General features: G+C 41.7%; 91 protein-coding genes and 2 tRNA genes (2 of these 93 running past the window's edge). 50 read left to right on the forward strand and 43 right to left on the reverse strand.

Annotated elements, in window-relative coordinates:
* Window positions 1–570 carry the 3' portion of a methionine adenosyltransferase gene (metK, locus tag RMX98_RS05885; RefSeq protein WP_094353254.1) on the forward strand. 705 nt of this gene lie to the left of the window's left edge, so only the last 570 of its 1,275 coding nucleotides appear in the window; its start codon lies beyond the left edge, outside the window; it ends in the stop codon at window positions 568–570.
* Window positions 571–712: 142 nt separating this feature from the next.
* Here metK and RMX98_RS05890 read toward each other — a convergent pair whose 3' ends face one another.
* The 7 genes from RMX98_RS05890 to RMX98_RS05920 all read right to left on the reverse strand — a co-directional run bounded on the left by RMX98_RS05890 (window position 713) and on the right by RMX98_RS05920 (window position 12,332).
* Window positions 713–1,675 carry a hypothetical protein gene (locus RMX98_RS05890; RefSeq protein ID WP_322678816.1) on the reverse strand — a complete coding sequence of 321 codons (963 nt, stop codon included), beginning with the start codon at window positions 1,673–1,675 and terminating at the stop codon, window positions 713–715.
* Window positions 1,676–1,829: 154 nt separating this feature from the next.
* Window positions 1,830–6,305, reverse strand: coding sequence for a translation initiation factor IF-2 N-terminal domain-containing protein (locus RMX98_RS05895; RefSeq protein ID WP_322678815.1), 4,476 nt, complete (start codon window positions 6,303–6,305; stop codon window positions 1,830–1,832).
* 188 nt (window positions 6,306–6,493) lie between these two features.
* A complete protein-coding gene (locus RMX98_RS05900) occupies window positions 6,494–7,411 on the reverse strand; it encodes a histone deacetylase (protein ID WP_322678814.1) in 918 nt (305 codons plus the stop codon).
* A gap of 399 nt (window positions 7,412–7,810) precedes the next feature.
* Window positions 7,811–8,665 (reverse strand): metal ABC transporter permease, encoded by an 855-nt coding sequence (locus RMX98_RS05905; RefSeq protein ID WP_322678813.1) that lies wholly within the window; start codon window positions 8,663–8,665, stop codon window positions 7,811–7,813.
* A gap of 14 nt (window positions 8,666–8,679) precedes the next feature.
* Window positions 8,680–9,516, reverse strand: coding sequence for a metal ABC transporter ATP-binding protein (locus RMX98_RS05910; protein WP_322678812.1), 837 nt, complete (start codon window positions 9,514–9,516; stop codon window positions 8,680–8,682).
* A gap of 388 nt (window positions 9,517–9,904) precedes the next feature.
* On the reverse strand, window positions 9,905–10,885 hold the full coding sequence (locus RMX98_RS05915) for a metal ABC transporter substrate-binding protein (RefSeq protein ID WP_322678811.1): 981 nt from the start codon (window positions 10,883–10,885) through the stop codon (window positions 9,905–9,907).
* Between the two features lie 667 nt (window positions 10,886–11,552).
* Entirely contained in the window at window positions 11,553–12,332 is a 780-nt protein-coding gene (locus tag RMX98_RS05920; RefSeq protein WP_322678810.1) for an MBL fold metallo-hydrolase, read from the reverse strand.
* A gap of 113 nt (window positions 12,333–12,445) precedes the next feature.
* Between RMX98_RS05920 and RMX98_RS05925 the strand changes: the two genes are divergently transcribed.
* From RMX98_RS05925 to RMX98_RS05935, 3 genes are all read left to right on the forward strand, one after another.
* Window positions 12,446–12,883, forward strand: coding sequence for a VOC family protein (locus RMX98_RS05925; RefSeq protein ID WP_322678809.1), 438 nt, complete (start codon window positions 12,446–12,448; stop codon window positions 12,881–12,883).
* A gap of 273 nt (window positions 12,884–13,156) precedes the next feature.
* Complete coding sequence (locus tag RMX98_RS05930; RefSeq protein WP_322678808.1) at window positions 13,157–14,056, forward strand: alpha/beta fold hydrolase; 900 nt, start codon at window positions 13,157–13,159, stop codon at window positions 14,054–14,056.
* Between the two features lie 122 nt (window positions 14,057–14,178).
* Entirely contained in the window at window positions 14,179–15,237 is a 1,059-nt protein-coding gene (locus RMX98_RS05935) for a serine/threonine-protein kinase (RefSeq protein WP_322678898.1), read from the forward strand.
* Between the two features lie 91 nt (window positions 15,238–15,328).
* Here RMX98_RS05935 and RMX98_RS05940 read toward each other — a convergent pair whose 3' ends face one another.
* Entirely contained in the window at window positions 15,329–15,580 is a 252-nt protein-coding gene (locus tag RMX98_RS05940) for a hypothetical protein (RefSeq protein ID WP_322678807.1), read from the reverse strand.
* Window positions 15,581–15,688: 108 nt separating this feature from the next.
* On the opposite strand from RMX98_RS05940, the gene RMX98_RS05945 reads away from it, so the two are divergent.
* The 3 genes from RMX98_RS05945 (at window position 15,689) to RMX98_RS05955 (ending at window position 20,656) form a co-directional block, all read left to right on the forward strand.
* Window positions 15,689–17,329: an AAA-like domain-containing protein gene (locus RMX98_RS05945; protein WP_322678806.1), complete on the forward strand. Its 1,641-nt coding sequence runs from the start codon at window positions 15,689–15,691 to the stop codon at window positions 17,327–17,329.
* 65 nt (window positions 17,330–17,394) lie between these two features.
* Window positions 17,395–18,021 carry a type I restriction enzyme HsdR N-terminal domain-containing protein gene (locus tag RMX98_RS05950; RefSeq protein WP_322678805.1) on the forward strand — a complete coding sequence of 209 codons (627 nt, stop codon included), beginning with the start codon at window positions 17,395–17,397 and terminating at the stop codon, window positions 18,019–18,021.
* 124 nt (window positions 18,022–18,145) lie between these two features.
* Window positions 18,146–20,656, forward strand: a complete 2,511-nt coding sequence (locus RMX98_RS05955; protein WP_322678804.1) for an AAA-like domain-containing protein — start codon at window positions 18,146–18,148, stop codon at window positions 20,654–20,656.
* On the opposite strand, the gene RMX98_RS05960 is transcribed toward RMX98_RS05955, so the two are convergent.
* From RMX98_RS05960 to RMX98_RS05975, 4 genes are all read right to left on the reverse strand, one after another.
* Window positions 20,657–20,938 carry a hypothetical protein gene (locus tag RMX98_RS05960; protein ID WP_322678803.1) on the reverse strand — a complete coding sequence of 94 codons (282 nt, stop codon included), beginning with the start codon at window positions 20,936–20,938 and terminating at the stop codon, window positions 20,657–20,659.
* Window positions 20,939–20,997: 59 nt separating this feature from the next.
* The gene (locus RMX98_RS05965; protein ID WP_322678802.1) at window positions 20,998–21,186 is read right to left on the reverse strand and encodes a hypothetical protein; all 189 of its coding nucleotides are present in this window, start codon (window positions 21,184–21,186) and stop codon (window positions 20,998–21,000) included.
* A 102-nt stretch (window positions 21,187–21,288) separates the two neighbouring features.
* Window positions 21,289–21,996 (reverse strand): Uma2 family endonuclease, encoded by a 708-nt coding sequence (locus RMX98_RS05970; RefSeq protein WP_322678801.1) that lies wholly within the window; start codon window positions 21,994–21,996, stop codon window positions 21,289–21,291.
* A 63-nt stretch (window positions 21,997–22,059) separates the two neighbouring features.
* Window positions 22,060–22,806: a Uma2 family endonuclease gene (locus RMX98_RS05975; protein ID WP_322678800.1), complete on the reverse strand. Its 747-nt coding sequence runs from the start codon at window positions 22,804–22,806 to the stop codon at window positions 22,060–22,062.
* Between the two features lie 181 nt (window positions 22,807–22,987).
* Here RMX98_RS05975 and uvrA point away from each other — a divergent pair, with 181 nt between their 5' ends.
* Together uvrA and RMX98_RS05985 are read left to right on the forward strand one after the other, a co-directional pair.
* Window positions 22,988–25,876: an excinuclease ABC subunit UvrA gene (gene uvrA, locus RMX98_RS05980; RefSeq protein ID WP_322678799.1), complete on the forward strand. Its 2,889-nt coding sequence runs from the start codon at window positions 22,988–22,990 to the stop codon at window positions 25,874–25,876.
* Between the two features lie 141 nt (window positions 25,877–26,017).
* Window positions 26,018–27,472 carry a PIN domain-containing protein gene (locus tag RMX98_RS05985; protein ID WP_409881142.1) on the forward strand — a complete coding sequence of 485 codons (1,455 nt, stop codon included), beginning with the start codon at window positions 26,018–26,020 and terminating at the stop codon, window positions 27,470–27,472.
* 72 nt (window positions 27,473–27,544) lie between these two features.
* Here the strand turns inward: RMX98_RS05985 and RMX98_RS05990 are convergent, their stop codons facing one another.
* Genes RMX98_RS05990 through RMX98_RS06000 form a run of 3 tightly spaced genes read right to left on the reverse strand, consistent with a single transcriptional unit; the run spans window position 27,545 to window position 29,971 of the window.
* Window positions 27,545–27,967 (reverse strand): DUF2358 domain-containing protein, encoded by a 423-nt coding sequence (locus RMX98_RS05990; RefSeq protein WP_409880963.1) that lies wholly within the window; start codon window positions 27,965–27,967, stop codon window positions 27,545–27,547.
* Between the two features lie 6 nt (window positions 27,968–27,973).
* Window positions 27,974–29,119 carry a glycoside hydrolase family 10 protein gene (locus RMX98_RS05995; RefSeq protein WP_322679398.1) on the reverse strand — a complete coding sequence of 382 codons (1,146 nt, stop codon included), beginning with the start codon at window positions 29,117–29,119 and terminating at the stop codon, window positions 27,974–27,976.
* Window positions 29,120–29,152: 33 nt separating this feature from the next.
* Window positions 29,153–29,971 (reverse strand): DUF1206 domain-containing protein, encoded by an 819-nt coding sequence (locus RMX98_RS06000; RefSeq protein WP_322679397.1) that lies wholly within the window; start codon window positions 29,969–29,971, stop codon window positions 29,153–29,155.
* Window positions 29,972–30,174: 203 nt separating this feature from the next.
* Between RMX98_RS06000 and RMX98_RS06005 the strand changes: the two genes are divergently transcribed.
* From RMX98_RS06005 to RMX98_RS06020, 4 genes are all read left to right on the forward strand, one after another.
* Entirely contained in the window at window positions 30,175–31,038 is an 864-nt protein-coding gene (locus tag RMX98_RS06005; RefSeq protein WP_322679396.1) for an alpha/beta hydrolase, read from the forward strand.
* A 307-nt stretch (window positions 31,039–31,345) separates the two neighbouring features.
* Window positions 31,346–31,801 carry a pentapeptide repeat-containing protein gene (locus RMX98_RS06010; protein ID WP_322679395.1) on the forward strand — a complete coding sequence of 152 codons (456 nt, stop codon included), beginning with the start codon at window positions 31,346–31,348 and terminating at the stop codon, window positions 31,799–31,801.
* A 355-nt stretch (window positions 31,802–32,156) separates the two neighbouring features.
* On the forward strand, window positions 32,157–33,410 hold the full coding sequence (locus tag RMX98_RS06015) for an MFS transporter (protein WP_322679394.1): 1,254 nt from the start codon (window positions 32,157–32,159) through the stop codon (window positions 33,408–33,410).
* Window positions 33,411–33,727: 317 nt separating this feature from the next.
* Window positions 33,728–34,912 carry an anion transporter gene (locus RMX98_RS06020; protein WP_322679393.1) on the forward strand — a complete coding sequence of 395 codons (1,185 nt, stop codon included), beginning with the start codon at window positions 33,728–33,730 and terminating at the stop codon, window positions 34,910–34,912.
* Window positions 34,913–35,206: 294 nt separating this feature from the next.
* Here the strand turns inward: RMX98_RS06020 and RMX98_RS06025 are convergent, their stop codons facing one another.
* From RMX98_RS06025 to RMX98_RS06040, 4 genes are all read right to left on the reverse strand, one after another.
* Window positions 35,207–35,503, reverse strand: coding sequence for a hypothetical protein (locus RMX98_RS06025; RefSeq protein WP_322676255.1), 297 nt, complete (start codon window positions 35,501–35,503; stop codon window positions 35,207–35,209).
* Between the two features lie 4 nt (window positions 35,504–35,507).
* The gene (locus RMX98_RS06030; protein ID WP_322676256.1) at window positions 35,508–36,911 is read right to left on the reverse strand and encodes an RNA polymerase subunit sigma-54; all 1,404 of its coding nucleotides are present in this window, start codon (window positions 36,909–36,911) and stop codon (window positions 35,508–35,510) included.
* Between the two features lie 136 nt (window positions 36,912–37,047).
* Window positions 37,048–38,373 (reverse strand): sigma-54 dependent transcriptional regulator, encoded by a 1,326-nt coding sequence (locus RMX98_RS06035; protein ID WP_322676257.1) that lies wholly within the window; start codon window positions 38,371–38,373, stop codon window positions 37,048–37,050.
* Window positions 38,366–39,802 carry a sensor histidine kinase gene (locus tag RMX98_RS06040; protein WP_322676258.1) on the reverse strand — a complete coding sequence of 479 codons (1,437 nt, stop codon included), beginning with the start codon at window positions 39,800–39,802 and terminating at the stop codon, window positions 38,366–38,368. The genes RMX98_RS06035 and RMX98_RS06040 overlap by 8 nt, the downstream gene beginning before the upstream one ends.
* A 728-nt stretch (window positions 39,803–40,530) precedes the next feature.
* On the opposite strand from RMX98_RS06040, the gene RMX98_RS06045 reads away from it, so the two are divergent.
* The 9 genes from RMX98_RS06045 (at window position 40,531) to RMX98_RS06085 (ending at window position 50,827) form a co-directional block, all read left to right on the forward strand.
* Window positions 40,531–41,760 (forward strand): trypsin-like serine peptidase, encoded by a 1,230-nt coding sequence (locus tag RMX98_RS06045; protein WP_322676259.1) that lies wholly within the window; start codon window positions 40,531–40,533, stop codon window positions 41,758–41,760.
* A 324-nt stretch (window positions 41,761–42,084) separates the two neighbouring features.
* On the forward strand, window positions 42,085–42,603 hold the full coding sequence (locus RMX98_RS06050; protein WP_322676260.1) for an META domain-containing protein: 519 nt from the start codon (window positions 42,085–42,087) through the stop codon (window positions 42,601–42,603).
* A gap of 225 nt (window positions 42,604–42,828) precedes the next feature.
* Window positions 42,829–43,644 carry a hypothetical protein gene (locus tag RMX98_RS06055; RefSeq protein ID WP_322676261.1) on the forward strand — a complete coding sequence of 272 codons (816 nt, stop codon included), beginning with the start codon at window positions 42,829–42,831 and terminating at the stop codon, window positions 43,642–43,644.
* 28 nt (window positions 43,645–43,672) lie between these two features.
* A complete protein-coding gene (locus RMX98_RS06060; protein ID WP_322676262.1) occupies window positions 43,673–43,873 on the forward strand; it encodes a hypothetical protein in 201 nt (66 codons plus the stop codon).
* 471 nt (window positions 43,874–44,344) lie between these two features.
* Complete coding sequence (gene gshA / locus RMX98_RS06065) at window positions 44,345–45,484, forward strand: glutamate--cysteine ligase (RefSeq protein ID WP_322676263.1); 1,140 nt, start codon at window positions 44,345–44,347, stop codon at window positions 45,482–45,484.
* A gap of 315 nt (window positions 45,485–45,799) precedes the next feature.
* Window positions 45,800–46,261 (forward strand): tRNA (cytidine(34)-2'-O)-methyltransferase, encoded by a 462-nt coding sequence (locus tag RMX98_RS06070; protein ID WP_322676264.1) that lies wholly within the window; start codon window positions 45,800–45,802, stop codon window positions 46,259–46,261.
* A gap of 793 nt (window positions 46,262–47,054) precedes the next feature.
* Window positions 47,055–49,355 carry a peptidoglycan DD-metalloendopeptidase family protein gene (locus RMX98_RS06075; protein ID WP_322676265.1) on the forward strand — a complete coding sequence of 767 codons (2,301 nt, stop codon included), beginning with the start codon at window positions 47,055–47,057 and terminating at the stop codon, window positions 49,353–49,355.
* Window positions 49,356–49,521: 166 nt separating this feature from the next.
* Window positions 49,522–49,595, forward strand: a tRNA-Met gene (locus tag RMX98_RS06080).
* Between the two features lie 509 nt (window positions 49,596–50,104).
* Window positions 50,105–50,827: a Uma2 family endonuclease gene (locus tag RMX98_RS06085; RefSeq protein ID WP_322676266.1), complete on the forward strand. Its 723-nt coding sequence runs from the start codon at window positions 50,105–50,107 to the stop codon at window positions 50,825–50,827.
* Window positions 50,828–51,013: 186 nt separating this feature from the next.
* Here RMX98_RS06085 and RMX98_RS06090 read toward each other — a convergent pair whose 3' ends face one another.
* Window positions 51,014–53,740: a CBS domain-containing protein gene (locus RMX98_RS06090; RefSeq protein ID WP_322676267.1), complete on the reverse strand. Its 2,727-nt coding sequence runs from the start codon at window positions 53,738–53,740 to the stop codon at window positions 51,014–51,016.
* A gap of 150 nt (window positions 53,741–53,890) precedes the next feature.
* Here RMX98_RS06090 and psbZ point away from each other — a divergent pair, with 150 nt between their 5' ends.
* The 5 genes from psbZ (at window position 53,891) to RMX98_RS06115 (ending at window position 57,605) form a co-directional block, all read left to right on the forward strand.
* The gene (gene psbZ / locus RMX98_RS06095; protein WP_322676268.1) at window positions 53,891–54,079 is read left to right on the forward strand and encodes a photosystem II reaction center protein PsbZ; all 189 of its coding nucleotides are present in this window, start codon (window positions 53,891–53,893) and stop codon (window positions 54,077–54,079) included.
* Between the two features lie 188 nt (window positions 54,080–54,267).
* The gene (gene ribH / locus RMX98_RS06100; protein ID WP_322676269.1) at window positions 54,268–54,843 is read left to right on the forward strand and encodes a 6,7-dimethyl-8-ribityllumazine synthase; all 576 of its coding nucleotides are present in this window, start codon (window positions 54,268–54,270) and stop codon (window positions 54,841–54,843) included.
* Window positions 54,844–54,964: 121 nt separating this feature from the next.
* A tRNA-Gly gene (locus RMX98_RS06105) sits at window positions 54,965–55,036 on the forward strand.
* Window positions 55,037–55,927: 891 nt separating this feature from the next.
* Window positions 55,928–56,335, forward strand: coding sequence for a hypothetical protein (locus RMX98_RS06110; RefSeq protein ID WP_069072751.1), 408 nt, complete (start codon window positions 55,928–55,930; stop codon window positions 56,333–56,335).
* A gap of 4 nt (window positions 56,336–56,339) precedes the next feature.
* Window positions 56,340–57,605: a glutamate-5-semialdehyde dehydrogenase gene (locus RMX98_RS06115; protein WP_322676270.1), complete on the forward strand. Its 1,266-nt coding sequence runs from the start codon at window positions 56,340–56,342 to the stop codon at window positions 57,603–57,605.
* Window positions 57,606–57,717: 112 nt separating this feature from the next.
* Here the strand turns inward: RMX98_RS06115 and RMX98_RS06120 are convergent, their stop codons facing one another.
* Complete coding sequence (locus RMX98_RS06120; protein WP_322676271.1) at window positions 57,718–58,839, reverse strand: hypothetical protein; 1,122 nt, start codon at window positions 58,837–58,839, stop codon at window positions 57,718–57,720.
* A 245-nt stretch (window positions 58,840–59,084) separates the two neighbouring features.
* Between RMX98_RS06120 and RMX98_RS06125 the strand changes: the two genes are divergently transcribed.
* Together RMX98_RS06125 and RMX98_RS06130 are read left to right on the forward strand one after the other, a co-directional pair.
* Entirely contained in the window at window positions 59,085–60,656 is a 1,572-nt protein-coding gene (locus RMX98_RS06125) for an alkaline phosphatase (protein ID WP_322676272.1), read from the forward strand.
* Window positions 60,657–61,394: 738 nt separating this feature from the next.
* Window positions 61,395–62,246: a universal stress protein gene (locus RMX98_RS06130; RefSeq protein WP_322676273.1), complete on the forward strand. Its 852-nt coding sequence runs from the start codon at window positions 61,395–61,397 to the stop codon at window positions 62,244–62,246.
* Window positions 62,247–62,416: 170 nt separating this feature from the next.
* Here RMX98_RS06130 and psbM read toward each other — a convergent pair whose 3' ends face one another.
* The 5 genes from psbM to RMX98_RS06155 form a co-directional block, all read right to left on the reverse strand.
* Complete coding sequence (gene psbM, locus RMX98_RS06135) at window positions 62,417–62,533, reverse strand: photosystem II reaction center protein PsbM (protein WP_084227279.1); 117 nt, start codon at window positions 62,531–62,533, stop codon at window positions 62,417–62,419.
* A gap of 174 nt (window positions 62,534–62,707) precedes the next feature.
* The gene (locus tag RMX98_RS06140) at window positions 62,708–63,004 is read right to left on the reverse strand and encodes a 2Fe-2S iron-sulfur cluster-binding protein (protein WP_322676274.1); all 297 of its coding nucleotides are present in this window, start codon (window positions 63,002–63,004) and stop codon (window positions 62,708–62,710) included.
* A 185-nt stretch (window positions 63,005–63,189) separates the two neighbouring features.
* Window positions 63,190–63,327 carry a photosystem II reaction center protein K gene (locus tag RMX98_RS06145; RefSeq protein ID WP_006195022.1) on the reverse strand — a complete coding sequence of 46 codons (138 nt, stop codon included), beginning with the start codon at window positions 63,325–63,327 and terminating at the stop codon, window positions 63,190–63,192.
* Between the two features lie 78 nt (window positions 63,328–63,405).
* Window positions 63,406–64,554 carry a tRNA guanosine(34) transglycosylase Tgt gene (gene tgt / locus RMX98_RS06150; RefSeq protein ID WP_322676275.1) on the reverse strand — a complete coding sequence of 383 codons (1,149 nt, stop codon included), beginning with the start codon at window positions 64,552–64,554 and terminating at the stop codon, window positions 63,406–63,408.
* A gap of 256 nt (window positions 64,555–64,810) precedes the next feature.
* Window positions 64,811–65,263, reverse strand: coding sequence for a hypothetical protein (locus RMX98_RS06155; protein WP_322676276.1), 453 nt, complete (start codon window positions 65,261–65,263; stop codon window positions 64,811–64,813).
* A gap of 377 nt (window positions 65,264–65,640) precedes the next feature.
* Between RMX98_RS06155 and cobS the strand changes: the two genes are divergently transcribed.
* Window positions 65,641–66,414 (forward strand): adenosylcobinamide-GDP ribazoletransferase, encoded by a 774-nt coding sequence (cobS, locus tag RMX98_RS06160; protein WP_322676277.1) that lies wholly within the window; start codon window positions 65,641–65,643, stop codon window positions 66,412–66,414.
* Window positions 66,415–66,515: 101 nt separating this feature from the next.
* Here the strand turns inward: cobS and RMX98_RS06165 are convergent, their stop codons facing one another.
* The 4 genes from RMX98_RS06165 to RMX98_RS06180 form a co-directional block, all read right to left on the reverse strand.
* Window positions 66,516–66,971, reverse strand: a complete 456-nt coding sequence (locus tag RMX98_RS06165; protein ID WP_322676278.1) for a PPC domain-containing protein — start codon at window positions 66,969–66,971, stop codon at window positions 66,516–66,518.
* Between the two features lie 55 nt (window positions 66,972–67,026).
* On the reverse strand, window positions 67,027–67,704 hold the full coding sequence (locus RMX98_RS06170; RefSeq protein ID WP_322676279.1) for a ComF family protein: 678 nt from the start codon (window positions 67,702–67,704) through the stop codon (window positions 67,027–67,029).
* A 30-nt stretch (window positions 67,705–67,734) separates the two neighbouring features.
* Window positions 67,735–68,226 carry a GNAT family N-acetyltransferase gene (locus tag RMX98_RS06175; protein WP_322676280.1) on the reverse strand — a complete coding sequence of 164 codons (492 nt, stop codon included), beginning with the start codon at window positions 68,224–68,226 and terminating at the stop codon, window positions 67,735–67,737.
* A gap of 129 nt (window positions 68,227–68,355) precedes the next feature.
* Entirely contained in the window at window positions 68,356–68,640 is a 285-nt protein-coding gene (locus tag RMX98_RS06180; protein ID WP_322676281.1) for a Precorrin-3B methylase, read from the reverse strand.
* A 372-nt stretch (window positions 68,641–69,012) separates the two neighbouring features.
* Between RMX98_RS06180 and RMX98_RS06185 the strand changes: the two genes are divergently transcribed.
* From RMX98_RS06185 to RMX98_RS06200, 4 genes are all read left to right on the forward strand, one after another.
* Window positions 69,013–69,423, forward strand: a complete 411-nt coding sequence (locus tag RMX98_RS06185) for a thiol-disulfide oxidoreductase DCC family protein (protein WP_322676282.1) — start codon at window positions 69,013–69,015, stop codon at window positions 69,421–69,423.
* A 304-nt stretch (window positions 69,424–69,727) separates the two neighbouring features.
* Window positions 69,728–71,575, forward strand: a complete 1,848-nt coding sequence (gene treZ, locus RMX98_RS06190; RefSeq protein ID WP_322676283.1) for a malto-oligosyltrehalose trehalohydrolase — start codon at window positions 69,728–69,730, stop codon at window positions 71,573–71,575.
* Between the two features lie 393 nt (window positions 71,576–71,968).
* Window positions 71,969–74,767: a malto-oligosyltrehalose synthase gene (gene treY / locus RMX98_RS06195; RefSeq protein ID WP_322676284.1), complete on the forward strand. Its 2,799-nt coding sequence runs from the start codon at window positions 71,969–71,971 to the stop codon at window positions 74,765–74,767.
* A gap of 264 nt (window positions 74,768–75,031) precedes the next feature.
* Window positions 75,032–76,549 carry a trehalase family glycosidase gene (locus tag RMX98_RS06200; RefSeq protein ID WP_322676285.1) on the forward strand — a complete coding sequence of 506 codons (1,518 nt, stop codon included), beginning with the start codon at window positions 75,032–75,034 and terminating at the stop codon, window positions 76,547–76,549.
* A 367-nt stretch (window positions 76,550–76,916) separates the two neighbouring features.
* Here the strand turns inward: RMX98_RS06200 and RMX98_RS06205 are convergent, their stop codons facing one another.
* Window positions 76,917–77,069 (reverse strand): hypothetical protein, encoded by a 153-nt coding sequence (locus RMX98_RS06205; protein WP_322676286.1) that lies wholly within the window; start codon window positions 77,067–77,069, stop codon window positions 76,917–76,919.
* Between the two features lie 451 nt (window positions 77,070–77,520).
* Here RMX98_RS06205 and RMX98_RS06210 point away from each other — a divergent pair, with 451 nt between their 5' ends.
* The 7 genes from RMX98_RS06210 to RMX98_RS06240 all read left to right on the forward strand — a co-directional run bounded on the left by RMX98_RS06210 (window position 77,521) and on the right by RMX98_RS06240 (window position 83,971).
* Window positions 77,521–78,930, forward strand: a complete 1,410-nt coding sequence (locus tag RMX98_RS06210) for a nicotinate phosphoribosyltransferase (protein ID WP_322676287.1) — start codon at window positions 77,521–77,523, stop codon at window positions 78,928–78,930.
* A 101-nt stretch (window positions 78,931–79,031) separates the two neighbouring features.
* Window positions 79,032–79,631: a nicotinate-nucleotide adenylyltransferase gene (locus tag RMX98_RS06215; protein ID WP_322676288.1), complete on the forward strand. Its 600-nt coding sequence runs from the start codon at window positions 79,032–79,034 to the stop codon at window positions 79,629–79,631.
* Window positions 79,592–80,338 carry an NUDIX hydrolase gene (locus RMX98_RS06220; RefSeq protein WP_322676289.1) on the forward strand — a complete coding sequence of 249 codons (747 nt, stop codon included), beginning with the start codon at window positions 79,592–79,594 and terminating at the stop codon, window positions 80,336–80,338. The genes RMX98_RS06215 and RMX98_RS06220 overlap by 40 nt, the downstream gene beginning before the upstream one ends.
* A 112-nt stretch (window positions 80,339–80,450) precedes the next feature.
* Complete coding sequence (locus RMX98_RS06225) at window positions 80,451–82,199, forward strand: NAD+ synthase (protein WP_322676290.1); 1,749 nt, start codon at window positions 80,451–80,453, stop codon at window positions 82,197–82,199.
* 237 nt (window positions 82,200–82,436) lie between these two features.
* Window positions 82,437–82,616 carry a hypothetical protein gene (locus RMX98_RS06230; protein WP_409881148.1) on the forward strand — a complete coding sequence of 60 codons (180 nt, stop codon included), beginning with the start codon at window positions 82,437–82,439 and terminating at the stop codon, window positions 82,614–82,616.
* Between the two features lie 335 nt (window positions 82,617–82,951).
* Window positions 82,952–83,308, forward strand: coding sequence for a DUF1772 domain-containing protein (locus RMX98_RS06235; RefSeq protein ID WP_322676165.1), 357 nt, complete (start codon window positions 82,952–82,954; stop codon window positions 83,306–83,308).
* A 39-nt stretch (window positions 83,309–83,347) separates the two neighbouring features.
* Window positions 83,348–83,971 (forward strand): class I SAM-dependent methyltransferase, encoded by a 624-nt coding sequence (locus RMX98_RS06240; RefSeq protein ID WP_322676166.1) that lies wholly within the window; start codon window positions 83,348–83,350, stop codon window positions 83,969–83,971.
* 536 nt (window positions 83,972–84,507) lie between these two features.
* Here RMX98_RS06240 and RMX98_RS06245 read toward each other — a convergent pair.
* Window positions 84,508–86,583, reverse strand: a complete 2,076-nt coding sequence (locus tag RMX98_RS06245; protein ID WP_322676167.1) for a YfbK domain-containing protein — start codon at window positions 86,581–86,583, stop codon at window positions 84,508–84,510.
* 328 nt (window positions 86,584–86,911) lie between these two features.
* Here RMX98_RS06245 and RMX98_RS06250 point away from each other — a divergent pair, with 328 nt between their 5' ends.
* Both RMX98_RS06250 and RMX98_RS06255 read left to right on the forward strand, forming a co-directional pair.
* Complete coding sequence (locus RMX98_RS06250; protein WP_322676168.1) at window positions 86,912–87,742, forward strand: alpha/beta hydrolase; 831 nt, start codon at window positions 86,912–86,914, stop codon at window positions 87,740–87,742.
* Window positions 87,743–88,614: 872 nt separating this feature from the next.
* The gene (locus RMX98_RS06255; RefSeq protein ID WP_322676169.1) at window positions 88,615–90,198 is read left to right on the forward strand and encodes a calcium-binding protein; all 1,584 of its coding nucleotides are present in this window, start codon (window positions 88,615–88,617) and stop codon (window positions 90,196–90,198) included.
* A 263-nt stretch (window positions 90,199–90,461) separates the two neighbouring features.
* On the opposite strand, the gene RMX98_RS06260 is transcribed toward RMX98_RS06255, so the two are convergent.
* The gene (locus RMX98_RS06260; RefSeq protein WP_322676170.1) at window positions 90,462–91,355 is read right to left on the reverse strand and encodes an Rpn family recombination-promoting nuclease/putative transposase; all 894 of its coding nucleotides are present in this window, start codon (window positions 91,353–91,355) and stop codon (window positions 90,462–90,464) included.
* Window positions 91,356–91,817: 462 nt separating this feature from the next.
* On the opposite strand from RMX98_RS06260, the gene RMX98_RS06265 reads away from it, so the two are divergent.
* Window positions 91,818–92,378 carry a nitrate transporter gene (locus RMX98_RS06265; protein WP_322676171.1) on the forward strand — a complete coding sequence of 187 codons (561 nt, stop codon included), beginning with the start codon at window positions 91,818–91,820 and terminating at the stop codon, window positions 92,376–92,378.
* Between the two features lie 128 nt (window positions 92,379–92,506).
* On the opposite strand, the gene RMX98_RS06270 is transcribed toward RMX98_RS06265, so the two are convergent.
* The 4 genes from RMX98_RS06270 to RMX98_RS06285 form a co-directional block, all read right to left on the reverse strand.
* Complete coding sequence (locus RMX98_RS06270) at window positions 92,507–93,910, reverse strand: collagen-like protein (protein ID WP_322676172.1); 1,404 nt, start codon at window positions 93,908–93,910, stop codon at window positions 92,507–92,509.
* A 203-nt stretch (window positions 93,911–94,113) separates the two neighbouring features.
* A complete protein-coding gene (locus RMX98_RS06275; RefSeq protein WP_409881150.1) occupies window positions 94,114–94,314 on the reverse strand; it encodes a hypothetical protein in 201 nt (66 codons plus the stop codon).
* A gap of 230 nt (window positions 94,315–94,544) precedes the next feature.
* On the reverse strand, window positions 94,545–95,567 hold the full coding sequence (locus tag RMX98_RS06280) for an NADP-dependent oxidoreductase (protein WP_409881151.1): 1,023 nt from the start codon (window positions 95,565–95,567) through the stop codon (window positions 94,545–94,547).
* Window positions 95,568–95,977: 410 nt separating this feature from the next.
* Window positions 95,978–98,419, reverse strand: a complete 2,442-nt coding sequence (locus RMX98_RS06285; RefSeq protein ID WP_409881153.1) for a single-stranded-DNA-specific exonuclease RecJ — start codon at window positions 98,417–98,419, stop codon at window positions 95,978–95,980.
* 604 nt (window positions 98,420–99,023) lie between these two features.
* On the opposite strand from RMX98_RS06285, the gene RMX98_RS06290 reads away from it, so the two are divergent.
* Window positions 99,024–99,464: a thermonuclease family protein gene (locus tag RMX98_RS06290; protein WP_409881154.1), complete on the forward strand. Its 441-nt coding sequence runs from the start codon at window positions 99,024–99,026 to the stop codon at window positions 99,462–99,464.
* Between the two features lie 531 nt (window positions 99,465–99,995).
* Here the strand turns inward: RMX98_RS06290 and RMX98_RS06295 are convergent.
* On the reverse strand, window positions 99,996–101,033 hold the full coding sequence (locus tag RMX98_RS06295; RefSeq protein ID WP_409881155.1) for a low specificity L-threonine aldolase: 1,038 nt from the start codon (window positions 101,031–101,033) through the stop codon (window positions 99,996–99,998).
* Between the two features lie 726 nt (window positions 101,034–101,759).
* Here RMX98_RS06295 and RMX98_RS06300 point away from each other — a divergent pair.
* Together RMX98_RS06300 and RMX98_RS06305 are read left to right on the forward strand one after the other, a co-directional pair.
* A complete protein-coding gene (locus RMX98_RS06300; RefSeq protein ID WP_409881156.1) occupies window positions 101,760–102,542 on the forward strand; it encodes an ABC transporter ATP-binding protein in 783 nt (260 codons plus the stop codon).
* A 160-nt stretch (window positions 102,543–102,702) separates the two neighbouring features.
* Window positions 102,703–104,238 carry an MlaD family protein gene (locus tag RMX98_RS06305; RefSeq protein WP_409881157.1) on the forward strand — a complete coding sequence of 512 codons (1,536 nt, stop codon included), beginning with the start codon at window positions 102,703–102,705 and terminating at the stop codon, window positions 104,236–104,238.
* 214 nt (window positions 104,239–104,452) lie between these two features.
* On the opposite strand, the gene RMX98_RS06310 is transcribed toward RMX98_RS06305, so the two are convergent.
* On the reverse strand, window positions 104,453–104,749 hold the full coding sequence (locus RMX98_RS06310; RefSeq protein WP_409881158.1) for a DUF3288 family protein: 297 nt from the start codon (window positions 104,747–104,749) through the stop codon (window positions 104,453–104,455).
* Window positions 104,750–105,049: 300 nt separating this feature from the next.
* Here RMX98_RS06310 and RMX98_RS06315 point away from each other — a divergent pair, with 300 nt between their 5' ends.
* Window positions 105,050–107,503, forward strand: coding sequence for an ATP-dependent Clp protease ATP-binding subunit (locus tag RMX98_RS06315; protein ID WP_409881160.1), 2,454 nt, complete (start codon window positions 105,050–105,052; stop codon window positions 107,501–107,503).
* 285 nt (window positions 107,504–107,788) lie between these two features.
* On the opposite strand, the gene RMX98_RS06320 is transcribed toward RMX98_RS06315, so the two are convergent.
* From RMX98_RS06320 to RMX98_RS06330, 3 genes are all read right to left on the reverse strand, one after another.
* A complete protein-coding gene (locus tag RMX98_RS06320; protein WP_409881161.1) occupies window positions 107,789–108,889 on the reverse strand; it encodes an AI-2E family transporter in 1,101 nt (366 codons plus the stop codon).
* 102 nt (window positions 108,890–108,991) lie between these two features.
* Window positions 108,992–110,425 (reverse strand): bifunctional orotidine-5'-phosphate decarboxylase/orotate phosphoribosyltransferase, encoded by a 1,434-nt coding sequence (locus tag RMX98_RS06325; RefSeq protein ID WP_409881235.1) that lies wholly within the window; start codon window positions 110,423–110,425, stop codon window positions 108,992–108,994.
* Between the two features lie 70 nt (window positions 110,426–110,495).
* The gene (locus tag RMX98_RS06330; protein ID WP_409881162.1) at window positions 110,496–111,092 is read right to left on the reverse strand and encodes a cytochrome b/b6 domain-containing protein; all 597 of its coding nucleotides are present in this window, start codon (window positions 111,090–111,092) and stop codon (window positions 110,496–110,498) included.
* A gap of 1,060 nt (window positions 111,093–112,152) precedes the next feature.
* On the opposite strand from RMX98_RS06330, the gene RMX98_RS06335 reads away from it, so the two are divergent.
* Together RMX98_RS06335 and RMX98_RS06340 are read left to right on the forward strand one after the other, a co-directional pair.
* The gene (locus tag RMX98_RS06335; protein ID WP_409881163.1) at window positions 112,153–113,556 is read left to right on the forward strand and encodes an AAA-like domain-containing protein; all 1,404 of its coding nucleotides are present in this window, start codon (window positions 112,153–112,155) and stop codon (window positions 113,554–113,556) included.
* Window positions 113,543–113,731 (forward strand): hypothetical protein, encoded by a 189-nt coding sequence (locus RMX98_RS06340; RefSeq protein ID WP_409881165.1) that lies wholly within the window; start codon window positions 113,543–113,545, stop codon window positions 113,729–113,731. The genes RMX98_RS06335 and RMX98_RS06340 overlap by 14 nt, the downstream gene beginning before the upstream one ends.
* Here RMX98_RS06340 and RMX98_RS06345 read toward each other — a convergent pair.
* Window positions 113,728–115,343, reverse strand: partial view of a diflavin flavoprotein gene (locus RMX98_RS06345; protein WP_409881167.1) — the 3' portion only. The gene runs 121 nt beyond the window's last position; 1,616 of the gene's 1,737 nt are visible here — the last part of the coding sequence; its start codon lies beyond the right edge, outside the window — the gene reads right to left on this strand; its stop codon occupies window positions 113,728–113,730. The two genes, RMX98_RS06340 and RMX98_RS06345, sit on opposite strands and share 4 nt — an antisense overlap.

Genomic DNA, 115,343 nt, shown 5'->3' on the forward strand with positions numbered 1-115,343 from the left:
GTTAAGCCTAATGAGGAAACACGCTTTTTAGTCAACCCCACTGGCAAATTTGTCGTTGGTGGCCCTCAAGGAGACTCTGGTCTGACAGGACGAAAAATAATTGTTGACACCTACGGTGGTTATTCACGACATGGTGGCGGCGCTTTTTCTGGTAAAGACCCCACGAAGGTAGACCGTTCTGCTGCTTATGCAGCTCGCTACGTGGCGAAAAATATTGTCGCCGCCGGTTTGGCAGAAAAAGTGGAAATCCAGCTATCTTATGCTATTGGCGTAGCACGACCAACCAGTATCCTAGTGGATACCTTTGGCACTGGCAAAGTGGATGAAGAAACCTTACTGGAATTAATCAACAAGCACTTTGAACTCCGCCCAGCAGGGATTATCCATACCTTCAACTTACGCAACTTACCAAGTGAACGAGGCGGACGTTTTTATCAGGACGTCGCGGCTTACGGTCATTTTGGGCGGGCTGATTTAGACTTGCCTTGGGAACAGACCGATAAAGCCGAATTGTTGAAGCAAGCAGCAAATGAGTCACTTTCGGCAGTAGTTGCTCAGGCAGTAACTTAGACTTATAGGCTACTGCAAAAACTTAGTTTATCTATGTGAGGGTATTGGCAACTTGACAAGTTAGCAATACCCTCATTTTTTACTATCAAGCTAGAGGCCCCGACAGCAGATTAATCTGTTGCAAAGATTTTCGTCAATGGTATTACGGGTTAGTGATGGCTTTTGGTTGCAAAGATACAGATTGCCCATTAACTGACAACGCTGTAGCTTCTAAAATTTGTCCGTAACGATTGCGAGTGCCGAATCCTTTGGCTTGAATTGTGTTTCCTATGTTCGCCATACTGGATAGCTGTTCGCCTACATGGGGGGGGAATTTGACAATTGTGCCATTAGAGATAATGACTCCGTTAATTTCTCCTCGATGTCCCACCAACCAATTCTGAGCAGTTCCCTCCACAGATAAGGTACTGTAGTTACTCAAGGTGGGGGGTTGGGGTACGAGTGTGGGAGGTTGTTCGACTAAAGTCTGTCCAGTTTGAGAATTGGTGATTCTTTTGGCTCTCACTTCTTGTCCGAAGCGAGTAGAAAAGCCAGGATCACCAAAAATGCTCACTTTCGTGTTTGGGGTAATCATCCCCACTAAACTGTCCGCCATCTGGGGAGGAAATTTCACCTGTAGACCGTTATTGAGTAATAGCCCATCCACCTTACCTTCAGGGTTGAGAAGATACTGTTTTACCTCTCCGGTGAAAGTGGTTCCGGCTGCGGGGGGTAATCCTGGTGGGGGTGCTGGGGGAATATTTAGAGGATTAGTATTGGCTAAATTGGCACTTGGGAGATTAGCTTCTAGCGATCGCCCGCTTGGTGTAGCATTACTAGCAACAGTATTGTACGTCCAAAAACCGAAAAGTGCGATCGCGGCTCCAATGCCGCTACTGGTTAAAATTAACTTTAATTTGCGTTGGCGATCGCGATCTCGGATTTGCTTTGCTTGAATCTGCTGTATAGCTTGTTGAATCACCTCTGGAGGAATTTGGACTTCTGCCCCAGCTTGCATAATTTCTTCTAAAGAATAATCCTGATTTTCTTGGGCATACAACTGAGCCGCCAAGGCAAAAACATCGGGAGCAATTTCTTTCGGAATACGAACTTTAGAGTTATTCATCTGCTTTAATTCAATTTAATCGCTAACTATAACTCTAAGAGTGCAAAACTCATGCCATAGCTCCAAGACACTCGCCACATCATGTCTAGCGCTCTTTTATTACTCCTAAAAAAGAAAATATTTGACAAAATTCTTGAGATTGTCATCAATAGGTTTAGGAGAGGAGGCGAGAAACATCAACAAAACCTCCATAAGTATTTACAATATTTGATACTTCAGAATACATGCTTCCGACTTTACCTGATTGATGGGTAAATAAATTATGGCAACCCACAATTATTAGTAGTTCTTGAGCGCGAGAAAATGCAACATTTACCCGTTCTGGTTTCTTAGCAAATCCGACATCTCCTTTACTATTATTGCGAACCATACTCACAATCACAACAGGTCTTTCCATCCCTTGAAATCTATCTACTGTACCAGTACGAATTTCTAACGAAGGAAAAAGTTCAGATTGCAGACGTTCATCAATTTTTCTTAATTGAGCGCCATAAAATGTAATTACGGCAATTTCTTTTTTGGGTTCACCATTAGCAACTCTAGAAGCCCAAGTACTCTCAAACTGCTGACACAAGCGTTCAATCGCATCAATTTCTTGAGTATTAAAGTAAGAAGTTCCATTTCTTTGCTCTAAAAATTGATTCTCAATAGGCGTTTTTACCCAGATAAGATGCTGAGATTCTTGAATGATTTCGTCTGCTAGATGATGTGCGCGTTTTGTATCTGGTTCAAAAATACCAGATTCTAGTTTTCCGTCATAGAACTGATTGATTGCTCCCATAATAAATGGGTGCATTCGATACTGTGTAGTTAGCATTTGTTTGATGCTTTCATCCGCAGATTCAAACTGACTTTTAAATAGTGATTCTTCTAAAAATTGTAGTTCGTCTCGTGTATTGCCAATTGTTTGAGCAACTTCTTCTAAAGTGCTAGTATCAAGCATGGGTGGTAATTGGCGATGATCGCCTACCATGACTAGCTTTTTGCCTTTCAAAGCTGGGATTAGTAACTCTGGTGGAGTACATTTACTAACTTCATCAATGATGACGACATCAAAAGATTTAAATTCTTCCGAAAAACCTCTATTTGCAGCCTGAACACAGGTAATACCAACGACGTTGGCATTATCTAAATATATCCGTCTTAAATCGTCGCCATCGCCTTCAGTTGGCTGTCTTAATTTTACAATCCAATCTTGTACAAAATCTTGATACTTATTAAGATAAATTTTGTCTTTTTGGAGTTGTTGTTGCCAAATTTCAAATTGAATATTGATATTGCGTAAAAACTCTAAATTGAACAAGTCGCCTTGAGAATTTTCTGGTTTGAATTGATCGGGTATACTTTGCCATTCCATCAACCACCAGCTTCGTTGTTCTATTAAATTTTCTGTTGGCTGTGGTTGTAATTTCTGTTCTATTTCGCGTAGGCTAATTTGTAATTTTCTAAGTTGTTGTAAAGAATTTTCAGTTTCTTCTTGTAGTTTTGATAAATGCTCATGTAGAGAATTTTTAATTATCTCTAGCACCGCAAAAGGTTCTAATGATGAAATTAAGGTTTCAAGCTGACTAATGGAATTTTGCCAATAATCTACTTGAGTTGAAAATTCTTGAGGTTGCTCCCAAATATTTGATTGTGTTGTCAGATATTTTTCAACTAGAATACGTAATTGAGGAAGTAGATTTTGTTGATTAAGTTCTTGCAAAATATTAATGACTTGTCCAAGTTGGAAATTCGCATCTTGTTGTGCTTTTTCTACCTCAGCTTGAGTAATGGATATTTGCTGCTGGCTAACTTCATTTTTCTGAAGTTCATTTAATAGTCGTTGCAAATGCTGAAGCTGTTGTTCGGTTTCTGTTTTGACTTTTAAAACGCATTGGCGCGCATTTGCAAGGATTGTTTCTAGCAATTCTTGGGTAATGCGGGTAAGAGTAGAGTCGATATTATTCCATTCCCATGATGTACCATAAGTCCGTTGCATTCTAATTAAAAAAACCTGGGTATTTTCAACCAGTAATTTTCGCTGTTTAGGGTTGAGTAGTTGATAATTGTTAAACTGTTGATGTGTTTCTTGCCATTGGGTGCGATCGCTCTTTGATAACACCATTGGAGTCTGACTAAAATTTTCTTGTAAAAAATAGCTAAAATTATGCTGTTTACCCCGTCTGTCAGTAAAACCTCCGTCTATTTCATAAGCGATCGCCTTTGCTAATACTTCCCATTCTGGTAGGTTAATTTTAAAAGTTTTTGGTACTATTGGTAATTTTAAGGTATTAGCAAACATCAACAAACCTAGCGGCAAATCTACTAAATTTTCTGTTAATGGCAAACCTGATTGCTGACAATCTTTCAAAGTTTGATAGAGATGAGAAGGTGCTGTAGATTTCCATTCCTTAACTGCTGAGATAATATAATCTATTTCGCGTTTACGGTTTTCCCATATCTGGATTGTTTGCTGTAGGTTTTGTACCTTGGTAAGATATTGCTGATAATCTGGCTGTAGCTGATTTAATAACGCAAAATTTTGTTTGACAACCTGCACTGAAATCGCAACTTCTGATATAGCTTTACTTGCATTTTGAGCAGAAGTTAAAGCAGTTTTAAATTGAGAAATTTCTGTTGTTATCTCACGCAACCAAGCCGCTAAACCAAAAGCACCAAGCGCCGGACGCACAAAGCCAAGTTCATCAGTATATTTTATGCTTTGACGAACATTTGTTAAAAATTCTTCTACGAAGCTGTTACCTTCTGTGTAGGGTTTGAGAAGCGGTAAAAAATCTGTAACTTCTGGAGCTTCCCAATTTATATTTGGTGCAGTATTTAGTATGTTCTCCAGTCTGGCAATTAGTGATTCAATCTCATTCTTTTTTTCTCTGGTTTCATTGTAATATTTTTCCTGATTTGTAAAGTTTACCTCTAATTTTATCTTATTTTTATGGAATTTATTTTGTTGCTGATCAAATTCTTCTTCTGCTTGGAGGTAGGTTGTAAATCTTTGTGATGATGCCAGTAATTGACTGAAAACTTGGATATTTTCAACCCGTTGATTCAGATTATTTTCGCAGTCATTAGCTGTATTTTCTAGCCATCTACCAATCACTTGGTCTTCTAAAAATGGCTGTCCTTCCTCCCCAACTTTTTCGGCTTTCCCTTTTCGTACAGCCCGAATCACTGGGTTATGAACTAATCGACTCAGGGCATTGTCTACTGCTAAATTGGCTTGAGATGCAATTAAAGTGCGTCCACCGCGAAGGGCGATTTGATAGCAAATTTCCGCAATTACGGTAGTTTTACCAGTACCAGGCGGCCCTTGGATAAGAACAAGATCCTTAGCGGCAAGTACCTTTTCTACTGCTGCTTTCTGACCAGGATTAGCAGAAGATAATAATAAATCTTGTGGTTGTAGTTCAACAGTTGTTTTGATTTGTCTAGCCTGAGAAGCATCGAATAAAAAGTTGCCCAAATAGGGATTTTGGGTGTAACCATTATTCAAATCATCTAAGGCTTTTTTCTTGCGCTGAATCTGTTGAATATCACCAACTGCCTCGAAACACAAAAATCCTTTATCTGGCAACTTATAACGCTCTGTTGCCATGAATTCAGCTAAGTCGCGTTCTAGTCTGAGGCTGATAATACAACGGTTGGGGTCAACTTCTTCAACAGTGCCTAATTGACGACCGCTAATCCAATTTTTGCCGACGGGAGCAGTTTCAAAAAGCTTTAAATCTTCGTTTTTTGTGCGTCTTGCTCGTTCCCAAAAATTATCTACTTCGAGGGTATTTTGATAAAAGCCGTCAAGGGTGGCTGAAGCTACATCTATTTCAAAACTGATTCGTCTTTTGAAGTTATAGTTATGACTTACGTAACGCACGCAAAACTGACGTGCTTTTGCGATTTTTTCCTCAATTTGTAAAAACGCTTTCCAAGCTTTCAGCTGATCTTCTGTAGGTACATTTTCGCCACAAACTGGCGCGGTGGCGATGCGTTTCAATGTCGCCGCCGGAATGTCGAGGTGATGCTGATGATTAGGTAAGAGACGCAAGCGACAAGGTATAGCGTAGCTGTCGGCGTGTCCGCGTGAAGGTTGTAGCAACTGAGCCGACAGTATTTTTATACCGTCGCGTCCATCTTTTTGTACAGCTACTCTAAATCCTAATGTTTTTCTGAGCTTCTCAAGTCTTGCGGGTAATGGAAAATCATCGGAGTCTGTTGCTATTGTCAAATCCCAAACTTCCTCTCTTGCTTCTTTCCCCGCACCTTTGCGACGCACATAAAACAGACAAGGCTTTTTACCGACACATTCATACATTAACTCATTGGCGCGATCGCGCCGCTCTCTAAAATCGGGATATGATTTCAGAGCAGCCTCACCTTCAAGATGGCGGATAAAGCTATCAATTGCTGAAGCTATAAACATATAGCCCCAATCTTCAGAGTTTGTTTTAGTTTTCGAGGATTTTGCTGTTAGTTTATTTACCGCTAAACGAATGCGTTCTACATCGGGTTCTGAGATTGTACTGGTATGACCTTTGACTAGTATGTTGAGCTTGTCGCAAATTAATAATAATTTCTTGCTATCTAGATTTAATTCTTTTGCTAGTTCGTAGACTCTGAGTTTGCCGTTGTTCATCCAGTACTGCCAATGCCTTCAAAATAGGGTTTAAATTTAAACGCAAAGGGGCGCAAAGGTAAGCGCAGAGGAGCGCAAAGTTGATTTGAGTCCCATTTGCTACAAATTAAATTTGGTAATACTCTGCGTACCTTTGCGTTTACCTTTGTGTTCCTCTGCGTTTAAAAACTCTATTACCTGTTAAATGACTATAGTTTGTACTGATGGTAAACTTGACTGGCGGCGCGATGCAACAGAGAATGCCGCCAGACTAAAGATTTCATATCATCAGCATAACCCCCGCCAATAACGCAAGCGACGGGATAACCGCTACTCATACAGGTAGTTAAAACTTGCATTTCCCGACGAAAAATGCCGGCATCAGTTAAGGCTAATTTGCCCAAGCGATCGCCTATATGAGGATCAACACCTGCATCATAAAATACTAAGTCAGGCTTGACTTTAGACAATAAATCTGATAGATAATTCGCCAAGGTTTGTAAATAAGCGTCATCTTCCATTCCCACCGGCAAAGGAATATCCAAATCGCTGTTTTGTTTTGTACCGGGGAAATTGACTTCGCAGTGCATGGAGAAAGTAAAAACGCTGTCGTCGTCTTGGAAGATAAAAGCTGTGCCGTCTCCTTGATGGACATCTAAATCGACAATGAGGATTTTTTGGACGAATCCGAATTTTTGTAAAACGCGACAGGCGATCGCTAAATCGTTGAAAATACAAAAACCAGATCCATAACTAGGAAAGGCATGATGAGTTCCACCAGCCGTATTACAAGCTAAACCCTGACTTAATGCCAGTTTTGCAGTCAGTATCGTACCACCTACCGCTACACAGGTACGATTCGCTAATGCTGGACTCCAAGGCAAACCAATGCGTCGCTGTGCTTTGGCATCTAGGGTTCCTTCACAGTAGGCTTGAACGTAGCTTGGCGTGTGGACTAACTCGATCAATTCTGGTGGCGGACGTTCGGGGGTGTGAAATTGTTCTTGATTTGCTACACCATCAGCTAACAGCAATTCGTAGAGTTGTCGGAATTTAGGCATCGGAAAACGATGTCCTTCAGGTAGGGGAGCAACATAATCTGCATGGTAAATAATGGGCAAGTCCATAAGGAAAGAAAATCTCAAGCAGCTAATCCGACAACAAGGTAAAATTTAGCCATAATTACGGCAAAAATGCTGTTCAAAGAGGTTTATACCAATTCTTTGTGAAGCTGCATAGAATTTTACCCCACCCCTTAATCCCCTCCCCGCTTGCAAAAGAGGGGAAAATCCGGTTCCCTCCTCGCTTGGGCTACGGTGTACACACATCTTTCTAGAAAACCAAAATCATCGTAGATCCCCCTAAATCCCCCTTAAAAAGGGGGACTTGAGAGCTTTTTGCCCCCCAATTTATTGGGGGGTTGGGGAGGGTTAGGGTGGGGTTATTTCCGCCTGCAACTTCATATTAGGTATTATGTACAAAATAATATAAATAAAAATTCGGTATTAAATCTAGACTAACTCATACTAAGGGAGATGTTTTATAGGGAGGGGAGGGAGACGGCGTTTATATCGCCCTTGCAGGTTCTTGGTGAGCAACACACAAGCAAATATAGCGGTTGACAGTAGCACTACACTAGCTCCAGAGGCAATATCGAGATAGTAGCTAAGGTAGATACCGACAAACGAAATTGCAGCTCCTAAAATCCCAGAAAGAATCATCATATAACCAAAGCGATCGCTCATTAATCGGGCAATTGATGCTGGAATCACCACTGCTGAAATAATTAGAGTTACGCCCAAGACATTCAGCGTCGCCACTAGTAAAGTCGCCAACATCAAAGCAAATAAAGTATCCATTGCAAAAACGGGTACGCCATGAACCTGGGCAACTTCCCGGTCAAAACACCAAAATAGCAACGGGCGATAAAACAAGAAAACCAGACTAAGTAAGACAATCGTTACACCCGTCACCACCCACAAATCATTAGGGGAAACGCCCAACACATTCCCAAACAAAGCGGCTTCAAAGTTTTGGCTAAACTTGCGATAGCTACTAATTACAGCTACTCCTAAAGCAAAGCTAGCAGTTGTCACAATCCCAATGGCTGCATCCGAATAAATTTTGCGTCCGGTCAAATATTGAATCAGCAAGGCAGCTGCAAAACCCCAAATCCCAGAGCCAATGTAGAAATTCAAGCCCAGTACATAACTCAGCACGGCTCCTCCCAAAATTGCATGAGATAAACCGTGGGCAATGTAACTCATTCTGCGAGTTGTAATATAAACTCCCATAATGCCGCATAATAGCCCCGCCATCATGCCTACTAAGATGGCACGGCTAAAAAATTCGTAGCGAAAGGGTGCTAGTAAAAAATCCATATACAGTATTTAGATTAAGCAGATTTCGACGAGTTAGAGGCACGAAGTACTTGGGGCAAGTTATCTTGCATTTGATGGCGTAGAGAAGTACCACCGCTAGCAATCAAAATTCGGTCTTGTTGATAGAAAACTACCATTTCGCCACCAAAAGTTTGCTCAAGATTTGCGGGAGTGAAGACATCAACAGGTTGACCTTGACAAATTAAACCGTGGTTGAAACACACTACCCAAGGTAAATGAGTCGCCACCGAATTGAGGTCATGGGTAGAGAGAATAATTGTCAAGCCCTGTTGATTCAAATCAGCCAATAGGTGCAATAGTTCGTGTTGAACGTGCAAGTCTGAACTGCTAGTGGGTTCATCTAAAAGGACTATTTCTGGTTCTCCTACTAAAGCACGGGCAATAAAAACTCTTTGCTGTTGCCCACCAGATAGATTACCAATGGGTTGATGGGCAACATGTGCAACCCCAACGCGCTCTAAGAGTTCCCTGGCAACTTGGCGATCGCGCCGCGAAGACCAAGGTAACATCTTCTGCTTTTGGTAACGCCCCATCATCACCACTTCCAGAGCCGTAACAGGAAAAGTCCAATCCACTGTTTCCACTTGCGGTACATACCCCACGAAAGACGGTGCTACTCCTGGCTTTAAGCGCTTTCCTCGAAACCAAATCTCTCCAGCCCAAGGTTGAACTAGTCCTAAAATCGCTTTGATTAAAGTGCTTTTACCACTGCCGGAAGGCCCTACCAAGCCAGTCAGTTGACCAGGGTAAAGCGTCAAATTAACATTGCTAAACACTGGCTGGGTTTGATAACCACAGGTTAAACTTCTAACTTCAAGTATTGGTTGCATATACAGCAGATTTCAGTTGGTGAGTACATAGACTAAGTACATTGCGAAGCGTAGTGTTTCTAATGCAAGGGAAGTATTGGCATAACAAGAGGACGTATTGGCATAACAAGAGGACGTATTGGCATAACAAGGGGACGTATTGACATAACAAGGGGATGTATTGGCATAACAAGGGGACGTATTGACATAACAAGGGGATGTATTGGCATAACAAGGGGACGTATTGGCATGACAAGGGGACGCATTGGCATTGCAAGGGGATGCATTGGCATTGCAGGCTATTGCCAAATTTAATTTGCTACAAATTAATAAAATGCTGTGCTAAGTCTCTTGTGCTAGATATGAAGCGTGTTTTATTCCTGATTCTGCTGTATTTATGATGTTGATCCTACTTAGTTGCTGTTGGCCCAACAACATTTCCAGTCTTCAAGTTCTTCACTAAATCAGGGTTTCCTCCCAAATTAGAGGCGATAATCCGCATATTATTAGCCATCATGCCAATATAAGTATGCTCAGGGTTAGTGTTTTCAATTGCATTGGCTGAACCTGTTCCTGGTAACTCATCATCGGCAGTGTTAGCTGTTTTGATTTTCGCTTCGCGGGCAATTTGTTCTTCTACCTTGCTAGGGTAAACTTCAGAACCAAAAATGGCTGGAACGCCTGTTTTCCGAATTTGGTCAATTAGCTTTGTGATATCTTGAGCGGATGGTTCCTTGAAATCTGAAGGTTGAATCGCACCAATTACTTGAAAACCATACTCTCTAGCCCAATACGCCCAAGAATCATGGTAGGTCAAAAGTTTACGGTTTTTGGCGGGAATACTGGCGACGATTTCCCGTGTTGCTTTGTCTAGAGCATCCAGACGTTGTAAATAATTTTTGAGATTAGTTGCGTAGTAGTCTTTGCCAGCAGGATCTAAGGTGGTTAACTGTTGGGCAGCTAGTTTGGCGTAAGCTTCAGCATACTTGGGGTTTACCCACAGATGAGGATTGGGATCGCCCTTTTCTTTAGGAAAGCTGAAGTCAAATAGCCATTGGTCTTGAGTAATAGTGTTACTGCCTAGTTCAAAGATTTTAGTTTCTTTGGGTTTTGAAGCTTTAGCTAGTTTTTCTGTTGGGGATTCTAAATGCAACCCATTGGCAATGATCAAATTAGCTTTGGATAGGATATCGGCATCGCTGGGACGAGGCTCAAAGGTATGAGAGTCGGTTCCTTCTGGAATAATACCCTTAACTTCTAAGCGATCGCCTGCAATGTTACTCACAATATTCGTCAAAGGAGCAACTGTCGTTACAACTAAAAGCTTATTTTGTGTCTTTTGCTCTCCTGCTTGAACCGGAGTACTGGTTACTTGGGGATTAGAAGACACCGTTTGATCCTGAGAGGGACTGCAAGCTACTACTATGAAGCTTAGTACAAATAGCAATCCAAGGAGGGTCTTCATTAGATTCAAGCCTTCTAAATTAAAGAATCAATTTTTGATTAGACCTTTTCCCATTATTAAAATGCAATGCCCCCTCAGGGTATTTTCGGTTGATTTTTAGATTTTTTTATCTTATATCCTACTTAAGTGATATTGCGGGAGTCGGGGAGTACAGCAATTATCACCATTGCTGAATCGAAGGATGAATTGTTTTTTGCATTTTTGCACCTACCCTACGGATTGCCTGGGGCGTTCTGTAAGGGGACTTCCAATTAAAAAAATAATCAATCCCTGTGTAGGCAGGCTACGGTGTACACACATCTTTCTAGAAAACCAAAATTATCGTAGATCCCCCTAAATCCCCCTTAAAAAGGGGAACTTTGAGAGTTCTTTGCCCCCCAATTTATCGGGGGGTTGGGGGGATCAAAAGCTTATGGGGTAATTCTTAAAGACTTGTGTGTGTGTACACCGTAGGTGTAGGCAGGGGGGCAGGGAGCAGGGAGCAGGGGGAAAAGAAAAGTATCATCTGAATAAATTGGGTAATTTATTCTCTGGAAGTCCCAAGAGTAGTTGCTGCGCGTCGATACGCGAAGCGAACTTTTCACATTCTGATTTAGATTGCAAATGCTCGTTTTTCTAATGGTAGTTGAAAGCGATCGCCTGGTTTTGGCTCAAGTACCCGCGTTGAAATATTGTTCTTCTCTAGTAACGAACGAAATTCTTCAGCACTTCCTTTAGTCTGAATGAGTTTCATCAGCAATCCTTCAAAGGACACATCACCACCGGCTGCCGTCGGTAATATTACTTGAGGTTGTAATGACTTTACTACTTCTAAAGCGCTATTTTTGCCTTTAATAATCGGCCCAAGCAAAGGTAGGCTCATGTCAATAAATGGTGTAATCACTACATCGATAGGTGCAGCTTGCTGAAGTTGAGGAGAATGATACCCATGAGGCTCGTAGTATACAGTTAAACCACTCTCCAATTCTTTGAGGAGATAACTATTTTCTACTAGAGTGGGGCCGATTGGAGAACCTGGAAAAGCCTTGATTTCAATTTGATTATTTAAAGTGAAACTTTCACCATGAGCGAGAGTAGTTACTTGGGTGTAACCTAACTGCTGTACTACCTTAGCTGCATTGGGAGAAGCTACAACCTTGATGTTGTGGTCGAGTACCTGAAGCGTTGGTGGGTGAGTATGGTCTTCTAAACCTTGAGACAGCAGAATCAGATCAATGTTATCTGGGATTGGGCGATTTTGCGATCGCGAACCTTTAAATAACCAATCCAAATTGCTAAAAATTAACGAACCAACCAGCCAAGGGTCAATCAATATTCGTTTTCCACCAATTTCTAGTAACCAAGAGTTGCTGTCGAACCAAGTTAAAAACATAAATTTTGTGAAGATAACGCCTACCTTCATTATCAATCGTGTCAGCTTTCTTAGTAAGCACTTAGTCCAATACCTACATTCGTCCGGTCAAGTCTACACAGGGAGTTCTTTTAATGTCCGATCTTGGTTTGACTCACATAGCACTTGCAGTTAGTGATGTTGATGCAAGTATCTCATTTTATGCAAAGTATGCCCAAATGACAGTTGTGCATCATCGCATCGATCAAGCAACTCAATCAGATGTTGCTTGGATTAGTGACCTTACTAGACCTTTTGTAATTGTCTTAATTAAAGCAGCGAAAGTAGAAGGCGCACTTTTACCACAATCCCATCTTGGGGTAGCTTATCAGAATCGTGAGGAAGTTACTCGCCTGTGCAATGAGGCACGCACCGAGGGAATACTGCTGGCTGGGCCAAATGACTGGGGCCATCCAGTTGGTTACTGGGCTTTTATTCAAGACCCAGATGGTCATACATTAGAAATTTCCTATGGTCAGGAAATTAGTTTTACAGTTGAGCAAGCTAGAGACGCAATTAATCGCGTCTCTTAAAAAAATTGGTGTTACTTTTTGCCACGTGTGCGTCCACCTTCATCGTTACTACCACGTGAGGAGAGAATTACCTGGGTTACAGCTTTCAGCAGTGAGTGCTGAGTTATGACGTTATGAGTTAACAGTTATCAATTCAGGAGTTGTGAATGTGATTATTGCTTTTTTACTCAGCACGGGCTAAACGCCTCGCTACTGCTAACAGCACTCGTTACTCAGCACTATTTGGTCAGAGAACATTACTATATTTGAAGAAACACTTTATGAATCTTATTAATGACTGTAACTACACAACAGCTTCCAACTCAAGACGCCTTTGAAAAATTCATTTGGACTTGGCAGGGCTACAAAATTCAGTACACTGTCATGGGCACAGGACGACCTCTGGTACTGGTTCACGGCTTCGGCGCTTCCATTGGACACTGGCGCAAAAATATCCCAGTTTTAGCTGATGCTGGCTATCAGGTATTTGCTATAGACCTTTTGGGTTTTGGTGGTTCCGATAAAGCGCCGATTGATTACAGTGTGGAAGTTTGGGTGGAACTATTGAAAGATTTTTGCACAGCACACATCCAAGAACCTGCTGTATTTATTGGCAATTCCATCGGCGCACTTTTGAGCTTGATTGTACTGGTAGAACATCCAGAAATTGCTGCTGGTGGTATTTTAATTAATTCTGCGGGTGGGTTGAGTCATCGTCCTCACGAGTTGAATCCGCCGTTACGGATGGTGATGGCAGCTTTTAATCGGTTTGTGCGATCGCCAATTACAGGTAATTTTGTCTATAACCGCATCCGTCAAAAAGCCCAAATTCGCCGCACCCTCTACCAAGTTTACAAAAAGCGTGAAGCCGTCACCGATGAATTAGTCGATTTACTTTATACTCCCTCTTGCGACCCAGGAGCGCAACAAGTCTTTGCATCTATTCTCACAGCCCCTCCTGGCCCCAGTCCAGAGGAACTTTTGCCCAAAGTCGAACGTCCTCTATTAGTAATTTGGGGTGCTGACGATCCCTGGACACCAATTACCGGGGCCAAGATTTACGAAAAGGCGCGGGAGAATGGCAAAGATATCAAAATTGTTCCCATTCCCAATGCCGGTCATTGTCCTCACGATGAGGTTCCAGAGGTTGTCAATGCCCAGATTGTCCATTGGCTAGCGCAAAGGCGATCGTAATTTCACCTTTCTGCTGATATGTCTTAGCCCAAGCAGGGTAAAAATGGGGCTAACAATCTGGGTGAGTGGATTTTAATCTTTTAATTGCACCTTGACAGAATCAAACTTGTATGGTGTGTAAAATGGAGCTTGATGTGCGTAATGGAGATAAAAGGGTAATTCCTTTAAATCACCATCCAGATTTTTCAGAACTTGGCTATCAAGTCATCAGCGAACTAGGACGCAACCGAGAAGGGGGACGGATTACTTATCTAGCTAATGTTTTAAAATCTAATCAGCAGGTGGTAATTAAAGAGTTTTGTTTTGCTCGTGCAGGTGCTGATTTATCAGGTGTGAAAGCATATCAGCGCGAAATTGAAATTTTGCAACACCTGAATCATCCCCGCATTCCTCGCTATATAGATTCCTTTGAAATACCAGGGACTTTTTATCTGGTACAGGAATATAAAAATGCCCCATCCTTGGGATTAAAACGCAGCTTTCATCCTGAAGAAATTAAGCAAATTGCTCTGTCAATCTTAGAAATTTTGGTTTATCTGCAAAAGCAAGTTTCTCCAATTATTCATCGGGATATTAAGCCAGAAAATATTTTAGTTGATGAAGAACTAAATGCTTACCTGGTTGATTTTGGATTGGCTAGAATACAGGGTGCGAAAGTAGCTCTGAGCAGCTTTATAGCTGGAACTCCAGGTTTTATGCCACCAGAGGAACAGTTTGGTCATTCCCTGACTGAGGCATCAGATTTATATAGTTTAGGAGCAACACTAATTTGCTTACTTACTAATACCCGTTCTGTTGAGATTGGCAAATTAATTGATGATAACTATAGCTTTAATTTCCAGCAATTAGTTCCTCAAATCAGTCCGCGTTTCCGGTGGTGGTTGATGAAAATGGTGGAACGTAATCGAAAACGTCGCTATGCTAATGCAGCTATTGCTTTAAAAGCACTTGGATCAATTGAGGTTGTTGGTAGTGCGACTGGGTTAGATAATTTCATCAGTACAATCAAATCTAGAAAACGAGCTACTTTGTTGGGACTAGCTACTGTTGTTACACTGGCTGCGGTTGCCGGAACTTTGATAAGTTATCAGCCTGGTAATACAGTTAGGCAATTGTTGGAAGCTAGAGAATGTCAAAGTTTTGATTTAAGCTCAGATTGCCAAGATAAAATCGGAAATTAAGATTAATTAGGTTGCATCTGGCTTAGAGTTACAACGGTTTTCAATTGAATAGACTACACGCATAGGGACACAATATATTGTGTTCCTAAAATTATGTGTATTCCACGCTTGTAAAAATTGCTGGAATTTGCATGAGCATCCAATACTCGTCAACGGAGTTCAGAGGTGGATGAATCCAGTTCAAACACTCGTCAACGGAGATCAAAGGTGGATTCATCCAGTTCAAACACTCGTCAACGGAGATCAAAGGTGGATTCATCCAGTTCAAATACTCGTCAACGGAGATCAAAGGTGGATTCATCCAGTTCAAATACTCGTTAACGGAGATCAAAGGTGGATTCATCCAGTTCAAATACTCGTTAACGGTAATGCACTATCAGTAATTGTGTAGTTATCTGCTGTAGTAAACTACATCTAAGCCAGAAGACTGCACTCAATAGTTGATAGCGCTGTGAAAAAAATCCTGATTGTGTCAGCTAATCCCACAACGACAGACAAACTCCGCTTGGATGAGGAAGTAAGGGAAATTCAGGAAGGGTTGCAACGCTCTCGCAGCCGAGATAAGTTTGAACTGATTACTAAATGTGCGGTGCGGCCTGACGATTTGCGGCGTGCGCTTTTAGATCATAATCCTCATATCATCCATTTTTCAGGACATGGGGGAGGAAATCAAGGTTTAGCCTTGGAAAATAAGACAGGGGAAATGCAGCTGGTGAGTACAGAGTCACTGGCAAGGCTATTTAAGTTATTTAAAGACAAAATTGAGTGTATCTTATTAAATGCCTGCTATAGCGAGGTGCAAGCTGAGGCTATTTACCAACACATTAACTGTGTGGTTGGGATGAATCGGGCAATTGGGGACAGGGCGGCAATTAAATTTGCAGTAGGCTTTTATGATGCACTGGGTGCTGATAGGTCTTATGAGGATGCTTATGAGTTTGGCTGTAGCGCTATTGATTTAGAAAGTATTCCAGAGTTTTCCACCCCAGTGCTGAAAAGTCGGAACAATCCCCAAGGTGCTATATCTGCTAACGAAACTATTCCAGATAGCGAGGTAAAAGCAGCAGTCACCTTAGAAAATCCAGAAGGGCAGGTATCTCTGAACTCTGCTTTTTATGTGGAGCGATCGCCTATTGAGGTAGACTGTTATGAAGCGATTCTGCAACCAGGGGCCTTAATTCGCATCAAAGCTCCTCGGCAGATGGGCAAAACTTCGCTGATGTCGCGGGTTCTCCATCATGCTAGTCAACATGAGTATCAGATAGCACCTGTAAATTTCCAGTCAGCCGATGCAGAATTTCTCGCTAATTTAGATCGGTTTTTGCAGTGGTTCTGCGCTAGCATTACTTACGAATTGAATCTACCAGAGAAGCTAGACGAGTATTGGAAGGGTGTTTTAGGTAGCAAGAATAAATGTACAAATTACTTTCAACGGTATTTATTACCTACGATTAATAGCCCCATAGCTTTAGGTTTGGATGAAGTCGATGAAGTCTTCAAGCATCCCATAATTGCGGCTGATTTTTTTGGATTGCTACGAGCTTGGCATGAGCGGTCTAAGAATGAGACAGTTTGGAAAAATCTCCGGTTGGTAATTGTGCATTCTAAGGAAGTTTATATTCCGCTCAATATTAATCAGTCGCCTTTTAATGTTGGCTTACCCATTGAGTTGCCAGACTTAAATCAAACACAAATACAAGACTTAGTACAGCGTCACAGACTCAATTGGTCTGATTCACAAATTGAAGAATTAATCACACTCGTGGGTGGTCATCCTTATTTAGTGCGGGTAGCCCTTTATGAAATTGCCCGTGGTCGGATAACGCTGGAAAATCTGCAAAAAATCGCGGCAACTGAGGAAGGCCCTTACAGTGACCATTTACGCCGCCATTGGCTGAACTTGCAAGAGGATGCAGAATTGCTAGCTGCGGTCAAACAAGTGATGATGGCAAATCGGCCTGTGGATGTCGGTATAACTGAAGCATTTAAACTCCGCAGTATGGGGTTAGTTAAGTTTCAAGGTAATCAAGTAGTGCCACTGTGTGAATTGTACCGTCAATATTTTGGGCATCGCTTGGGGTTGAAAAATTAAAAAAGTACATTAGGAGTGCAATAAGACTTTTATCTGCAATTACCATTTAACAAAAAGGTTTAACAATGGTTCAAGTTATTCAAGGAAAAGATATCACCCTAGCCCAACTCATAGATCAATTTGGGCTACAACGTGCAGACAACGAACAGTTTTTTTTAGAGTGGCAGCAAGATTTACCTGATTTGAGTGACTTAGAAAAGCAATCTCTCAACGAAGTTAAGGCAGAATATTTGCATTTATCCCGCTACCAAATTTTAGAACCTATAGTCAAAATGGTGGTGCTATCTCCACTATTGCGTCTAGCAGGTTTTTATCAACCGCCTTTTTACATTGCGTCGGAAGAAGAGGTAAAAATTTCTTCTGAAGACGAAGGCACAATTATTAGAGGGCGTATTGATATTTTGGTGTTTCATCCTCCACTTTGGGTTCTCGTTATTGAGGCGAAACGAGCAGATTACTCCTTAGTGCCAGCAATTCCACAAGCATTGGCTTATATGTTGGCAGATGCAACTTCGGCTAAACCTGTTTTTGGGTTTATCACCAATGGTAGTGAATTTCAATTTATTAAGTTGACTAAACAGAGTACACCGAGATATGCCTTATCTTATACACTGTCGCTTAATCGTGGGGATGACTTATATACTGTCGTAAAAGTGTTAAAACATCTAGCTGGTTTAATTAGTAATTTGTAATTATGACCTCTCCCTGGTTTTACTACGCAAAACCGTCCCTCTCCGATTCGGAGAGGGACAGACTTGAACTAAAGTTCAAGGCAGGGAGAGGTTTGTTTAACTCGCGCTGAATTTTGAATTGTTTATGACCCAGTACCAGTATCAAGTCGGTGGTAGTCTGCCTCAAAATGCACTAACTTATGTTAAACGGCAAGCTGACCATGACCTCTATGAAGGCTTGAAGGCTGGGGATTTTTGTTATGTACTCAATTCCCGGCAGATGGGGAAATCTAGCTTGCGGGTGCGGGTAATGCAGCAGTTGGAAACAGAGGGATTTGCTTGTGCTGTTGTTGATATTACAGCTATTGGGACGGCAGATATTACGCCAGAACAGTGGTATGCCGGGGTGATTGATACTCTGGTGGGAAGTTTGAATATTTATACAACTTTTGATTTAGATACTTGGTGGAATGATAACGGTTTGCTTTCACCAGTGCAGCGCTTGAGCAAGTTTATTGAAACAATATTACTTCAAACAATTACTGGAAAGATTGTTATTTTTATTGATGAAGTTGATAGCATTCTGAGTCTTTCATTCAACTTGGATGACTTTTTTGCAGTTATTCGCGATTGCTACAACCGACGAGCAGACCATCCTGAATATAATCGCCTCACCTTTGCTTTGATTGGCGTGTCTACGCCTTCAGATTTGATTCAAGATAAACGCCGGACACCTTTTAATATTGGACAGGCAATTGATTTAACTGGCTTTCAACTCCGAGAGGCACAACCCTTGGCACAGGGATTGGCACAAGTGGGTGATTCTCAAGAGTTGATGCAGGCGGTGCTGGACTGGACGGGAGGACAGCCGTTTTTGACGCAAAAAGTTTGTAAGTTGCTGGTGCAGGGGGGACTGGAGACTAGAAACTGGGGACTAGGAGATGAGGACTGGGTGGGAGAGTTGGTACGCGAGAGGATTATTGAGAATTGGGAGACGCAGGATGAGCCGGAGCATTTGAAGACGATTCGGGACAGAATTTTGCAGAGTGGAGAACAGAGGACTGGGCGATTGTTGGGGTTATATCAGCAGATTTTCCAGCAGGGAGAGATATTAACTGAAGATAGTCCTGAACAAACTGAACTGCGGTTGACGGGTTTGGTGGTGAAGCGGGAGGGGAAGCTGCGAATTTATAACCGAATTTATGCAGAGGTGTTTACGCAGGAATGGTGCGAAAAGATTTTAGCAAACTTGCGCCCCTACTCCGATACATTTAATGCCTGGGTTGAGTCGGAACGTCAAGAAGAGTCGCGTTTGTTGCGGGGAAAGACTTTGCATGATGCCCAAGAATGGGCAGTCGGTAAAAGTTTGAGTGACTTGGACTATCGGTTTTTAGCTGCTAGCCAAGAGTTGGAAAAGCGTGATGTGCAGAAAAGGCTGGAGGCAGAGGAACAGGCAAAGCAAGTTTTAGCAAAGGCGAACCACAAAGCTAATCAACAGATTCGTATTGGCTCTGTGGTGTTAGGTTTTGCTTTGGTCGGGGCGGTAGCATCATTTATAGTTACTCAACTAAGTCTTCAGGCATCCAAGAAAGCTATTGCAGTAGCACAATCAGCTAAGGCAGAAACAAATAATGCCCAGAAAGAGTTAAAAAACGCGAGGAAAGTAACCGCAGCAACTAAGCAAGATAATCAACGTATATTAACTGAAAATAAACGGATATCGGAACAAGGGCTACAGGTAAAACGGAATCTTAGTAATGCAACTTCAAAACTGAATGTTGCAAATTACAAAGTGAATCAGGCACAGCAAAACCTGAAACTAGCCCAAAGCAAAGTGGCAGCAGCTAGCGCAAACGCTAATCAAGCTAAAGTACAGGCAAACCAAGCAATTCAACAACGGCAAGAGGCACAACAGCAGCGTGAAAAAGCTGTTGCAGAATTAAATCGGGCAAGGCAAGAACAACAGCAGGCACGACAACAATTACAAAAAGCTCAAACTGCTCTAAATGAGGCTGTTAGTGCGCGTAAAGCTTCTCTTGAAGAACTAAAAAAGGCAGATGCAGCAAGAATTGTTGCTTTAACGGCTACGCGATTGGAACAAGAGGGAACAAATGCGTTGCGAGTGTTTGATGATTCAAGGGAAATAGATGGTCTGCTATTAGCAATGCAAACGGCAGGAACATTGAAAAGTCTGGTTAAGGATAAACAATCTTTAGCAGACTATCCAGCATACAGCCCTTTGTTTAGTTTACAGAGAATTTTATCTAATATTCGTGAACAAAATCGCTTGGAAGGGCATAGCGATTTGGTCAGAAGTGTCGTCTTCAGCCCGGATGGCAAAACTTTAGCTTCCGCAAGTCTTGACAAGACGATCAAATTGTGGAATCGGGACACAGGCAAAGAAATTACCACCCTGAGTGGGTATAACGATTTGGTCATGAGCGTCGTCTTCAGCCCGGATGGCAAAACTTTAGCTTCCGCTAGTTGGGACAAGACGATCAAATTGTGGAATCGGGACACAGGCAAAGAAATTACCACTCTGAGAGGGCATAGCGATTCGGTCATCAGCGTCGTCTTCAGCCCGGATGGCAAAACTTTAGCTTCCGCAAGTCTTGGCGAGACCATCAAATTGTGGAATCTGAATCTTGATGATTGATTAGCACAGGGTTGCAGTTGGCTTAAGGGTTATTTGGCTAGCCATCCTAATGCGGCTAAGGTGTGTCCAAGGCATTAGGGAGAGGGGAAGCAGGGGGGGCAGAGGATCAGAGGAGCAGGGGTGTAGGCGATGGATGCGTAAGCGTAGCCCGTCGTAGATCATCGCTTGGTAAATTAGAAATGCGATCGCAGTTTCCAACCTAATTTTTGCAGTAATTCTAAGCTTAAATGTATAGCTAAAGGCGATCGCTTGGTAAATTAGAAATGCGATCGCAGTTTCCAACCTAATTTTTGCAGTGATTTTAAGCTTAAATGTAGAGCTAAAAGCGATCGCTTAGTAAATTAGAGATGCGATCGCAGTTCTGAATTGGTGGTGTCCAGTGATTCTAAGCTTAAATGTAGAGGTAAATGCGATCGCTCGCTAAAAAAGAAATGCGATCGCAGTTCTGATCTCGGCGTTTCGAGTTCCGAACAAGAACGGCCGAGCAAAAAGGTCGAAGTTCCGAGTTCCGAACACGAACGGTCGAGCAAAAAGGTCGAACTTCCGAGTTCCAAACAAGAATGGCCGAGTAAAAAGGTCGAACTTCCGAGTTCCAAACAAGAATGGCCGAGTAAAAAGGTCGAACTTCCGAGTTAAACCTCTGGTTCCACTCCCAGCGCTTTTAACTGAGCAGCTAATCTCTCTGCACGCTGGCGTTCTTTTGCTGCTAACTCCAAACCCCACAGTAATAGTTCGCCATTATCATCCCACCAACGCAACCAATAACCTGTGCGGTTTTCTCGGCTTCCTTGCCATACGCCTAAAAACAAATTCATTTCGACAATCCAGTGACGATTATTTGCATCAGGTGTTTGCAGTTCATAGTGTCCGAAATCATCTCGCCGATAAACTTCTAAAATTCCGCCGTCTGGTTCAAAAATGGCATAGTTTGGCACTTGTAAAATCTGCTCATAATAAAACCATTTACCAGGGGGATAGGTAGGTTTACTGGAATACTCTCCACCTTCGCTATCTGAGAGAAATTCCATCACAATTACGGGAATATCACCTTGCAATTGTGGAGTATAACTGCGCTTTACTTCTTCTCGTGAGACTCGAATAGATGATACATAACCCCAATCTGGCGCTTTGACGACAAATCGATTATTCAAAGTGGCGCAGATACCGTAATTAGTGATGGTTAAAGCATCGGTGGGTAATCTGCCAGCAAGTTCCAAGCTTTCTGTTAAAGCAGCAGCCAAGAGTGGCTGATTAATGTTATCCACTGGTTTGTTGTCTAAAACAAAATCATCAGGTAACTTTTCCCAGGTGACATTATGAGTGGCTGCATTGGCTAGCATAATCAGAATATTTCAAGTACAAATTCAATTTCTAATAGCGCGATTAAAAAATTGCACACGGCGTTACTCCTGAGCAAAGGTTCGCACTTCTTCCACTGATAATGCCAAAGCTTGGGCAATCTGTTCGATGCTCAAATCCATTTGCAATAATCGGGGTATGGCATCTCTTCTGGCTTGTTCTGCCTGTTCGGCCCGTTGGCGTTCTTGTTCTGCTCGTTGTCGTTCTTGTTCGGCGTTGCGAGAAATGTCTGTATAACTCAAAAACCTTTCTCCATCAGGACGATATAGCTGTAAACCCTCTGGTGATGGAGCAAATCGAATTTTTAACCGAGGACTCACCCAATCTTCCATTAGAGGGATGACATCTAAACCGTCTTCACCACGCAACCATCCATGCAAATTATTTCGCTCAGGATCGTAAATGTAGTACTCTTCCACGCCATAGCGATCGTAGAAAAGTAATTTCTTGTCCATTTCAGTTTGGGTGTTGCTGGGAGAAAGAATTTCAAACACCACTTGCGGTGCAATTCCCTCCTCTTTCCATTGTTGGTAGCACAAGCGATCGCCTTTTGGTCTACCCAATACCACCATCACATCTGGGGCGTTAACAATTTTGTTACGTCCCTCTACCGGATACCAAAACAAATCCCCGGCGACAAAAACATTTGGATCTTCGGCAAATAGCCACTCGATATTCTGCTTAATTTCTACAATCCAGCCAAACTGTATGGTATTATTAGCCACTGGTTGTCCGTCACTATCTGGGTAGATGACCTCTGGCTGGGTCGGCGGTTGGATTTGCGATACCATAGCTTCGCCCTCAGAAGGATATTTAATCGGGATGCTTCCAAATTAGCAGACTCTTAAGGATGTCTGCGCCATGAATCTGGAACGATAACTAACTAAAACAGTACTATTGTTCTACAATAAACCGATTAAAGATAGTATTATTAAGGACTGTTTCATAAGAAACTCCTTCTTCGCCGCCAATATGTCAGACCAACAGCTAGCAGCATCCTTGAATGGACATCTTCCGTACCCCAGCCACAACAGCCAGAATACCATTCGGATTCGGGGTGCTAGGCAGCATAATCTGAAAAATATTGACTTGGAATTGCCACGCGATCGCCTAATCGTATTCACTGGCGTTTCTGGTTCTGGTAAGTCTTCCTTAGCCTTTGATACTATTTTTGCTGAAGGGCAACGTCGCTATGTGGAATCCCTCAGCGCCTACGCACGGCAATTTTTAGGACAACTGGATAAGCCGGATGTAGAAGCGATTGAAGGCTTAAGTCCAGCAATTTCTATTGACCAAAAGTCAACGTCTCATAACCCCCGTTCCACTGTCGGTACGGTGACGGAGATTTACGACTATTTGCGGCTGTTGTTTGGTCGGGCTGGCGAACCCCATTGTCCGATATGCGATCGCTGTATTGCACCCCAGACAATCGATGAAATGTGCGATCGCATTATGGAATTACCAGATCGCACCCGCTTCCAAATTCTTGCACCCGTTGTCCGGGGGAAAAAAGGCACACATCGTAAGCTTTTGTCAAGTCTGGCATCTCAAGGTTTTGTCCGCGTGCGGATCAATGGCGAAATCCGCGAACTGTCAGATTCGATAGAATTGGATAAAAATTTTACCCACACCATCGAAGTGGTAATTGACCGCTTGGTGAAAAAAGATGGTATCCAAGAGCGTTTGGTTGATTCTCTATCTACGTGTCTCAAACAATCGGGTGGGATTGCAGCCATTCTGGTGAGTTTGCTTGGTGACGATGGACAAGAAAAAGAAGAAGAATTAGTATTTTCAGAAAATTTTGCTTGTCCAGAACATGGCGCGGTAATGGAGGAACTATCACCGCGATTGTTCTCGTTTAACTCGCCTTATGGTGCTTGTCCGCACTGTCACGGAATTGGGACTTTAAGAAGATTTGCGCCAGACTTGATTGTACCCGACTGGGAAGCGCCAGTTTATGCTGCGATCGCGCCTTGGTCAGAAAAAGATAATTCTTATTACTTGGAATTACTCTATAGTGTAGGGCAGATTTATGGGTTTGAGTTACAAACAAATTGGAGCAAGCTAACAGAAGAACAGCAGCAAATTATTTTGTTTGGAGAAAAAGATGAACGAGCCGCAGAAGCAAAAAGAAAGCAGAGCTTTAAAGGTGCTATTCCAATTTTGCAACGGCAGTATGAGGGGGGTTCTGAATTAATTAAGCAAAAATTAGAGCAGTATTTAATTGATCAAGCGTGTGAAGTTTGTCTGGGAAAACGGTTAAAACCGGAAGCCTTGGCGGTGAAGTTGGGACAATATGGAATTTTGGAATTGACTACCGTATCAATTCGGGATTGTCGAGAGAGAATTGAGCAATTTAAATTGAGCGATCGCCAGTTACAAATTGCTGATTTAGTCTTGAGAGAAATCAAAGCAAGATTGCAATTTTTGTTGGATGTAGGTTTAGATTATCTCACCCTTGACCGTCCCGCCATGACCCTTTCTGGTGGCGAAGCCCAACGAATTCGTCTAGCAACGCAAATTGGTTCTGGTTTAACAGGAGTTCTCTACGTTTTAGATGAACCGAGTATTGGTTTGCATCAACGAGATAATGGCAGGTTGCTGAAAACTTTAACTAAATTACGCGATTTGGGTAATACATTAATTGTCGTTGAACACGATGAAGAAACGATTCGTGCAGCTAACCATATAGTTGATATTGGCCCTGGTGCAGGAATTCACGGCGGAAATATTATTGCCCAAGGTGATTTTCAGGCGTTATTAGCAGCAGAAGATTCTTTGACGGGTGCATATTTATCAGGAAGACGAGTAATTACCACACCAGCAGAACGCCGAGAAGGAAATGGGCGCAGTTTAGGAATTAGAAATGCCCATCGCAACAATCTACAAAATATAGATGTAGACATTCCGCTAGGTAAACTCGTCTCGATAACTGGTGTATCTGGTTCTGGCAAATCTACCCTGATTAACGAATTACTGTACCCATCTCTGCAACACCATTTAACCAAGAAAGTTCCCTTACCCAGACATTTGGATAAAATTCAAGGATTGAATGCGATTGATAAAGCGATCGTTATCGATCAATCTCCCATTGGACGCACACCACGTTCTAACCCTGCAACTTACACAGGAATTTTCGATGCGATTCGGGATGTATTTTCCCAAACCGTCGAAGCCAAAGCTAGAGGTTACAAACCCGGACAATTTTCTTTCAACGTTAAAGGTGGACGTTGCGAAGCTTGTAGCGGACAGGGTGTGAATGTTATTGAAATGAACTTTCTCCCTGATGTTTACGTGCAATGCGAAATTTGTAAGGGTGCAAGGTATAACCGTGAAACTTTGCAAGTGAAGTATAAAGATAAGTCTATCTCTGATGTTCTGAGAATGACAGTTGAGGAGAGTTTAGACTTTTTCCAGAATATACCCAAAGCGATCGCGCGTTTGCAAACTTTATTTGATGTCGGGTTGGGTTACGTCCAACTAGGACAACCTGCAACTACCTTATCTGGTGGTGAAGCGCAACGGGTAAAATTGGCAACTGAACTATCTCGACGCGCCACAGGTAAGACACTTTATTTGATAGATGAACCAACAACAGGGTTATCTTTTTACGATGTCCACAAATTGTTAGATGTATTGCAAAGATTGGTAGATAAAGGCAATTCAATTTTAGTAATTGAACACAACTTAGATGTGATTCGTTGTTCTGATTGGGTGATAGATTTGGGGCCAGAAGGTGGCGATAAAGGCGGAGAATTGATTGCTGTGGGAACACCGGAGGAAGTTGCAAAAAATCCCAGGTCTTATACTGGACAATATTTGCAGCAAGTGTTAAAACAGTATCCGGCGGTGAAGAAGTAGAGTTTTTTGTCTCACGCAAAGGTGCAAAGCAAAGAATAGGAAAAGGAGGACTTTTATTAAGAAGCCCCTTTTTATTGTTGAGTGTTATCCTTGTATGGATAGGCACTATACTTTAAGCATATATTAGGGAATTATCAAAAAATGAATATGCGTAATTTATTTCCTGGCTATTACCAGCCTACAGAGGAAGAGTTTGCTGAACTATGGAAAGAATGTATTTTTTCATTCGATACAAATGTTTTATTACGTATTTATCAGTATTCTCCTAAAACTAGGGAAAGATTTTTTGACATTCTTCACAAGCTTAAACAAAGGATTTGGATTCCATATCAAGTCGCTTACGAGTTTCATAAAAATCGTTTGACTAAGATATCTGATCAGTCAAAAGCTTACGACGATATTCAGAGAATTTTAGATAAAAATCTACAAAATTTAAAAGGTGATTTAGGAAAATATAATATACATTCTACTATAGAGATAAATAAAATAATAGAACCTATTGAAAGAATAACTAAAAAAGTAAAAAATAATTTACGTAAGACAAAACAGGCTCATCCTGACCTAATAAACTCTGACGAACTTCTAGATAAATTAACTGAAATCTTGGATTCTAGAATTGGACAGCCTTATTCCAAAGATAAATTAAACGCCATCTATAAAGATGCTGAAAAAAGATTTAAGGAATTAATTCCCCCAGGCTATAAAGATGTAAAAAAACCAGAACCAGATAAGTACGGTGATGCTATACTATGGTTTCAACTAATTGAATATGCAAAATTAGAGAAAAAACCGATAATTTTCATTACAGATGATGAGAAAGAGGATTGGTGGTTAGAGCATGAAGGTAGAATTATAAGCCCAAGGCCAGAGCTAGCACAAGAAGTTTTAGCAGAGGCTGGAGTTAAATTTTATATGTATTTAACTCCTCGATTTATGAAATATGCTGGAAATTTTCTAAATCTCCCAGAACAGCCAGAAGCAATTGAAGAAGCCAGAGAAATTATGCTGCATGATGCAGCTATTAAAAATGTTAAAGATTTTTCAGATCAAGAGTTAACTCTATCAGAGCAGAATAGTCAAGAAAAAATACCAAGTATAGCTGATCTTACAGAAATTCAATCTACAATTGCAGTACAAAGGCAAAGTATAGCTGATCTTACAAAAATCAACTCCACACTAGCAGAAAATTTACGGAGTTTAACTGAGCTTCCGAAAATTAACTCACCATTTACAGAGCTAACGCGAAGCATAACCGAGCTTCCGAAAATTAACTCGCTATTTGCAGAAAATTTACGGAGTTTAACTGAGCTTCCGAAAATTAACTCGCCATTTGCAGAAAACTTGCAAAGTATAACTGCATTTTCAAAAATTAACTCACCATTTACAGAGCTAATGCGAAATACAACCGAGCTTCCGAAAATTAACTCATTATTTGCAGAGCTAATACCTGGTAAAAATGAGCTTACAAAATTTTCAGCACAAATGCGTAGTCTAATTGAGATTCCAAAAATAAACTTACCAGGTTTAGAAGCAATAAAAAATATCACTCCGTATTCAAAGTTATATAATTTAGACTACCTTAAATCACATTCTTGATCTGCAATCGGCTGATCGTATCTTGGAATTTAGTGCAGTAACTTGTTATAATGCTGCACTTTAGCTCTCTTTTTATCTTTGCCAAAACTGCCGTAAAATCTCCCCTGGCTTTCTATCCCAAGTGTCAATATGTTCGTATATCAAATTATCTTGATTTAGTTTATATGTTGAATAACCATTAAAAAGCAAACCAGCTTTCCAAGGAACGCGCAACACTCCCCGTACTGTCCATTTTGCTAAAATCGTGTCTTCGGCTGACTGATAAACCTCATGCACATCAAAGTAAATTTGGGTAAAAAATAGCCGAGCGTGAAATCGCAAAGTCCAAAATATAATGCGATAGTTAAATTTATATTTGAATGTATTTACTGGGTCTTTAAAGTAGATATCGTCTGTATAAATGTCATAAGAAATATCTTTTTGAAAAAGTGTTGGTAAATCCTCTTTTAAAGTTTTAATTACTTGTTCTACCGAGAATTGAGATTCCACGCGCATTTTTCCTTAAAAAATCTTTTTTAACAACTGTTGCCAAATTGAAGATGTCCTCTTATTAATCACACCACCCGCACTCAAATCTGACAGACTGGGAAATGATGCAGACTTAGCATAGGGGCCATTTCGCAAAATTTTAGCTAGGTTATTGTTATTTTCGCGCAAACCTTCGTAAAAAAAGAATACCTCTCCTTGAATACCAAGTTGGCGATTGTATTCAATTGCCTGCACCAGATATTCTGGATTAATACAATAACTGCCAAGCTTCATCAGTATTCCCGGTGCTAACTTCGGTAGTGTCGCATCTGTGAATTGCTGGTTTACTAGTTTATCAGCGATCGCACAATAACTCCCAAAGTCACGACGATAAATCTGCGGCTGAATCATATCGACTATTCCTCGCTTTAGCCATGCAGGGGAGTCTTGCAGATATTCCTGGAATGCCCAATCATGGATATTAGGTGCGATCGCTACTAATAAATTAGGATTCACCGCTTTCACTTCCTGGTAGAGACGCGCCAAAAATTCAGTGAGAATATCTGCACGCCACTGTAACCATTGTTTATCCTTGGGGTTCTGTGGCGGATTGCGCTCAAATTCCTGGCGATAGCGGGTGACAGTTAACTCATCATAGCCACCTTCAGAGGGGAATGCAGGGAAGCGATCGTCTCCTTGAACCCCATCCACATCATAATTCTTTACAACTTCCAGCACCAAGTTCAATAAGAATTCCTGCACCTGTGAGTCAAGTGCATTCAACCACTCAAAGCCGTTTTTCTTCAGTAAATTGCCGTTATAATCACGCGCAGCCCATTCCGGTTTTTTCTGTAAAAGTACACCACCATTCAAATTGTAAGAACTAGCAAAACCGTATTCAAACCAAGGAATAACTTTTAACCCAACTCGCCGCGCCTCCACCACCACTTCTTCTAAAGGGTCACGACCTACAGACATAGGGTCAATTTCGACTCCAAATGTCTGCTGCATTGTTTGGCTGGGATACAGAGTTACCGCCTTATTCCAAACAACAGGAAACACCACATTAAATCCCGTCTCAGCCAGAAAATCCATCGCCTCAGCAATGCCTTCCTTTGACCTGAGAACTTTACTATCAGTAGTGGTCAGCCAAATACCACGGGTTTCTATTATTGCCATTTCTATAAATTGAAATTCTCAGCACTGCACCATCTAAATATTGACTAGCCGACGATACCGCGCCTGTATTATTGTGTAAATCCCATAAGCAACCAAACCTAAGGCCACAATACCCAAAAGCCATGCCCCGTTAGGCTGTTGCGCTAGCGTCTGTAATACTTCATCCAAACCTTCTGCGGTGGCGGCATTCGATTGCCTTGCAGCTTCAATTAAAAACCAACCGATAATACAAAACACTATACCCCGTGCCGCTAAACCAAATCTGGAAATCCTCATTACCCATTGGGCTTGTGTGTTGCTTAACTCAGTTAAATTAAGTTCTTTACGAAATTTGCCACTAAAAGCTTGATAAAACTGATAAAAACCTAGAGCAATTACAAACACCCCCACAGTTCCAACTAACCATTCACCAAAGGGTTGAGAAAGCAAACGTGCTGTCGAATCTTCAGTAGAATCACTACTATTTTTACTGCTGCCTGTACCCGTAACGATTTTCACAGCACTTAAGGCTAAACTTGCATAAATCAAGCCATTAACTGCGTAACCAATTCGTACTGCCAAACCTTTGGCATCATTACCTTTATTTTCTGGGTCTTTAATTGCCTGTACAAAACGCCAGATTACGTATCCAATCAAGCCAATTGCAACTAAAGCCAACAACAATTTACCAAATGGCTGGTTAACGATTGTTTGGAGAGCGCCTTGGGTATCAGTTGTTTTACCACCGTTGCCAAAAGCTGTCTGTGCTGCCAGTAGTCCAACTATACCGTAAACTACTCCTTTGGAAACATAGCCAAATCGCCCCAGTCGCTCAATCCACAATGAAGCATGGTTTGTCAACTGTTGTGTCATGGTAGTTGGGAAGAATTATATCTACTTTTTACCAAAATTTACCCGCGATTCACATCTACCTCAAGACAAATTGTCTAATATTTTTGCAAAAAACCACTATCGTAATACTGTCTTTCAATAGATGTGAGGTCGATCAAAATAATATTACAGTTGCTAAGTACAGTATTATTATTTAATTTTTTAATGCTAGATTTGGATTAATTATGTCTCTAATAGAAACTTCTTGGAAACACGAATATATAACTACCAATGGGGTAAAACTACACTACGTTACCCAAGGTGAAGGCCCTTTAATGTTGATGTTGCATGGGTTTCCTGAGTTTTGGTACTCTTGGCGGCATCAAATACCAGAATTTGCCCAAAATTTTAAAGTTGTCGCCGTTGATTTGCGTGGTTACAACGATAGTGATAAACCAAATGAGCAATCCGCTTATGTCATGGATGAATTTATCAAAGATATTGAGGGAGTAATTAAAGGATTAGGATATCAAAAATGTGTATTAGTTGGGCATGATTGGGGAGGTGCGATCGCCTGGAATCTTGCATACACTCACCCCGAAATGTTAGAACAATTAATTATTCTTAACCTGCCTCATCCTGCCAAATTTGCTCAAGGGTTACGCACTCCCCAACAGTTGCTACGTAGCAATTACATATTTCTCTTTCAACTACCGTGGATACCAGAATTACTTTTACAATCTTCCGACTACCAAGCTATTGAAACAGCTTTTAAAGGTACAGCAGTTAACAAGAGTGCTTTCACACAAGCCGATATTGACGCTTATAAAAATGCTGCTGCAAAACGCGGTGCCCTCACAGCAATGTTGAACTATTACCGCAATATTTTTCAGCAGAAAATGCTAAATCCAAATTGGGGCGTTCTGGAAGTACCAACACTGATGATTTGGGGAGAAAATGACACCGCACTCGGCAAGGAACTAACTTACGACACCGCAGCTTATGTCAGAGATTTTCAAATCAAGTATATTCCTAATTGTGGTCATTGGGTGCAGCAAGAACAGCCGGAATTGGTTAATCAGTATATGCGAGAATTTCTGAGGACTTAAGCTAAAACATCAATTTATCAAGTATAAATACTTATCAAATTAGCTATGACGAGTAGCGCCAGATTTTACTTTTGAAAAGATTTAATAGTGATTTAACAGTGGGCATTTTTGAGGAATTATGGGGTAAAAATTGCGAAAAAATCGTAATTAATGGCATTTTCGACATTACTTTTATCTGGGTTTCAGATCATAACTAAGCTGTCAGGAGATAGATTGTCACAAGAGAGATTGACCTCACGAAGTTTAGTGAGATAATAGAGTTGTGAGGGACAGAACGGACGCAACTCGATTATTAAGGGGGAAAATTATGAAACTCCAGCTATTAGCGGCCATGGCCTTAGCAACACCCCTATTTCTCGCTAGCTCGGTTAGAGCCGAGAATCCACAGGATTTACAAAAGCTGCTTTCAACTGGGGAATGTGTTAAGTGCGATCTATCAGGAGCTAACCTTAGTGGCGCTCATTTAATTGGTGCTGACTTGAGAGGCTCGAAGCTGCAAGGAGCGAACCTTGTAGGAGCTAACCTCGAAGGTGCTGATTTAACTGGTGCAAACTTGGCAGGTGCTAACCTAACATCTGCTTATGTAACGAATGTGAATTTGAAGCAAGTTAATCTCAACGGAGTAAACTTTACTCGCGCTACAATTCACGATTCTAATGTGTATCAAGCATCAATGAACGAGCTTAATCTTACTGATGCGGAAGTATTTAACACTGGAATCGGGATTGGTGGAGAAGACGCTGAAATTCCCGATTGGAAATAGGGCGGTCTGAGTACACAAGTCCAAATCAATACAACATAGGTTTTGGCGGGTTTTAAATCAAATAAACTAGTTTTTTGCCAGAATTATCCTGAAAACCTGCCTCTACAAAAAATATTAAAATAAATGAAACCCCTCTGCATTGTAATCACTTTACTATGGCAAAAGCAGAGGGGGTTTCTTTTTGCGATCGCACTGATATCCACACAAAAAAGGGCAATCAAAATCTGAAAATCTTTGTGATTTCCCATCAGATGCACAAAGAAGGTTTTCTCCCCAGATGCCCATTGATTTGGCACGGTTTTTGCATAAAAGTATTTTGACCTCTCCGTTGCTGACAAAATATCATTAAAGACTTATGCAAAAACAGCGAAGACCGAGTGAGAAGAGTTTGCGGTCACTTGATTACTTGAATGTGTTTCTCGCGGATGTGCGCGATGGTGTCGGGCCATATCTGAGCATTTACCTGAAAGCCTCAGCAAATTGGAACCCGGCTCAAATTGGATTGGCGATGTCAGCTTCGGCAATTGCCACAGTTATTGCTCAAACACCAGCTGGTGCATTGGTTGACAGGCTACGTCAAAAACGGATGTTGATTGTACTGGCGGCTGTCTTCGTTTCTATCGGCTCTATTGCTATGGGCTTGTTCCCCAATTTGCCTGTTGTCATTGGCTCTCAGATTATGATTGGGATTGCTGCTGCAATTTTCCCACCTGCGATTACTGCTATTACTCTGGGACTCGTAGGACATGAGAGATTAGATAGGCGGGTAGGTCGTAATGAAACATTTAACCATACAGGAAATCTGCTAGCTGCTACTCTCGCTGGTTTAGTGGGTTACTTTATTGCCCGCAAGGCAATATTTTTCTTGGTTGCAGCTATGGCTGTGGGCAGTATTATTTCAGTGAGGATGATTCGTGAAAGAGAGATTGACCACGAACTAGCGCGTGGAGATGGTGAAGAGAGAGAGGAAGATAAAGAAGAACATCAACAGCATCATGAAGGCATATTGCAATTATTGAGCGATCGCCAAATCTTATTCTTTAGTATTGCAGTAGTTCTGTTTCACTTTGCCAATGCTGCTATGTTACCGCTAGTTGGTCAAGAATTGGCACAGGGTAAAGGCACAAGTGACACAGTTTATATGTCTGCTTGTATCATTGTCGCTCAGTTAGTGATGATTCCAGTGTCTAACTTGGCTGGGCGCTTCGCACATACAGCCCGAAAACCCATATTTTTGCTGGGCTTTGCCGTCTTACCGATTCGAGGAGTGCTGTATACGTTTTCGGGCAATCCCTATTTTCTCGTTTCTGTGCAAATTCTGGATGGTATTGCAGGCGGGATTTTTGGTGTGCTTTCTGTGTTAATGGTAGCTGATTTGACTAAAGGCACGGGACGCTTTAATGTTACCCAAGGAATGCTCAACACTGCTATTGGCATTGGTGCGGGTTTGAGCAACGTGCTGGCTGGATTTGTGGTTAAAAGTGCTGGTTACAATGTTGGTTTTTTGATTTTAGCAGCGATCGCAGTTGTGGCTTTAGCAGTTTTTTGGTTCTGTGTACCGGAAACAAAAACAGGAGTTAATAGAAAAGCATCACCTCAAACCGCTTAGGGCAGTCATTAATTATTAGTCATTAGACCTCTTGCAAAAATATATTTTTGCACTCTTAGGGGAAAGGGTAAAGGTTAAAGGGAAAGGATTTTGAGTTTTTTTACCCTTTTCCCCCGCCCCTTATCCCGGACTTTTGCAAGAAGTCTATTAGTCATTAGTCCAAAATAAACCCGTCCACTCCTTAACATGGTTTGAATTAGTCCCATAAAAGACAAAGTTTTCCACCCACAAGAGGCTAGGTATGCACTAAAATCCAATGACAAATGACAAATGACAAATGACCAATGACTACTTAATCAAAAGCATCTAGCAAAATCATGATTGTTTTCAGATACATCATCATTGCACTGACTTATATCGGTTTGGGTTTAGGATATCTCCCTGGTTTGCGGATGAACCGAGCCAGTATTGCTTTAGTTGGTGCATCTTTGCTGATGGCATTCGGGGTATTAGACCTCAAAGAAGCATGGCAAGCGATAGACTATAAAACGCTGATTTTCCTGTTTGGGATGATGGTAATCAGCACGAACTTAGCTTACGCTGGTTTTTTCCAATTAACCCTTGATACAGTTACACACTTTACCCGCAGCCCTTTAGGTTTGCTGATTGTTTTAACTTTTGGCAGTGGAATTCTCTCCGCTTTTTTTCTGAACGATACCATCGCTCTAATTTTGACTCCTTTGGTTCTCGGTTTAACTCAAACTTTGAACCTCAATCCAATTCCTTACTTACTTGCCTTGGCGGGAGCAACTAATCTTGGTTCAGTGGCTACCTTAAGTGGTAATCCGCAAAATATTTTGATTGGTTCCTTCTCTGGTATCAGCTATCTCGATTTTGCGAAAGCATTGACTCCCATTGCATTAGTAAGTTTGTTAATCCAAATTGGGTTATTGTGGTGGCTTTATCCTGATGTTCGTTCTACTAAATCTTGTCCGAGTGTAACCCCCGTGCGTTACCGCATATTTAAACCGTTGCTTACTAAAAGCCTATTGATAACCGGAGGATTATTAATTGCATTTTTAATTGGGATACCTCCAGCCCAAGCAACACTTGTAGCTGCTGGTTTATTGTTCATTACTAGGCGAATCAAACCGCAACGAGTTTTAAATAAAGTTGATTGGGATTTACTGGTGATGTTCTCTGGGCTATTTATTGTGACTGCTGGAGTAGAAAAATTAGGCATATTAAATTTATTTAGCGGTTTAGTTTATAATCCCTTGAGCATATTAGGAATTACTGCTCTGCTTTCTAATTTAGTTTCTAATGTTCCAGCAGTATTATTACTACAACATTTAATTCCCCATCCAGACACAAGAACCTGGTTATTATTAGCAGCAGGATCTACTTTAGCTGGTAATTTAACTTTGTTAGGTTCAGTTGCTAATTTAATTGTTGCTGAGGCTGTTGCAAAACTTGGTTATCAATTGTCATTCTGGGAACATCTGCGTTTTGGTCTACCGCTAACTGTCGTGACTCTCATCCTGGCTTATTTTTGGATTTAGTTATTTGTCATTGGTCATTTGTCATTTGTCATTTGTCATTTGTCAACAATCAAACTTAAAATTTCAGGCTCAAAGGTGCAACGTTCAGAGGATGTCTGAAAATTTTTTGGTGTTGTATTTGAGACTTGTAGATCCCCCTAAATCCCCCGATAAATTGGGGGACTTTGATTCCTGTTCCCCCATTTTTAAGGGGAGCCAGCGCGGTCTTGGGGAGCCAGTGCGGTCTTGGGGTTTCCCCAAGTGGAGCATCTGGCGTGGTTTCCCCCATGAGCGACTGGCGTGGGCTAGGGGGGATCAAGCGAAATATTTAATACTTCTCAGACATCCTCTCAGGTTCAAAGGTGCAACGTTCATCTTCAAAGGCGCAACTTCCAGGCTCAAAGGCTCAATGTTCAGGCTCAAAGGTGCAACGTTCACCTTCAAAGACGCAACTTCCAGGCTCAAAGGTGCAACTTTCACCTTCAAAGCCGCAATGTTCAGGTTCAAAGCCGCAATGTTCAGGTTAAAAGGTGCAACTTCCAGGCTCAAAGCCGCAATGTTCAGGTTAAAAGGTGCAACTTCCAGGCTCAAAGCCGCAACGTTCACCTTCAAAGGCTCAACTTTGATATTTCAAGAGACTTCCTTGCTTTTTGGTCTTGCTTCCCATCTTTTTATCAGTCAACTTACGCTGATGTGATGACTTTATTCCGGCAATTTTACGGTATTTTGTGACTGTTCTGCGGGTAATTGGCAGACAAAATTGGATTTTCAAAAGCTGGGCTAATTGCTCATCAGTATGAGGATTGGCGGGTGATTCTTCTGCAATTAACTGTAATAGCATCTGTTGGATTTGTTGAGGAGTACGTCCGCCTACTCCTACAGGAACACATAGTGAATGCAACGGAATTATCTGACTGTGTTGATTGCAAACTAATATATACCGTCCCCGCACAATCCGACTGACTGTAGAGTTACTCAGTCCCACCGATTGAGCTACTAATTGCTGAGGGGTAGATACTAAGTCTAATTTATCCCGACTCTGCAAAAAAGCTTGCTGTCGCTCAACTAAAAATTTCCCAACTTTGAGCAGATTTTCTTGCCATTGTTGCAAAGCTGTGAGTAAATTTCTAGCTTTTTGTAATAATGCTTCTAGTTGTTGGGTATCTCGCCTTGCTTTTGGTGATTCCTGCAAAAGCTTAATGGCTTCGGAATTCAGACAAAAACGTTGTTTGATTTCATAAGCTAATGAAATTTGCCAACTTCCAGCTATTAGCTCAACTTTTAAATCGGGAGTGACGATGGGAGCATTGCTACCACCGAAGTTTCTGGCGGGACGGGGTTCTAATTCTTGAATCTTATGAATAGCATCGTTGATTTTATTGATGTCAACATCAAGATTTTGGTGATTTTGGTGCAGCTTTTGTAATAGTATTTGACAATTGTGCTTTGAATCGGAAGAATTACCAATACAATTTGCTATGTCTTCTAAATAATTTTGAACTAGTATAAATGCTAGACTTTCAGGCTGGTTTTTGAGTTGTACTAATAGACATTCTTGCAGTGAGCGCGTACCAATTCCAGGTGGATCTAAACTTTGGAGAACAGGCATAACGGCTTCTAATTCTTTGGCACTCCAGATACTACCATCTGCCCAAACTTCTGGAGTTTCTTCTAAGTAACCTGAGTTTGATAACCACTGAGTTAGATGGGTTAAGGCTTCACGTTGTCTTGATGGGATTGATAAAGCTGATATTTGTCCAAGAAGATGTTCGCTTAAACTTAATTCTTGGGCGATGGGAGTATACCAAGTAGGTAGAATATCTTCTAAAAGTAGTTGATTGTCATCGAAATTAGATGTTTCTATGATAAATGGATTGTGTTTAGATTCTTCTCGAAGATAATCGAATACTCGTTTACCATCCCACGGTAAGAAGCGAACTAAATACTGTAGGGTTGGGTAAATAACAGTTTGAGTTTCTAGGTGGGTTTCTAATGTAGATGCTGAGTTTAAAGAATTCATTAGTTAAGAGTTAAGAGTTTTATCTCGTTCCCATGCTCTGCATGGGAATGCTCATCTATAGGCTCTGCCTATAGTCCAAGGAGGCGCTTGGCAGAGTCAAGGAACGAGAAGTTAAACGAGAAATTGAAAGTTTTTGCTATAAATTCCATTGTTTCTTTTTTTGTTCAAAGCTTTCGACAGAAATTCCTAATGGTTTGTGGGGTTCTTGGGGATAAAGAGCTAAAGCACGGCGGATAAAGTTTATTTCTAACTGAGCGATCGCTTGTTCTAAATTTAAATTCATCTGATATTCTTGATTAAAAATGAGATGCTCTGAAAGAATGGTTCTTCCTCCAGAAAAAACTGCTGCTCTCTCTAAAGTATTTTGCAGTTCTCGCACATTTCCCGGCCAAGGGTAATCTCTCAATTTTTCTAGGGCGGTTGAGGTAATTGCTAAATTTCTAGTTCCATTTCTTAGAGCAATAGAGCTTAGAAAATGTTGGGTAAGTTGTTCTAAATCTTCTGGGCGATCGCGCAAAAGTGGCAGTTCAATTCGTACTACATTGAAGCGATAATAAAGGTCTTCTCGAAATTGATTCAGGCGTACCAATTGCTCTAAATTCCGATTGGTGGCAGCTAAAATGCGGACATCTACAGTTTTGGTTTGGTTACTACCCAAGCGCTCGAAGGATTTATCTTGTAATACTCGCAACAATTTCCCTTGAATGATTTGGCTCAATTCTCCAACTTCATCCAGAAAAATTGTACCGCCATTGGCTTGTTCAAAGCGACCAATTCGCAAGTGATTCGCTCCAGTGAAGGCTCCTTTTTCGTGACCAAATAATTCTGCTTCTAATAAATGTTCTGGCAGAGCTGCACAGTTAACTTTTACTAAAGGGCCACGACTGCGAGGGCTAGCATTATGCAGTGTGGAAGCGACTAACTCTTTGCCCGTACCTGATTCGCCGACAATCAAAACTGTGGTGTTTCCTTGGGCAAGTCTACCAATGAGTTTAAAAACTTCTGCCATTTTAGGCGATCGCCCCAACAGTTCTTCTGGTTGTCCGAGATTTTGAATATTTGCTTCACCAATTTGCTCGGCGGATGCTTGGGAATGAGCTAAAGCTTTTTGCGCCAAGTTGACTAAATCTTCTAAATCGAAGGGTTTAGTTAAATAATCATAAGCTCCCAATTGCATAGCTTCAATGGCTGTACGACTTGTTCCATAAGCTGTCATCACAATTACTGGCACTTCAAATAAAGTCTTACTACCTAAAGCTTTTAAAACAGCACTACCTTGAGTTTTGGGCATTTTTAAATCTAGAAATACCAAGTCAGGACGAGATGTAGCATCTTGTTGAATCATCTTCAGTCCTTGTTCTCCGTCTTCTGCCTCTATTACGTCGTAACCTTCATCTTTTAAAATCTGCGCCATCGCCTGACGCAAAGCTTTTTCATCATCAATAATCAAAATCTTAGCCATCGTTGTGATTCTTCGGTAAGTAAACGCTAAAAACGGTGCAACCTGGTTGAGATTTCAAATCAATATGCCCTCCGTGTCGGGTGACAATCTCATGGCTAATTGCTAAACCTAAACCTGTTCCTTGGGGTTTTGTGGAATAAAAAGGATCGAAAATGCGATCGCGTTCTTCTGGTGCTAAACCTGCGCCAGTGTCTTTTACCCAAGTCACTAAGTAGTCTTGCTCTTGGTCTACACCAACTTCAACTTCGCTTTCTGGTGGACTTGCTTGGATGGCATTTAAGATTAAGTTAACCATCACCTGTCCTAACTCCCGGCGGCGTAGTGGTACTTGGGGCAAAGGTTCAGCAGCAGAACGATAAAAAAGCGTCACTCCCTGTTCTTCGGCTTTGAAACGTAATAGAGAAACTGATTCCGAAGCGATCGCTTCTAGGGAAGTAGTTACCATTTCTTCTTGCTGATTTTGGTCAAAATACAATAGCCGTCGCACCAGCATTTCTAAACGGTCTACTTGTTCTAGTAAACTAGCGATCGGTAAAGTCGTAATTCCCTGCTTTTTTAATTGTCGTTCTGTATATTGCAAATTGAGGCGCATACTAGCTAGGGGATTGCGGACTTCATGAGCTACCCCTGCCACCAATTGTCCCAGAGAAGCCAAGCGCTCAACTCGGTGCAGGCGCTGCTCTAACTCTTGGCGGTGGTATTGCATACTATTAATTGCAGTTCCCAACAGTCCCATTTCTGCGGGTAGCGGAGGAATAAGTGAAGCTTTATCCTCTTCCATTGCTTTAATACTTTGCTGGAGTCGCTGCACTCCCCACTGTAGTTGTAAGGCAATATAAAAAGTCCAAACTCCCACGACTAAAATTCCTAAAACTACGAAAACACTTAAAACTTTCTGATTGCTATCTTCTAGATGAGGCATACGTTTCATCGTCCACACTGCTCCCCACAGAGGTAGAGGGTCAGCACGCAGTACCAAGATATCAAGACCAGGGTGCAGCACTAATTCCTGGGGTAAACCTTGGCTTGTGGCTCTGCGAGTCAATTGCAAAATTGTGTCTCGTTCAGCAGGAGGAATATCTTTTTTGGGGACAGGGCCCCCGTGGGTAGGATAGGCATAGCCTAAAAGCTGGTCTTGTTGAAGCAGGTAAAATCCCCCTTCTACCCTTGCGAAAGCAGTTAGGGCTTCGTTTGAGAGTTCTGCCAATGGCTTACCTGGCTTTGGTGTTTGCCCAAGATTTGATTCCCAAAACAGCTTAATTAGTCTGGTGTTGGCAAAAGCTAGTTCTCTCTGATTTCTGACAACAACAGCACCTTCCAGACTTTGAAATAGTTGTACCACTAACCACAAAGCAGCTCCACTTAAACCTAAAAAAAGGATGCTGAGGATTGTTAGCTGTCGCCGCAGTGTCCAACGTTGAGGTAACACAATAGGTTCATGGAATAAGAATTAGAACTTCTAGAAATGCAAAAACTATGCCAATTGCATCAGAATACCTAATTATTTAGTAATCTTTTATTATTCTCACGAGAGAAAATCAGAAACCTTTGTTGTCATTAGTCTTTATAAATTTAGGGGTAGGTTGGGTTTCGTTCCTGATGCTATTGGCGAAATATTGCTTAATAAATAAAATACGACGAATGGAGCTTTCTTCTTCGATGTCGATGGCGGCTTAAGCGGATCTGCACCCCTACAGATTGCCACCTTATCTGACCCAATATTGCGGTTATCTACAAGCTACGCGCAGCATCTCCAAGAGTTAGATCGAAATACGGGCTACGCCTACGCATTAAAATTGAGTGCTTAAAAGCAGGTGCTTGTAAAGTCTAAAACTTACTAATATACGCTAAAACTGGTTATTTTTTCGCTTTTAGTACTTAAAAAATTAGGTTAAGAAAAGTTTATCAAAACCACCTCAAATCTTATAGTTACTTCATAAGGAATTTGCACAAAAACCTACATACTATTTGAAATCAAAAGTATGAACCATCTGTCTTAAGAAACAGATTTACTGTATGCACTAGTCTATTTCTGTGCGACGGATTTCTGTTTTATCTGCTTGTTTAGCCATCCCGCAAACAGGTGTATTGTGCTGTATTTACAAAATTTATAGCAAGCAGATAACCAAAGACATTAGCAGGTTAAGGAGGAATAAAATGCAAGTATTTGTTAGACAGTCATTAGCTATTGTGTCAACTGGATTGCTACTTAGCTTACAAAGTTATGGGGCGATCGCGCAAAATCGGTCTTTAACCGTCTCATCTGATAGCGTCAATCAGTCATACAGAACTGGGCAGTTCAATACTTTACCTGAAAAACAGCTTAAATCGCGGATGCCCATAAGCTCAGTTAAGCCTCCAGCCAATGCTGCTTTCAGCACGGGTACTATTATTGGTACACCAGGTGCAGTCGGATCTAATAATGGTCAATCTCAACAAAATGAACAGCTAGATTTACCAATAAATACCCCATTATCTTTTGGAAATTCTAAATTACCTTACACTACTTCCCGTGTTTTAGGCGGCACTACGAATCCTGCTCAGAACAATTACTACCGTCGAGCCGGAAAGTTGTATATGGCTGTTGGCGGAACTACTTATAACTACATTTGTTCAGCCTCAATGATTGGGAAAAGTCTTTTGATTACGGCTGCACACTGCGTCCATGATTATGGAAAAGGAAGCAACGGGTGGGTGAAAAAGGTCAAGTTTGTTCCTGCAAAAAACAACTCTTCTGAACCCTATCTATCATTTGAAAGCACGCAGTACATAATTCCTACCGCCTACTTCAATGGAACTGATACTTGTACACAAACCGGCGTTGTTTGCAACAATGACATTGCGCTTGTTGCTTTAAACAATAATAGTTCAGGGCAACAGGCAGGCAATCTTACGGGCTGGTTCGGTTATGGCTGGAATGGCTACAGTTATGCTGTGCCAGCCGCAGCCTATCAAAGCGTCTTTGGTAATAAGCTATTTGCGTCTATCACTCAGCTCGGATATCCTGGCTCTTTTGACTCAGGTTTGAGGATGCAAATCAACACTGCCTATGGTGCATACTACGCTACCGGCAATCTAAAGAATACTTGGTTAGGTTCAGCGATGACTGGTGGATCTAGCGGTGGCCCCTGGCTTGTCAACTTTGGCGAGGATGCATCAGGAGGAGACTATGGCTCTTCAAACGTCCGTAATTCTGTTGTCGGAGTCACAAGCTATGGTAATAGTGAGCAGCAAATGGGTTCGTCTTGGTTTGGACAAAACCAACAATTTCCCAACGCTGCTTATGGCACACGTGGGGCAGGCAACATTGGAAAACTAGTTTATGATGCTTGCGATAATCCTGCATTGAGCGCTTGGCAACTTCAAAGTAAGGGGCGTTGCAGATAAGTAGTTAGGCTACTGTTGTTAAGGTGAGTAGAAAGAGAATTTAAGTCGTAGCAGATAAGGCTATTTCCATCTTCGTGTCTGAGTGGTGAATAAATAATTTTTTACCCTTAAGTTACAAAGACACCAAGATCAATCGATTTCTAAAATTATCACGTTAATCAGGGTAGTGGTTAGGCTAAAGTGAACGACTTGGTGCTGCTCCCTAAGAAGCAGCACGGGTCTCTAGCTTCATCAGAGAATGCCTCAAGTTGTCCCTGAAAATATTAATTTCACTATAATGTTCATAACACTTCCTGATCCATCTAGAGTAAGCGGTTACGCATTATGCAAACGAAGATGGTTTCGCTCAAAGTTATTTTAATTCAAGTAAGTTTTGTTTTAAGTATTGTGGGGGTTGCGCTGACCTTCAGCCTTGCTTTATTGGCCTGTACAAAGTCTTCTTCAACTCAATTACCTACTATGTCATCCGAACGCCCTCCGCAATCTCGTGTTGCTTTGAAAAATTCTTCTTGGCGACTTGAGCGTTGGGAGCGTAAAGGCTCTGCTGTTGCACTTGCGCCCCAAACAGAACTGTCTTTGCATTTTGACGACAATCAGGTAAATGGGTTTGGGGGATGTAATCGTTTTGGTGGCTCTTTTAAGCTGGCTGATGACCAACTTTCTTTAGGAACATTGGATGCAACTCAAAAAGGTTGCGATCCAGTTGTGATGAATCAGGAAGTCCAATTCTTATCCGCCCTCCAATCGGTACGTCGTATTGGCTCAGATGCTTCAGGTAGCCTAGTATTGTTTTATGCAATGAATGCAGATGAGGGAGTGCTGTATTTTGCCCCTATGAAGTAGGCCCGCGTTTCACTCACATTTGTTATAAGTCTTGCGATGTCTGCAACAGATGACTCGCTAACGCTGTCTTATCAGTAACACATTCATCATTACCTTTACCCAGATTCTTTGAATCATATCCTGAATTTGGGCAACGACTAGAGCGTGTTAACAAGTTAATATTTTTACTGGGTGAATATCTTCGCCTAGTCTATGTATGCTGGCGTCTACATAAAGGTTTTGTTAATGTTTCTTGCCTCTTCTGCTAAACCGATTGATGACAATCTCAAAAATTTTGTAGACGAAATTGAAGCGCAAAGTCCTAGTTTGTCAGTTTTAGCAGCGCGTGAATTCCGTTATAGCTTGCGGCAAACTCCTGTAGAACTAAATATTAAGGAACCTCGTCACTTTAACGTACTCGAAGAATTTATCATCCGCGCTGCTATTGAATTTCAACCTCCGCCAACAGAGGATGAATTAGCCTCTGTACTTGGGCTTGATTCTGTATTTATTAAAACTACTACTGCAACTCTTCGTTCATTACAAACTATCTCAGCAACATCGCCAATTACAGTTACTCCTGAAGGTCGCTCATTTTATGAAAAAGGGTCTGTACCACAGCCGCCATATCCTATACAAATTTATGCTATTACAGACCCTTTAAGCGATAAAATAACCTTTCAATCGGAATCTTCAAATGAGACAACGATAAATTTACCTGACTTAGCAGACTTTATCGCTATCGATCATACAATTGCTGATATCTCTTCCTTATCCCTTGAGGAAATCCAAAAAAGTATTCAAGCTTCAGGTTTAGCATTTCATGTTCCAAAAGAGGGAAAAATCGTTAGTTCATGCAAGGTAATAGCTTCAACTAAAAAAATTTGGAGAAAAATATCGCTTTTCATTATCTTCGATGCCCTTGAAGATAAATTGAGCATTCAAATAAGAAATGGAAAGCAAATTGTAGAGTCAGCATCAAAATGGTTAGAAATGCTACATACTGAAGGTAAAATATCTTTGCAAGCATTATGCAAATTGTCAGAAGAATATACAAGCTAATTCAGAAAGTTTTAAAACGGCGCTTTCGTTGCTAAATCGAGTTTCTATTGAAGAAGCTTTTATTGAGCGATTGCAACAGGGATGGCGTAAAGTTATTGGCGCGATCGCAAGTCACAATCCTAATACTGCTTTAAACTTACTTAATGATGAAGCATGGGCGCAGTTTCTACGTCTCAATATTGTTCAAAAGAGTGATTCCCCCGCTAATTTTATATTGCAAAATATATAACTCAATAGCAAAAGTCCTCAACATTATACTCAAGACTTTTACTAGTGCGGAGATAAATATGCTACTAATAGCATCATATTTACTGCTTTATGTAATCTTAATACCTAGTATATGCAGGCAAAACGAATATATCTTGAGATAGATATTTTCTTTTTTAACAACTAGTACAGGGTGTCTAATAAAAACCCCATAGAAGGTTGTGTGTTGGCTTGACGCTAACTGTCTGAAAAAGCTGGAATCATTAACACATATCTGTCTATTTGTACAGAGTGTAAATCCTAATTAAGAGATTTTTCTACTTATACTCAAGTAATAATAATTTTCCTAGACACAGACTAGAAATATGTCATCCTGATTTCGAGTGAGTTGGCAATTAAATGATTCTTAACCTTTGATTAACTCAAAGATAGATCCAGATATTCGTCTAATTCGATACAATTTATAGGTAGAGAGAGCCGAGGAGAACGTAAAGTGGTCTTATTAAAAGGCTTTGAGATTGAGATGTACACTGGCACGCCTCAAGGTGAAATCGTCGGTCTCTCCGACAAAATTGTTGCAGCTTTGGGTGAATTTATGCGGGAGCCAGATAGCCGCAACGTCGAATACATAACCCAACCATCGCATAATTACGATAATTTATTGTGTGCCTTGCTGCGTCCCCGGCGAGTATTGCGAAACTACCTCAATCACTTGGGCAATTACACCCTGATACCGGGGAGTACTTTATCTTTGGGCGGGAGCGATCGCTTTCTCCGTTCCGATCCAGCAAACCCATATCATGACTACATTGAGAACACCTACGGCACGAAAGTAGTCACCGCTAGCGTACACATTAATGTAGGCATCAGCGATCCAGAAGTATTAATGCGGGCGTGTCGGGTGATCCGTATGGAAGCACCTCTATTTCTTGCCCTTAGCGCCTCATCTCCCTTTTTGGATGGTAAAGCTACTGGCTATCACTCCACCCGTTGGGGCGTATTTCCCCAAACCCCTAGCCATGTGCCGTTATTTGCCAGCCACGCCGATCATATTCAGTGGGTGGAAGCTCAACTCCTTGCCGGAACCATGCAAAATGTGCGGCATTTGTGGGCATCAGTGCGACCAAATGGCAATCGCCGTCCCTATGACTTGAACCGCCTAGAACTGCGAATTTGCGATTTAGTCACAGATCCCATTGCCTTGCTAGCCATAACTGCCTTATTAGAAGCGCGTTTATTGCAAATAATCGAAAATCCCAATATCGATCCGTTAACCCAAAGTACCTTTTCTCCAGAAGAACTTGTCACTCTAACTGCTGACAACGAGGCTGCTGCTGCTGCTGCTAGTCTTGATGCTGATTTGAGACATTGGCAAGATGGCAGAAGCATTGTCGCCAGAGATTGGATTGCTCAAATGTATCAAGATGTTTGGGCGATCGCTAGACAACAAGGTTTTAGCTGTTTCCTTTCCCCTTTGCACAAAATCCTCCGCGAAGGCAATGAAGCTCAACAGTGGTTGCAATTACACACAGTCGGCTTTGACAGCCAGCGCGTCATCACTCAGGCTATTATCGCCACCCAACACCGCGAAATCGAACTCGAAAACAAATTGTGTTCGTCCCTGCTGGCTTAACTCAAAATGCATTGGGAATTGAAGAAATTCTTTTCTACTTATCCTTCATCCCTCTCCTATTGCCTATTCCCCACTCCCCTTTTGAAACAAAAAGGCACAAGCACTTAATCTCTTCTACACAAAACTTAATATTTATTGATTTTAGCCAAATATCCTCTCAGGCATTGCTCTGGGAGGCATTGTGCTTGGTTTTAAAAATCTAATCTATGGGGGATACTTGATTATTATTAACAAAACCTATGAATCACCTCTACCTTTTGGTAGATTTGACATTGACAGTAGATTGTTTTATACAATACGCAAATTATACGGACAATGCCCCAGGTAGTTTTAGTTAACCCACAAATTCCTCCTAATACAGGTAATATTGCCCGTACTTGTGCAGCTACAGGTACAGAATTGCATTTGGTGGGGCCTTTGGGGTTTGAAATTAGCGATCGCTACCTCAAAAGAGCAGGTTTGGATTACTGGCCTTATGTCAAACTGCACTATCACGAATCGCTTGAAGCCTTTAAAACCATACATCAGGAGCGTGGAGGTAGATGGTTAGGTTATACGGTTGGTGGAAATTGTAATTATGTGAACTTTCAGTTTCAAGCTGATGATTGGCTGCTGTTTGGTAGTGAAACCACAGGCTTACCACAAGCAATTTTGTCAGATTGCGATGCTACTCTCTATATTCCCATGAGCCAACCGGGGGTTCGTAGCTTGAATCTCTCAGTCAGTGTGGCAATTGGCTTATTTGAAACCCGTCGTCAATTAGGCTATTTGCAATAGCTGTTTACCTTGAGCGTCATAAGTGTATTTACTTATAATCTATCCAGGAATCTATTAAGATGATTTATTTCTGGCGACAAATTTTTTTGGGTGGCAGCAACAATATGTAAAACAATATACCGAAAATCTGGTTTATTCGCAAAATGTAGTGGAAGATACTTACAAGTATAGTAAGGTTATTATAAGAAATTTGTATATAAAACTTGGAATATTGCCAAATTTGAATGATAGATTTTGATGAATTTGAAACATTCTCAATGGGGAACAAAAACGCTATAACCTGGTCAATTCTTGCATTTGAGCTATTTTTGATCAATCAAAGACAGAAAGTGCCCCAAAAGTAGCCGATAGTTAATACGGTTGTTTTTTAGGGAATAATCAACGTAAAGTCTCGTGTTGAGAAGACTGATTGGGTAGAAATATCTTGAAGATATCTACAGCAGGGGGTATGACTTTTCCAGAAGTCGCCGCAACTGAATTCTCAGCAGCGACTATGGACTTGGCAAATAATTTGTCCAGTCCCCGCGATTGACGCAAGACAAGCGCGGATAATGGTAAAAAAGTAAAACGTCCTAAGTGGTGTTAGGAGTGGTTCGGACAAGTAAACACAGCAAATTTTAAGTTTTGCTAATACATGTAAACTTGTCTAAATCAGAGAAGCAGGTTAATCTTGCGTAAGCATCTCTGGTGAATGTGATCTTGATCTATCGTTCGTTGTGATCTAAATCATTGACTAGTATCCAACTGAAAAAATCGAGGTCAGTTAAGCGCTAGTGATCATAGGAGGTCGTCTTTGAAACGAGCATTGAAAAAGAGAGTAAAAGCTGTGTTGAACAATAACCCCAGCAGCGATGAAGCCCCGGTAGAACTGCTAAATGTGATGAATCCAAAAGTTAACCGCCGGGTGCGGACAAAAGCCGCCATGATTGGCTTGGCAATCTCTATGGGAGCAACCAGCCTTTTGGTGACTCGACAAAGCGATCAAGCCCAAGCAGCGGTGCCAGTAGGCAGCCAAAAGGCAACCTCAGCGATTCCTGCTGTTCCTGACACTGAGGTGAAATTCGCCTCCACAAAGCTGGAGTCCCAAGCAGTCTCATCAGCGAGCGTGCCGGAAAATCCTGTTATCGTGGAACCAACGGCAGTTTCACAAGTGCCTGGGCTTGAAGCTAAATGGCAAGTCGCGGCAAGTGGAACGTCTTTGCAAGTTCCTGCATCAAACACGTTTTCTCAAGCAACAGCAATTTATAAAAATTCCAACTACCTGAAGCCTCAAGTGGCACAGGGATTGAACAATACCTTAGCCGAGACTAGTTTCCCAACAGTCAATAATCTGTCTGACCATAGTGCTGATGGTGTTGGTAGTACAAATGCATCACTAACTGCCCAGCCACAAACAGTGGCAACGTCAACCGCAGCTAACAGTGAAATAAATGCACAACTTAAAGCGCAACAAGAGTTCGCACTAAATCGCTTACAAGAAAAATCGAACCGTTTAAGAAAGAGTCTGGCACAGTTACAGTCTGGGGAAACCAAAAATTTATCAGAAGCTGATATAGAATTGGCACAGCCAACAACTGTAGTTGAGAAGACAGCATTAGCCCAGTCGAACACTTCTGACGATGCCAGCAAAGCGAACCTGATATCGAAGTTAAAAGAGAAGACACAGGCAAGTGCATTTGTACCAGTACCAGTACCAGCTACACCAACAGTTATTGCCTCCTCAACTTTAACAGCCTACGAAGTTAAGCCTGGAGATACACTAGCAGCGATCGCCAGCAGACACAACACTTCAGTATCAGAACTAGTTAAGGCAAATAACCTCAATAATCCAAATGAACTGCAAATTAGTCAAAAACTAGTTATTCCTGCTGTTCAAGCTGAGACAACTGTAGCGAATAAGCCAACTTTTGTAGAGTCCAGCAAAACTCCAAAAGAAGCCATCTCCCCTTTGAATATTGGTAATGCCAACTCATATCTACCTAGTTCACAATCACCAACTATTGCCGAAAACACCAGCATTACCGTCCCTAAACCGGTAACTGTTCAGGTTCAAGCAAATAGTGCGGCCGACTTAGAAACAGCCCCTCCCACTAATAAAAAATATTATGGTGTTGGTGGTGACATTGCAGTGCCACAAGCTTTTGCTGAAATGCAACAGCCTAAAACACCAACAAATAGGGTAGCAAGGGTAAATAATAATAATGACCGTTTGCGGGGCTTACAAACGGAAATTCAGAGGTTACAGCAGAAATATCGCGCTCAACAATCTGGTAATTTAGTTGTGCCAGCAGCAGCGATCGAAGCTAATAATGCTGCGATGCTCACTCCTATTTCTACCCCCAATAATTTCACTGTACCTAACCCTGCGTCTCGACCGAATAGTGTAGCCATCCCAATTCCAGTTCCGACGCCGATTGGGTCTAACTATAGCGTTCAGCCAATTAAACCCCAATTTCGTGCTACTGTACGCCCTAGCGAACCAGTAAACCCAGAGTTCCTGCCTAATCTAGGGTCTGCTAGTCAGTGGACTCCCTCTGGCACTCAATCTGCCACAAGGGTTGCAACGCCTTCTGTAAGAGTAAATGCCTCTGACTCTTTAGGAAAGATGCGGGGAACCACAGTTTCTCCACAAACAATGCCGCCTTTAGCAGCAGTGGATCAATATCTGCCTAAACCCATTGACGAACTTACACCTCCTCCATCTACTTCAACCTTGGCTTATATCTGGCCGACGAAGGGCACTCTCACCTCTGGCTTTGGTATGCGCTGGGGAAGACCGCACAAGGGAATTGACATTGCTAACTCCACTGGCACACCAGTAGTTGCTTCTGCTGACGGTACGATAGAAAAAGCTGGCTGGAACAATGGTGGCTACGGCAACCTCGTCGAAATCCACCATCCTGATGGCAGTTCGACCCGCTATGCCCATAACAGCAAGATTCTGGTGCAACCGGGTCAGCAGGTACATCAAGGAGAAATAATTGCTTTAATGGGTACTACTGGTCACAGCACTGGTACACACTGCCACTTTGAAGTTCATCCACCAGGAAAGGGTGCTGTTAACCCAATAGCTTTCCTACCGCAACGCCTGTAATTCTTGGCTGTCTATAACTAAATTATTGCCTTGTTCGTTGAGGGAGGTAAACTCCCTCTTTTGCTTTTTATGTCCTCAATAGGGATAAATGTTCTAACAAAATTGTAAAAGGGTCTAGTCTTTAGCAAATTTGTATGCTATATTAATAGATGATTTGGAAAGAGATGGCTCAGTAGCTCAGTTGGTTAGAGCACGGGACTCATAAGCCTGGGGTCGTTGGTTCAACTCCGACCTGAGCCACTTTAAAAAAACAATAATACGAGGGTTTCAGCTTCTAGTCATCAATAGTACTAAGGAGTTGAATTTTTATATAAGGCTCTTTTGGCTATGATGTGCCAGGGGATATTCAGGAGCCTGATAGTCATGAGAGTTGGAATTATTAGACCTCTTGGCAAAAGTGCTTTTTGCAAGAGGGGGAAAAGGGTAAAGGTTAAAGGGGAAGGGGACAATACAGAACTTTTCCCCCTTCCCCCTTGCCCTTTTCCCGACTTATGCAAGAAGTCTATTGAAAAATCTTTATTAACTACAGAGGTGTACAAGGGAAGTTTCAGGATAAATTGTCATAAAAATACCTTGCGGGTTAATTAATATCGCCAGTTTGAGGAAGATAATCCGACACTATTTTTTTCTACCTAACTTAAGAATGCGATCGCCTGTTTTTTGTAAAGTGTTAATTGAGTGCGGTAAGCGATCGCTAACTACGACAGTAGTACAATAAATTGATAACTACTTGATGCAGCATCCATTCTATGACCATAGCTCAAGAATTAGATTCTCAAGAAGGCATCTGCCAAGATGTTATATTTCCCCCTGGTGATTTATATAGTGATGAGCCTCCTTTGGAAAGCGACCTTCATCTAGAGCAAATCATGCTCTTACTCAAATGCTTAAAATGGCTGTGGCGAGACAGAAATGATTTCTATACAGCAGGAAACCTGACTATCTACTACAGTCCACGCCAACGCAAATCAGAACACTTCCGAGGGCCAGACTTTTTTGTAGTGCTGGGAACCGAACGCAAAACCCGTAAAAGCTGGGTAGTCTGGGAAGAAGATGGCAAATATCCGAATGTAATTTTAGAAATTCTTTCTCAATCAACAGCTAATACTGACAAAGATTTAAAGAAAACAATTTATCAAGATACCTTCCGCACACCTGATTATTTTTGGTTTGACCCTTACACACAAGAATTTGCAGGATTTCATTTAGTAGATGGAGAATATCAACCTCTACAAGCAACTGAACAAGGACATTTGTGGAGTCATCAGCTAGGGTTATATCTGGGAGTTTATCAGGGACTATTGCGGTTTTTTACACGAGATGGGCAACTAGTACCAACACCTGAAGAAACGGCAGAACAGGCACAACAACAGGCACAACAAGCACAACAAAAAGCAGAACAAGAAGAACAAAAGGTAGCACGTTTGGCAGCAAAACTGCGTGAGTTAAACATCGATCCAGATACAATTTAGACTACTGCGATCGCAGGAAATATCGCAATCCTAAATCATTTGTGAGAGAGTAAAAGCTGTCACAAAGTCTATCGTCTATAAAATATCCGAATTGTTATCCTTTTCATTCTGGAAAAGTATTACACCCAAAGATAGTTCCAAAAGTTATACGACCTATCAAACCTGATGAAAATTCGCCTGATTAATTCATTTAGGATAGTGTTGTCTTAGAAACTTCTCAGCTTCAGTCCGATCTTTAATCACTTCATCTAAAGTAGCAGTAAGTACATCATCTAATATTTGTCGATATTGAGGGCCTGGTTTGTAACCCAGCTTTTTTAAATCATTGCCATTCAGTAGTGGTTGCACATTAGCCCAAACAGTTAAATATTCCCAAATCTGATGTCTAATATTTCGCAGATTTTGCACGGCGATTAAAATCAGCATTGGTAAATCGTACTGTCGCAACAACTGCACCACTTGACTAGGACTTTGACACTTAGGCAAAGATTCCATTACCTCAGTTTGGGCAGAAGCAAAGTTTTGCAAGCGTTTAATGCTATCCTCTTGCAGTTGCAGATTCTTTACTACTTTTGCGCGATATTGTGGTTCTAAGTAGGCGATTAACGCTTCTAAACGCATTTCCCAATGGATGAGAGTTGCTTGCGGATCAAATCGCCGCAAACAGCGTTCTAGCAAACGTAATTGTCGTAAAATTTCCGCGTCTAGCTTCAGGGTAGGATGGATACATTGCAATGCCCCTAAGTTATCGAGTAACTGCAAAGCTGATTTCCAGTAGGGGGCTTCTAGGATGTGTTTTAATTCTGTTTTCAGGCGAGTTTGCAGGGCTGGAGTTCTGCTATTCTCTTGAGCAGTGCGATCGTAAACACCACTGTTGATGGCATAGCGGATAAACTCTTCAGTTTGCGGTTCAATCTGAAATCCAAAGCGCACAGCAAAGCGCACGCCACGATAAATCCGGGTGGGGTCTTCGATAAAGCTGTTGGGGTGTAGTACCCGAATTTGTTTAGCTTGTAAATCTAGTAATCCACCAAAAAAATCGAGTAATTCACCACTACGGGGAGTAGTGAGTCGCAAAGCAAGGGCGTTGATGGTAAAATCTCGGCGATATAAGTCTTGCCGAATAGAACTCGCCTCAACTTCTGGATTTGCTGCTGGATAAGGATAAAATTCTGTTCTAGCGGTGGCAATATCTACCCATAGAGAATCTAATTCTGGGTCTTTGTGCCACAACAAAGCCGCAGTTTGAAAAGCCCCGTGGATTTCTAGGCGAGCCGCAGGATAAAGTTGTTGGAGTGCCTTTGCTAATTCTACGCCAGCACCAACATCTGCTGATTTGTGAAAGCCATCAACCACAAGATCGATATCTTTAATCATCAAACTGCCCGATGCTGCATCAGCTAATAGCAAATCTCGCACCGCGCCCCCGACAAGATAAAGATGCCAACCCCGCTTTTCTGCCTCTTGCGATGCTGTGGTGAGTAATTGCCACAGTTGCGGTGCAAGACGATTTTGCAACTCAGTGCTGAGAGGAATTTTGAATCTTGTTAGCGCAGCGTTAGCGTCATTTTGAATTTTGAATTTTTGTCCGTCTTCGTCTTCATCCCTTCCTTGATGTAATTCCCGCAACACATCAGTACGAGTGACCAGACCAACTAACTGCTCATTTTCCAATACTGGTAAGCGCCCGATATCATAAGTCACCATCAGCGACTCAATTTGTGGCAGTGTTGTATCTGGTGTAATCGTTTTGAGATTCTTGGTCATGTAGCCTTTAACTGGCGCATGACTAAATCCGTGGTGCAAGGCAACATCAAGATCCCGCCGCGAAATAATACCTACTAGTTGCCCTTGAATATCGACTACAGATAAACCAGAGTGACCATAACGTAATAAAATACGCTGGGCTTCGGCAATTGTGGTTTCAGGCAAAATCGTGCGGACAGGAGATGACATTAAGTCTCTAGCAGTGAGGGGATGGGGAATTTGTGCTTTTACCCCGTCTAGGAGTTGTTTTAATATTGCCTCTGAATCAACTCCCCTTATATTTAGTGATGCGGCACTTGAATGACCGCCGCCACCGAGAAGTTGAAATAATACGTTAAGATTCGTTTTGGGAATATGCGATCGCCCAATTACAGTTAAGCGTGAATCACTTTCATCCAAAGCATATTCATTAGCCAACAGTAGGGCATCAATTTCGGTTAATTCCACGAGTTCCGATGCCAAACTCGATAACCCCGGCACAAAACCATCAGTTTTTAGAGTTACCCAAGCAACCGTATATCCATGTAGGCAAAGATATTCTAAATTTTCCAGCGATTCAGTTAATAACTGCTGCAATTGCACAGACAAACCAGGGTCTCGGTAGGTGGAAATTACTGATAAACTGGCACCTTGTTGCATCAACCAAGCCAAAGCTAGAGCATCCTGTGGTGTGGACTGGTCATAAGTCAAAGAGCCAGTGTCAACGTGGATACCTAAAGCCATCACAGTTGCTTCGGCAGGAGTTAGGGAAATTTCCTGTTGTTGCAATTGCTCAACGATTAAAGTTGTGGTAGCTCCTACTGAAGAAATATATGATTCGGTAGCCGGAATATCTGATTCTTGTCCTAAGTGATGGTCATAAATTATAATCTCTCTAATATGGGGTAAATCTAACCATTCAGCAGCTTTACCCAAGCGATCGCGCTGTTGGGTATCCACCACAGTCAGAGAACGAATTTTTTCTGCATTCACCGAACGGCGTTCAATCAGTGGATATTCATCCCGATGCAATGCTAAAAAATCCCGTACAGTAGGATGAGAGCCGCCAGGTAGCACAATCTTGCTTCCCGATAGTAGGCGCGTCAACCCTACTGCTGCTCCTAATGCGTCAAAATCTGCTGTTGTGTGGCAAAGAATTAAATCCATAGTTAAGAGTCATTAGTCACTTGTACTTAGACAAAGGACAAATAACAAAAATGTTGCAATTTCTGCTAGCTTAAAAATAATAAGAAAGTGTCAGTGTCGCCCTTTAGGATATTCTATCCTTAGTATTTCGCTGTATTGGGAGAAGCAAAAATGACCATAATATTCCAATTTGCCTTGATAGGTCTAGTAGTGTTGTCTTTTGTCCTCGTTGTGGGCGTTCCGGTTGCTTATGCCACTCCCCAAAACTGGAATGATTCTAAAAAACTGCTCTGGCTTGGTTCTGGGGTCTGGATTGGTTTGGTATTTTTAGTTGGTTTGTTAAACTTTTTTGTCGTGTAGGCGACGACTTCACTCTGGCGCAGGCACATAATATAAGAACTAGAGGGGCAGAAAAGCCAAGGTCAAAGACCAAAGGAGAAAAGGAGAAATTTTTTCCGATTTCCTTTTTTTAACCGTGCTTTCCTGCTCCTCTACATTTAAATAAGAAATGTATATTGGCCAGAACTATAGTTGATTAAGAGGCAGTCATGGCAGTTTTCGAGGGAACTTTTACCCAAACGGAGCCTTTGCGGTTTGCAGTGGTGATTGGTCGATTCAATGACCTAGTTACCGGAAAGCTGCTAGAGGGATGTCAAGATTGCTTGAAACGCCACGGTGTAGATCCTAACCCCCAAGGTAATCAGGTGGACTATGTTTGGGTTCCGGGAAGTTTTGAAGTACCTTTAGTAGCTCGCCAACTAGCACTTTCCCATCGTTATGATGCTGTAATTTGTCTTGGCGCAGTGATTCGAGGGCAAACACCCCATTTTGATTATGTATCCGCCGAAGTTTCTAAAGGCATTGCTGCCGCTAGCTTTCAAACTGGAGTGCCAGTAATTTTTGGTATTTTGACAGTAGACACTATGCAGCAAGCCTTAGAACGGGCAGGCATCAAAGGTAATCATGGCTGGGATTATGCCCTGAATGCCCTAGAAATGGCAAGCTTGATGCGGCAACTGCGTTCTAACCTAGCAGAGCCATATCGTAATAGCCAGTCTTTGCCAGCCTCTTTTCAAAGTGCCAGCATCGGCAATTTAACTGCGGAGTCAGAAGAACTGAGCTAAATGAGTCATTAGTCATTTGTCCTTTGTTATTCACTAATAACTAATGACTAATGACCAATGACTAAATTGAGGGGTTGACAATTAGGAATAAATCTGAGATATTAATATATGGTTAGAGATTGCGGGTATAGCTCAGTGGTAGAGCGTCACCTTGCCAAGGTGAATGTCGCGCGTTCGAATCGCGTTACCCGCTTCCAAGTAAAACCTCTTGGAGTTAAAAACTCCAAGAGGTTTAGTATTTTTAGGGTGCATTGAAGTATTCGGCGATTCGCACTACACTTTGTGAATCACTCCCAATGTAGACAAATCGAGCAAACAACTTATCTACTGTCTCAATTTGAATATCGCCCGCTCAAATTGCATTACCCACTTGCTAAGAAATATAAAACCCAGCTTTAGACTGCTGTAGATATACTTGAGCTTGGCTACAATCTTTATAGGTGTAATTAATTCGTTTGATGTAGGGTGTATTACACTGGACTAAAGGTGGCTAGTTAAATAATAGTGTTGTCAGGTGCAAAGGGTTTTTTAGCTGTGACGTTAGCCACAATCTATTTGGGAAAGAGTAATACACTTACTCTGGATGTTTTGCCAATTCCTGCTATTGAAACGCTTGTAAACTGCAAGGAATAGAGGCTAGACGTAATCCCGATCTAACCTTGATAATTGAGTAATATATAGTGACCCAAAGGAAAATTAGCGGGCTTATTAGTATGTATTGTTTATGAGCGTAGCCTTCCCAACAAATTTGTTTTAGTAGTGGTCGCCACGTATGTTTAAAATTGTACCAGGTGTGTCAGCATAATAAATGCACAAAAACGCAACCACATTACCTTGAAAGCAACAAATGAAGAGAAGGAAATTTTTAAATAAAATTGCCATTTTCGGAGAAAGACTACAAACAGTGAACCTCGTACTGATATGGCAATTAGGATATTTAGAGTCTGCGACATCTACTGTTTGCAATCATGGCGATTTAAACATCGCCTGTTTATCTTCATAAAGAGAGAAGCCTCTAAGGCATTTACTAAGAGATCATATTCTCACAGCTCGTGTAAAACACGCTCAAGTTATTAGAACGCTTGTGCAATCTCAAAAACCCGAAAAAATCGACTTCAATACTGAATACCCCTGTCCCTGTCGTCGCCGGGGTCAGTTAATTCCGATTACGTTGACAGAAGCATTTGGTTGCGATCGCTGTCAGCAAATCTTTGTAGTAGAAGATAATGGTCATGTCCTAGAACAGCTTTCTACCACCTATCCCTACAAGCGGGCTTGGCGTTGGATGGGAAATAGTTGGCATGTTGTCCATCCCCGCTTGGGAGAAAGCTATCTGCCTATAGCGCTGGGCATTATTTTCGTGCTAGTGATTATATGGCTACCGTTAGCACTGCGATTGGCAAATAGTTCCAGCATTATTGCTTGGGCAATGGTGGCGGTGCTGTTGGCTATCTTACCAGCACTAATGGTCTGGCTTACCTACAGACGTTAACTCAATGACTGTTGAAGTTTTGGACGATCGCCCCGAACCGATTACTAGTGCCCAACGAGCCTATCATGCTTCCCTAAAGTTGGGGATCACAAAGGGAGCAGACCGGAGTCGTGCAGTACTGGCAATGGCACAAGCCCTTGAGCGCTCATTTGACGACATTCTAGAAGCCAATACCTTGGATTTAGAAGCCAGTCGGGAAATGGCAGTGCCTGAGTTGATATTGGACTGGCTGAAGCTGACTCCCACAAGGCTAGAGATGACCGTGGACATTTTACAACGGTTGGGGGAATTATCAGATCCGCTACGACGCGTCAGAACTGCTGATTATCAATTGGGAGATTCCCAGAGTTACACCCAGTTAATGCCCTTGGGAGTGATTGGATTTATTTATGAAGCGTTTCCCGATTTAGGGGCGATCGCAGCCGGTTTTTGTATTAAAACTGGCAATAGTATAATTCTCAAAGGCAGTACTGAAGCTAGCCATTCTAACGCCGCCATCGCTGAAGCACTGCAAAATGCGATCGCGGAAGTTGGTCTACCACCAGGTTGTCTAGAACTGATTACAGCAGAACATGGTGCTTCGGTTCGCGATTTAGTCACCCAAGATCAGTACCTGAATCTAGTCATTCCCTACGGACGTTCCAGCTTGGTGCAGCAGGTAGTACGACAATCAACTTGCCCAGTCTTAAAGTCCGCGATGGGCAACTGTTATCTCTACTGGTCGCCCAATAGCAGCTTAGAAATGGTGCGCTGGACGATTATTGATAGTCATCAAAGTGAACCCGATCAAGTCAACGCCATTGAAAAGGTACTAATTCATCGTCAAGCCTTACCATCATCAATAGCCGTTTTGTGGAACAGCTTGATAGAAAAAGGCTTTGAAATTAGAGGGGATGCAGAACTAGTACAAGCATTTCCCCAGTTGCAACTGGTGAGGGAAGGCGAATGGGGAAACCCTTATTTAACGAGAACAGTAGCTTTTAAACTGGTGGATAGCTTAGAGGCTGCGATCGCCTGGATTAATGAATACAGCAGTGGTCATGCCGATTCCATCGTGACTGAATCTTACCAGGAAAGTCGGCAGTTTGCTTTAGGAGTTAACAGTGCCTCTACCTACATCAACACTTCCCCGCGTTTTTCCCGCAACCCTTCGCGGGGAGATTCAGTATTTCTCGGCATGTCTAATCAAAAAGGTCATCGCCGGGGATTTATCAGTCTGGAAACTTTGACCACTGTTAAGCACATTGTTCAAGGAAATGGCAGATTTTAAATAATTCGTAATTTATACAGTATAATTCTGAATTTTTAAGGAAAACTATCTCAAATCACCGTGGATTCGGAGAGTGGTGACGCGGATACTTGCTTGTAGAAGATTATAAAACCTAAATTATTGCAAGCATCTTAACAAAGTTTTGCGCTTTGTTCCATTTTGCACGTAGCTCGTCCGTGTCCGCCCTACCAGAACTGCTGGGGTATCCCCATACCTGAGCTGTAAATGTACTGCCTCCAATCCAAACAAATAGTCTCTGTCCGTCCAAGCTAATTGTATGACAATCAATGAATGATAAATTAGTTATGAGGCGACAAAGTTCGTGTCCTGTCTGAATGTTCCACACTTTAATAGTTCCATTTTCTCGGCTACTACTAATTAATAACCGTCTATCTGGGCTGATATCAACATCAGGAATAAACCTTGATTGGGTATTAATTGTGCAAAATACCTGTTCTGTCTGCCAATCCCACAATTCCAGAGTAATATTATAGTTTTTGTCACTGGTATAAGTGACCAAGGTTTGTGAGTTTGAGTATATGGAAAAACGGCGAGGAAGATATTCAGGTATCTCAATAGAGGAATTTTCCTCTATTTGATGAATATTCCATAATACAAAAATATTAGCATCACCAGTACTGACAAGTTTTTGACCATCTGGACTAAAAGAAACAGTCCAAAAGTTTTCTGCATGATGACCGGTGGTGAAGATTTTTTCCCCTATTTTTAGATCCCACACCTCAGCACAATCATTACAATGCCAAAGTCCTAATATTTGGTCATCTGGAGCGAAGATAACTTGAGTAAATTTCGTTGGGTTTTCCTGCTTCCATGTATTAGTTACTTGTTGTGTCTGAATATTCCATATTTTCACTATTCCATCATCAGCAACAGTTACTGAGACTTCTTTATCTACATTAATAAAAATACAATCAATCCCAGGAACTTCATCTGTATACCTCTCAATAGTAAAAAGATACTCAAAAAATAAATATGGATTGTATAGCTGTAATGCCAGTTTAGCTCTTGGCTCTGTACTTTCCTGAAGTAGCCAATAAGCTGCCTCTTCAACATCAACCTCTGAGTTCTGTAAAGCTTCAATAATCAAGTCTAAGCCAGCTTCCCCATACTCAAAAGCATCTAGAAGGGCATCAATTTTTTGTTCAACCTTTCCATGCGCCAGCAATTGCTTAACTCTTTCAATTCCTCCCAAAACTGCATCGTTAACTGTCATAAATTCTTTACTATTTTGATGGTGGGTTTAAATCTGCCACAAATTTCTCCCAGTTTCAATGCCCGATCCCCTAATTCAAATTTAAACTTAATAAAATCTTAATTTCTACTTGATCCTGGGTTGATAGGTTCCTTGTGTTTGGTTGAGCAGAAATTAGGAAACAAGTCAAATCAAGCCATTATTTGTGCTTTTGGCAATTGACCCTTCTGAATGCCAACTGTATTTACATCTGGGAAGGGGTGAATATGGAACTTATGGATGGTACACGCCTGCTAGCAAATCGGTGCAGACGGCGGAGTTTTTTGTTGGGTGCAGGATTTTTAACGGGGTTAACAATCGCTAGCCAATGGCATCCGGTATTGGCTAACTCAAGGTTTTCTAGCTATCCGTTCAGTCTTGGTGTTGCATCTGGCGATCCTTTGCCGGATAGTGTTGTTATCTGGACACGACTGGCTCCCAATCCACTCTCTAGAGGTGGAATGCCATTGGTAAATGTTCCAGTGCGGTGGCAAGTCGCCCTTGATGAAAACATGAAACAGGTTGTGCGGCGAGGAACAGTACTAGCAACACCAGAGTTAGCGCACTCAGTCCACGTTGATGTCCGTGGGCTAAACCCTGACCATTGGTATTGGTATCAATTTCAAGCAGGTAAGGAAGTTAGCCCCATTGGACGGACTCGTACAGCACCAGCATTTTATAGCTATACCCAACAACTGAACTTTGCTTTTGTCTCCTGTCAAGACTGGCAAAATGGCTACTATACGGCTTATCGACATTTGGCTGAGGAAAATCTTGACCTTGTGGTTCATCTGGGTGACTACATCTACGAATACGGGCCACAGTCTGGTGGGCCCCGCCAGCATAATAGTCCAGAAATTATCACTCTTAAAGACTATCGCGATCGCCACGCCCTCTACAAAACTGACCCAAATCTCCAAGCTGCTCATGCGGCTTTTCCCTGGATTGTCACTTGGGACGATCATGAAGTTGACAACAACTACGCCAACTTAATCCCAGAAGACAACCAAACTCAAGAGGCTTTTAGAAAACGGCGAGCTAATGCTTACCAGGCTTACTACGAACACATGCCCTTACGTCAGTCTTCATTGCCCAAGGGCCCAGACGCGCTGCTTTATCGGCGGTTGACTTTCGGTAATTTAGCTGAGTTCAACATCTTAGACACCAGGCAATACCGCACTAATCAGCCTTGTGATGACGGATTGAAACCTCGCTGCTCCCAAGCTTTTGATCCCAATGCTACCATGACAGGCTCAGAGCAAGAACAGTGGCTACGAAAAGGGTTAGACCAATCGCGATCGCGCTGGAATGTGATTGCTCAACAGACCATGCTAGCCGAGTACAATTTCAATAGTAGTCCAGGTGCGGGTGTCTTCAATGTAGATCAATGGGACGGTTATGTGGCTGCACGTAACCGGCTTTTGAGTTTTCTCAACCAGCGCCAACCTTCTAATCCAGTGGTAATTAGTGGAGACATTCATTCTAGTTGGGTACACGACCTCAAACTTGACTTTAATAACCCAAACTCACCGACGGTAGGCACTGAGTTCGTAGGAACTTCAATTACCTCTGATTTTCCTACCTCATTCATCGCTCCATCTCAAGCTGCCCTAACTAACAATCCCCATACTAAGTTCTTTGACGGTGCTTACCGAGGATACGTTCGCTGCAACCTGACTCCAAAACGCTGGCAAAGCGACTATCGTGTTGTATCAAGCATCGTTGACTTGAATGCTTCAGTCAAAACCTTAGCTTCGTTTATAGTCCAAAACGGACAACCAGGGGCACATTTAAGTTAAGCTAATCTCACAAGCAATTAAACGGCGTTGCAGAACAGAGGGATGAATTTAGGCTGGCAGGGGAGGCAGGGGGTGCTGGCGTTGCAGGGGGTGAGATTTTATAACTTGCGAAATCATCTCGCAATTATGCAACGCCAATTAAACAAACCCTCCAAATTATATTTGGAGGGTTTCAATATAGTATTTTAATACTATTAAATATAATTTTGACTATAAGCAAGATCCCGATTGGGATGTTGTTATCTGACATTTTTTAGGTGTTTAGATATAGCAATCCTATCTGAGTTACCAAACTGCAAGAGACCTAAAAAAGGCGGATAATCCAGGGAGTTTAGAAGGAGCGTAGACTATTCAAGTCGAGAAGCGATCGCCTGTTAAAGCTTATACTAGATTAATTTTCACATAGAGTTACTTTGGCATTTCTTTGCAATACTTAACTAAAGTAAACATAGATTAAAAATAATAACTAACATCATAATTTATTAAGTTTATCAGACTAAATTGAGAGTATCCTGAATAGTTGAAGTCTAGTAAAAACTTGAAGTAACTAAGTGCAAACAAATGTTTAAATTTGTTTAGATTTTTATCCTTTGCAATTTGTTTGAGTGTTAAATACTAAAAAAGAAAGTTTATTTATGCCAACTTACTAATTAGGTTGTCAAGCAAGGTGGTGAAAATCCGACCAGAGCCAAGTACCAACAGCGAAAACAAAAGTAAACTTCACAAAAATTACGTAAGATGATTAGAAGAATTTTGCTGGCTGTATCGGGATTGGGACACGCAGAAGAAATGCTCAAAACCCTGAAAGAAATCCCTTCTGTTCAATCTGCAAAAGTTACAATTTTGCATGTTGTTCAAGCACAAAATGCTGCTGCTACCATGACAGCTAAATGGGAAAATGGCGGTAGAATTTTAGCCAATGCCATTCAAACTTTGAACTTAGATCCTAGCCAGGTTTCTTCAATTTTGCGCGAAGGCGACCCGAAAGATGTAGTTTGCCAAGTAGCTGATGAAATTGACGCTGACTTGATTATTATGGGTTCGCGCGGACTGAAGCGGCTACAATCGATTTTATCGAACTCAGTCAGTCAGTATGTTTTCCAGCTATCTTCTCGCCCCATGTTGCTGGTAAAAGATGACATTTATGTTAAAAGAATTAAGCGAATTATGGTGGCAATAGACAATTCTGATTCAGCAAAAAATTGCTTGAAATTGGCATTGTTTTTACTGCGAGATATTCCAGGTGGCGAATTAATTTTGGCAAATATTAGTACAGATTTTGGCGGTAAAAAATCGGAAATAACCAAGGTTAACCCAGCTCAAAATCCAGTTTTAGCAGCCGCAGTTGCAGAAGCTGAAAAACAAGGCATCCAATCTCGTTCTTATATCAGCAGTGGCAAACCTGGTGAAGAAATTTGTCGATTGGCAGAAGAGTTGAATATAGACTTATTATTGCTTGGTTCTCCAGATCGTCGGCCATCGATCGCTAAGAGTTTTGTTGATATAGATCGACTTATCGGATCTTCTTTGTCTGACTATGTTCGAGTCAATGCTACTTGTCCGGTATTGTTAGCGCGGACAATCGCTTAAAGTAAACAGTGCTGAGTATAAAAATGATAGTAAAGAAACAAGATTTGTCTTATCTTTACTACTCAGCACTTGCTCAAATCCCTCTACCACTAACATCACTAAGTTGCTGGTTGATAAATAAAAACCCCTACACTATTGGTGCAGGGGTTATTTATTTTATACACAAACTCTTAACTATCTTTTCCACCTTCGCGGCTAGCAGTTTGGATGTAAAGAATTAGTAAAAACACGGCGGGGACTAGTACGAACAAAATGCTCGCTATGAACCCCAGGTCATTAACTTGCATGGCAAGAAAGCCTCTCTTAAATTTCCAGTCAACAACATTAGGATAGCATCATCGATGACCGAGTTATACCAATTCAAAATTCAAAATTCAAAATTCAAAATGAGTTTACTCAATTTTGGTAAGTATTTTGACTAGTGACTGGATATAAATTGAAGCAATGACAGATTTGATAACTTAAGGTTTCGTAACTACGCTGACTGAGCCATTTACTAAAGTTTGACAGGCAAGGCGGTAATTTTCCGGCTTTTTCTTGAATTTCCGGTTTTCTACATCTGTGCGGGGGGAAAGATTTTCTAGTCCTTCGACTATCTCCACAACACAAGTACCACACTGACCATAACCACCGCAATTGGTCATCTTGCCAATCAATGTATATATATCAATGCCATTTTGTATAGCTTTGAGCCGGAGATTAGCACCATCTGCCGCTACTACTTCTTTGTTTTCTTTAACGAATTTAATATTACCCATAACTGATTCCTCCTTGACTATAACCTTGGGTTTCAAGGCTTCATATTGACATGGCTTGATCAACATCTTATTTATTATATTAATTCATTACAAAATATTAATAAATATTAACTTTATCAAACACGGCGCTACAAAAAAATAGGACAGGTACTCTACCTGTCCTATAAATTGAAAAATAGATTAACTTACCTAAATCCCACAGCTGCTTGCCAAACGAAAGCAAGCAACAAGAAGAATACCGGGATAACTGGGAGAACGTCTACCAAAGGATCAAAGATTTGGTAAGCTTCTGGCAGTTTTGCTAATAAAAGTGCTGCTTCCATGTTTGTTTAAATCCACCTATCCAACACAGCTTTCATAATTGAGAAATATCTTAACATGGTTTGAGTCTCGATCATTGGTCAATAGTCATTTGTAATTTCCCCTTCATCTGGTGTTGATTCAGATGAGTTGAGCCAGTGACCAAATTCTGCGACAAAGCGATCGCTCAATATTGCTTCTCTAATTTTTTGCGTAAAGCGAATTAGTTCGGTAATGTTGTGAATGCTCAACAAGGTATAAGCCAAAATTTCCTGCGATCGCACTAAATGAGATATATAAGCACGGCTAAAATTTTGACACGTATAACAGGGACAAGTTTCATCTAATGGCGTAAAGTCTTCACGAAACTTCGCATTTTTCAAATTCCAGCGTCCGCCTTGGACTATTGCCGTCCCATGTCTTGCCCAGCGAGTGGGAATTACGCAATCAAATAAATCTACACCAGATGCGATCGCGATCGCCATTTCCCGATAAGTACCCACACCCATCAAGTAACGCGGCTTATCGGGAGGTAGAAGCGGTGCTGTAACTTTTACAATCTCAGCCATCATTTCGGGCGGTTCTCCCACACTTACACCACCAATGGCATATCCGGGCAAATCCAACTTAGCCAAAGCTTCCGCCGCACGGCAACGCAAATCTAAATATACACCCCCTTGCACAATCCCAAACAACGCCTGTTCGCTGCCTTGATGAGCTGTTATGCAGCGTTCTAACCAACGGTAAGTGCGCTCAGTTGCTGTTTCTACCTCTTGGCGAGTCGCTGGATAAGGCGGACACTCATCAAAGGCCATAATTACATCTGCCCCTAAAGTATTTTGAATCTCAATGGAGCGTTCTGGGGTTAAGTTAATAATTTGTCCATCGTGGGGCGAGCGAAAAGTAACGCCTTCTTCAGTAATTTTCCGCATCTCGCTTAAGCTGAAGACCTGAAACCCACCCGAATCTGTGAGCATTGGCCCATTCCAACCCATAAATTTGTGCAACCCACCACCCCCAGCCACGATCGCTTCCCCTGGTTGTAGGTGAAGATGATAAGTATTAGATAAGATCATTTGTGCCCCAGTCTCTCGTAGCTGGGCTGGGGTAATAGTTTTGACATTAGCCAGCGTTCCCACTGGCATAAATCTGGGGGTTTCGACAAGACCGTGAGGGGTGAAAAACACTCCGGCTCTAGCTTTGGTTTGGCTACAGCAAGCAAGACATTGAAAAGAAAAATTCGCACTCATGCCATTTTGGATTTTAGATTTTAGACTTCGGCTGCGCTCAGTCGAACGATTTTGGATTGTGAAACACTAATTGGTAAAGAGTTTCAGAAATCCATAACTAGCAGCCATAAAACCAAATGGTATTAAGGCAAGATTAATATGATTTGGCTAAATTATGGACAAACATAAAAACTGGTAATTGAGTTTTAGTAAATACTTAAGCATTCACTACTAACCTAGTTACCAATTTACGAGTATATACTGTAATAAATGTTATTTAAAAAGAATCAGAACAGTCATCGTCAATTTCTGCATCCCACCTAGCTGAGAGTACTTGCTCCATCATCGCTTCTATGGCGCTGACATTGAAGCTTCGCTCTCGTCGCTCTTGTAAAGGGGTTGATCGAGGAATCAACCGCAGACACACTCCTTCTTGCATCAAATCGAAGTACGTCTCTTGTTGCGACGACTGTTTTAATTCCAAGTAATCAAAACTACAAACATTCAGATAGAGCGCGTGGTTAGCCACTAAAGTAGACCTTTGTGGATTGGCAAAAACCTCCATCACATCCCCTTCACCCTCGCTCAGTACCTTATCTTCTTGGGTGTAGATGTAGTGGACTCGACCTAAATCTGCCAGCAATCGCCGGATGTCGAGCTTATTCACAATGATGCCCGTGTTAATAATGCACGGAGCTGGTATCCTGGTGTCGGGTAGATGGTGACTCATAGGAAAATAGCGATTGAGCTAAGGAGAGCGACAACATAGCTAAACTGTCATAATTGAATAGCTTGTTTACTCCCTACATTTAAAAAAATATCAATTTTGTGGGGCAATCGTCTAATAATTTAGAGTAAGTTTTTAGTTAACGAATCCAAAACACAAATTTTGCTCCCTGATGGAATTTTAACTTTTTAAATTCTTCGTTTTCTTGTATCAAAAGTACTCAATATTATTTGTTTACCACTTAGACCAGGATAACAAAATTTTCAAGGAGTATGTCTGATAGAAGTAAATCTTATTTAAAGTTTTAAGGTGTGCCTATATTGGTTGTACCGAAATCAAGACTATTATCCAGCAGTTTACCAAATATTAATGTAATTCAAATGACGAAACAGCAACAGTGGTGGAAAAAGCTGCTGTTAAAGCTGGCAGCTAGTATTATATTTTACAGTATTATTCCACTACCGTATTTGGAAGGATTAGACTTTCGGGGAGTGGCGCGTCTTGCCTCGCTTGTAGGGCTAATAATTGGGGGAATTTTAGGGTTACTGGATACGGGGATGGATTATATTGGTATGCCCGTGTTAACTCGTAGTGCGTTGGTAGTAAGTGTTTGGATTGCTATCACTGGAGGATTGCACTTAGATGGGGCAATGGATACTGCCGATGGTTTGGCAGTGGGCGACCGAGATCGGCGATTGGAGGTGATGGCAGATAGTGCTACAGGAGCCTTTGGGGCAATGGCAGCGATCGCCTTGGTGCTATTGAAAATAACAGCTTTGACGGATATGCCAGAAAACCGTTGGTTATTGCTGATGGCTGCTTGTGGCTGGGGACGTTGGGGACAACAATTGGCGATCGCCCGATATCCTTATTTGAAAGCAACTGGTAAAGGCGCATTTCACAAACAAGCCATTCGTTCTTACAAAGATTTGTTACCGGGACTGTTGTTATTGTTGGGTTTGAGTGGTTTACTTGTGCTGATAAATAAACAGCAGCTATTTCTCGCACTGGCAATGATAATTGCTGGAAGTGCGATCGCCACTTTAACTGGTGCGTGGTTTAACCACAAATTAGGCGGACATACTGGAGATACCTACGGCGCAGTCGTCGAATGGACTGAAGCCTTATTTCTCTGCGTGCTGACCGCAGTATAAAGTCAAAAGGTAAAAGTAAAAAGTTAAAAGAGAAGAAATAAGAATTAAATACCAAGATTTCATAAATCTTTCTTTTGCCTTTTTACTTTTTATTTTTTACTTCATTTAATCGGTTGCAACTTTGTCACCTTGAGTTTAAAAGCCCCAACCCCAGTTTCTCCAAAAGACCGGACACGAATCACATAATTCCCTGTCTCTACGATGCGAGTAAATAGTAAAGAATTGCTACTACCATCAGGGCCATCATCATTTTCTGCCAGAGTCGAACCATCAGGTGCCAGCAGTGTGATGATGCTGTCAAAGTTTTCAGATGAGAGGTCAACTGCTAAATTATCGCCCTTTTGCAACTTCACAGTATAATCACGGGCAAACCCACCTTGACCTGTGGGAATATCTTTGTCTGAGAGGCGATCGTCAATTTCAGTAGTGTTAGATAAAGGAATTGGACTATACAACTTATTTTGAGCAAAAGCTGCACTTGTACTTATGCTTATTGCCAGCAATGTGGCAGGAATGATGATGAGTTGTTTTAAACCCGCCGCAAAAACTTTATTCATACATTTCAAGCAATTTTTCTACAAAAAAATAGGGTAATTTGGTCAACTTATGCATTTATCGGTCTTTGACGGCAGTGGCTACAGCTACTAATCCTAAGACTACAATTCCATACTGACGAAGTGTTTGCACAGCAGACCTGGCAGTAGCACCAGTAGTATAAATATCATCTACTAATAGCACTGGAACATTTGGAGGACTACGACGAAATTCTTGCCCAACAGCAAAAGCTTGAGCCAAGTTTTTTTCTCGTTTAGATACCGATAAACCAAATTGCGCTTCAGTTTCTCGCACTCTTGCTAAACCGTTTAGTTTCAATTTTAATCCAGTTATTTCGCAGAAGCTTTCTGCTATGAGTGCGGCTTGATTATATTTACGTTGCTTTTGCTTGCTAGCGTGCAGTGGGATGGGCACTACCACAGGCTGGCTATCTCGCATCGGTGAATTTAACAGCCATGCTTCTCCTAACCATTGACCCAAAGGACGAGCTATTTGGGGTTGATTTTCGTATTTCATCGCTGCGATCGCTCGTTTCACGGGGCCAGCATACTCTCCCCAACCAAACACTGGTATAGGCTCTTGCCATAGAGAAATCGGGTCTTTGCGTTGACATTTTTGCAGTTGTCTGGTGCAGTTTTGACAAAATTCTTGGGATGTTGCGCGTTGACATAGGGGACAATGGGATTGAAGAAAAAGATTGAGTAAGCCTGTGAGATTTTTAATCCAAGTGTGCATTTAGAATTGTCCTTTGTCATTTGTCCTTAGTTAGTAACTCTTGACCAATGACTTAACATAGACGCGATCGCACCTTGTTGTTTCTACTCCCGTGGCTGGGGTGTAGCCGTTGCTTTCATACAGCTTGACTGCTTCCACCAAAACGCTGGCGGTTTCAATCCAAATTTCCTGAAAACCACGCTCTGCGATCGCTGCTTCTAGCTGTTGTAACAAATATTTCCCTAGTCCCAAACCCCTGATGCTGGGCAAAAGATACATTTTGCGAATTTCTACAGCTTTTTCGCCTCGGTGTATGGGGTAGTATGCTCCAGTACCGACTAACTGGCTTTGGTGTTCAATTACCCAAAATTCTCCCCCAGTAGCTAAATAATATTCTTCTACTCGCAGCACATCTCGGTCAGCACCCTTTGGTTCCCAAGCCAAACCGTATTCTGATAGTACATAACTAATGACTTCGGCGGCTCTTGTGCGATCGCTTTCTACCCAATTACGAATTATAAAATCTTGATAATAGTTTTTCATTACCATTTGCTGGTCAAGTTTGCACAGAAAATTTTTCCGTATCTATATCCCAATTTACTCAGCAAATAGCCTTTCTGGCAGAGCCGATTTTAAACAGTACTCTTAAAGTGTGAATTATGCCGCCGAAGCCTAGCGGCTTGTTGAAGACATCTTTGATTTTCGTGGTGACTTGGGCGGCGTTCGGTGTGCGCCAAAGTACTTCTCACTACGGTAACGTAACCACACCCGTAAAACTTGCGGAATCTGGTCTTTTTGTTCCTTACTCAGGGTGTTGTAAAGGGCTAAAGCGCGATCGCGTTCACCCCGACAAGCTGCATTATTGTGAGCATCCCAATAGCTACGAGCTACTCGAATCCGCCGACAGACTTCTTTAATTAGCGCGTCTCCTGTAAGTGGAGTATCTTGCTTACTCATACTCAAATCCGATAAATTTCTAATGCCATCCTAGCGAGTCAGACTTATGTTGACAATTGCAACTAACTACAGGATTCATATTTGATTTCTGAAAAAATTCAGTACAACTCAAAGAAGCTTCTTGCCTATTGCCTATTGCCTCTTACCTCTTACCTGTTGCCTATTCCCTATTGCCTCTTATCTATTGCCTCTTACGCAAATAAGTATACCTACACCAAGCTGCACGAACAGAAATCAAATCCGATTGCTATACCAATCAAATACTTCACTATTAAATTAACTGGCTGATTTGCAGCTTTTTTCTAAGCTAGAATACCAAAGTTGTGTTTAACACACATTCGCCAAGTCAATTGCCAAAAAACCGTTATTTCCATGAACTACTACGTGATTTACGACGGAAATTGTAATCTCTGCGTTACCTTAGTGCAATTGCTAGAAAGCTTAGACAAGGGAGAGTTATTTCACTACGCTCCTATGCAAGATGAGCAGACACTTTTAAAGTGGGGAATTACAACCCAAGATTGTGAACAGGGGATGATTTTAATTGATGGCAATCAACCTCAGAAACGCTGGCAAGGTAGTAACGCAGCAGAAGAGATTGGGCGGTTATTGCCAGCAGGAAGTATATTTGTAGACGCTTATCGAGCATTACCAGGGATGAAATGGGCAGGCGATCGCTTTTACGAACAAATCCGCGATCATCGCTACACTATCTTTGGTAAGCGTTCCAATACATATCAATCCTCATACTGTGTAGATGGTAGCTGCAACGTAGATAACTAGTCCAAGCAGAAAATTTAGTAGAGATGTTGCACTGCAAGGTCTCTACTTGCAACTCGTAAGAGTATTGATGCAACCTTGGAAGCACTTTCGCTTACTATATTTGTCATAATTCCAAAAGCTACTCTCGCAACTCCACTTTAGACAGAGTTATTTGTTAAGAAATTCAACCTTCCGGTGCTAGCGAAAAGTCTGCTAGACCAACCATTATGCTATCTGGCGTGTTTGTAAATATTGTGCAATCTATGACATTTGCGATTGCGCCACGATTCGGCACAACAAACTGGAACTGATGGGAGGATACTGCGTGAGAATAGGTGCTAACTACTTGGGTGACGGAGAGTGCGAATTTACAGTTTGGTCTCCGCTATTAGAGAGCGTCACGGTACAGATTTTGACGCCAGAACCGCAGTTAATTCCGCTCAAGCCTCAGTCTGAGGGATACTGGCAAACGAAAGTTAACGATGTATATCCAGGCACGCTTTATCGATATGTTTTAAATGGGCAAGACGCTTTTGCCGATCCCGCATCGCAGTATCAACCCGAAGGGGTGCATGGGCCGTCGCAAATTATTGACCAACACTTTGAGTGGACTGATGAAGGATGGACTGGGATTCCTGTGGAGTCGATGATTTTCTATGAAGTTCACGTTGGGACTTTCACGCCTGAAGGAACTTTCACCGCCATTATTCCCCGCTTACCGGATTTGAAAGAACTGGGAATTAACGCCATTGAAATCATGCCCATCTCCCAATTTCCGGGAGATACCCATATTGAGGCAACTCTGGCATACCGCAACTGGGGTTATGACGGCGTTTATCCTTATGCGGTGCAAAATTCCTACGGTAGCCCAGCCGATCTGAAGCAACTAGTAAATGCTTGCCATCAACACGGAATTGCCGTAGTGCTGGATGTGGTGTATAACCACTTTGGGCCCGAAGGCAACTATATGAGTCAGTTCGCGCCCTACTTTACTAAAACCTATAAAACACCTTGGGGCGAAGCGCTGAATTTTGACGATGCCCATAGTCAGGGTGTGCGAAATTATTTTATCCAAAATGCGCTTTACTGGTTGCGCGAGTTCCACATTGATGCATTGCGGCTGGATGCCATTCAAGCAATTTACGACTTGGGAGCAAAGCATTTTTTATGGGAACTGGCGGAAGCAGTTCATCATTTCTCACAACAAGGGCAAAAATGGAAACGCCATTTAATTGCCGAAAGTGACTTGAATAATCCGCGAATAATTCGTCCAGCAGAATTGGGTGGATATGGACTTGATGCCCAGTGGAGTGATGATTTTCACCATTCATTGCACGCACTGTTGACAGGCGATCGCCAAGGATATTATCAAGATTTTGGGCAAGTGGCTCAGTTGGCAAAATCTTATGAAGATACTTTTGTCTACGATTGGAAATACTCGCCCGATCGCAAACGGTTTCATGGCCTATCTTGCCGCGATCGCCCCCTATCACAATTTACAATCTGTATTCAGAATCACGATCAAATCGGCAACCAAATGAAAGGAGAACGCCTCACCCAGAGGATCTCTTTTGAAGGATTAAAGTTAGCTGCTGGGGCTGTGTTACTGTCGCCTAATTTACCCTTGTTATTCATGGGAGAAGAATACGGTGAAACAGCACCCTTTATTTACTTTGTCAGTCACTCCGATCCTGATTTAATTCAAGCAGTTCGAGCCGGACGCAAACAAGAATTTGAAGCATTTCACTATGCAGATGATCCCCCAGATCCCGAATCGTCAGAAACTTTCCTAAAGTCTAAACTCAATTGGGAATTACGCAATGACGGTAAGCACAAAGTTCTCTGGGATTGGTATCGCCAGTTAATTAATTTACGCAAGACGCATCCAGCACTTTTGAATCAAGATCGCAACTCCATCAAAGCAACTAGCGATGAAGATAAGCAGTTGGTCATCGTGCGCCGTTGGTGCGAATCAAGTGAACTAATATTTGCGATGAATTTCAATTCATCTTCAGTGACAGTGGCTTTGCCGTTTGAGCAAAATGCCAATAAATTGTTAGACTCTGCTGATACCTCATGGTCTGGGCATGGTTCTGAAGCTCCTGAACATCTCTCTGTAGGGCAAGAAGTCAAATTGCATCCTACTAGTTTAGTACTCTATGAAAAAGGATGAGGCAAAGAGCTAGAACTTAAAGTTTCAAGTAAAAAGGCTCAACGTCCGAGTAAAAAGGCTCAACCTTCGAGCTAAAAGGTTCAACGTTCGAGCAAAAAGGCTCAACCTTCGAGCAAAAAGGCTCAACGCTCGAGTAAAAAGGCTCAACCTTCGAGCTAAGAGGTTGTTTGAAAAGTAGTTGGCTGTGGTTTTAGGCACTTATTGATCCCCCCTAACCCCCCTTAAAAAGGGGGGAACCGGAATCAAAGTCCCCCTTTTTAAGGGGGATTTAGGGGGATCTAGAACGTTTCACTACCGTGAAGAGGACTTTTCAAATATTCTCTAAAAGGTTCAGCGTTTACCCTCAAAACCTCATCTTTCTCCCTCATCCCCCTTACTCCCCACTAAAAAAATATGCGAATTCCTACCGCCACTTATCGAATTCAGTTTACACCTCAGTTTGGCTTTGACAACGCCAAAGCGATCGCAGCCTATCTAGCAGATTTAGGTATTTCTGATTTATATGCTTCCCCGATTTTCAAAGCCCGCTCCGGGAGTACACACGGCTACGATATAGTAGATGCCACTCAACTTAACCCAGAACTGGGAACTAATGAATCCTTTGATGCCTTAATTGGTGAAATTCAATCCCTTGGTATGGGCTGGTTACAAGATATAGTGCCCAACCACATGGCCTATAGCAGCGAAAACGATTACTTGATGGACGTATTGGAACACGGCCCAGATTCCAGTTATACCGACTACTTCGATCTTTCTTGGAATGCACCCTTTGGCGATCGCCAAGAGCGAATTCTCGCGCCGTTGCTGGGAGATTTCTATGGTGCATCCCTAGAAAACGGACACATTCAACTGCAATACGAACAAAACGGTTTAACCGTCAACTATTACAGCTTAAAACTGCCACTCCGGTTAGAATCTTACACAAAATTTATCACCTATAATCTGGGTAAACTCACCCGGACACTCGGACGCAATCATCCCGATTTTATTAAGTTATTAGGGATTCTCTACATTCTCAAAAGTGTGCCTTCAGAAGTTGCCGGAAAACAGCGACAAGACCAAATCGCATTTATTAAAGGATTGCTTTGGGAACTCTACACCACAAACGACACCATCCGCGAGTTCATTGACGAAAATATCGAAACTTTTAACGGAGAACCTGGTAATTCAGAAAGCTTTAACCTGCTAGATGATTTACTGAAGGATCAATTTTACCGTCTCGCCTTCTGGAAAGTTGGGGCGGAGGAAATGAATTACCGCCGCTTCTTTACTGTTAATGAACTGATTTCCGTTAAAGTTGAAGAAGTTCGGGTTTTTAATAATACCCATAGCTTCATTCAAAAGCTGGTTGAAGAAGGCAAATTTACAGGCTTACGGGTTGACCATATTGATGGACTTTATAACCCAATCCAGTATCTCGAAAGACTGCGGGAAAAGATGGGAGATGTTTATATCACCGTCGAGAAGATTTTAGAACTCACCGAAGAATTGCCGGAAAACTGGGGAATTGAAGGTACATCTGGATATGACTTTCTCAACTATGTAAATGGTGTATTTTGTCAAACAGAAAATGAATCATCTTTCGATAAAGTTTACCAGAACTTTATTAGTTCCAGAGTAGATTATGCCTCGGTAGTGAAGGATAAAAAACACCTGATTTTGGAAAAGAATTTAGCAGGTGATATTGACAATTTGGCACTTTTGTTAAAGAACGTTTCCAGCAAATATCGCTATGGCAATGATTTTACACTGAATGGATTAAAAAGAGCGATCGCCGAAGTTTTGACACTGTTCCCGATTTACCGCACCTACATTACACCCGATGGGATTGGAGAAAGCGATCGCGCTACCATTCAAGAAGTAATCGATCAAACCAAAGAACAAGTACCCCTATTGCAGAACGAACTGAATTTTATTGAAAAGTTGATGCTGCTAGAGTTTGATAATTCTCTGACTCAAACAGAACGCGAACAGTGGATATATTTTGTCTTACGGATGCAGCAATACAGTGGGCCGTTAATGGCCAAAGGCGTAGAAGACACCACATTATATGTTTACAATCGGTTGCTGTCGCTGAATGAAGTCGGGGGAAATCCGGGACATTTTGGCATCGACTTAGCCAAATTTCATGCCTTTAACAAACAGCACCAAGAAACCTGGCCTCACACAATGAACACCACCGCCACCCACGACACCAAACGCGGCGAAGATGTGCGGGCCAGATTGAACGTCCTCTCAGAAATTCCCGATGAATGGGATCAGCAGGTAAATACCTGGAGTGCCATGAATCGAGGACATCGTAGCCATCGCCACGGGTTTGCTATGCCCGATCGCAACGACGAGTATTTTCTCTATCAAACCCTAGTAGGGGCGTTTCCTTTTGCCGAACACGAACATGCATCCTTCGTGGAACGAGTAAAAGACTATATAATTAAAGCAATTCGAGAAGCGAAAGTGCATACAGCATGGTTACGACCTGATAGCGAGTATGAACAAGCTTGTACCTCTTTCATTGAGAAAGTCCTCGACCCTTCCCTCTCCGGGGAATTTTTAGAAGCCTTTCGTCCCTTTCAAGGGCGAATTGCAGAGTATGGTATCTTCAATTCCCTTTCCCAAACTCTACTAAAGATTACCGCCCCCGGCGTACCCGATGTATACCAAGGAACAGAACTTTGGGAACTCAGCCTAGTCGATCCAGACAATCGCCGTACCGTGGATTTTGAACAGCGACGCACCTACTTAAGCGCCATCCGCGAACAGGTTAAAACCGATATTCTGGGTTTGATTCAAGAATTGCTGAGTGATAAAAGCGACGGTAGAATCAAACTGTTTTTAACGGCTCAATTACTCCAAGCCAGAACAAACTTTGTTTCATTATTCCAGGATGGCGATTATTTACCGTTAGAAGTTCAGGGAACCCACGCCAATCACATAATTGCCTTTGCGCGGCGGGAAGGGAATCAAACAGCGATCGCCATCGCCCCTCGCTTTTTTACAAACCTGATCCAGCCAGGAGAAAACCCCTTGGGCGATTCAGTATGGCAAGATACGCACCTGCTATTATCCCCTGGAACTCCCTCCACCTGGAAAAACGTCATCACTCAGCAACCCTTACAGGCAACAGAAACATTATCTATCGGATCTGCCCTCACCCATTTTCCAGTCGCCCTATTAGTTAGTAGTGCCGAATGAAGAGTGCTGAGTTGAAAGACCGTCCACAAAGGGCTTTGCTCAAACCGAAGTACATAAGTAGTATTGAGTACATTTTCTTCACTCAGGACTGCCTCAACGCCCCGCTACCCCTAGCAGGACTCAGCACTTAGCAGGTAAAAAGATGAATCCTCCATCTTACGCAGAGAAATGCCGTAAAATCTCTGCGTACCTCTGCGATTCCCTTTGCGATCCTCTGCGTTAAAAAAAATCCTCCAACCTCCTCACACCCCGTCAAATTGAATTATGATTGTTTCCCCAGCACTTACCACCACTCAGATTGACAGCGTGCGGGCCCATATCAAAAAAACCTGGAAAACTTTAACGCGATCGCACGAACACTTATTACAATCCGCCAAAGATACCAAACTAGACCACAAAACCGATACTCCCTGGATTGTTTACATTTCCCCTTCAGAAGATTGTCCCAACATTCAGACTGTGTTAGAGCGATCGCTATCTCCAAAAGATATGCAACAGCTAGAAATTCGCACTTTGCCAGCAGAAGCAGAAGCGATTAAAGAGCATGGGTTATTATACCTACCAGGGCCTTATGTTGTACCAGGCGGTCGCTTCAATGAAATGTATGGCTGGGACAGCTACTTTATATTGCTAGGACTGTTGCACGATGGAGAATTGGAGCTAGCACAAAGTCAAGTCGATCAATTGTTGTACCAAGTACAACATTACGGCATTATTCTCAACGCCAACCGGACTTATATGCTGTCGCGATCGCAGCCTCCTGTCCTCAGTATGATGGTTTTGGCGTTATTCCAGCACACCAAAGATAAAGAGTGGTTGAAAGCAACCGTACCGCTGTTAGAGCAATTTTACTATTACTGGGTAGTACCGCCCCATCTGAATGCTGCAACCGGCTTATCCAGATTTTATGCCTTTGGGGAAGGCCCAGCGCCAGAAGTTTTGTTTTCCGAGCGGGATGAAGAAGGAAAAAGCCACTATGATCGCGTCAAGGAATATTACCAAACCTTTGAGGTTGAAGATTACGATGTCAATCTTTACTACGATCGCGAAAATGACAAACTAACCAATCTATTTTACAAAAGTGATCGCACCATGCGCGAGTCTGGTTTTGATATCACCAACCGATTTGGCCCTTTTAGTGCTGATATTCTCCACTACGCTCCTGTGTGCCTCAATAGTTTCTTGTATCAAGTGGAACAAGACATGGCGCAAATTAAGCATATTCTGGGGAACGAACAATTGGAACAAAAATGGAGCAATCGCGCAGATATCCGCCGCGATCGGATCGATCAATTTCTTTGGGATGAAGAACGAGGACTCTATTTCGACTATCACTTCCAGAGTGGGAAAGACCGCCGCTACGAATTTGCTACCACATTCTATCCCCTGTGGCTGGGAATTTCTTCTCAAGCCCAAGCCCAGCGCGTCGTGGAAAATCTCTCTTTGTTTGAAGCCCCAGGTGGAATTCTTGCCAGTACTCATATTACCGGAAACCAGTGGGATGCTCCCTTCGGTTGGGCACCATTGACTTTCATTGCTATCCAGGGACTTCACCGTTATGGGTTTCATACAGAAGGCGATCGCATTGCTAACAAATTTTTGGCTATGGTAATCAAAGAATTCGAGCGTCACAATACCCTAGTTGAGAAATATGATGTTGAACGCTGTTCTGCCAACGTTTCTGACGAAATCTCCTTTGGATATAGTTCTAACGAAGTTGGTTTCGGCTGGACAAATGGAGTCATTCTAGAACTTTTAACAGGCGGTGGGAAAAAAGTTTAGATAAAAAGGCGTGAGATTTTTTCTCACGCCTTTATCTTCAATAAATGGGTTTAACTATATTAGAACTTACACAAACTCTACGATTCTTGAGAATAATTGCAATGGTTCAATCAGCCCCAAAAGTTCTAACCGTTGATAAATTTATTAGCCAGTACGGTGAGTGCGATAGGAGCCAGAATGCAAAATGAATTGGAATAGTGGCATATTGCAATATGCCACTACCTTTGGATAAAAGGGTTTAAGTACGGAGCTAAATCTACAATTTACTAGTTTTCAATTTTATGGTTTGTCTGAATTCCCCGGTAATCGCCCTCATCTGAATTCTGAATTTTGACTCCTGTATTATTTATCAATGCTGTCTCAGCACCTACCAAGTATCATCTGTACGTTTATCGTAAGGCTCACCTGTAAAAGGTTGTACGCCAATAGTAGGGTAAGCATCATCCGTAGGGCCAAAAATCCGCATTGCAGCTTCAGAAATATACTGGGTTATGTTCGCAATGATTTGGGAAATAGCCATAATATTGGACTCCTTTTTTCGAGTCGCTTAATTGTGTTATCTATACTCTAATGCTGATATTTAAGGCTGGCTCTAATTCTCAATATATTGAGAATATATGCAATGTTTATTCAGATAAGTTTGCAATACTTTAGCTTGTCAAAAAATCAAACTTTCCTCTTTGATCTTAATTGTAACATAGTTATTTCTCTAACCCTTGTCTGGAAAAGAGGCTGGGAAAGAAACTTGCTTTGGCAGGATATTATTTCCTTTCATTAGCCGCTTTGTGAGATTAACATTATTGCTAGCTTTTACTATTAAAAAACATTAAGTATTCTATGAAGTTATTATTAACTTGCCGATAAATCTATTGTCATACGGCAATCTCAGAAAATCTACTTGCCAGGAGTTGACATTATTTATGGTAAATATTACCATAAATAAAAGAAGCATCTTGTAAGGAAGCTCTTGCATGACAACTTTGCCAGATTTGGATTATGTATATAAACAGCAAAGCCAGCAGAACCCGGAACTAAACCTTTCTGCCGATGACTACAGCTTGCTGACCGACCTTTACCAGTTGACGATGGCAGCTTGTTACACAGGCGAAGGTATAGAACAACGACGGGCTAGCTTTGAGTTGACTATTAGGCGATTGCCAGAGGGTTTTGGTTATTTAATTGCAATGGGGCTAACGCAGGCATTGGAATATTTAGCCAAATTCCGCTTTAGTTCGACGCAAATTGCGGCATTACAAGCGACGGGGATTTTTGCTCATGCAAGCGATCGCTTTTGGTCACTTTTAGCTGAGGGAAAGTTTACGGGTGATGTTTGGGCAGTACCAGAAGGAACAGCCGTGTTTGCAAATCAGCCACTATTGCGGGTGGAAGCACCTCTTTGGCAAGCCCAACTAGTAGAAACTTACCTGCTGAATACGATTAATTACCAGACTTTGATTGCTACAAAAGCAGCAAGGTTAAGGGATATAGCGGGAGAATCAGCAACACTTTTAGAATTTGGCACAAGACGAGCATTTAGTCCGCAGGGGTCTTTGTGGGCAGCACGGGCAGCGTTGGCGGGTGGGTTAGATTCCACTTCTAATGTGTTAGCAGCGCTACAACTAGGACAAAAGCCAAGTGGTACGATGGCACACGCCCTGGTGATGGCGTTGTCAGCAATAGAAGGTACTGAAGAACAAGCTTTCAGTGCATTTCATCGATATTTTCCGGGTGCGCCATTGCTGATTGATACTTACGATACCATTGCTGCTGCCGGGCGCTTGGCCGAAAAAGTAAATTCCGGGGAAATGCAATTAACAGGAGTGAGATTGGACTCAGGAGATTTAGTTACCTTATCAAAACAGGTGCGATCGCTCCTTCCTGGTGTGCCAATTTTTGTCAGTGGTGATTTGGACGAGTGGGAAATTGCCAGGTTAAAAGCTGCTGGGGCGCAAATTGATGGTTACGGACTGGGAACGCGACTAGTTACAGGTTCGCCTGTAAATGGAGTCTATAAACTTGTAGACATTGATGGTATCCCAGTGATGAAGCAGTCTAGTGGTAAAGTTACTTATCCAGGACGCAAGCAGATTTTTCGCTTGTTTTCGGGAGGGAAGGTAAAAGCAGACAGGTTGGGACTTTTAGGTGAAAGTCCTTTGGACGGAGAAGCTTTGTTGCAGTTGGTAGTGCAAGACGGTGAACGGATACAGCCGTTGGAATCGTTGGCAACAATTCGTCAGCGTACCGCCGCCTCAGTTGCGAGTTTGCCACAACAAACACGGCTTTTGAATCGTCCTGTGGCTGTAGAAGTAAAGATTTCTGAGGGGTTACGGGTATTGACTGAAGAAACTAAGAAACGTAGACGCACCAGCGGCTTGCCGTAGGCTACCGCAGAGGCACAGAGAACACAGAGGTAAGAAGTACTCTTTGAGTCTGTCTTAATTACAAACTTGTACTGAGCGTAGCCGAAGTATTACGAATTATTATGAGAGTTGCTTTGTTTGGAACTAGTGCCGATCCACCAACTGCGGGACATCAAAAAATTCTGAGTTGGTTATCTGAGCGTTATGATTGGGTAGCGGTTTGGGCAGCAGATAATCCATTTAAGTCCCATCAAACACCCTTAGAACATCGGGCGGCAATGTTGCGGCTGTTGATTGCGGATATAGACACGCCACGGCACAATATTGCTTTGGAACAAGAATTGAGTAGCTTCAGAACGCTGGAAACAGTGGAAAAAGCCAAGCTTATTTGGGATGAAGACGCTGAATTAACGTTGATTATTGGTTCAGATTTACTGAGTCAGCTACCACGTTGGTATCGCATTGAAGATTTGTTACAGGAAGTGCAACTACTGATCGTACCGCGACCCGGATATGCAATAGATGAATCTAGTTCAGAGGTAGTGCAAAAGTTGGGAGGGAAGATTGCGATCGCTAGTCTGACCGGTCTAGATGTTTCCTCAACAGCGTACCGCGAACATAGAGATCCCCAAGCCCTCACAGCCCCTGTAGTTGCCTATATTAATCGAGAGCATTTGTACGAATGCCAGGACGTTCACCAAAAAAGATACCAACTCCGTTAAACCAACAACCTTTGGCCGATTTCAAGGTTGGTGTTGATAATGTAATTTTTTCTGTAGATACTGTACAAAATCGGCTGTTAGTTCTACTAGTAATGCGACAGCAAGAACCATTTTTAAATCATTGGAGTCTTCCCGGTACTTTGGTACGTCCAGGAGAGTCTTTAGAAGATGCCGCCTATCGCATTATGGCGGAGAAAATTAAGGTCAACAATCTCTATTTAGAACAACTGTATACATTTGGCGGGCCGAATCGCGATCCACGGGAAGCAACTGATAGTTATGGTGTGCGTTATTTATCAGTTAGTTACTTTGCCCTAGTGCGATTTGAAGAAGCCGAATTAATTGCCGATCGCATGACTGGCATAGCTTGGTATCCGGTCAAAGAAGTACCGAAATTAGCTTTTGACCATAATGAAATTTTGGCTTATGGACACAGGCGGTTACGAAATAAATTAGAGTATAGTCCGGTGGCTTTTGAAGTCTTGCCAGAAATGTTCACCTTAAATGATTTATATCAGTTATACGCCACAGTTTTAGGTGACAATTTTTCCGATTATTCTAATTTTCGGGCGCGTCTACTCAAGTTAGGTTTTTTATGCGATACCGGAATTAAGGTATCACGAGGTGCTGGCCGTCCGGCTAGTTTGTATAAGTTTGATGCAGAAGCATTTGCTCCCCTAAAAGATAAACCCTTGGTGTTTATTTAACGATGTACTACATGGGACAAGGGAGACAAGGGAGACAAGGTGACAAGATGAATAACCAATGCCCAATACCCAATGCCCAATGACAAATGACAAATGACAAATGACAAATAATATGAAAATTGCGATCGCTCAAATTAATCCGACAATTGGTGATTTGCTTTTAAATGCCCAAAAAATTCTGGAGGCGGCACAACGTGCAGCATCTAGCGGGGCGCGTTTGTTGCTAACACCAGAACTTTCATTGTGTGGCTATCCACCTAGAGATTTATTACTAAATCCTAGTTTTGTGGAAGCAATGGGCATCACCGTACAAAACTTGGCTCAAGATTTACCGCCAAATTTGGCTGTGTTGGTAGGAACTGTTGAACAAAATCTCGAAGCCTCTATTACTGGAGGTAAAACTTTATTTAACAGTATGGCTTTGTTAGAGGATGGCAAGGTTAAGCAAGTTTTTCACAAACGACTTTTGCCTACTTACGATGTATTTGATGAACGCCGCTATTTTGAACCCGGCTTGCAAGCTAATTATTTCACTTTAGATAATATCGATATTGGCGTAACTATTTGCGAAGATTTATGGAACGATGAGGATTTTTGGGGCAAACGTAGTTATGCAGTAAATCCGATTGCTGACTTAGCAATTTTGGGTGTAGATTTGATTGTAAATTTGTCTGCTTCCCCCTACACTGTTGGCAAGCAGCAGTTTCGTGAAATCATGCTCAGGCATAGTGCAATACGTTTTCAACAACCGATGATTTACACTAATCAGGTTGGCGGAAATGATGACCTAATTTTTGATGGACATAGTTTTGTCTTAAATCGTCAAGGTGAAATTATATCTCGTGCCCGTGGATTTGATACCGATTTATTAGTAGTTGAATTTGATGAAGCGCAACAGGATTTTCAATTAGGTTCTATAGCACCTGCATATCAATCAGAAGATGAAGAAATTTGGCAAGCTTTGGTTTTAGGAGTGCGAGATTACGCTCGTAAGTGTCGCTTTTCTAAAGTAGTATTGGGTTTAAGTGGCGGGATTGACTCGGCAATAGTAGCTGCGATCGCCACGGCTGCACTTGGTAAAGAAAATGTCCTCGGTGTTCTCATGCCTTCCCCTTACAGTTCCGAGCATTCCATTAGTGATGCTATGGCATTAGCCGAAAATTTGGGGATTAAGACTAATCTTTTACCAATTGGCGAGTTAATGCAAGGCTTCGATCAAACATTAGGTGATTTGTTTACGGGTACTGAGTTTGGATTGGCTGAAGAGAATATCCAATCTCGGATTCGCGGTAATTTATTAATGGCGATCGCTAATAAATTTGGCTATCTTCTCCTATCTACTGGTAATAAATCAGAAATGGCTGTGGGTTACTGTACCCTCTATGGTGATATGAATGGCGGGTTAGCAGTGATTGCAGATGTCCCGAAAACCCGTGTGTATTCACTTTGTCATTGGTTAAATCGCAATAATGAAATTATCCCGAAAAACGTTTTGACTAAAGCACCTAGCGCCGAACTTAAGCCAGGTCAAGTCGATCAAGACTCTCTACCGCCTTACGAAATTTTGGACGATATTTTGCAACGCCTGATTCACAACCATCAATCAGCAGCGCAAATTGTTGCAGCCGGTCACGATGCGGTGATTGTAGACAGAGTAATTCAAATGGTGGCGCGGGCTGAATTTAAACGGCGACAAGCACCCCCCGGCTTAAAAATAACCGATCGCGCCTTTGGAACTGGTTGGCGAATGCCAATTGCTAGTAACTGGGTTGGTGTCAAAAAAGCATACCAGACTAAAAGCATAGCTACACCTACTTTAGTTTGTTGGGATGGACAAGATGCTCATCCGCAAATCAAGTAATCAGACCTCTTGCATAAATTACAAATAAAAACCCACTCTGCCAAAGCTACGCTTTGTCTCCCTTCTCCTTGGTAACTAGGATGTACACACAAGTCTGAAATAGCTATTTACCAAGGTTTTACCCCACCCTAACTTTCCCCTTGAAAAGGGGCTACGGTGTACACACAAGTCCTAAAAACCTAGCTTGATCAGGCTTGACTCATTCTCATACAAAGTATCGGAACGAGAGAAATAGCATTGTCAGTCGATGCAATGCCATTGTTAGTCGATGCAATGCCATTGTCAATCGATGTAATGCCATTGTCAGTCGATGTAATGCCATTGTCAGTCGATGTAATGCCATTGTCAGTCGATGCAATGCCATTGTCAGTCGATGCAATGCCATTGCAGGTTAAGAAACTTGTGTCTACACCGTAGCCACGAAGAGCGGGGAGGGTTAGGGAGAGGTAAAACTTACGCTTAAACCCAGATGATTAAACTGTTTCAGACTTGTGTGCAGAGAAGAAGACAAAGAAACGAAGAAAGAAAATTTGGTGCAGCCTCACAAAGAAATGGTATAAATCGTTCGTGAGAATTTGAGATTGTTGTTACCCTCTGTAGTCGGTTTTATGGCAACCACTAATAACTTCCTTTTCACATTGAAACTGTTTTCAGCACTAGGCTGCGGGCTGGTGGCTGGTGTCTTCTTTGCCTTTTCGACTTTCGTAATGAATGCCCTTGGACGACTCCAGCCGAAGGAGGGTATTGCCGCCATGCAATCCATTAATATAACGGCGATCAATCCGTTGTTCATGCTGGCGCTTTTTGGAACGGCTGCGGCTTGCATTTTGCTAGCGGTTTCCTCGGTGTTAAAGTGGCAACAACCTGGTGCTGCTTACTTGTTTGTCGGCAGTTTGCTCTATCTCATTGGCACGGTTCTAGTGACGATCGCGTTCAATGTACCACTAAATGATGCGCTGGCGCTCGTCAAACCGGACAGCAGTGAAGCCGCAAACCTATGGGCTAGATACCTTACTAACTGGACAATCTGGAACCACGTTCGGACAATAGCGGCACTTGCAGCCGCAGCAGCATTCACGATCGCGCTCTGCGATCGCACGGTGAAATAGGATTGATAAGTATCCTGATGATCAGCAAAATGAAGCTATATGAGTGTTCAAGCAGCATACGATAATTGGTCAGCCACATACGATGCTGACAAAAATCTAACGCGCGATTTGGATCAAGCCGTCGCCAGACAAACCTTGATGGCTTTGAGGTGTAAATCAGTAGTTGAAATTGGCTGTGGCACAGGGAAAAATACGCTTTTGCTTTCACAAATTGCTCTTGAAGTTTATGCGATCGATTTTTCAGCACAGATGATCGAAAAGGCGAAAGAGAAAGTGAAGTCAGCTAATGTAGTATTTATTACAGAAGACATCACCAAGCAATGGAGTTGTAGCAATGAATCTGCCGATTTAGTCACTTGTCATCTTGTTTTAGAACACATCGAAGACCTCAACTTGATATTTTCAGAAGCATTTCGTGTATTAGTCAAAGGAGGATATTTTTTCATCTCTGAGCTTCATCCATTTAGGCAATATCAGGGAACAAAAGCTAATTTTCAAAAAAACCAAGAGATTGTTGAGATTCCTGCATTTGTGCATCATATATCGGACTTTTTTAACACAGCAAAAGAATGTGGATTCCTGGTTGAGGACTTCAAAGAGTGGTGGCATGAACAAGATCAAAATAAACTACCAAGGCTTGTATCAATCTTGTTTAAAAAGTGAGGAAAACTTTGGTTGTTACCAATGGTGTGCTGTTAACACTTTGGATTCAATTGCGATCGCGCCTCGATCGATACAGTAGAGAGCGATCGCCTGTTTGATTGCAGACATCAAAGGCGATCGGCTGCGGTACGCTGTTCGCTCTTGCTATTTTGGTATGAATTATGAATATCGAAGATACAGACTTTGCAACTAACTGAGGTACAAAATGCAGGAATTAAAATCAGACTTGAAGGAGGCAGGAGGCAGAAGAGCTTTTTCATTTATAGGATTCAAACCCCTCCTGAAAAAGCAGCCCAAAACAAGAAAATTTGGAGTTCTTGTCTTAAACCGTAAGTTCGCTATGGTCGCGGCAGGAAACAGATAGCGACGCGCAAAGCGAGTCTGCGTTCGCGTAGCGTCTCGCAGAGAGCGTCGGGCAGTTTTCCTCCTGCCCCCTGCCCCTGCCCCCGGTCACTGAATCTCGACTTCGCTCGATTTCCGCGTAGTCGAAGTGACCCCCTGCCCCCTGCCTCAAAACCCAAAGTAATTAAACTACACTACTCCCTACTTCCCGTCCTGGGAATCAACTCTCTAGAGCGCTCTACCAAGCGAATAAACTCACCCCGATAACCCTCCAGGTCTTCTCCCTTTCCTTGAGTTGCCAATTTCATCACCAAATCATAATTAGCATTCCCCTTATACTCAGAGTCACGCAGCACCATTCCAAAGGTTGCCACCGCAGCCGCAAATCTCAGGTTTGTGGAAGGTATCTGGTCGGCTTTCAAATCATCATCTTGGATAATTTGGGTAATTAGTTGACTGGTGGTGTCTTGGGGCAATTTATAACGCAGTTTAACCTGCATCAACTCATTACCAGCAGCATTCGAGGCATCACCAGAACGCTGATACCGCAAGGGGTCTACCTCTGGTAGTTTCACATCGCTTTTCGTACCAGTAGGAATTATTTCATAAAGCGCTGTCACAGAATGACCAGCCCCAATATCCCCTGCATCTTTCTTATCATCATTGAAATCCTGGTTTTGCAGCAGGCGGTTTTCGTAGCCAATCAATCGGTATGCCTGAACTTTCGCCGGATTAAACTCCACCTGAATTTTCACATCTTTGGCAATGGTAAACAGAGTTCCTCTGAGATCGTTAACTAAAACCTTTTTGGCTTCCAATAGGGTATCGATGTAAGCGTAGTTGCCGTTACCCTTATCAGCCAGTTGCTCCATTTTCCCGTCCTTATAGTTGCCAGTGCCAAATCCCAACACCGTCAGAAAAATTCCCTGATCTCGCTTTTGTTCAATTAATCGCGTCAATTCGGCATCACTGGAAACCCCTACATTAAAGTCTCCATCAGTAGCTAAAATTACTCTATTATTACCAGATTTCAGGAAGCTTTGTTTGGCTATCTTGTAGGCTAGTTCAATGCCCTGACCGCCAGCAGTGGAGCCTCCAGCCTCCAAACGGTCAATCGCTGCCAGAATTTTTGATTTCTGACTACCTGGAGTAGTTGGTAACACCAATCCAGCATTACCGGCATAAACTACCAAACTTACTCGGTCTTCAGGGCGCAGTTTATTCACCAGCAATTTGAGTGACTGTTGCACCAAGGGTAATTTGTTGGGGTCGTTCATCGAACCGGAGACATCAATCAGAAATACTAAGTTGCTGGGTGGCAAGGTTTCGCTCTCTAAACGTTTACCTTGCAAACCCACCTGTACGAGCTTGTGTTGAGGATTCCAGGGAGCAGCAGCAACTTCTGTGGTGACGGAAAAAGGGCGATCGCCTTTTGGTTGAGGATAATTGTAGGTAAAATAATTGATCAGTTCCTCAATTCGCACTGCATCCTTAGGTGGTAATTCCCCTTCAGTAATAAACCGTCGCACATTGCTATAGGATGCTGTATCCACATCAATGGAAAAAGTGGAAAGAGGGTCATTACTGACGCGATGAAAGGGATTATCCTCAATCCGGTTGTAGTTTTCTGTATTGAATCTGCTACCTATTTGAGGTTCAGGGGCAACCCTTCCAATACTGCTACGAGCTTGAAGTTTAGGCATATTCGCACGGTTAGCAACTTGATCCTGAGATGAGCCAGACGGGATACTAAGGGGTGGAGCCGTGGGCAAGGGTTGAGTCTTTCGGCTAGACTCAGGTTGATTCCTTTCTCTGGTAGTCTGAGCCGGAGTGATGGGGCTACGAGCTTCCAATTCCTCTATCGGACTTTTTAGGGTTGCTAACTCCGGTGCAAATTCTGACTGCAAGCGTTGCAGAGTTTTCATATCTGCTGGAGTAACTATCTTCGGGTCAGTCGCTATTAGTTCATTACTGCGATTCAGACAAGCATTCAAGACTGCGGCAAATTCAGTCCGAGTTACAGGAAGAGTGCCAAAGTTTTTGACGGGGACAACACAACTATACTGTTTTACCAAAACCTGGAGTGCTTGGTAGTCAGGGTTATTGGGTAAAATAGAGGTTGTTGGCGTAGAACTGGAAGGAGTCTGATTGGCTGGAACCGCAACCGTAGCAGACTGACGTAAAATCGCAATTCCTAGTGACGGTATTAATAATAACAATGTTACAATACTGACTCGCTGCCACATTTTGGACGGAATCGGGTAAGACATGACTAAATCCTCACACTAAATTTGTTCTGTCACATTTGAAGTTTCTACTTACTTAGAATAGTCCTGAGCAGCTTGGGATTTCATAACCGTTTCAGTTTTGGTAACTATAACTTATACAACACTAACCATTCTCATCTAGCAAGATTAGGGGATATAACAGTGTTGATTAGTATCGCATTAATAATTTGGCTTAAGTAATTATTCGGTAGCTGAACAGCTTTTCTCACAAAGCTGGCATAAAGTTTGGTGAAGTTGCATTAGTTGTAGTTAGGAAATACCAGAAATTGGGAAACCTGGAAATAAAGCTTTACCTGATAAATAAAAGTTAATGGATAAACAGCAAATTATAAAACTGCTAATTGGTGATTTTACTTGGCAGCGACTGGTTACATCTTTAATCTTTATCTATATATTTTTTGCTGTATTTGTATATTTTCGGGCAGATAGCATGATTTTTCTGTCTCAACCTTCAAGCTATCAAGATGATCCCAAAATTTTGAAGTTAAGGAGTGGGGAGAATACGAATATCTCAGCTATATATTTATTGAATAATCAAGCTCGATATACTATTCTTTATTCTCATGGTAATTCTGAAGATTTAGGAGATATCAAACAGGTATTAGAAAAATTACACTCGTGGGGTTTTAGTGTCTTTGCTTATGATTATCGCGGTTATGGTACGAGTCAAGGCAAGCCGACAGAAAGTAACGCATACGAAGATATCAATACTGCTTACAATTATTTAACCCAAAATTTAAAAATATCACCTAAAAGAATTCTAGTTTTGGGGCGTTCGGTTGGCGGTGGTTCTGCGGTAAATTTAGCAATGCGGAAACCAGTAGCTGGTTTAATTATTGAAAGTTCGTTTATTTCGGCTTTTCAAGTAATAGTACCTTTTCGGATTTTACCTTTTGATAAGTTTCCTAATCTGGACAATATTAAAAAAGTCAAATGCCCGATATTGGTGATTCATGGAAAAGCAGATGATATCATTCCTTTTGCTCATGGAGAAAAGTTGTTTAATGCTGCAATCAACCCAAAACTTTATTTATGGGTTGAGGGGGCAAATCATAATGATTTATTCTGGGTAGCTGAAGAAAAGTACCGTCAAACTTTGCAGGATTTTAGTAACCTTGTCAAGGCAAATCAGCAATTATAGCAATCCGCTTTGATTTCTGTTCGCGAAGCTTGGCGTAGCCATAATTATTTGCGTAGGAGGTAAGAGGCAATAGGCAATAGGCAATAGGCAATAGGCAAGAGGCAATAGGCAATAAAGTTCTTTGAGTTGTACTGAATTTTTTCGGAAATCAAATATGAGTCCTATATCGCATCCCAGTAATTTGTAATTGCTAATGGGCTATAACAGGCAATCATAGTACTAGACTACTTTCTCTATAGGAATCATATTTGATTGCGTGAAAAAAATTCGGTACACTTTAATCTTCTGAAATCCTCTTGCCTATTGCCTTTTTGCCTATTGCCTACTAAGCCAAGTGATTTCAGTAATCAAACCGGATTCCTATATTAATAACTATAGCATTCATCTGTATGAGCAATGCTTGATGTAGTTAAGGTTTCAGAAAGGCGATCGCTCGATAATACCTAGTAGTTAAAAGCTTTTAATTGAGGAATGCTGGAGTGCGATCGCTTATTTAACTGGTCTTGCAAGGGTACATTTTATATAAGTATAAGTAGTATTTAAACTGATAATAATACGTAAATAGCTATGCTAAAAAATACCAAAATAGATAAATAAAGCGAAGTACGGAAAAATGCTAGTCCAAGTAGTGACACTTAAATAAACAAACACTATAGTAATTAAATTAACTAATGCTCGTATGTAGCAGGTTAACTGAATAATGCTTAGAAGCCATTCAAAAGCTGAATAGCACTAAAAAATTAGTGTTTTCAGTTCGGTAGAAACTATACCGAAAGCGTCAGCTTTCGGCTGATTTTTTGTGCTTGAAAACAGCAATATCCGCAAGTTAATATCCCAAGTTTCTGAAAAATTGATTTAGGTAGGTAGAAGTTATGGCAATTATCAATGGTACTAACGCTAATAATATCCTCAATGGCTTCGGGAGCAATGACAGTCTCTATGGCTTCGGGGGCGATGACGTTCTCACTATTAGCAATTCTCCAGGAAAAAACCTCTTAGACGGCGGCTCTGACAATGATAGACTTTACGCTAAAAATACCACTGGCAATAATATTCTCAAAGGTGGAAGTGGGGATGATTATTTAGATGTTTCTGGTTCTTCAGGGAAAAACCTGTTAGATGGTGGTTCTGAGAGCGATCAAATTTATGCTAGAGCTACCACTGGTAATAATACTCTCAAGGGCGGAAGCGAGAATGATTATTTAGATGTTTCTGATTCTTTTGGGAACAACCTCCTCTGTGGAGATACAGGAAATGACGAGTTTTCGATTCAGGATAGTTTTGGCAAAAATACTGTTTTAGGCGGAACTGGTTCTGATAAATTTTACGCCTATGGAGTTAATGGTGCTAATACCCTAAATGGCGGAGATGGCGATGACTTTTTCTATTTGAGTGCCTCATCTACCGCTCCTTCTGTTTTAGTGACTCAAACAGTATATGGAGGTTCGGGTTCGGATTATTTGGAAGTTAATTACAGTAGTAATACTACCGAGGGAATCACCTCGACTTTCAATGTAACTACTAACCAAGGCTCGATTACATCTGGTACGAGTCGAGTTACCTACAACAATATTGAACGATTTAATATCATCGGTACAGCCTACGCTGACAATATTGTGGGAGGTAATAGCGAAGATGTTCTCAATGGAGGCATTTCTGGCAATGATACGATTAGTGGGGGCGCAGGTAACGATTACCTCAATGTTTCCAACTCGTCTGGTAATAATGTTGTGAATGGTGGCGATGGTAACGATACCTTTTACGCATATACAGTCAAAGGTGCTAATACCCTGAATGGCGGGAATGGCGATGACTCTTTCTATTTGAGTGCCCCATCTACCGCCCCCTCAGTTTTAGTGACTCAAACTGTAGATGGGGGTACAGGTTCCGATCTTTTGGAAGTCAATTACAGTAGCTATACTACCAAAGGAATCGTCTCGACTTTCAATGCAACCACTAACCAAGGCTCAATTACGGCTGGCACAAATCGAGTTAGCTATAAGAATATTGAACAATTAAATATCAGTGGAACAGCCTATGCTGACAAGATTGTGGGGGGTAACAACGGCGATGTGCTATATGGGTATAATGGCAACGATCTCCTGACTGGAGGAAGAGGTGATGATGCTCTTTACGGCGGAGATGGGACTGATACTTTTGCGTTCAATAATTACAATGAAGGCATTGATAGTCTTGATGACTTCAATACGACTAATGAAGTTATTCAGGTATCGGCTGCTGGTTTCGGCGGCTCTTTAGTAATAGGTAAACTCTTAGCTAGTCAGTTTACCATCGGTTCAGGCGCGAGTGCGATCGCTCAACGATTTATTTATGACAATATTACAGGCGCACTGTCCTTTGACCAAGATGGCAGCGCTGGCACTTTTACTCAGGTACAATTCGCGCAACTCAGCAGTGGATTATCACTAAGCGCAACCAATTTCGTTGTTGTTTAATTGTACAAAATCAAGGCGATCGCATTGATTGAAGGGCGTGAGGGATGCGTAGCTAGCAAAAATTGCAGACATCGCCTTAAGAATTGCGATCGCCTATCTTAAGTAAATTACAGGATTCATTTTATGCATCCTCAACTAATTTTCTCATGATTTGAACAATACTTAATACAGCCGATTACTGTTACTAATTTCAGCAATGCCCTCTGGCTACGCCATTTTCTGCGTAGTACATAAGTGCTATCAAGTGCGATCGCAACAATATACTACAAAAGTTGCCTCAATTCCTCAACAGAATTTACAGTTTTGATTGCTTGTTGAATTGCTTTCAATCGCTGTAAATCCGTAATTTCATAGATAATTGGCATTAATTCCAAGCCAGGATTGCCAAATTTTATCTCTAATGATGTCTCAAGACCTGTCTGAATTCCCCGGACTTCTCCGCGTGCTTCTCCACGGGCTTCTCCACGGGCTTCCCCACGGGCTTCTCCACGGGCTTCTCCTTCGCGTAAAATTTCTTGATACCAAGGTGATTCGCGCAACACAGCCATATCCCACCTCATGATTTCTTGAACTAAAGCACTATCTAGTACAAAATTAGCAAAAAAAGCTAAAACTGTTTCCAGCTGGTTTAATTGTTCATCTCGACGCAAAATTTGCAATGCTTGTCGGATTGTTGACTCATTTTCACCACCTTTAAGAATTGGGACAAAGGGAAGCAATGATGGTAAAGCTTGTTCAAATACAATATTTACATCAACCTCCCACAAATTAATTACGCGATAATCTTGATGGGCAGTGATTCCTGCAATATTCGATGTGTAAGTTGTTGGAATTTGCGCCTCACTTGCTTTCAGTATATTGATGAGTACAGGGTATGCCGGTAAATCATACTTCTCTTCTGCTAAAGAAGCATAGGCACGCATTCGACGGGGTATTTTGGAACTGTAGCGTAATTGTAATTCGTTGACAATGAGAAATTTTCCATCTTGGGGACTTTCAGCGCGGATTAAAACGTCACTTTCTCTACTTATCCATTGAAATTCAGAATTAAGAATTTCCCCAACTGTGATATCGGGAATTTGGGTTATCCATTTCACCCAGTTGTCGGGTGCTAGGCTAATCAAGCGTTTGGTGCTGACATCTGCGGGTTTGGTCATCGGAGTAGCTGCACTTATTTCCAGCAAATCATACTACGATACCCAGCTACCGACTTCTTGAAGAAGTTGAAGATATAAACATTAACCGAACCGTATTGTATTCATCCACGGATTTATAGGTATTCTGTATTACTAATAACAAATTTTGCTTTTTGTTCAGTATTAAAAATTATAAATAGTCATATTGATTACAATCATCAAGCAAAATCTGGAAATTGTATTTAATTTACTAATCAAGATTTACATTTCTGATAAAGTTTAGTAAAGCCAAGTTTTACCTCTTCTTTGTACTACTACTATCACATCGTAATAACACCTAACTTTTTTGATTGATTCATCAAGGAGAAGATATAAAAAATCTTGTATTGCTCAAAAGCAAGGTGTAGTTTAATACACTTTTTTGTGTTGATGCCGCAGTATTTCCAAAATGTTTTTCATGAGAACTGAGGCAGAGAAAATAATATGTTTTTAGATATTTTAGCTAGCCTACAACGGTTATTTGTTGGTTACATTCCAGCCGTTGTACTGGGTAGTTTTATCGGATATTTAATTGGGATGAATAGCATGATTTATCAGTTATTTAGACTGATATTTCAGATACCACATAGTATCCCTCCTATAGCTTTGCTACCTATTGCCCTAATAGTACTTCAAGAGAGCGACTCGGCTGCTATTATAGTAGTTTTTTTGGGAACTCTCTGGACGATGATTATTAATACAGCAATAGGTATGCGGCATTTTCATAGACAGAATAATAACTTTCGAGTCGCTATATTTCATATATTTCATGCTTTGAAAGTTAGCATTTGGGTAGCCTGGTTTATAGTTATTGCTATAGAAATGTTAACAGGCCCAAAAGGACTTGGATTTACCCTCTGGGATGCTTATAAAGCTGGCAATGCCGATTACGTAATCCAAGTCATCTTATACATCGGGATTATTGGCTTTTTGCTGGATCAATTATTAGATTTCGCAGCCTATATTCTCTCGCAAATCGTTTCAGATGGAAAAAAATCTTCTTAAGAATTCAGGAGTCAGGAGTCAGAATGAATTGTGTACGACTGGTTGGTAGCGCAGCATAAAGCCTTCTCTTCTCTCAAAAGGAGATCGCGCAGCGTCTTGATTCTGAATTGTGTATTCTGAATTCTTCTTTATCTAGGCTTGCGAATTGTACCCTGCCAGCTAATAGTTTGCTTGGCAGAACGTATTCCCAAAGAACGAGTTGCTACGACTTCAATATCAACATTGACACCAGGACGTAAAGCTTCGTCAGGAATTTTGAGCTTGCCCAAAGCTAGAGTAAAACGGTTGTAATCACGAGTCACAAGTTCGTTGGGAATATCCCCTTCATATTCAGTTTTGTAGCCAGAAAAACCGTGCAAACTATCCTGGGCACGAAATTTCACGCGAAACTGAGTATTAATGGCATCAGACTTTGCTGCTAAATCGACTATTTTTAAGTTGAGATTTTGTCCGGCATCGGCAAACTCTGCCACCGCTAACCGGGTAACATCTTTTTTGGGAATGACATGGTTAACGGTAAATGTTGTTAAGCTAGCTTCACTTTTGCTGCTACCCTCAACCCATAATTCCTCAGGAAAAGTAACTTCTACTTGTTTGTTATCAGTTAAATTTAATGTTATAGCTTGATTGCCAAAGCTGGTGATGGGTTGTCTTTCTTGCCAAACTATTTGAAAAGCCTGTTCTAGACGCTGTTCAAACTCAAGGTAATCATCGGCGATCGCAGAACCAGGCGCAAGTAGAGAAGCTGCCCCTTTGCGTTGATTCCATTTATTCTTCGAGAGGTTGAACTGTTTGTTTGCCAGTTCTGCAATTGCTAGCTGTACAGTTGGATTATCAGCTGCCAAAGCTTCCTTACTATTGACAATACTCAAAGTTCCTAAGCGCCCTTGGCTACCATCGCTACCATCGCTGCCATCTCGCCCATCGCTACCGTCACTACATCGATAAACTTTGTCAGTACACTTATAATCAGGGCTACCGGGAGTTCCTTTGCAGGTTTTCACTTCCCAACTTCGTCTGTGACAGTGACAACCCTCCGTACCGTTGCCACCTCTACCGCCGCGCCCGCCTTCTCCACCAGTTGCCCGGACGGAAATGTTTCGTAAGTCTGCCAAATTGCTGTAATACACTGTGAGAGAACCACCATTTCCCCCATTCCCTCCCTTGCCACCATTACCACCGTTACCACCATTTGGGGCATTTATATCGTGGCTGACGCGATTGCGTTGGGAATCACACTCAGGTTGATAACCATGTTCTCCATCTTCCCCGTCTTCACCATCTTTACCCGATAAGTCAAGATTTACAGGTGAACCATTGACAAAAATATTTTGGTTTTCACCGCTACTACCATCTCTACCCGATCGCCCATCGGTTCCTGTGCGTCCATCTCTGCCATAATTTCGGGCTACTTTATAGTATTCGTCAGAGGCAATAGCTGGACATAAAACTGAACCAGAGGCAGGCAAAAAGCTAGTAAATAAGCAGAATATCAGCAGTAGTGGCACTTTACTTTTAAAACTATTGTGCATCTAGTTACACCTGAAATCTTAGTAGAATTATCTACTGCTGACGCTGAATTTCAACAATTTGCTCCTTCTTGTCTAGTTATGTGCTATTGATATCATGCACCTGAGTTTTCACGTCATGTAGAAAAGCCAACGGAAAACCTAACCCCCCAACCCCCAACCCTTGTAGCGTTGGGGGAGAAATCAAAGCCTCTCTCCTTGTAGGGCTACGATGTACACACAAGTTTCTTAACCTGCAATGGCATTGCATCGGTTAACAATGGCATTGCATCGGTTAACAATGGCATTGCATCGACTAACAATAGCATTGCATCGACTAACAATAGCATTACATCGGTTAACAATGGCATTGCATCGACTGACAATGGCATTACATCGGTTAACAATGGCATTGCATCGACTGACAATGCTATTTCTCTCGTTCCGATACTTTGTATGAGAATGAGTTAAGCCTAATCAAGCTAGGTTTTTAGGACTTGTGTGTACACCGTAGCCTTGTAGGGGAGAGGTTGGGAGAGGGGTTTTCCATATTCCGTGAAAAGTCAGTAGCGGGGTGGGGTTCTTTAGGTTTAATAACCAATCAAGCTGACATGAGATGATTTGCGTCAACATAGCAGACACCTAGCTTAATAGCCGATTAAACTGCTGTTGGATCGTCATCAACCTTAACAATCAGCTTGCCAAAATTATCACCTCGAAGTAAACCGATAAATGCACTAGGAGCGTTTTCTAAACCATCAGCTACATCTTCTTTATACTTAAGTTGACCAGACTGTAACCATCCAGAAACATCATGCAAAAAATCATTAAACCGATGTTGATAATCACTAACTAAAAAACCTTTAATCAAAGCTCGTTTGACTAGTAGTGGTCTTAAATTAGGCCCTGGTGGAGTAGATGTGGCATTATACTCCGAAATCAAACCTACTAGTGGAATTCTTGCCCCAAGGTTGATCTGCTGTAACACAGCTTCTAAAATTACACCTGCTGTATTGTCATAGTAAACATCAATCCCATTAGGAGCAGCTTCTTTAAGCGCTAAATCAAGTTCTTGAGTTTTGCGATTAATGCCAACATCAAAACCTAATTCTTTAACTATATAATCCCGCTTATCATCACTGCCGACAATTCCCACTACTCGCGCACCTTTAATTTTGGCAATTTGGCCTGCTACTGCACCGACAGCACCAGAAGCGGCTGAAACCACAACAGTTTCACCTTCTTTCGGTTGACCGACATCAAGCAGAGCAGCATAAGCAGTCAGGCCAGGCATACCCAGTACACCTAGACTATAGGATAATGGTGCTTGAGTGGGATCAAGTTTACGCAGCGTCTCACCCTTAGATACAGCATAAGTTTGCCAACCGTTACCGCTAAGAACAAAATCTCCTACTTGAAATCGAGGATGATTTGATTCAATTACTTGGCTGACTGTACCACCGACAATAACTGAACCCAATTCTATTGATGCAGCATAAGACTCACTTGCACTAATTCGACCACGCATATAAGGATCGAGAGATAGATAAATGGTGCGGCTAAGAACTTCGCCTTCACCCGGTTCGGGAGTTGGTGTTTCTACCAGAGCAAAATCACTCTCTTTTGGTTCCCCGACTGGACGACTTTTGAGAATGATTTGTTTGTTAATTAAATTAGACATAAGTTATTTTCCTCTAAATTAATCTGAGAATTTCTGGGAATACAGATGTGTATATAGCAATCCGATTTGATTTCTGAATCACTCGTAGAGGTAAGGGACTGGGGACACAACGACTGCGCGATAGTTGAATCTCGACTTCGCTCGATTACCGCGTAGTCGAAACTCAGTGTATCGCTGGGGACTTGGGACTGGGAAGAAGGAATAAAGGTGTACTGAGTTTTGTTCAAAAATCTCAATGCAACTAGGAAACCTTTTTCCCCTTGCAAGAGTGCCTATTGCCTATTGCCTATTATCTGTCTACGCCAAGCTGCGCGAACAGAAATCAAAGCGAATTCCTATACTTCCAAAAATATTTCTACCTTTAGTATGAAACTTACAAAAAATATAGGATTCCTATTTGATCCTTGAAATTATTTACTGTCGTAACTGGCGATCGCAACAATCGTAGATAAAGGAACTTCCGCAAAATACTGTTGCTGAAATTGTTCTTCTCGGACAGCAGCTAAAAATTGTGCAATTGCTTCCTCAGCAAGGTTTTCGGCACTATCGCTTGGATGCCAGGTGATTTGTAAAGAACGGTCTTGTAGTTTAACTGTGAAACCTAAATATTTTAAAGCTTTGATGCCGACAAGTAAGGTTTGGTCGCTGATGCCGATTTTCTCTAAAAGTTGGACGCGGGTAACTAGTTGATTTGTGCGACTGAGATATTTGGCGATTCCGACAAGAGTCAGCCAAATTTGATTGGGTGGTTGGTGGTTAGGTTTAGACCAAGCGATCGCTAATTGTTGCTGATTGTCAAGCCCAGATGTAGAGCGGCTTATCGCCAAACATCGCCGCAACCACATACGTAAATCATCCCAATTTGTGGGACAATTTTCAAGTAATAGTGGGGGATTGGGCAGAGACGAAATTAATTGCGTCTCTACTTGGGAGTGGGGAGTGGAATTACGCAAGTCTAAGATAAGTGGTAAGTTCCGAGTGTTAAGTGCTGAGTTAATAGAAGAACGCACAGCAATTAATCTGATTTCATAACGTTTTTTGAAGGTGTTGTAGTCTAATTCTGCTATACAATCACACTTTCCTATGGGCAATTCATCTTTGTAGTGTCCCCACCATAAGCCAGGAAAAGCACTTCGACTAGAATCATCCCGAATGTCAAACTCAGTTTTAATGTACTGTACCTTTTTACCTTGCCAATCCTGCTGATTTCGATGCCAAGAATTTTCAAACCAGCAGTTTTTAATTAGCAATTTCGGAACAGGATTACCCATTCCACAAGGTTCTAGTAGTTTCAGTTCCAAAAATAACTCTTTCCCCAAGTCTGCAACTGTTACCGTCAAGTCTGCTTGCACAGTTGGCGTTAGAGTTGTGCTACCCAAAGATTGCCGCAACTGTTGATTAATCGCTGCTGTAAATAAAGGAATATTCTCCACCAGCAAACTCAAACCTGCTGCAAAAGGATGCCCCCCAAAGCGATGTAACAAATGTGCTTGGTCTTTCACCAACTGGTATAAATCGACAGAATTCACCGAACGAGCAGAACCCCTTGCAAGCAGAGGGGCAGAGGGGCGGAGGGGCAGAGGAGAAGAATTGCCCCCCTGCTCCCCTGCGCCTCTGCTCCCCTGCTCCCCTGCTTCCCCTGCTCCTTCCGTACTCAACAAAATCGTCGGGCGGCCTGTTTCTTGTGCTACCTGTCCAGCAACTAAGCCCAATACACCCGCAGGCCATTGGGCATCTTCTAGGACAATGACGCTGGTGGTTGATAAATCTAATTGGGTAAGCTTTTGCGCTACTTGTGCTTGCACATCTTTTTGTAAAGATTTGCGGCGGGCGTTGGCGAGTTCTGTAACTTCGGCTAGTTCATTACAACGTTTGACATCTTGACTAGTTAATAATTCCACGCAAAAACTGGCATCACCTTGGATGCGACTAACAGCGTTAATTCTTGGCCCCAAACCAAAAGAAATATCTGTGGGGCGATCGCCACTTTTCTGGCACAATTCTAATAATCGCCCTACCCCTGGCCGCCGCCGCGCTGTTGCTGGCTGTTTAAAATCTTCTTGCAGTCGTTGAATTCCCATCTGTGCCAAGTAGCGGCAATCTCCACTTAACTGCACCAAATCGGCAATTAATCCGACTGCAACTAAATCTAATAAATCCTCTAACGGATATTTGGCCACATTGGGCAGGCTTTGATATAGTGCTTCAACTAATTTATAAGCTACCGCCACCCCAGAAAGATTAAATAACTGATGTTCCCTTGGTAAATAACGAGGATTGACAATTGCTGCAACGGGTGGGCGTTCGGTGGGTAAGGTGTGATGGTCTGTAACTATTACTTCTATACCTAACTGTTTTGCATAGATAATTTCCTCAAGGTTTGTGCTACCTGTATCGCAAGTAACAATTAATTTACAACCTTGTTTTGCTAAGTTATCAATGCCTTGATTATTCAGTCCGTGGGATTCTTTCAGGCGATTGGGAATGTAGTAAATTAACTGGGTATTTTGAGCAAAAAACTGCCCCAATCCATCCCAAAGTACAGATGTGGCGGTAATGCCATCGGCATCGAAGTCACCCCAGATGGCAATCTTTTCTTTAGTATTATATGCTTGTTGCAAGCGTGCGATCGCCAGATGCATTTCTTGCCCAAATTCAAAGGGACTTGCTGGTTGATAAGCTTTATGGTTGATAAAAGCTGTTAATTGTTGACGATCTTTAATACCCCGTTGCCACAACAATTGTGCTGCATATAATCCACTTGATGCAGGTGTATACTGTTTTACTGCTTGGATAAACCACTCTGGTGGTTGTTCAGTTGCTGTTATAGTCCACTGCTGTTGTTCTGGCATATAAATAAAGTTAGGAGTTAAAAGTGAAAACGAAAACTCTTAGAATACAAGGGTGTGTTAAAGCATTGAAGATTGCTAACACAGAATTAAAAATACAGCAGAATTCAGAATTCAGAATTCAGGAATAAAACACGCTTTCTACCTAGATAACAGACTTAGCTTGTGTACCTCACCAAATTTAAATCTGCTATATCTCCAGATCAAGCAACTAAAATCATACGACTTAAATATAATCGTACTATAGGACTTCTATTTATTTTTGAATAAACTCAGTACACCTCTACCCTCGCTATTCCCTATTTTCCGCCCTTTCCATAAATAGATTCAGAAATCGAATCGAATTACTATATCTGCGAAGGTTCAACACACGGCAGAATTGCTCATAAAGGGAAACTGTTAATCTCTTCTGACCTCTTGACGGTAACTACTGTGAGTGTTCAATTACCTGTAGTTATTCAATGAAATTCTGATTGATATAAATGCCAGGTATTTATATCAATAATATTTATTACGTTCACTTTTTTTGCAACTTGTGAGCTAAATCACACTAGTAACCTAAGCACTGAAATAGGATTATGTTTCTGCATAAAATGTTACATACAAAATGATGGAATTACTTCAACTAATTTTGGTTTTAGGTACAGTAGTTGGTGTTGCAGATGGGAACACTATTTTGGTTAAAGATAATGCAGGACAAACAACTACAATCAAATTAGCGTGTATTAACGCACCAGAGGCGACTGACAAGCGCTATGGTTTAGCAGCAACACAAAAGCTAAAACAGCTACTACCACCTCAAACTCCTGTCGTGATTAGAACCACAGAACAACTTAAAAGTGGTCGTCCAGCAGGTGAAGTGTTTGTAGATAATCGGTCAGTAAATCTCCTATTAGTAGAGTCAGGTAATGCCGTCGTTGACCAAGAGTCTTTACAAAATTGCTATGAGAGTAAAACCAAATTTCTAATTGCAGAAGCTAATGCTAAAAATAAGCATTTAGGTTTGTGGCAGCAATCAAAATTGCAGTTGAAGTTATATACCAAGTAAGCGCTGACATTATCAGTTATAATAAGCTGAAGCAATTTTAAAACAATACAGTTGAGAATAAGCAACAAAACTCATATATAGACGCCATAAATCGCGTCTTGAAAGACCAATTATTTACACGAATAACCCTTAACTGAATCGTATAAAATTTTAGGGTTGCTGTACTTATTTAATGATTTGATATTTTCCATATTTAATTTTTGTTAATAAGTAATATCATGTCAGCTTGATTACTTATGAAACCCTAAGAACCCCAAAAAGACAAAACTACACTTGCCTCCTCGCTTGCATAGCTACGCTGTATACACAAGTCAAATTACCCCCTTTAATGCCAAGGGGGAAAAAATAAATTTAGTTTCCTCCCCAATACATACGGCGAGGGTTAGGGTGGGGTAAAACCGTGATTTCTTAGCTATTTAAGACTTGTATATACCATAGATTTGCGTGGAGGGAATTAAGAGATGGGGTGCAATAACTGTGGGAATCATAACTAATTATTTATGCAAACATGATACAAGTGGGTCAAATCGCTTACTTAGTTGCGTTTTTAATATCGCCAATCAATTCATCAATCCTTGATTGGGTAGTGTTCCAAGAACACATAAAACGTACTCCTCCCACACCAATAAATGTATAAAACTGCCAGTTCTTTGCTTTTAAACTGTGAATAACTTCTTCAGGTAATTTCACAAATACGGCGTTGGCTTCTCTAGGAAACATCAAGTCAACGCCTTCTATATTTAATAGTTGATTTTCTAAATATTCAGCACATTGATTGGCGTGTCTAGCATTTTTTAGCCAAGCACCAGTTTCCAATAAACCCAACCAGGGAGCAGAAATAAACCGCATTTTTGAGGCTAGTTGACCTGCTTGCTTGCATCGATAGTCAAAATCCTCTGCTAATGCTTTGTTAAAGAAAACAATGGCTTCACCTAATGCCATTCCATTCTTTGTACCACAAAAACACAATACATCCACTCCAGTTTTCCAAGTAATTTCAGCAGGGCTTTTATTCATCGCCGCAACTGCATTTGCAAAACGAGCACCATCCATGTGAATCTTTAAATTATGCTTATTTGCAACTTCTTTAATACTCAAAAGTTCTTCAATAGAATATAAAGTTCCTAATTCAGTTGATTGGGTAATACTAATAACTTTAGGCTTGGGATAATGAATATCAGTGCGTTTCGTGACAATTCCCTCTATAGCCTGTGATGTTAATTTGCCATTTTTCCCTTGAGCAAGTAGCAGTTTAGAGCCATTGGATGCAAATTCAGGTGCGCCACATTCATCTGTTTCTATATGAGATGTCTCATGACAAATAACGCTGTGATATGACTGACAAAGAGCAGCTAAAGATAAAGAATTTGCAGCTGTACCGTTAAAGGTAAAAAATACTTCACAATCAATTTCAAAGAGTTCCCGAAAATAATCTGTGGCTTTTTGAGTCCATTCATCATTTCCATAAGCTGGAACACTACCTTGATTTGCCATAATCATATATTCTAGTGCTTCAGGACAAATGCCAGAGGAATTATCACTTGCAAACTGTTCTAATTGGCTACTCATAATTTCTACTTTGATTTGTAAAAGTAATTGTTACAATAATAATGAATAATTCAGGATTTTGCCAACTTCAAAATTGACGAATATACTATTAATAAACTCTCCAATTATATTTGGGATTGGAAATTGCCTGATGTGTATTGTTTATCTCAATCTATGTGTTGCACTTTTTTTCAAATTGTGAATACAACAATAATTTGGGATTACAGAAAATTAAATTTTTTTACAGTCATGGTTAATCATTCCTAAAAACAAGGTTTTCACAAATTAAATTTGATGACTATGTTTTTGCATCAACCTGTTAATTAGCTTTTGTTATGGTAACTTTTAGCTGAAGTAGTTATAATTTTTAGTAGTATATTAATACTATCAAATGACTTTGCTGGTATCCACAGAAAACTGGAGTCTTAGTTTACTCTCACTGAGATGTTTAATTACTACACTGTCTTCGTAGCCTTGCGTTGAGAGTATTTTGGGAGGTTAAACATCGCAAATAACTATTATGCTAAAAAAATAAAGTTGGCTTATCAGAATGCTAATCATATACTTATAATTTAGTATACAATATCCTACCAATAACTATGACATCACTATTGGGCATATTTGTCCTTTGTTAATTCTCAGTAGTCATCTTGTTTATTTTTTACTGACTAATGATGACCAATACTTCTCTGCGAGACGCTACGCGAACGACTACGCTCAGTACGAGTGACCAATGACTAATAACTAATGACTGAACCATTGATTGAATTGAAAGGTGTTTCTAAGTCCTTTGGTAGCCATAAAGTTCTAGATAATGTAGACTTGACCATCTACCGAGGAGAAGCACTGGGGATTATTGGCCCATCAGGGACTGGGAAATCTACTATCTTACGAGTAATAGCGGGGTTACTTAGTCCCGATGAGGGAGAAATTTATGTGCAAGGATTACGGCGAGAGGGTTTGATTGAGGATGGTGGCCAGCAGGTTGGCATTGGTATGGTGTTTCAGCAGGCGGCGCTATTTGACTCGCTGACTGTGGAGGAGAATGTAGGATTTTTACTTTACCAAAATTCAAAGCTGTCGCGATCGCGCATCCGAAATTTGGTAGAAGAAAAATTGGAGATGGTAGGTTTGCCAGAAATAGGCGACCTCTACCCAGCCGAACTTTCTGGGGGAATGCGAAAACGGGTAAGTTTTGCCCGTGCGATTATGTCTAACCCCGATAATCCGAGTGAAGGCCCAGAAGTTCTACTATACGATGAACCAACAGCCGGACTCGATCCCATTGCCTCAACAGTAATTGAAGATTTAATCCGCCACTTGCAATGTTTACATGGAGTTTGTAGTACTTATGCTGTTGTTACCCACCAAGACAGCACTATCCGCCGTACATCTGATAGACTTATATTTCTCTATGAAGGTAAAGTGCAGTGGCAAGGTACAGTTAGTGAAATATACAACACAGAACATCCCTTGATCAAACAATTTATCAGTGGAAGTGTTCAAGGCCCGATTAAAGTCGCTGGGTAGAAACTTAAAAGTGAGGAGTGAAGAGTTAAGAATCAGAAGTGAGGAGTTAAATTCAACTCCCTATTCCCTACTTCCTACTTACTACTCCCCACTCCTTAGTACAGACGCGATTAATCGCGTCTCTCTCTACTCATAATTGGTTGTTGGTGGAGGCAAAAAAATGCGAGGTCTTATGACAAGCCGCTTCGCGTCTGGGCGAACATTTAGAGAAGGTTCTGTGGGATTATTACTCCTGCTAGGACTAGGGGTATTTGGATTACTCTTTCTGTGGTTAAACAGATTCACTGCTGCTGGTCGTTCATACAAAATTATTGTAGAATTTGCTAACGCTGGCGGAATGCAGAAGGGAGCAGCAGTTCGGTATCGTGGCGTTAAAGTAGGAACTATTTCCCAAGTTCGACCAGGGCCAAATGCCATTGATGTAGATATTACAATTGCCCAAACTGACCTAATTATCCCCCGGGATGTAGTGGTGGAAGCTAATCAAAGCGGATTAATTAGCGAAAGTATTATCGACATCACACCAAAAGCAACCTTACCTACTGGGGTTGTGCTTGCTAAACCTCTAGATAAAAGTTGTGATACCAGTCTCATCGTCTGTAATGGCTCTCGGTTAAAAGGTCAGGTTGGCATTAGTGTTGATCAACTAATTCGTAGTTCAACTGAGCTAGCCGGTGCATACAATGACCCAAAATTCTATAGAAATGTCAATAGGGTTCTAGAATCTACCACAAGCGCAGCATCTAGTTTTACTGGGCTAAGTCAGGATTTACAAAGTTTGACTAAAAGCCTACGACAACAACTTAATACCTTTTCCGCCACAGCTAATTCAGTGCAACGGGCAACAAACCAACTTAATGCATCTGCGAATCAAACTGTAAATAAATTCGGTGCAACTGCAACTCAAGCAAATCGGTTGCTGAACAACTTGGATAATCTGTTGACAACAAATCGTTCAACACTGGTTGGTGCTTTGAACAATATCACAGAAACCAGCAACCAACTGCGCGTCACAGTTAGTAGCTTATCACCATCCATCAATCGATTGACTCAAGGACAATTGCTCAACAATTTAGAAACTCTTTCCGCAAATGCAGCTCAAGCCTCAGCTAATTTACGCGATGCTTCTAAAACCTTAAACGATCCCAAGAATGTGGTATTGCTGCAACAAACTTTAGATTCAGCACGAGTAACCTTTGAAAATACCCAAAAAATTACATCTGATTTAGATGAATTGACAGGCGATCCTAATTTCCGTAAAAATCTGCTGCAATTGGTGAATGGTCTAAGTAGTTTAGTATCTTCTACACAACAGATGCAGCAGCAAGTACAGGTTGCGACTACTCTAGATTCGGTAAAAGCTGCTGTGAGCAAATCAAAGAATCGAATTCCTAGCCCAGCACCAACCCAACAGGCAATCTTTAATGACAAGTCCCTACCCGTCTATGAAATTAATCCCTCACCGATTAATTTTGCAAGTACTGACACCGACCTTCAACCAAGCCCCAGTCCGTCTATCCCTAAATCATCCCAAGAAAACCTTTTGAAGCAACTGCGGGAATATGGCAAGCAACGGGAGCAACTGGAGACGGGGAAAGAGACAATACAGGTTAACCCTTCGGCTTCTCTACGAGACGCTACGCGAACGGTCACTGTTGACCCTGAGCAAAGCCGAACTGTTGACAATTTTAAGTAAGATAATGGTGAATTTATCTCTGGGCAGCTTATCGGGGAATACGCTTGAGTTAAGAAATTTATCCGTTGAGGCAGCAAGGGAAACAGGGGGAAGGGGGAGCAGGGGGAGCAGGGGAAGCAGGGGAAGCAGGGGAAGCAGGGGAAGCAGGGGGAGCAGAGGAGAAGTAAGTTGCAGTCAGTCTTTCCTCTCTGCCTCTTTGGCTCAATGCCCATAATTAATTCCAATCTTGTTCGTCTTTCTTGCCACGACTTTTGTAAATTCCTCCCAAATCGTGAATTTGACGAGTTTTCTCAAAAAGCTCGGCTTCGGTCAAACCCCACTGCTGCAAGACTTTATCCAGGTCTTTTTGGATGTCTCTCGCCCCTGGAAACCCTTGATAACGCATTCGCAGTCTAGCCAATTCTGCTAAGTTATAGTCTGTCGCCTCTTGAGAGAGTAAAATATCAATAAGGGGGCGATCGCGGTTATAAAGTGGGTGTTGTTGATCTTTACCGGCCGTTACTTCAGTCATCGTCATTCCTGAGTGCTGAGTCCTAAATTTTAAGTTTAGCTGACAGTGGAAAACACAACAGGCAAAAGAAAATTGTCAAATACCGAAAACTTAACTGTCAACTATGCAACTCCTTACTTCCTCCATACTCCACTCAGCACTCCTACTAGACGGCTAGTACACCTGATTTCTTACGGCTCTCAACACTGCCACTTAACTTTAAATAAAGTTACATTGTTCTTAAGAAAATACAAAAAACTTTAGATGAGGGTGAATTTTATCTCACCCAAAGTCCAAGCAGCGAGGGAGCAATAACCCATTATGTTTGAACACTTCACTTCCGAAGCCATTAGAGTAATTATGTTAGCTCAGGAGGAAGCCCGTCGCCTGGGACACAACTTTGTAGGAACAGAACAAATTCTCCTGGGTTTGATGGGAGAAGGAACTGGGGTTGCTGCTAAAGTGCTGGCTGAATTAGGCGTTACCCTCAAAGATGCACGTCGCGAGGTAGAAAAAATTATTGGTAGGGGTTCTGGCTTTGTACCACCAGAAATTCCTTTTACTCCTAAAGTAAAAAGCCTCTTCGAGCAATCGTTTAAAGAAGCTCATAGTTTGGGACAGAATTACATTAACACTGAACACTTACTCTTAGGATTAACCGAGGCTGGTGAAGGTGTAGCCGCCAAAGTACTGCAAAATCTAGGAGTTGACTTTAAGAGTGTCCGTAGTGCCATAGTTCGCCGTTTGGGTGAAAATGCACCAGCTTTTGCTGGTAGTGGTAATCAAAAGCGCACCCAACCGCTAACAATGGAAGAGTTTGGCAGAAATTTGACCAAATTAGCCCAAGAAGGTAGACTCGACCCTGTAGTTGGTCGTCAGAAGGAAATTGAGCGGGCGATCCAAATTCTCGGTCGCCGTACTAAGAATAACCCGGTGTTGATTGGAGAACCAGGAGTTGGTAAAACTGCGATCGCAGAAGGTCTAGCTCAACGTATTATCAATCAGGATGTTCCCGAAAGTTTGCAAGACAAGCAAGTTATCAGCCTCGATATGGGGTCATTGGTAGCTGGAACTCGCTTCCGTGGCGATTTTGAAGAACGCATCAAAAAAGTCGTAGAAGAAGTTCGCACTGTCGGCAATATCATCTTGGTGATTGACGAAATTCACACCTTGGTTGGCGCTGGTGGTACAGAAGGCGGCTTGGATGCAGCCAACATCCTCAAACCTGCCTTAGCACGCGGTGAACTCCAGTGCATCGGCGCAACTACCCTCGATGAGTATCGGAAGCATATTGAGCGTGATGCCGCCCTAGAGCGTCGTTTCCAACCGATTCAGGTTGGAGAACCATCGGTAGAGGAAACCGTACAAATTCTCTACGGCTTACGCGGTGCTTACGAACAGCACCACAAAGTCACAATTTTGGATTCAGCACTTGTCGCCGCCGCAGAATTATCAGACCGCTATATTAGCGATCGCTTCTTGCCAGATAAGGCAATAGACTTGATTGATGAAGCCGGTTCTCGCGTTCGTTTGCGGAACTCCCAAAGTTCTCCCAATAAAGAACTTAAGCGCGAACTCGCTGGTGTCACCAAAGAAAAAGAAGCAGCAGTCAGAGTCCAAGATTTTGACAAAGCTACACAACTGCGCGACCAAGAATTAAAACTCGCAGAACAACTGCAAGCAACGTTTACATCAAACGAGCAACCTGTCAACTCGACTGTAGTTGACGAAGAAGACATCGCCCAAATCGTTGCCTCTTGGACTGGCGTACCAGTTAATAAACTCACTGAATCTGAGTCAGAGTTGCTTTTACATCTAGAAGACACTCTGCATCAGCGACTCATCGGCCAAGAGCAAGCAGTCACGGCTGTAGCTCGCGGTATCCGTCGCGCCCGCGTCGGCTTGAAAAATCCCAATCGTCCCATTGCTAGCTTTATCTTCTCTGGCCCCACTGGAGTCGGTAAAACAGAATTGGCGAAGGCACTAGCTGCCTACTTCTTCGGTGCGGAAGACTCGATGATTCGGCTAGATATGTCCGAATACATGGAAAGCCACACCGTCGCCAAGCTAATTGGTTCGCCTCCTGGTTATGTCGGATACGACGAAGGCGGACAACTTACAGAAGCCGTGCGGCGCAAACCATACACAGTGTTGCTATTCGACGAAATCGAAAAAGCACACCCCGATGTATTCAATATGCTGCTGCAACTCTTGGATGACGGTCATCTTACCGATGCCAAGGGTCGGAAAGTGGATTTCAAGAATACGCTGATCATTTTGACTTCTAACATCGGTTCTAAGGTGATTGAAAAAGGTGGTAGTGGCTTAGGCTTTGACTTCGACACTCAAGCCGACGCTAGTTATAACCGCATTCGCACCTTGGTAAATGAGGAATTGAAAGCTTACTTCCGTCCTGAGTTCCTTAACCGTCTTGATGAGATTATCGTCTTCACCCAGCTTTCCAAGGATGAAGTTAAGCAAATCGCCGAAATTATGCTTCGCGATGTTGCTAGTCGCTTGACAGAAAAGGGAATTATCCTAGAAGTTAGCGATCGCTTCAAAGAGCTTGTGGTACAAGAAGGTTATAACCCCAGCTACGGCGCTAGGCCATTACGTCGGGCAATTATGCGCCTTCTAGAAGATTCTCTCGCCGAAGCAATGTTGTCTGGTGAAATTACAGATGGCGACACAGCGCTTATCGATGTTGATGATGACTCTCAGGTAAGAGTACAAAAATTAGAAAAACGAGAGTTACTGTTGGCAAATGCTGGCTAATTTTATACCCGATCGCTTTTTGCTGTAATATTTGAGAAACACCTAGCCTCTTACGTAAGTAGAGGCACTAACAGGGGCATCTCGACAAACATCAAGTGAAATGGTATTATTTCCCTCCCCTAGTAGAAATGCTAGGGGTTTTTTTATGCAATTCCTTTTTATAAGAAGAATTCAAAAATCAGGAGTCAGAATTGCTGCATGAATTCTGACTCCTGCTTTATTGGGCAATACCCACCTACCCACAGCTATTTATGATCAGGTTAGGACATGGCAGCAACATGAAAATCATTGCGATATTGATTTCTCTGCCAACAATTCTGATGCAGCTTCACCTTCACCGATGTTATCAGAATTACCAGATATAGAAAAACCATCTGCGACATCTTTGATAAAACCAGCTACAGGTACTGCAACTAGCAAACCCAATACTCCGCCAACATTAGTTCCTACAAGTAAAGCAATTAATACCCATATTGGTCTAAGTCCAGTAAATTTACCTAACAATCGGGGTGCGATCGCCTGATCGATTAACTGGTCAATGACAACAGCTACCGCCAAAACCTTCGCCGCTAGCCAAAAGTCATGTGTGGCTATTATTAAAGTGATTGCAACAAGACTAACGACATCGCCAAAGGGAATTAAACTCAAAAGCCCAACCCCTAAACCAAAAAGCAAAGCAAACTGGACTTGAAAAGCTAAAAACAATAATGTTAATGAAGCCCCCATCAGCAACGCCAAAGTTACCTGCCCAATCAAGTAATTTTGGAAGTTTTGCTGAATAGACTGGCTTACTTTCTCGGCAAAATTTACAGGTAACTTCTTAAATATCGCCGCCCAAATTCTTGGCCCATCTAACAACAAGTAAAAAGTTAGTACTACTGTGATTAATGACTCAGAAATACTATCAATTGTATCTATGATAATACTTAAAAGTTTATCTGAAAAAAACTCTAATTCATTAGGTAATCGGTCACTAATTTGGACTAATAACTGGCTAAGATTCACATTTAATTTATGTTTAAAAAACCAATCATTTACAACCTGGAGTTTTTCTTTGCTAGAATCAATCCATTGAGGTAAGACTTTAACCATCTCATTAAATTGATCTAAAATAATCGGTACTAAAGTGATACCCAAAGCAGCAACAATTACCAATGCTAATATAAAAACTAATGCTACTGCATAGTTGCGTTTAACTCCACCCTGTTGGAGAATCGAAACAGGATAGTTTAAGATGAATGCAAGTAAAGTAGCCAAAATAAGAATTGTTCCAACAGGTTGAAAGCTTTTAACTAGCAAAAATGCGAGCCAACCATTGAGAAACACTAAAGGAAATAGTAGCGTAAAGATTAACCATCTAAGTAGTTGATTCAGTGAAAAACTCATAATTAATTTAAAAATCCAAATTATTCTAGTTACTAGATGGAACCCGGTAAATATGGTCAAGGGAAAGTAGACAATCAAAATATTTCCCCATTATTACAATTACTAACTTTCAGCAAAAGCTAAAAATTGCTCCTCATTGATTCGCCCTGCTTGATACAGAGTATTAGTAATTTCCGAAATAGTTAAAACTGCATGACTGTGATAACCATTTTGCTGTAACCTATCCTTCACTCCCTGTTCATGATCGATAAATACCACAATATCATTAACTTTTAATCCTGCTGATTCTAACTTTCCTGCCCCTTCCATCACACTTTTACCACTGATGAGAATATCATCGACCACGACAACTGTTTCACCAGGATGAAAGTTACCTTCAATTACTCTCCGAGTTCCGTGTGCCTTCACCTCTTTACGAGGGAAAATCATTGGACAATGAAGGCGCAAAGCTAAACCAGTCGCAGTAGGTAAAGAACCGTAGGGAATACCTGCTAACCTATCAAAACTGAGATTCTTCAAAATGTCCTCATAAGCTGTGAGAACTTGATTAAAAACTTGGGGATTGGAAATAATTTTGCGTAAGTCGATGTAATAAGGAAATATAGCTCCTGATGCTTGGACAAAGCTGCCAAACATAATACAGTCAATGTCATAAAGTTGTAAAATCAAATCTTGGTAGGGATGCTGATTTAGGAAACAAACATCAGGAAACCACACAGAACATGTGGAATTTTCGTGAACAATTTCAGTTTTGATTTGATTAATTTCTGCGCGTAAATTCTGGACTTCCTCAGATAGTCGGCTGTTTCCCAACATATCTTGAGGAACAGGAATGAGTAAACCATCACCGTTAGTATTCAAACCTGCTTCTAAAATCTGCTTCAGATTTGCGCCTTCAGCCCAGATGCTACGCGCCATAATAATTCGTTCGGGTGCAACTCCTCGAACAAGTGCTAAAACTTCTGCATTTGTAGTTCCCACCTCCAAACCCAATTGTTCTGGAGTTCCCCAGGTTTTTGATTCTTTTACTACCTGTAAATAAAGGGGTGATTCATTTGTCGGATATTGCTGTAAAGCTTCTGCACCTACATTAGAAGTACAGCACAAAATAAACACTGCTTTACCCTGATAGACCAAAAAAGGTGCTACATGATCTTGTCCCGTATAAGGGCTGAGAGTAATTGCATCTACCTGCCATTCTGTAAATACAGTCCGGGCAAAGATGGTACTAGTATTTAAGTCGCTGTGTTTGGCATCTAAAATAACTGGGATGTGGGCCGGAATGGCTGCTAAAGTTTTGTATAGCAGTTCTAAACCAGGAATACCTAACGCTTCGTAAAAGCCAAGTGTCGGTTTATAAGCACAAACATAATCAGAAGTTTCGGCAATAATGAATTGCAACCACTTCTGTAAACCAGTGATGAGTTCTTCAGATTCATAACGCCCAGGCATCATCTCTGGATTTGGATCAAGTCCTACAAATAGTAAGCTTTGATTTTGCAAGATATTACGATTCAATTTATCAAAAAAGTTCATTTTTTTTAAAGAGTCATTTGTCATTTGTTATTGGTCATTGTGTTTTCCTACTTTTATGACCAGAGTTTGTTTAGTAAAACATTGATTCTGTTAATTCAGTCCCACCAGCCTTACGTCCTAATTGATAATGAATGACTACAAATAAGATGACCATCGGCACTGAGGCAAAGTGAACGATCCGCAATGCCTGCCAACTACCAAACATATCTACAATCCAGGGAAATTGAGCAGGTTTATACATTCCTATTCCTGTCAATAACGCTAGCAGCAAGATAGGAATAATTGCTGTATAAGCAATTCGATGCCAAGCATAAATTAGACGTTTGGAATTTTGACTTTTTTGTAATGCTTTGAAGTCATTAGCACCTACAAACCGATGTCGCCAACGTCGGGTAATTAAAATATAAATTCCATACCATAGAAGATTCAGTGAAAATAGCCACATTGCGGCAAAATGCCAGTGTCTACCTCCTGCTAGCCAACCTCCTAACGTAAATATCGGAGGAATGTGCAAACCTGCACGTCCACCAAAAACCGGGTTGGCGTTATAAATTTGTAGTCCACTGGTGAGCATGATAAATAGACTAATGATGTTACACCAGTGGAAAATCTTGGCTGCGATCGCTTGAGTGGGTGGCTTTCGAGTTTGATAGGGGGTCGAAGTCATAGGTTTTGACTGATAAAATTTGTTGTTTATCTGTCTTGGGTAAATAGTCCAGCAAATTTGGAGATGGACATGACTCACTTTTATTTTCCCATCCTCTGACTCTGTATTCTGACATTGATGGTCTACCATCTGCTGTTTTAAATGTCAGTTTGGACTGGTTATGAGGGAAACATGGATTTCTGAATTGAAGCGATCGCTTGTTTCAAGCGAAATTTGACACGAGTGGAATCGGTAATACAGGTGTTAAAACTCACATTTCGCACCCTCAGATATCACAACATTTGATAAACACGAAGAAGGGTTGGGGAAGAGGTCAAAAAAGGACTTGTCGAACTCACGTTAAGACAATACGCTTGGGATAAGCTTTTTTCTCCCCCTCTGCTTCCCCGCTTCTCCTGCTCCACGGCAGTTGCTCCACTTGGGGAAACCCCTGCGTACCCGTCACTGCCTCCCCTGCCTGCCTCAACAAATAAATTTCTAACTGTATTGGCTCCTAAATTTCATATCACTAATCAGTCTTTCACCCTTAACTGAACTGTATTGGTTTATTAGGCTGTAACTTAGTTCAGAGACATATCAGCCCAAATCATAAATTGGGATGGAATTTAAAAAAAAGTAAATAGACGAATATAACCTCTGTTGCGATCGCAATGGCAATTTTTTCTAAAAAATTGCCACGTTGTGTGCATCTAAATTCTAAGATATGTCTAAAAAAATAGTTCAAGTCACATACAATTACCTAAAAACCCGAAAAAATTTGTAAAAAAAATTCTATGATTAAGTCACGTCAAATATTTGAGGATACAAAAAAATTGTCAAGGCTTTTTTGTAGCTTTTTTGGCCTGGGCTGGCTGCTATGCATACAAAGCAGCCTACATTCAATACTTGTCGGGTTTTGGGGAAAAGGGGAAAGAAAAAACCTTTAACCTTTACCCTTTAACCTTTTCCCCAAACCCAATTCCGAGTTAAAAATGCAAAACTCAAGCAGTATTGAACCTACATTGAGTTTCAAAACTTAATAGTGTAAGAAAATGTCATGCTGAATCAGAGCGGATGAGTAATGACTATAGATGAACTAGTATTGCTACTAAAAGCCAGTCAAGCAACCGGTTTAACGACGCTCCAAGAATTGATATTGCGTTCTTCGTGGGAAGGAAAAACTTACACCAATATAGCCTGCGAAGCACACTATGGCGAGGAAGGTGTGAAGAAAATTGCTGCTCATTTATGGCAAGTATTGAGTAATTTTTCCAAAGAACCGATAAATAAATCCAACTTTCGCCAGACTCTAGAAAATCACCCTTTTAGCGAAACGCATCAGCAATTAATCAAGGAATTCAATCGAGCAGCCACGGCGGTATCCTTAGAATTTCCTAGTGGTACTGTATCCCTTAATTCCAGATTTTACATTCCTCGCCCACCAATTGAAGAACTCGCTTACGCAGAAATAGCTGAACCTGCGAGTGCCATTTGCATTAAAGCACCCAAGAAGATGGGGAAAAGCTCTTTGATTTTGCGGTTGCTTGCACGCGCTAACAATCAAGGCTTTCATACTGTAACTTTGGATTTTCAGCAAGCAGACAAAGCAGTATTTACTAGTTTGGATAAATTTTTGCGCTGGTTCTGTACGAATGTTAGTCGGGAGTTACAGCTAGAACCAAAGCTCAATGATTATTGGAATGAAGATATGGGTAGCAAAGTCAGCTGCTCTATATATTTCCAACAGTATTTACTGTCTGCGCTCTCAAGTCCCCTGGTTTTAGTATTAAATGAGGTGGATTGGGCGTTTGAGTATCAAGAAATTGCTGGAGAATTTCTACCATTAGTGCGATCGTGGCATGAACAAGCCAAAAGGGTAGAAATTTGGCAAAAATTGCGTCTGGTTTTGGTTTACTCAACGGAAATTCTTGTTCCCACGAAACTGACTCAATCGCCATTTAATATTGGTTTGACAATTAATTTACCTCCTTTTACGAAAGAGCAGGTGCAGGATTTAGCACAACGTCACGGGTTGGATTGGACAGATGATAATGCCGATATTTTAATGGCAATGGTAGGAGGAAACCCTTATTTGCTGCGATTGGCATTGTATCACCTTGTCGGTAAAGGTGGATTACAAGGGGATTTAGGGGAGTTATTGCAACAAGCAACAACAGAAGCCGGAATCTATCACGAGTATTTAAAGCAGTATGTGGTAGTACTACGAGATCAGCCAGAATTGGCAGATGCTTTTTATGAAGTGATTAATACTACAAATTATGTGAAATTAGAGCCAGCATTGGCATATAAATTACAGAGTATAGGGCTAATTAATTTAGAAGGCGATCGCAGCACTGTTGCGTGTGAATTATATCGGTTATATTTCCGAGAATATCTGAAAAAAGTGATACATCCGGGAATGAAAAGTGCAACTTTAGAAAAAATGGAAGTAGCAATCCAAGAAAGTTCAAGTGATTGGATTTGATACAAATATTTTAGTGCGTTACTTGACAAAAGATGATGAAAAGCAGTGGAAGCAAGCTGCTGAAATTATCGAAAGAGGAGAACAATGTTTTGTTGCTAATAGACTTATTAGCATTTGTCGGGAAAAAGGGGAAAGAAACTCAAAATCCTTTCCCTTTAAGCGATTTAACTATTAATAATAACTGCCAGATTTTCGATGCTCCAAAGCAGTAACACCATCATTTTCCAATACTTCACCGTGATTGATAACAGCATAAATTAACCATCTATCGCCACATTCAAGCTGATTTTGTACAGTACATTCTAAATAGGCTAATGCCTCATTTAGAATCAAACAACCATTAAGAGCAGTTTTTGTAGCAAGATTTGCAAAGGGATTATCCCCTAAAGTGCTATGACGAGAAAAATAGCGTCGTAGATTTCTTCCTTCTTTGAGGATATTTAGCACAAATTGATCACCAGGATGATACATTAAATCTGCATTTTGCTCCTGAGCGATCGCAATCATAATTCCTGGTGGGTTAAAAGTTGCTTGAGATATCCAAGAAGTTAAAACCCCTTTGTGAGTTTCTTCATCACGAGTTGTCACAACACATAGAGAACCAATGATCCGCCCCACAGCTTGTTCAGTACGATCTACATGGGTTTCTGTGACAACCTGGCGGGAAGTACGCAGTTTTTTGGTTTTCTTCAAGTTTTGGGCAAAGGAAGCACCTGCTTCTTGACACTGCTGGAGAATCTCAGGAGTAGGACTAAAACGCACCCGAATTGTTTCAAATCCTAGTTGATAATTAGCATCTTTCAGTTTGCTTTCTAGTAAATCAATTGCTTCTCCACTCCAACCGTAAGAACCAAACACCCCTGCTAGTTTAGTTTTAGCCGTGGTTGAGAGGACTATTCCTAAAGCTGTTTGAATTTGAGTCGGTGCATGGCCGCCTAAAGTGGGTGAGCCGATAATAAAACCATCGCAGGTTTCGACAATGCGGGTGATTTCTGCCGAGTCTGTTAGTTCACAGTTAATTGATTTTACATTAATTCCATTTTGAATCAAACCTTGAGTGATCGCATTTGCCAAAATTGCCGTATTTCCATAAGCAGAAGCATAAAGTAAAGCAACACTCAACTCCTGAGATTTTTGCCCTTGACACCATTGACGGTAATCATAAGTAAAACGACTCAGGCTATAGCGAACAACCGGGCCGTGCGCTGGGGCGTAACATCTGGCGGACAAAACCGATATTTTATCTAAGGCTACTTCAACTTGTTTGGCTTGGGGCGCATGGAGACATTCAAAATAATAACGACGTTCCGCATCTAATCCCTTCCAATCTTCATCAAACAAGGTATCTTCGCAAATATGAGCGCCAAAAAGTTTGTCTGTGTAGAGAATTTTGGTGGCGGGATCGTAAGTACAAAGTCCATCCACCCAACGGGGAGTTGGTACGGTAATAAATGATAGATTATGTCCTTGTCCTAAATCTAGAGTATCCTGCGATCGCACCGCTTGAATACGCGATTCCCATTCAGGAAAGGCGGTTTTGAGAGCATTGGCGGCGGGGCGAGAACAAATTAGAATAACTTGAGGAACTTGAGAGAGCAATACTTGCAAAGTAGCTCGGCGGTTGGGGTTGACATGACCGAGAACAATGTAATCTAGGGTGGTAAAGTCTAGATGTTGTGCTAGTTGCTGAAGGTAAATTTCGGTAAAGGATTCACCAGGAGGGTCAATTAAAGCCTTTTTATCAGCTTGAATCAGATAAGAATTCGCCGTAGTTCCCTGTTGGCGGG

The organism is Nostoc sp. DedQUE02 (genome assembly GCF_034531035.1).
Taxonomy (GTDB): domain Bacteria; phylum Cyanobacteriota; class Cyanobacteriia; order Cyanobacteriales; family Nostocaceae; genus Nostoc.

Coding starts and splice junctions, on each gene's coding strand:
- RMX98_RS05890 (WP_322678816.1), bottom strand. CDS start 1,675: ATGAATAACTCTAAAGTTCGTATTCCGAAAGAAATTGCTCCCGATGTT.
- RMX98_RS05895 (WP_322678815.1), bottom strand. CDS start 6,305: ATGAACAACGGCAAACTCAGAGTCTACGAACTAGCAAAAGAATTAAAT.
- RMX98_RS05900 (WP_322678814.1), bottom strand. CDS start 7,411: ATGGACTTGCCCATTATTTACCATGCAGATTATGTTGCTCCCCTACCT.
- RMX98_RS05905 (WP_322678813.1), bottom strand. CDS start 8,665: ATGGATTTTTTACTAGCACCCTTTCGCTACGAATTTTTTAGCCGTGCC.
- RMX98_RS05910 (WP_322678812.1), bottom strand. CDS start 9,516: ATGCAACCAATACTTGAAGTTAGAAGTTTAACCTGTGGTTATCAAACC.
- RMX98_RS05920 (WP_322678810.1), bottom strand. CDS start 12,332: ATGTTTTTAACTTGGTTCGACAGCAACTCTTGGTTACTAGAAATTGGT.
- RMX98_RS05925 (WP_322678809.1), top strand. CDS start 12,446: ATGTCCGATCTTGGTTTGACTCACATAGCACTTGCAGTTAGTGATGTT.
- RMX98_RS05930 (WP_322678808.1), top strand. CDS start 13,157: ATGACTGTAACTACACAACAGCTTCCAACTCAAGACGCCTTTGAAAAA.
- RMX98_RS05935 (WP_322678898.1), top strand. CDS start 14,179: ATGGAGCTTGATGTGCGTAATGGAGATAAAAGGGTAATTCCTTTAAAT.
- RMX98_RS05940 (WP_322678807.1), bottom strand. CDS start 15,580: ATGAATCCACCTTTGATCTCCGTTAACGAGTATTTGAACTGGATGAAT.
- RMX98_RS05950 (WP_322678805.1), top strand. CDS start 17,395: ATGGTTCAAGTTATTCAAGGAAAAGATATCACCCTAGCCCAACTCATA.
- RMX98_RS05955 (WP_322678804.1), top strand. CDS start 18,146: ATGACCCAGTACCAGTATCAAGTCGGTGGTAGTCTGCCTCAAAATGCA.
- RMX98_RS05970 (WP_322678801.1), bottom strand. CDS start 21,996: ATGCTAGCCAATGCAGCCACTCATAATGTCACCTGGGAAAAGTTACCT.
- RMX98_RS05975 (WP_322678800.1), bottom strand. CDS start 22,806: ATGGTATCGCAAATCCAACCGCCGACCCAGCCAGAGGTCATCTACCCA.
- uvrA (WP_322678799.1), top strand. CDS start 22,988: ATGTCAGACCAACAGCTAGCAGCATCCTTGAATGGACATCTTCCGTAC.
- RMX98_RS05985 (WP_409881142.1), top strand. CDS start 26,018: ATGAATATGCGTAATTTATTTCCTGGCTATTACCAGCCTACAGAGGAA.
- RMX98_RS05990 (WP_409880963.1), bottom strand. CDS start 27,967: ATGCGCGTGGAATCTCAATTCTCGGTAGAACAAGTAATTAAAACTTTA.
- RMX98_RS05995 (WP_322679398.1), bottom strand. CDS start 29,119: ATGGCAATAATAGAAACCCGTGGTATTTGGCTGACCACTACTGATAGT.
- RMX98_RS06000 (WP_322679397.1), bottom strand. CDS start 29,971: ATGACACAACAGTTGACAAACCATGCTTCATTGTGGATTGAGCGACTG.
- RMX98_RS06005 (WP_322679396.1), top strand. CDS start 30,175: ATGTCTCTAATAGAAACTTCTTGGAAACACGAATATATAACTACCAAT.
- RMX98_RS06010 (WP_322679395.1), top strand. CDS start 31,346: ATGAAACTCCAGCTATTAGCGGCCATGGCCTTAGCAACACCCCTATTT.
- RMX98_RS06015 (WP_322679394.1), top strand. CDS start 32,157: ATGCAAAAACAGCGAAGACCGAGTGAGAAGAGTTTGCGGTCACTTGAT.
- RMX98_RS06020 (WP_322679393.1), top strand. CDS start 33,728: ATGATTGTTTTCAGATACATCATCATTGCACTGACTTATATCGGTTTG.
- RMX98_RS06030 (WP_322676256.1), bottom strand. CDS start 36,911: ATGAATTCTTTAAACTCAGCATCTACATTAGAAACCCACCTAGAAACT.
- RMX98_RS06035 (WP_322676257.1), bottom strand. CDS start 38,373: ATGGCTAAGATTTTGATTATTGATGATGAAAAAGCTTTGCGTCAGGCG.
- RMX98_RS06045 (WP_322676259.1), top strand. CDS start 40,531: ATGCAAGTATTTGTTAGACAGTCATTAGCTATTGTGTCAACTGGATTG.
- RMX98_RS06050 (WP_322676260.1), top strand. CDS start 42,085: ATGCAAACGAAGATGGTTTCGCTCAAAGTTATTTTAATTCAAGTAAGT.
- RMX98_RS06055 (WP_322676261.1), top strand. CDS start 42,829: ATGTTTCTTGCCTCTTCTGCTAAACCGATTGATGACAATCTCAAAAAT.
- RMX98_RS06070 (WP_322676264.1), top strand. CDS start 45,800: ATGCCCCAGGTAGTTTTAGTTAACCCACAAATTCCTCCTAATACAGGT.
- RMX98_RS06085 (WP_322676266.1), top strand. CDS start 50,105: ATGACCATAGCTCAAGAATTAGATTCTCAAGAAGGCATCTGCCAAGAT.
- RMX98_RS06090 (WP_322676267.1), bottom strand. CDS start 53,740: ATGGATTTAATTCTTTGCCACACAACAGCAGATTTTGACGCATTAGGA.
- psbZ (WP_322676268.1), top strand. CDS start 53,891: ATGACCATAATATTCCAATTTGCCTTGATAGGTCTAGTAGTGTTGTCT.
- ribH (WP_322676269.1), top strand. CDS start 54,268: ATGGCAGTTTTCGAGGGAACTTTTACCCAAACGGAGCCTTTGCGGTTT.
- RMX98_RS06115 (WP_322676270.1), top strand. CDS start 56,340: ATGACTGTTGAAGTTTTGGACGATCGCCCCGAACCGATTACTAGTGCC.
- RMX98_RS06120 (WP_322676271.1), bottom strand. CDS start 58,839: ATGACAGTTAACGATGCAGTTTTGGGAGGAATTGAAAGAGTTAAGCAA.
- RMX98_RS06125 (WP_322676272.1), top strand. CDS start 59,085: ATGGAACTTATGGATGGTACACGCCTGCTAGCAAATCGGTGCAGACGG.
- RMX98_RS06130 (WP_322676273.1), top strand. CDS start 61,395: ATGATTAGAAGAATTTTGCTGGCTGTATCGGGATTGGGACACGCAGAA.
- psbM (WP_084227279.1), bottom strand. CDS start 62,533: ATGCAAGTTAATGACCTGGGGTTCATAGCGAGCATTTTGTTCGTACTA.
- RMX98_RS06140 (WP_322676274.1), bottom strand. CDS start 63,004: ATGGGTAATATTAAATTCGTTAAAGAAAACAAAGAAGTAGTAGCGGCA.
- RMX98_RS06145 (WP_006195022.1), bottom strand. CDS start 63,327: ATGGAAGCAGCACTTTTATTAGCAAAACTGCCAGAAGCTTACCAAATC.
- tgt (WP_322676275.1), bottom strand. CDS start 64,554: ATGAGTGCGAATTTTTCTTTTCAATGTCTTGCTTGCTGTAGCCAAACC.
- RMX98_RS06155 (WP_322676276.1), bottom strand. CDS start 65,263: ATGAGTCACCATCTACCCGACACCAGGATACCAGCTCCGTGCATTATT.
- cobS (WP_322676277.1), top strand. CDS start 65,641: ATGACGAAACAGCAACAGTGGTGGAAAAAGCTGCTGTTAAAGCTGGCA.
- RMX98_RS06165 (WP_322676278.1), bottom strand. CDS start 66,971: ATGAATAAAGTTTTTGCGGCGGGTTTAAAACAACTCATCATCATTCCT.
- RMX98_RS06170 (WP_322676279.1), bottom strand. CDS start 67,704: ATGCACACTTGGATTAAAAATCTCACAGGCTTACTCAATCTTTTTCTT.
- RMX98_RS06175 (WP_322676280.1), bottom strand. CDS start 68,226: ATGAAAAACTATTATCAAGATTTTATAATTCGTAATTGGGTAGAAAGC.
- RMX98_RS06180 (WP_322676281.1), bottom strand. CDS start 68,640: ATGAGTAAGCAAGATACTCCACTTACAGGAGACGCGCTAATTAAAGAA.
- RMX98_RS06185 (WP_322676282.1), top strand. CDS start 69,013: ATGAACTACTACGTGATTTACGACGGAAATTGTAATCTCTGCGTTACC.
- treY (WP_322676284.1), top strand. CDS start 71,969: ATGCGAATTCCTACCGCCACTTATCGAATTCAGTTTACACCTCAGTTT.
- RMX98_RS06200 (WP_322676285.1), top strand. CDS start 75,032: ATGATTGTTTCCCCAGCACTTACCACCACTCAGATTGACAGCGTGCGG.
- RMX98_RS06205 (WP_322676286.1), bottom strand. CDS start 77,069: ATGGCTATTTCCCAAATCATTGCGAACATAACCCAGTATATTTCTGAA.
- RMX98_RS06210 (WP_322676287.1), top strand. CDS start 77,521: ATGACAACTTTGCCAGATTTGGATTATGTATATAAACAGCAAAGCCAG.
- RMX98_RS06215 (WP_322676288.1), top strand. CDS start 79,032: ATGAGAGTTGCTTTGTTTGGAACTAGTGCCGATCCACCAACTGCGGGA.
- RMX98_RS06220 (WP_322676289.1), top strand. CDS start 79,592: ATGCCAGGACGTTCACCAAAAAAGATACCAACTCCGTTAAACCAACAA.
- RMX98_RS06225 (WP_322676290.1), top strand. CDS start 80,451: ATGAAAATTGCGATCGCTCAAATTAATCCGACAATTGGTGATTTGCTT.
- RMX98_RS06235 (WP_322676165.1), top strand. CDS start 82,952: ATGCAATCCATTAATATAACGGCGATCAATCCGTTGTTCATGCTGGCG.
- RMX98_RS06240 (WP_322676166.1), top strand. CDS start 83,348: ATGAGTGTTCAAGCAGCATACGATAATTGGTCAGCCACATACGATGCT.
- RMX98_RS06245 (WP_322676167.1), bottom strand. CDS start 86,583: ATGTCTTACCCGATTCCGTCCAAAATGTGGCAGCGAGTCAGTATTGTA.
- RMX98_RS06250 (WP_322676168.1), top strand. CDS start 86,912: ATGGATAAACAGCAAATTATAAAACTGCTAATTGGTGATTTTACTTGG.
- RMX98_RS06255 (WP_322676169.1), top strand. CDS start 88,615: ATGGCAATTATCAATGGTACTAACGCTAATAATATCCTCAATGGCTTC.
- RMX98_RS06260 (WP_322676170.1), bottom strand. CDS start 91,355: ATGACCAAACCCGCAGATGTCAGCACCAAACGCTTGATTAGCCTAGCA.
- RMX98_RS06265 (WP_322676171.1), top strand. CDS start 91,818: ATGTTTTTAGATATTTTAGCTAGCCTACAACGGTTATTTGTTGGTTAC.
- RMX98_RS06270 (WP_322676172.1), bottom strand. CDS start 93,910: ATGCACAATAGTTTTAAAAGTAAAGTGCCACTACTGCTGATATTCTGC.
- RMX98_RS06280 (WP_409881151.1), bottom strand. CDS start 95,567: ATGTCTAATTTAATTAACAAACAAATCATTCTCAAAAGTCGTCCAGTC.
- RMX98_RS06285 (WP_409881153.1), bottom strand. CDS start 98,419: ATGCCAGAACAACAGCAGTGGACTATAACAGCAACTGAACAACCACCA.
- RMX98_RS06290 (WP_409881154.1), top strand. CDS start 99,024: ATGATGGAATTACTTCAACTAATTTTGGTTTTAGGTACAGTAGTTGGT.
- RMX98_RS06295 (WP_409881155.1), bottom strand. CDS start 101,033: ATGAGTAGCCAATTAGAACAGTTTGCAAGTGATAATTCCTCTGGCATT.
- RMX98_RS06300 (WP_409881156.1), top strand. CDS start 101,760: ATGACTGAACCATTGATTGAATTGAAAGGTGTTTCTAAGTCCTTTGGT.
- RMX98_RS06305 (WP_409881157.1), top strand. CDS start 102,703: ATGCGAGGTCTTATGACAAGCCGCTTCGCGTCTGGGCGAACATTTAGA.
- RMX98_RS06310 (WP_409881158.1), bottom strand. CDS start 104,749: ATGACTGAAGTAACGGCCGGTAAAGATCAACAACACCCACTTTATAAC.
- RMX98_RS06315 (WP_409881160.1), top strand. CDS start 105,050: ATGTTTGAACACTTCACTTCCGAAGCCATTAGAGTAATTATGTTAGCT.
- RMX98_RS06320 (WP_409881161.1), bottom strand. CDS start 108,889: ATGAGTTTTTCACTGAATCAACTACTTAGATGGTTAATCTTTACGCTA.
- RMX98_RS06325 (WP_409881235.1), bottom strand. CDS start 110,425: ATGAACTTTTTTGATAAATTGAATCGTAATATCTTGCAAAATCAAAGC.
- RMX98_RS06330 (WP_409881162.1), bottom strand. CDS start 111,092: ATGACTTCGACCCCCTATCAAACTCGAAAGCCACCCACTCAAGCGATC.
- RMX98_RS06335 (WP_409881163.1), top strand. CDS start 112,153: ATGACTATAGATGAACTAGTATTGCTACTAAAAGCCAGTCAAGCAACC.